At 61.5% G+C, this 114,199-nt stretch carries 108 protein-coding genes and 1 tRNA gene (1 of these 109 cut by a window edge); 65 read left to right on the plus strand and 44 right to left on the minus strand.

The features are described 5' to 3' along the window. Positions 1-740: 740 nt before the first annotated feature. Positions 741-1,112, minus strand: a complete 372-nt coding sequence (locus TU75_RS15340; RefSeq protein WP_060549421.1) for a nuclear transport factor 2 family protein — start codon at positions 1,110-1,112, stop codon at positions 741-743. A gap of 194 nt (positions 1,113-1,306) precedes the next feature. Between TU75_RS15340 and TU75_RS15345 the strand changes: the two genes are divergently transcribed. Next, positions 1,307-1,651 carry a hypothetical protein gene (locus tag TU75_RS15345; RefSeq protein ID WP_060549422.1) on the plus strand — a complete coding sequence of 115 codons (345 nt, stop codon included), beginning with the start codon at positions 1,307-1,309 and terminating at the stop codon, positions 1,649-1,651. Between the two features lie 148 nt (positions 1,652-1,799). Continuing rightward, positions 1,800-2,150 (plus strand): DUF7079 family protein, encoded by a 351-nt coding sequence (locus TU75_RS26680; RefSeq protein WP_073637113.1) that lies wholly within the window; start codon positions 1,800-1,802, stop codon positions 2,148-2,150. 61 nt (positions 2,151-2,211) lie between these two features. Here the strand turns inward: TU75_RS26680 and TU75_RS15350 are convergent, their stop codons facing one another. Then, entirely contained in the window at positions 2,212-2,628 is a 417-nt protein-coding gene (locus TU75_RS15350) for a GNAT family N-acetyltransferase (protein ID WP_231981942.1), read from the minus strand. 572 nt (positions 2,629-3,200) lie between these two features. Here TU75_RS15350 and TU75_RS15355 point away from each other — a divergent pair. Then, positions 3,201-3,536 carry a hypothetical protein gene (locus tag TU75_RS15355; protein ID WP_060549424.1) on the plus strand — a complete coding sequence of 112 codons (336 nt, stop codon included), beginning with the start codon at positions 3,201-3,203 and terminating at the stop codon, positions 3,534-3,536. A 758-nt stretch (positions 3,537-4,294) separates the two neighbouring features. On the opposite strand, the gene TU75_RS15360 is transcribed toward TU75_RS15355, so the two are convergent. Beyond that, positions 4,295-4,382: transfer RNA gene (locus TU75_RS15360), tRNA-Ser, on the minus strand. Between the two features lie 285 nt (positions 4,383-4,667). Between TU75_RS15360 and TU75_RS15365 the strand changes: the two genes are divergently transcribed. Next, positions 4,668-5,339 carry a Bax inhibitor-1/YccA family protein gene (locus TU75_RS15365; protein ID WP_003232168.1) on the plus strand — a complete coding sequence of 224 codons (672 nt, stop codon included), beginning with the start codon at positions 4,668-4,670 and terminating at the stop codon, positions 5,337-5,339. A 64-nt stretch (positions 5,340-5,403) separates the two neighbouring features. Here the strand turns inward: TU75_RS15365 and murB are convergent, their stop codons facing one another. From murB to TU75_RS15405, 8 genes are all read right to left on the minus strand, one after another. Next, positions 5,404-6,423 (minus strand): UDP-N-acetylmuramate dehydrogenase, encoded by a 1,020-nt coding sequence (gene murB, locus TU75_RS15370; protein ID WP_060549425.1) that lies wholly within the window; start codon positions 6,421-6,423, stop codon positions 5,404-5,406. Next, positions 6,420-6,884: a low molecular weight protein-tyrosine-phosphatase gene (locus TU75_RS15375; protein ID WP_060549426.1), complete on the minus strand. Its 465-nt coding sequence runs from the start codon at positions 6,882-6,884 to the stop codon at positions 6,420-6,422. Before TU75_RS15375 ends, murB begins: the two co-directional genes overlap by 4 nt. After that, positions 6,884-7,648, minus strand: a complete 765-nt coding sequence (kdsB, locus tag TU75_RS15380) for a 3-deoxy-manno-octulosonate cytidylyltransferase (protein WP_060549427.1) — start codon at positions 7,646-7,648, stop codon at positions 6,884-6,886. Before kdsB ends, TU75_RS15375 begins: the two co-directional genes overlap by 1 nt. After that, a complete protein-coding gene (locus tag TU75_RS15385) occupies positions 7,645-7,830 on the minus strand; it encodes a Trm112 family protein (RefSeq protein WP_003174668.1) in 186 nt (61 codons plus the stop codon). The genes kdsB and TU75_RS15385 overlap by 4 nt, the downstream gene beginning before the upstream one ends. Positions 7,831-7,854: 24 nt before the next feature. Then, entirely contained in the window at positions 7,855-8,865 is a 1,011-nt protein-coding gene (gene lpxK, locus TU75_RS15390; protein ID WP_060549428.1) for a tetraacyldisaccharide 4'-kinase, read from the minus strand. Then, positions 8,865-9,293 (minus strand): ExbD/TolR family protein, encoded by a 429-nt coding sequence (locus tag TU75_RS15395; protein WP_003232159.1) that lies wholly within the window; start codon positions 9,291-9,293, stop codon positions 8,865-8,867. The genes lpxK and TU75_RS15395 overlap by 1 nt, the downstream gene beginning before the upstream one ends. Then, positions 9,290-9,925, minus strand: a complete 636-nt coding sequence (locus tag TU75_RS15400) for a MotA/TolQ/ExbB proton channel family protein (RefSeq protein WP_015372391.1) — start codon at positions 9,923-9,925, stop codon at positions 9,290-9,292. The genes TU75_RS15395 and TU75_RS15400 overlap by 4 nt, the downstream gene beginning before the upstream one ends. A gap of 109 nt (positions 9,926-10,034) precedes the next feature. Then, positions 10,035-12,260: a DNA internalization-related competence protein ComEC/Rec2 gene (locus TU75_RS15405; protein WP_231981940.1), complete on the minus strand. Its 2,226-nt coding sequence runs from the start codon at positions 12,258-12,260 to the stop codon at positions 10,035-10,037. Between the two features lie 135 nt (positions 12,261-12,395). Here TU75_RS15405 and TU75_RS15410 point away from each other — a divergent pair, with 135 nt between their 5' ends. From TU75_RS15410 to TU75_RS15425, 4 genes are all read left to right on the plus strand, one after another. Further along, positions 12,396-12,911, plus strand: coding sequence for a DUF2062 domain-containing protein (locus TU75_RS15410; protein WP_003232152.1), 516 nt, complete (start codon positions 12,396-12,398; stop codon positions 12,909-12,911). Between the two features lie 135 nt (positions 12,912-13,046). After that, on the plus strand, positions 13,047-15,800 hold the full coding sequence (locus tag TU75_RS15415; RefSeq protein WP_003232151.1) for a response regulator: 2,754 nt from the start codon (positions 13,047-13,049) through the stop codon (positions 15,798-15,800). A gap of 81 nt (positions 15,801-15,881) precedes the next feature. After that, positions 15,882-16,322, plus strand: coding sequence for a hypothetical protein (locus tag TU75_RS15420; RefSeq protein WP_060549430.1), 441 nt, complete (start codon positions 15,882-15,884; stop codon positions 16,320-16,322). Further along, entirely contained in the window at positions 16,319-16,720 is a 402-nt protein-coding gene (locus TU75_RS15425; protein WP_060549431.1) for an META domain-containing protein, read from the plus strand. Before TU75_RS15420 ends, TU75_RS15425 begins: the two co-directional genes overlap by 4 nt. A gap of 113 nt (positions 16,721-16,833) precedes the next feature. Here the strand turns inward: TU75_RS15425 and TU75_RS15430 are convergent, their stop codons facing one another. After that, entirely contained in the window at positions 16,834-17,295 is a 462-nt protein-coding gene (locus TU75_RS15430) for a TlpA disulfide reductase family protein (RefSeq protein ID WP_060549432.1), read from the minus strand. 115 nt (positions 17,296-17,410) lie between these two features. Here TU75_RS15430 and arsC point away from each other — a divergent pair, with 115 nt between their 5' ends. Together arsC and wrbA are read left to right on the plus strand one after the other, a co-directional pair. Further along, on the plus strand, positions 17,411-17,764 hold the full coding sequence (arsC, locus tag TU75_RS15435) for an arsenate reductase (glutaredoxin) (protein ID WP_015372395.1): 354 nt from the start codon (positions 17,411-17,413) through the stop codon (positions 17,762-17,764). Beyond that, the gene (wrbA, locus tag TU75_RS15440; protein ID WP_060549433.1) at positions 17,761-18,366 is read left to right on the plus strand and encodes an NAD(P)H:quinone oxidoreductase; all 606 of its coding nucleotides are present in this window, start codon (positions 17,761-17,763) and stop codon (positions 18,364-18,366) included. The genes arsC and wrbA overlap by 4 nt, the downstream gene beginning before the upstream one ends. 82 nt (positions 18,367-18,448) lie before the next feature. On the opposite strand, the gene TU75_RS15445 is transcribed toward wrbA, so the two are convergent. Together TU75_RS15445 and ttcA are read right to left on the minus strand one after the other, a co-directional pair. Beyond that, positions 18,449-19,120, minus strand: coding sequence for a DNA-3-methyladenine glycosylase I (locus TU75_RS15445; protein WP_060549434.1), 672 nt, complete (start codon positions 19,118-19,120; stop codon positions 18,449-18,451). A 67-nt stretch (positions 19,121-19,187) separates the two neighbouring features. Beyond that, the gene (gene ttcA, locus TU75_RS15450) at positions 19,188-20,012 is read right to left on the minus strand and encodes a tRNA 2-thiocytidine(32) synthetase TtcA (RefSeq protein ID WP_003232138.1); all 825 of its coding nucleotides are present in this window, start codon (positions 20,010-20,012) and stop codon (positions 19,188-19,190) included. A gap of 178 nt (positions 20,013-20,190) precedes the next feature. Between ttcA and TU75_RS15455 the strand changes: the two genes are divergently transcribed. From TU75_RS15455 to TU75_RS15485, 7 genes are all read left to right on the plus strand, one after another. After that, positions 20,191-20,685, plus strand: a complete 495-nt coding sequence (locus TU75_RS15455; RefSeq protein ID WP_003232136.1) for a SprT family zinc-dependent metalloprotease — start codon at positions 20,191-20,193, stop codon at positions 20,683-20,685. Between the two features lie 173 nt (positions 20,686-20,858). Beyond that, the gene (gene tusD / locus TU75_RS15460; RefSeq protein ID WP_060549499.1) at positions 20,859-21,251 is read left to right on the plus strand and encodes a sulfurtransferase complex subunit TusD; all 393 of its coding nucleotides are present in this window, start codon (positions 20,859-20,861) and stop codon (positions 21,249-21,251) included. A 1-nt stretch (position 21,252) separates the two neighbouring features. Beyond that, positions 21,253-21,603 (plus strand): sulfurtransferase complex subunit TusC, encoded by a 351-nt coding sequence (gene tusC / locus TU75_RS15465; RefSeq protein ID WP_015372400.1) that lies wholly within the window; start codon positions 21,253-21,255, stop codon positions 21,601-21,603. Then, positions 21,603-21,881, plus strand: a complete 279-nt coding sequence (gene tusB, locus TU75_RS15470) for a sulfurtransferase complex subunit TusB (RefSeq protein WP_060549435.1) — start codon at positions 21,603-21,605, stop codon at positions 21,879-21,881. Before tusC ends, tusB begins: the two co-directional genes overlap by 1 nt. Then, positions 21,878-22,213 (plus strand): TusE/DsrC/DsvC family sulfur relay protein, encoded by a 336-nt coding sequence (locus TU75_RS15475; RefSeq protein WP_003232128.1) that lies wholly within the window; start codon positions 21,878-21,880, stop codon positions 22,211-22,213. The genes tusB and TU75_RS15475 overlap by 4 nt, the downstream gene beginning before the upstream one ends. Beyond that, positions 22,210-23,211 (plus strand): glycosyl transferase family protein, encoded by a 1,002-nt coding sequence (locus tag TU75_RS15480; protein ID WP_060549436.1) that lies wholly within the window; start codon positions 22,210-22,212, stop codon positions 23,209-23,211. Before TU75_RS15475 ends, TU75_RS15480 begins: the two co-directional genes overlap by 4 nt. Before the next feature lie 88 nt (positions 23,212-23,299). Beyond that, positions 23,300-24,295: a glutathione S-transferase family protein gene (locus TU75_RS15485; protein ID WP_060549437.1), complete on the plus strand. Its 996-nt coding sequence runs from the start codon at positions 23,300-23,302 to the stop codon at positions 24,293-24,295. Positions 24,296-24,530: 235 nt separating this feature from the next. Here the strand turns inward: TU75_RS15485 and cysG are convergent, their stop codons facing one another. From cysG to TU75_RS15515, 6 genes are read right to left on the minus strand one after another with little or no spacing between them, the layout of a single operon-like run. Then, positions 24,531-25,925 carry a siroheme synthase CysG gene (gene cysG / locus TU75_RS15490; protein ID WP_003232124.1) on the minus strand — a complete coding sequence of 465 codons (1,395 nt, stop codon included), beginning with the start codon at positions 25,923-25,925 and terminating at the stop codon, positions 24,531-24,533. Further along, positions 25,926-27,206: a serine--tRNA ligase gene (gene serS, locus TU75_RS15495; RefSeq protein WP_003232123.1), complete on the minus strand. Its 1,281-nt coding sequence runs from the start codon at positions 27,204-27,206 to the stop codon at positions 25,926-25,928. A 16-nt stretch (positions 27,207-27,222) separates the two neighbouring features. Beyond that, positions 27,223-27,597 (minus strand): fluoride efflux transporter CrcB, encoded by a 375-nt coding sequence (gene crcB, locus TU75_RS15500; protein ID WP_003232122.1) that lies wholly within the window; start codon positions 27,595-27,597, stop codon positions 27,223-27,225. Continuing rightward, positions 27,597-28,919 (minus strand): replication-associated recombination protein A, encoded by a 1,323-nt coding sequence (locus tag TU75_RS15505; RefSeq protein ID WP_003232120.1) that lies wholly within the window; start codon positions 28,917-28,919, stop codon positions 27,597-27,599. The genes crcB and TU75_RS15505 overlap by 1 nt, the downstream gene beginning before the upstream one ends. Positions 28,920-28,946: 27 nt before the next feature. After that, positions 28,947-29,570: an outer membrane lipoprotein periplasmic chaperone LolA gene (gene lolA, locus TU75_RS15510; RefSeq protein WP_060549438.1), complete on the minus strand. Its 624-nt coding sequence runs from the start codon at positions 29,568-29,570 to the stop codon at positions 28,947-28,949. A 55-nt stretch (positions 29,571-29,625) separates the two neighbouring features. Beyond that, positions 29,626-32,034, minus strand: coding sequence for a DNA translocase FtsK (locus tag TU75_RS15515; protein WP_015372403.1), 2,409 nt, complete (start codon positions 32,032-32,034; stop codon positions 29,626-29,628). 500 nt (positions 32,035-32,534) lie between these two features. On the opposite strand from TU75_RS15515, the gene aat reads away from it, so the two are divergent. From aat to infA, 3 genes are all read left to right on the plus strand, one after another. After that, positions 32,535-33,215 carry a leucyl/phenylalanyl-tRNA--protein transferase gene (aat, locus tag TU75_RS15520; protein ID WP_003232114.1) on the plus strand — a complete coding sequence of 227 codons (681 nt, stop codon included), beginning with the start codon at positions 32,535-32,537 and terminating at the stop codon, positions 33,213-33,215. 56 nt (positions 33,216-33,271) lie between these two features. After that, entirely contained in the window at positions 33,272-33,979 is a 708-nt protein-coding gene (locus tag TU75_RS15525) for an arginyltransferase (protein ID WP_003232112.1), read from the plus strand. Positions 33,980-34,079: 100 nt separating this feature from the next. After that, positions 34,080-34,298 (plus strand): translation initiation factor IF-1, encoded by a 219-nt coding sequence (gene infA / locus TU75_RS15530; protein WP_002553999.1) that lies wholly within the window; start codon positions 34,080-34,082, stop codon positions 34,296-34,298. A 242-nt stretch (positions 34,299-34,540) separates the two neighbouring features. Here infA and clpA read toward each other — a convergent pair whose 3' ends face one another. Then, a complete protein-coding gene (gene clpA / locus TU75_RS15535; RefSeq protein WP_003232110.1) occupies positions 34,541-36,811 on the minus strand; it encodes an ATP-dependent Clp protease ATP-binding subunit ClpA in 2,271 nt (756 codons plus the stop codon). A gap of 29 nt (positions 36,812-36,840) precedes the next feature. Further along, positions 36,841-37,209 carry an ATP-dependent Clp protease adapter ClpS gene (clpS, locus tag TU75_RS15540; RefSeq protein WP_003232108.1) on the minus strand — a complete coding sequence of 123 codons (369 nt, stop codon included), beginning with the start codon at positions 37,207-37,209 and terminating at the stop codon, positions 36,841-36,843. Positions 37,210-37,432: 223 nt separating this feature from the next. On the opposite strand from clpS, the gene cspD reads away from it, so the two are divergent. Then, positions 37,433-37,726, plus strand: coding sequence for a cold shock domain-containing protein CspD (gene cspD, locus TU75_RS15545; RefSeq protein ID WP_060549439.1), 294 nt, complete (start codon positions 37,433-37,435; stop codon positions 37,724-37,726). Positions 37,727-37,808: 82 nt separating this feature from the next. On the opposite strand, the gene icd is transcribed toward cspD, so the two are convergent. Continuing rightward, positions 37,809-39,065: an NADP-dependent isocitrate dehydrogenase gene (gene icd / locus TU75_RS15550; protein WP_060549500.1), complete on the minus strand. Its 1,257-nt coding sequence runs from the start codon at positions 39,063-39,065 to the stop codon at positions 37,809-37,811. Between the two features lie 494 nt (positions 39,066-39,559). On the opposite strand from icd, the gene TU75_RS15555 reads away from it, so the two are divergent. The 25 genes from TU75_RS15555 (at position 39,560) to TU75_RS15675 (ending at position 66,723) form a co-directional block, all read left to right on the plus strand. Beyond that, positions 39,560-41,785, plus strand: coding sequence for an NADP-dependent isocitrate dehydrogenase (locus tag TU75_RS15555; protein ID WP_060549440.1), 2,226 nt, complete (start codon positions 39,560-39,562; stop codon positions 41,783-41,785). Positions 41,786-41,989: 204 nt separating this feature from the next. Continuing rightward, positions 41,990-42,436 carry an NUDIX hydrolase gene (locus tag TU75_RS15560; protein ID WP_003232100.1) on the plus strand — a complete coding sequence of 149 codons (447 nt, stop codon included), beginning with the start codon at positions 41,990-41,992 and terminating at the stop codon, positions 42,434-42,436. A gap of 59 nt (positions 42,437-42,495) precedes the next feature. Further along, positions 42,496-43,620, plus strand: coding sequence for a tRNA 2-thiouridine(34) synthase MnmA (gene mnmA / locus TU75_RS15565; protein WP_060549441.1), 1,125 nt, complete (start codon positions 42,496-42,498; stop codon positions 43,618-43,620). Continuing rightward, positions 43,617-44,240, plus strand: a complete 624-nt coding sequence (gene hflD, locus TU75_RS15570; RefSeq protein WP_003232096.1) for a high frequency lysogenization protein HflD — start codon at positions 43,617-43,619, stop codon at positions 44,238-44,240. The genes mnmA and hflD overlap by 4 nt, the downstream gene beginning before the upstream one ends. Before the next feature lie 126 nt (positions 44,241-44,366). Further along, a complete protein-coding gene (purB, locus tag TU75_RS15575; protein ID WP_015372407.1) occupies positions 44,367-45,737 on the plus strand; it encodes an adenylosuccinate lyase in 1,371 nt (456 codons plus the stop codon). Positions 45,738-45,820: 83 nt separating this feature from the next. Continuing rightward, the gene (locus TU75_RS15580; RefSeq protein WP_003232092.1) at positions 45,821-46,987 is read left to right on the plus strand and encodes a ribosomal protein uL16 3-hydroxylase; all 1,167 of its coding nucleotides are present in this window, start codon (positions 45,821-45,823) and stop codon (positions 46,985-46,987) included. Beyond that, positions 46,980-47,402: a GNAT family N-acetyltransferase gene (locus tag TU75_RS15585; RefSeq protein ID WP_003232090.1), complete on the plus strand. Its 423-nt coding sequence runs from the start codon at positions 46,980-46,982 to the stop codon at positions 47,400-47,402. The genes TU75_RS15580 and TU75_RS15585 overlap by 8 nt, the downstream gene beginning before the upstream one ends. A 360-nt stretch (positions 47,403-47,762) precedes the next feature. After that, the gene (locus tag TU75_RS15590; protein ID WP_060549501.1) at positions 47,763-48,488 is read left to right on the plus strand and encodes a secretin N-terminal domain-containing protein; all 726 of its coding nucleotides are present in this window, start codon (positions 47,763-47,765) and stop codon (positions 48,486-48,488) included. Between the two features lie 179 nt (positions 48,489-48,667). Then, positions 48,668-49,993, plus strand: a complete 1,326-nt coding sequence (gene aceA, locus TU75_RS15595) for an isocitrate lyase (RefSeq protein ID WP_003232086.1) — start codon at positions 48,668-48,670, stop codon at positions 49,991-49,993. 540 nt (positions 49,994-50,533) lie between these two features. Next, positions 50,534-50,947: an NADH-quinone oxidoreductase subunit A gene (locus TU75_RS15600; protein WP_015372409.1), complete on the plus strand. Its 414-nt coding sequence runs from the start codon at positions 50,534-50,536 to the stop codon at positions 50,945-50,947. Between the two features lie 10 nt (positions 50,948-50,957). Then, complete coding sequence (locus tag TU75_RS15605) at positions 50,958-51,632, plus strand: NuoB/complex I 20 kDa subunit family protein (protein ID WP_003174719.1); 675 nt, start codon at positions 50,958-50,960, stop codon at positions 51,630-51,632. A gap of 71 nt (positions 51,633-51,703) precedes the next feature. Then, the gene (gene nuoC / locus TU75_RS15610; RefSeq protein ID WP_015372410.1) at positions 51,704-53,488 is read left to right on the plus strand and encodes an NADH-quinone oxidoreductase subunit C/D; all 1,785 of its coding nucleotides are present in this window, start codon (positions 51,704-51,706) and stop codon (positions 53,486-53,488) included. Between the two features lie 2 nt (positions 53,489-53,490). Continuing rightward, positions 53,491-53,988, plus strand: a complete 498-nt coding sequence (gene nuoE, locus TU75_RS15615; RefSeq protein ID WP_003232080.1) for an NADH-quinone oxidoreductase subunit NuoE — start codon at positions 53,491-53,493, stop codon at positions 53,986-53,988. Next, on the plus strand, positions 53,985-55,343 hold the full coding sequence (nuoF, locus tag TU75_RS15620) for an NADH-quinone oxidoreductase subunit NuoF (RefSeq protein WP_003232078.1): 1,359 nt from the start codon (positions 53,985-53,987) through the stop codon (positions 55,341-55,343). Before nuoE ends, nuoF begins: the two co-directional genes overlap by 4 nt. A 134-nt stretch (positions 55,344-55,477) precedes the next feature. Beyond that, on the plus strand, positions 55,478-58,192 hold the full coding sequence (gene nuoG, locus TU75_RS15625; RefSeq protein ID WP_060549442.1) for an NADH-quinone oxidoreductase subunit NuoG: 2,715 nt from the start codon (positions 55,478-55,480) through the stop codon (positions 58,190-58,192). Next, the gene (gene nuoH / locus TU75_RS15630; protein WP_003232075.1) at positions 58,189-59,196 is read left to right on the plus strand and encodes an NADH-quinone oxidoreductase subunit NuoH; all 1,008 of its coding nucleotides are present in this window, start codon (positions 58,189-58,191) and stop codon (positions 59,194-59,196) included. Before nuoG ends, nuoH begins: the two co-directional genes overlap by 4 nt. An 11-nt stretch (positions 59,197-59,207) precedes the next feature. Next, a complete protein-coding gene (nuoI, locus tag TU75_RS15635; RefSeq protein ID WP_003174725.1) occupies positions 59,208-59,756 on the plus strand; it encodes an NADH-quinone oxidoreductase subunit NuoI in 549 nt (182 codons plus the stop codon). Positions 59,757-59,765: 9 nt separating this feature from the next. Beyond that, entirely contained in the window at positions 59,766-60,269 is a 504-nt protein-coding gene (gene nuoJ, locus TU75_RS15640) for an NADH-quinone oxidoreductase subunit J (RefSeq protein ID WP_003232074.1), read from the plus strand. Positions 60,270-60,271: 2 nt separating this feature from the next. Next, positions 60,272-60,580, plus strand: a complete 309-nt coding sequence (gene nuoK, locus TU75_RS15645) for an NADH-quinone oxidoreductase subunit NuoK (RefSeq protein WP_003174727.1) — start codon at positions 60,272-60,274, stop codon at positions 60,578-60,580. Next, positions 60,577-62,430 (plus strand): NADH-quinone oxidoreductase subunit L, encoded by a 1,854-nt coding sequence (gene nuoL / locus TU75_RS15650; protein ID WP_003232073.1) that lies wholly within the window; start codon positions 60,577-60,579, stop codon positions 62,428-62,430. The genes nuoK and nuoL overlap by 4 nt, the downstream gene beginning before the upstream one ends. Before the next feature lie 46 nt (positions 62,431-62,476). Next, positions 62,477-64,009 carry an NADH-quinone oxidoreductase subunit M gene (nuoM, locus tag TU75_RS15655; protein ID WP_003232072.1) on the plus strand — a complete coding sequence of 511 codons (1,533 nt, stop codon included), beginning with the start codon at positions 62,477-62,479 and terminating at the stop codon, positions 64,007-64,009. A 7-nt stretch (positions 64,010-64,016) separates the two neighbouring features. Beyond that, positions 64,017-65,480 carry an NADH-quinone oxidoreductase subunit NuoN gene (gene nuoN / locus TU75_RS15660; RefSeq protein WP_003232071.1) on the plus strand — a complete coding sequence of 488 codons (1,464 nt, stop codon included), beginning with the start codon at positions 64,017-64,019 and terminating at the stop codon, positions 65,478-65,480. Positions 65,481-65,720: 240 nt separating this feature from the next. Then, a complete protein-coding gene (locus TU75_RS15665; protein ID WP_060549443.1) occupies positions 65,721-66,071 on the plus strand; it encodes a hypothetical protein in 351 nt (116 codons plus the stop codon). Further along, entirely contained in the window at positions 66,061-66,375 is a 315-nt protein-coding gene (locus TU75_RS15670; protein ID WP_003232067.1) for a helix-turn-helix domain-containing protein, read from the plus strand. Before TU75_RS15665 ends, TU75_RS15670 begins: the two co-directional genes overlap by 11 nt. Before the next feature lie 111 nt (positions 66,376-66,486). Further along, a complete protein-coding gene (locus TU75_RS15675; protein WP_003232065.1) occupies positions 66,487-66,723 on the plus strand; it encodes a DUF6555 family protein in 237 nt (78 codons plus the stop codon). Positions 66,724-66,754: 31 nt separating this feature from the next. On the opposite strand, the gene TU75_RS15680 is transcribed toward TU75_RS15675, so the two are convergent. From TU75_RS15680 to TU75_RS15690, 4 genes are all read right to left on the minus strand, one after another. Continuing rightward, the gene (locus TU75_RS15680) at positions 66,755-66,949 is read right to left on the minus strand and encodes a DUF6021 family protein (RefSeq protein WP_015372415.1); all 195 of its coding nucleotides are present in this window, start codon (positions 66,947-66,949) and stop codon (positions 66,755-66,757) included. A 14-nt stretch (positions 66,950-66,963) separates the two neighbouring features. Continuing rightward, a complete protein-coding gene (locus TU75_RS27660) occupies positions 66,964-67,140 on the minus strand; it encodes a hypothetical protein (RefSeq protein WP_169794354.1) in 177 nt (58 codons plus the stop codon). Positions 67,141-67,196: 56 nt separating this feature from the next. Continuing rightward, entirely contained in the window at positions 67,197-68,336 is a 1,140-nt protein-coding gene (locus TU75_RS15685) for an MFS transporter (RefSeq protein ID WP_015372416.1), read from the minus strand. Positions 68,337-68,445: 109 nt separating this feature from the next. Then, a complete protein-coding gene (locus TU75_RS15690; RefSeq protein ID WP_060549444.1) occupies positions 68,446-69,810 on the minus strand; it encodes an MFS transporter in 1,365 nt (454 codons plus the stop codon). A 247-nt stretch (positions 69,811-70,057) separates the two neighbouring features. Between TU75_RS15690 and TU75_RS15695 the strand changes: the two genes are divergently transcribed. Both TU75_RS15695 and TU75_RS15700 read left to right on the plus strand, forming a co-directional pair. Further along, positions 70,058-71,674 carry an NADP-dependent glyceraldehyde-3-phosphate dehydrogenase gene (locus TU75_RS15695; protein ID WP_003232055.1) on the plus strand — a complete coding sequence of 539 codons (1,617 nt, stop codon included), beginning with the start codon at positions 70,058-70,060 and terminating at the stop codon, positions 71,672-71,674. 124 nt (positions 71,675-71,798) lie between these two features. Beyond that, positions 71,799-72,860, plus strand: a complete 1,062-nt coding sequence (locus TU75_RS15700) for an FUSC family protein (protein ID WP_060549445.1) — start codon at positions 71,799-71,801, stop codon at positions 72,858-72,860. 243 nt (positions 72,861-73,103) lie between these two features. Here the strand turns inward: TU75_RS15700 and TU75_RS15705 are convergent, their stop codons facing one another. Then, positions 73,104-73,856 (minus strand): TetR/AcrR family transcriptional regulator, encoded by a 753-nt coding sequence (locus TU75_RS15705; RefSeq protein ID WP_060549446.1) that lies wholly within the window; start codon positions 73,854-73,856, stop codon positions 73,104-73,106. A 364-nt stretch (positions 73,857-74,220) separates the two neighbouring features. Between TU75_RS15705 and TU75_RS15710 the strand changes: the two genes are divergently transcribed. Genes TU75_RS15710 through TU75_RS15725 form a run of 4 tightly spaced genes read left to right on the plus strand, consistent with a single transcriptional unit; the run spans position 74,221 to position 78,829 of the window. Next, positions 74,221-74,925, plus strand: coding sequence for an ABC transporter ATP-binding protein (locus tag TU75_RS15710; RefSeq protein WP_060549447.1), 705 nt, complete (start codon positions 74,221-74,223; stop codon positions 74,923-74,925). Continuing rightward, positions 74,922-76,121, plus strand: a complete 1,200-nt coding sequence (locus TU75_RS15715; protein ID WP_060549448.1) for an ABC transporter permease — start codon at positions 74,922-74,924, stop codon at positions 76,119-76,121. The genes TU75_RS15710 and TU75_RS15715 overlap by 4 nt, the downstream gene beginning before the upstream one ends. After that, on the plus strand, positions 76,114-77,592 hold the full coding sequence (locus TU75_RS15720) for a TolC family protein (RefSeq protein ID WP_060549449.1): 1,479 nt from the start codon (positions 76,114-76,116) through the stop codon (positions 77,590-77,592). Before TU75_RS15715 ends, TU75_RS15720 begins: the two co-directional genes overlap by 8 nt. Further along, positions 77,582-78,829 (plus strand): efflux RND transporter periplasmic adaptor subunit, encoded by a 1,248-nt coding sequence (locus TU75_RS15725; RefSeq protein ID WP_060549450.1) that lies wholly within the window; start codon positions 77,582-77,584, stop codon positions 78,827-78,829. Before TU75_RS15720 ends, TU75_RS15725 begins: the two co-directional genes overlap by 11 nt. A 265-nt stretch (positions 78,830-79,094) precedes the next feature. Here the strand turns inward: TU75_RS15725 and TU75_RS15730 are convergent, their stop codons facing one another. The 5 genes from TU75_RS15730 to TU75_RS15750 form a co-directional block, all read right to left on the minus strand. Then, positions 79,095-80,489 carry an FAD/NAD(P)-binding protein gene (locus TU75_RS15730; protein WP_060549451.1) on the minus strand — a complete coding sequence of 465 codons (1,395 nt, stop codon included), beginning with the start codon at positions 80,487-80,489 and terminating at the stop codon, positions 79,095-79,097. A 134-nt stretch (positions 80,490-80,623) separates the two neighbouring features. After that, positions 80,624-82,021 carry an LLM class flavin-dependent oxidoreductase gene (locus TU75_RS15735; protein WP_060549452.1) on the minus strand — a complete coding sequence of 466 codons (1,398 nt, stop codon included), beginning with the start codon at positions 82,019-82,021 and terminating at the stop codon, positions 80,624-80,626. Further along, positions 82,021-82,347, minus strand: a complete 327-nt coding sequence (locus TU75_RS15740) for a hypothetical protein (RefSeq protein ID WP_003232039.1) — start codon at positions 82,345-82,347, stop codon at positions 82,021-82,023. Before TU75_RS15740 ends, TU75_RS15735 begins: the two co-directional genes overlap by 1 nt. A gap of 13 nt (positions 82,348-82,360) precedes the next feature. Continuing rightward, complete coding sequence (locus tag TU75_RS15745; RefSeq protein WP_003232037.1) at positions 82,361-83,557, minus strand: SfnB family sulfur acquisition oxidoreductase; 1,197 nt, start codon at positions 83,555-83,557, stop codon at positions 82,361-82,363. Between the two features lie 155 nt (positions 83,558-83,712). Continuing rightward, positions 83,713-84,276: a helix-turn-helix domain-containing protein gene (locus TU75_RS15750; protein ID WP_003232036.1), complete on the minus strand. Its 564-nt coding sequence runs from the start codon at positions 84,274-84,276 to the stop codon at positions 83,713-83,715. Between the two features lie 92 nt (positions 84,277-84,368). Between TU75_RS15750 and TU75_RS15755 the strand changes: the two genes are divergently transcribed. The 7 genes from TU75_RS15755 to TU75_RS15785 all read left to right on the plus strand — a co-directional run bounded on the left by TU75_RS15755 (position 84,369) and on the right by TU75_RS15785 (position 91,540). Beyond that, positions 84,369-85,292, plus strand: coding sequence for a DMT family transporter (locus TU75_RS15755; protein WP_060549453.1), 924 nt, complete (start codon positions 84,369-84,371; stop codon positions 85,290-85,292). A 208-nt stretch (positions 85,293-85,500) separates the two neighbouring features. After that, positions 85,501-88,422, plus strand: coding sequence for a monovalent cation/H+ antiporter subunit A (locus TU75_RS15760; protein ID WP_003232033.1), 2,922 nt, complete (start codon positions 85,501-85,503; stop codon positions 88,420-88,422). After that, positions 88,422-88,766 (plus strand): Na+/H+ antiporter subunit C, encoded by a 345-nt coding sequence (locus TU75_RS15765; protein WP_003192163.1) that lies wholly within the window; start codon positions 88,422-88,424, stop codon positions 88,764-88,766. The genes TU75_RS15760 and TU75_RS15765 overlap by 1 nt, the downstream gene beginning before the upstream one ends. Continuing rightward, positions 88,763-90,445 (plus strand): monovalent cation/H+ antiporter subunit D, encoded by a 1,683-nt coding sequence (locus tag TU75_RS15770; protein ID WP_015372427.1) that lies wholly within the window; start codon positions 88,763-88,765, stop codon positions 90,443-90,445. Before TU75_RS15765 ends, TU75_RS15770 begins: the two co-directional genes overlap by 4 nt. After that, positions 90,442-90,930: a Na+/H+ antiporter subunit E gene (locus TU75_RS15775; RefSeq protein WP_003232031.1), complete on the plus strand. Its 489-nt coding sequence runs from the start codon at positions 90,442-90,444 to the stop codon at positions 90,928-90,930. The genes TU75_RS15770 and TU75_RS15775 overlap by 4 nt, the downstream gene beginning before the upstream one ends. Next, a complete protein-coding gene (locus TU75_RS15780) occupies positions 90,927-91,205 on the plus strand; it encodes a K+/H+ antiporter subunit F (RefSeq protein WP_003232029.1) in 279 nt (92 codons plus the stop codon). Before TU75_RS15775 ends, TU75_RS15780 begins: the two co-directional genes overlap by 4 nt. Beyond that, on the plus strand, positions 91,202-91,540 hold the full coding sequence (locus TU75_RS15785) for a Na+/H+ antiporter subunit G (protein ID WP_015372428.1): 339 nt from the start codon (positions 91,202-91,204) through the stop codon (positions 91,538-91,540). The genes TU75_RS15780 and TU75_RS15785 overlap by 4 nt, the downstream gene beginning before the upstream one ends. A 93-nt stretch (positions 91,541-91,633) precedes the next feature. Here the strand turns inward: TU75_RS15785 and TU75_RS15790 are convergent, their stop codons facing one another. The 3 genes from TU75_RS15790 to TU75_RS15800 all read right to left on the minus strand — a co-directional run bounded on the left by TU75_RS15790 (position 91,634) and on the right by TU75_RS15800 (position 96,196). Beyond that, entirely contained in the window at positions 91,634-92,665 is a 1,032-nt protein-coding gene (locus TU75_RS15790) for a hypothetical protein (protein ID WP_060549454.1), read from the minus strand. Positions 92,666-93,091: 426 nt separating this feature from the next. Then, complete coding sequence (gene cysS / locus TU75_RS15795; protein WP_060549455.1) at positions 93,092-94,474, minus strand: cysteine--tRNA ligase; 1,383 nt, start codon at positions 94,472-94,474, stop codon at positions 93,092-93,094. Between the two features lie 21 nt (positions 94,475-94,495). Continuing rightward, complete coding sequence (locus tag TU75_RS15800; RefSeq protein WP_060549456.1) at positions 94,496-96,196, minus strand: glutamine--tRNA ligase/YqeY domain fusion protein; 1,701 nt, start codon at positions 96,194-96,196, stop codon at positions 94,496-94,498. A gap of 260 nt (positions 96,197-96,456) precedes the next feature. Here TU75_RS15800 and TU75_RS15805 point away from each other — a divergent pair, with 260 nt between their 5' ends. Together TU75_RS15805 and lpxH are read left to right on the plus strand one after the other, a co-directional pair. Further along, the gene (locus TU75_RS15805) at positions 96,457-96,960 is read left to right on the plus strand and encodes a peptidylprolyl isomerase (protein ID WP_003174772.1); all 504 of its coding nucleotides are present in this window, start codon (positions 96,457-96,459) and stop codon (positions 96,958-96,960) included. Then, a complete protein-coding gene (gene lpxH, locus TU75_RS15810) occupies positions 96,957-97,706 on the plus strand; it encodes a UDP-2,3-diacylglucosamine diphosphatase (protein WP_003232019.1) in 750 nt (249 codons plus the stop codon). The genes TU75_RS15805 and lpxH overlap by 4 nt, the downstream gene beginning before the upstream one ends. 136 nt (positions 97,707-97,842) lie before the next feature. On the opposite strand, the gene TU75_RS15815 is transcribed toward lpxH, so the two are convergent. The 7 genes from TU75_RS15815 to TU75_RS15845 form a co-directional block, all read right to left on the minus strand. Then, entirely contained in the window at positions 97,843-99,372 is a 1,530-nt protein-coding gene (locus tag TU75_RS15815) for a DHA2 family efflux MFS transporter permease subunit (protein WP_003232018.1), read from the minus strand. Then, positions 99,372-100,574 carry an HlyD/EmrA/EmrK family protein gene (locus TU75_RS15820; protein ID WP_015372432.1) on the minus strand — a complete coding sequence of 401 codons (1,203 nt, stop codon included), beginning with the start codon at positions 100,572-100,574 and terminating at the stop codon, positions 99,372-99,374. The genes TU75_RS15815 and TU75_RS15820 overlap by 1 nt, the downstream gene beginning before the upstream one ends. Positions 100,575-100,589: 15 nt before the next feature. Further along, complete coding sequence (locus TU75_RS15825; protein WP_015372433.1) at positions 100,590-102,041, minus strand: efflux transporter outer membrane subunit; 1,452 nt, start codon at positions 102,039-102,041, stop codon at positions 100,590-100,592. Further along, the gene (locus TU75_RS15830) at positions 102,038-102,511 is read right to left on the minus strand and encodes a MarR family winged helix-turn-helix transcriptional regulator (RefSeq protein ID WP_003232012.1); all 474 of its coding nucleotides are present in this window, start codon (positions 102,509-102,511) and stop codon (positions 102,038-102,040) included. Before TU75_RS15830 ends, TU75_RS15825 begins: the two co-directional genes overlap by 4 nt. Before the next feature lie 235 nt (positions 102,512-102,746). Further along, entirely contained in the window at positions 102,747-106,430 is a 3,684-nt protein-coding gene (locus TU75_RS15835; RefSeq protein WP_173664759.1) for a translocation/assembly module TamB domain-containing protein, read from the minus strand. Beyond that, the gene (locus tag TU75_RS15840; RefSeq protein WP_015372435.1) at positions 106,430-108,157 is read right to left on the minus strand and encodes an autotransporter assembly complex protein TamA; all 1,728 of its coding nucleotides are present in this window, start codon (positions 108,155-108,157) and stop codon (positions 106,430-106,432) included. The genes TU75_RS15835 and TU75_RS15840 overlap by 1 nt, the downstream gene beginning before the upstream one ends. A 64-nt stretch (positions 108,158-108,221) precedes the next feature. Next, positions 108,222-108,872 carry a GNAT family N-acetyltransferase gene (locus TU75_RS15845; RefSeq protein ID WP_003232006.1) on the minus strand — a complete coding sequence of 217 codons (651 nt, stop codon included), beginning with the start codon at positions 108,870-108,872 and terminating at the stop codon, positions 108,222-108,224. Between the two features lie 168 nt (positions 108,873-109,040). Between TU75_RS15845 and xthA the strand changes: the two genes are divergently transcribed. Both xthA and TU75_RS15855 read left to right on the plus strand, forming a co-directional pair. After that, the gene (gene xthA / locus TU75_RS15850; RefSeq protein WP_003232004.1) at positions 109,041-109,853 is read left to right on the plus strand and encodes an exodeoxyribonuclease III; all 813 of its coding nucleotides are present in this window, start codon (positions 109,041-109,043) and stop codon (positions 109,851-109,853) included. A gap of 288 nt (positions 109,854-110,141) precedes the next feature. Beyond that, positions 110,142-111,473, plus strand: a complete 1,332-nt coding sequence (locus TU75_RS15855) for a substrate-binding domain-containing protein (RefSeq protein ID WP_060549458.1) — start codon at positions 110,142-110,144, stop codon at positions 111,471-111,473. A 122-nt stretch (positions 111,474-111,595) separates the two neighbouring features. On the opposite strand, the gene TU75_RS15860 is transcribed toward TU75_RS15855, so the two are convergent. Then, entirely contained in the window at positions 111,596-112,825 is a 1,230-nt protein-coding gene (locus TU75_RS15860) for an acyl-CoA dehydrogenase (RefSeq protein ID WP_003238360.1), read from the minus strand. 151 nt (positions 112,826-112,976) lie between these two features. Here TU75_RS15860 and TU75_RS15865 point away from each other — a divergent pair, with 151 nt between their 5' ends. Continuing rightward, a complete protein-coding gene (locus TU75_RS15865; protein WP_003238359.1) occupies positions 112,977-113,912 on the plus strand; it encodes a LysR family transcriptional regulator in 936 nt (311 codons plus the stop codon). Between the two features lie 92 nt (positions 113,913-114,004). After that, positions 114,005-114,199 carry the beginning of a MerR family transcriptional regulator gene (locus tag TU75_RS15870; RefSeq protein WP_003238358.1) on the plus strand. 198 nt of this gene lie beyond the right edge of the window, so the window shows 195 of its 393 coding nt (coding positions 1-195); its start codon is at positions 114,005-114,007; the stop codon falls past the right edge of the window.

Genomic DNA, 114,199 nt, shown 5'->3' on the forward strand with positions numbered 1-114,199 from the left:
GAGCACGAGGTCGGCAGCCTCGCGTTTGAATTCAGGAGTAAAGGAGCGGCGTTGTTTGGTCATCTGACACCTCGATCTGGCGAGCATTCTCGCCTAAATGGGTGTCCGGTTTCATTAGACCACTACAGGCTAACACCTTGCGTAGTCGAACGGAGGCAAGCTCGGCATCCTTCATCCCAATAACGACTACCGTCTCTGAGAGGACATTTTGGCAATATCAATCTATTACGCTGCTCGGCTGAAAGCTCCGCTCAGCTCGAACGAGATCGCAGCTATTCAGAAGGTTGTTCGACGGTACTGTGTAAACGATCAAATAGAACGATTCCTCTCCCTTGGCGTGGGCCTTAATTGGGAGTCATTTGACTATTCAACAAATCTGGAACCGAGTCGTTTTCTAAAGAAGGGTCTAGTGCTCTCGGGCTCCACTAAGCTCCTTGATAACCAACAAAATGCATCATGGGTTGGCGTACAACATTGGTGTCAGTGCTTATCGGAGATTCGTATCTCGGTGCCTGGTTGCGAATGGAATGTTGCAGTCGAAGATCATGAAATGCAGTGGGATGCAGCGCTCAACTTGTATGACCCCACCCTGTAAAGCGGGGGCTCGAGCACACGTCCTAATCACCGTTGGAAGGTCAGGGGCCGGCGAACATACCTTCCGAGTCTGGTCGATGCGGATATTTGTGTCCGCGTTGACGGTCATTATCGCTGTGTGACGCACCGCCTCATGCTCATCGGCGCTAGTACCAACATCTAGTCGGAGACCTCGTACCTTGGTGAAACACCATGTGCCAACCATTTTCGTAGGTTTTCCAAATGGAGCTACGCAGTGATAAAGATTCGTCGCCATTAGCTTTTTGGTGACGGCATAGGTACGTTGCTAACACGACACCATCTGCAAGCACACGCAGACTGAAATCCACGATTGTTCTTTTAACAAAAATCTGTGATGTGAGTGCAGCGATGACCTCCGCTTTCGTCCAGCTTTTGCCGACAGCTCCAAACTCAACGAAGTCGTCGGAAAGCAGCTGTTTAAGCAGCCCGTCATTCTTTCTCGTTTCTGGCTCTAGCAACAGCCGCTCAAGCGCTAAAATTTCTAGACGGATACCCATTTCCCTCACCTACCAGTGTCGTTTACACGCGTTTCACAGCGGAACAATAGATCGCATAAGCTAGATCTGTAACCATTGATTCGGCAGCAACTGCCTGATGTCCTTCGCCTGTACCAACGAGAATTACCAAAGGGCACCCTCATTAGCTATATTGCGGCATCAGATTGAGAGCTTAAAAAGGAAAAATTTTGGATATGCCTAAGGTCAAGGCTGAACTGGAGGCGGTGCTTCAGGACTTCGGGGCTCGTCCCTATGGTTTTTTTTCCATTCTGGGCGATTCAGACAACCCGAACCTCAATCTGCGCAAGCAGAACACTGGCTGGGAATTCATAAAATCCGAGCGCTGGCACAGCCTTGATCTGTCCAGCTACATACTATGGAGTATTTCTGACAACGGAGATCTGCTTTGGTGGAATGGTGAGCAGACAATCGCGATGAATCCGAGGGACGGTACTTACCTGTCCGAGCCTGTCAGCCCGCTGGGATTCATTCGGCTTGTGGGGCTGAACAAGGTCGGAAGATTGTTCCCGAACTTTTGAATGGTCACATCCTTGCCGAACGCGGTCGCCTGCGAGTAGGCGATTGCTTTGGGTCGAAAACGGCCCTTCTTGGCGGAGAATATCTGTCTGAACGCTTTATGCTACTATTTCCTCTGGCCGCTGGGTGCCGTCCAAGCTTCGGGTATGCATGGAAAACGTCGACGCAAACCGCCTGAAGATTTGGCAGGCACTTTCAGAGTTCTTTCTCGATACTGAGATCACTGACTCGACTTTTGACTATGTCGCTCGTGTAGTCCTAGAAACAGGTTATTCGCCCCGAGAAATTCACAGCATCCTTTGGGCTGAAGTTTTCCCTGTACTTGAGGGAAACCTTAAATCCATTGCAGGTGAATGGGCGGGATGGACAGATGAGTGGCTGTTAGAGCATCTTTCAGTAAGTGAGGTCTCTACGAACAAATTGGGTGACAGCGGCATTATTAAAGAGATCACAAGATGCTGGGGGCAAGTTGCAACCCGGCTTCCGCCTGTATATGCCTGAACTCAACACCATCATATGCCCCGGATGGCTACCGGCTTCTGGGGCGTCACTGACGTGACCATCAAGCGTGGCGCTCATACCTGAGGTATCCATGTGCCTCCGTCCCGGTGTGCAGAAAACCCGCTTTCTGGTACATAAATTTCGCAGGGTTTTCAGGCCGTACACTTAAACGCAATTGAGTAAATCCCTGTGCTGCCGCGTCCAGCGCATACGCCTCCAGAAGCGCCATTCCTACGCCGCTACGTCTATGCTCTGCCACTACGTGAATAGTGCTAAGTTCTGCGTGGTTTTGATACGGGGCCCACAGCGAGTATCCAGCGAAGTCATCGCCCATGAGAGCAATTGTAAGCCGTTCAAAATTTTCCACCCAGCGCGTCAGGTGTCGCTCCAATTGCAACCGCCAGGTAATTTCATGCTCTGGCTCCCAACACCGAATATAGCTTTCCTCTCCTCGGTAGATCGCTGGGATATCAGTCACGCATGCTTGCCTTAGTCGTATTGCCATTCCATTAGCCCCTGGTTGAACGAGACCGCATGATATGGCGCACTTGGCCTTTCGCAAAGCTCGCGAACCACTCCGCTGAGCGACTGCTGCCCATTACAATGAGGCGCGCAGGTTACATCCGCAGTGACGGCTTCGATCTCTGTGCACTGGACACTAGGCATGAACCGAAGGCATGTGCGTCGGCACGTCGAGGCCACAAAACATCGCCCGATAAGGAGGGATCGGCATTGGAATCCTTAATAGATCCTTGATGCGATAGAGATCACCTCGCCCACCTTCAAAGCCGTGTTGGACATAAATCCCCCGAGCGTCATAACTCTCGGCAGCCAGTATAGCCACGGTTCTACTGCAGTAGATGCAGCGAGCGATGGTACTGACCGCCTGATAACCTTAAAACTCGACAAAAGCTTGCACGCCCATCACCACGCTGAGACGTTGTAAGCACGTAACGCGAATTCACAGCAGTCAAACACGTTTCCGACACGCTGGAGCAGCCATGCTAGTAGAATTCGTCAAGCTGATTACCGTCCCCTTTGAGATGTTCTATGAACTCTGATTTAACTGAAGAAGAAATGCGTCGTGCCCTTTTCGGTACGCCTCAGCCCGAAGAGCAGATATCTGCTCCTCTAGTAAATGAGCGTGTGGAAGAAGTTGTGCTCGCGAAACCCGTTGTCGCTCCAACAGCCAAGAAGAAGGTCGCGAAAGCATTCACGCCCAGGCTGAGGGTCACGTTACGTGTCGGAAACGACTTTGAGGGGAAAATGATCGAGTTGATTCACGAGGCCGATACGTTGAGCTCTTTGCTTGCTGAGCAGGAGGCTGTGAAGGCTGCGAGGAAGAAGTACAAGTACGTGGAAGTGGTATCGGTTAAATCGATGTAGTAAAGGGTAGCTGGGCTGATGAGTTATCACGTCGTTCACTTAGGAAGATATTTATCTCTCACGAACAAGCCCCCTCTTCACTCCGCTCTCTATCTGTATCAACTCGACGGCGTTGTCGACGAACAGCCCGTCACTTGTGGGTAAGTCTGGCAAACCAGCATGATTTTGTTTTTGGGCTCAAAGCCATGATCAATCATGCAATGCTGCACTTCTGCAGTGCGCCCGATGCTTGGGACGTCCAGATTCGACCCAAGTGGCTTCGCATAGCTGAATCGTTCAGCATTGAGTAAGCAAGCCAGCTTTCGATCATGATGACCAAGGGTGAGCTATAGACTCGGAGGGTTCGCAGCACAGACCTTCCCGGCCAGGTGAGGTATCACGTTCGCACAACATTGGCACCCACCTATAAACGATTAGCTTGCGAATGCCCGATGAAAGATCTCAGACATCCGCTGACTGAGCAGTTTTTATGATTTCCTAAGGATTAGGATGAGGACGCGCGCGCACATCGTAGACCCACCCGTCACCGCTGTGTGCAAGGAATGTAGGGGAGCGGATATCAGAGAGACGTCGGAAAGCTGCAATTGCTAGGATCTTTCTCTCTGAGAACGGATCACGCGTCATAAGGCGCATCTAGGTTGTTGCGCCTTTATGAAGGTGTCGCAAGGGAGAGAAGCTCCTTACGAGAGATCAGTGCAAAAAGCCATAAAAAAAGGGCCTAGGATTAACCTAAGCCCTTGATTTTGTTGAGTTCGCGGCGGGAAACCAGGGATTCGAACCCTGGGAACGCTATTAACGTTCGCCGGTTTTCAAGACCGGTGCATTCAACCACTCTGCCAATTTCCCGTGTATTCCGATGACGCGATGAAGCGGTACTGCAAGGTGCAACTGGAGATAGCCTTAGATAAGAACCCTGGGAACGCTATTAACGTTCGCCGGTTTTCAAGACCGGTGCATTCAACCACTCTGCCAATTTCCCTTGTGCATCACGGGATTATAGTAGCCCTTCCCGTCTCAGCGGGCGCCATAATACCCGAATGAAACACACTGTCAAACTCTCGCCATCGCTTGTTACAGAGCGTCTGTTATGATCTTTGCGACTGAACGTTTCAAAACCACAGGAGTGTCGCCATGCGCGAACAGAATTACGCAGTGAATGGCAACGCCCAGGCTGAGCAGCTTGAAGTCAGCCGCGTGTTGCGCAACACCTACGGCTTGCTCGCCCTGACCCTCGCCTTCAGCGGTGTGATGGCGTTCATGGCTCAGCAGATGCGCGTCGGCTACCCGAATATCTTTGTTGTACTGATCGGCTTCTACGGTCTGTTCTTCCTGACCAACAAGCTGCGTGACTCGGCTTGGGGCCTGGTGTCGGCGTTTGCCTTGACCGGTTTCATGGGCTTTATCCTCGGCCCGATCCTCAACCGTTACCTGGGCATGGCCGGCGGCGCCGAAGTGGTCAGTTCGGCGTTTGCCATGACGGCACTGGTGTTTGGCGGCTTGTCGGCCTATGTGCTGATTACCCGCAAGGACATGAGTTTCCTCGGCGGCTTCATCACCGCAGGCTTCTTTGTCTTGCTGGCGGCGGTGGTTGCAGGCATGTTCTTCCAGATCAGCGGCCTGCAACTGGCGATCAGCGCAGGTTTCGTACTGTTCTCGTCGGTGTGCATCCTGTTCCAGACCAGCGCGATCATCCATGGCGGCGAGCGCAACTACATCATGGCGACCGTCAGCCTGTATGTGTCGATCTACAATCTGTTTATCAGCCTGTTGCAGATCTTCGGCATCATGAGCCGCGACGACTGATTCATTGCCGCAAACAAAAATGCCCCGTATCGAAAGATACGGGGCATTTTTTATTGCGCGAGATTCAATATTGGTTGGGTTCCATCTCCAACTCAACCTTGAAACGCCGAGCGATGTCCTGCTGGATACGCCGCGCGAGGTTGGCAATATCCTGCCCGGTGGCGCCGCCGTAGTTGACCAGCACCAATGCCTGCAGGGTATGCACGCCGGCGTCTCCATCTCGAAAACCCTTCCAGCCGGCCTTGTCGATCAGCCAGCCGGCGGCGAGTTTCAGTTGCCCGCCGGCCTGGGGATAGGCCACCAAATCCGGGTACTGGCTTTTCAGCTCGGCTGCGAGTGCCTCGGACACCAGCGGGTTTTTGAAGAAGCTGCCAGCATTGCCCAGTTCTGCCGGGTCCGGCAGCTTCTCGCGGCGAATGCTGCAGATCGCGCGGCTGACGTCACTCGGCGTGGCATCGGTGATGCCCTGCGCCGTCAGGCGCTGTTGCACCGGGCCGTAGTCGAGTTTCAAGTGACGGGTGCGGCTCAGGGCAAAGCGCACGCGCAGGATCAACCAGCGTCCTATGTGTTGCTTGAAAAGACTGTCACGGTAGCCGAACTGGCACTCCTCCAGGCTGAAATCGCGCAACTCGCCGGTCTGGCGATCCAGAGCGGTGAGGCCGGCGAACACATCCTTGATCTCCACCCCATAGGCACCGATGTTCTGCATCGGCGCCGCACCGACAGTGCCGGGGATCAGGCTGAGGTTTTCCAGACCACAGAAACCGTGCTCCAGCGTCCACAGCACAAATGGATGCCAGGGTTCACCGGCTTCGGCCTCGACCACTACGCGGTTGTCGTCGTCCTGCAACACCCGAATGCCACGGGTTGCCATGCGCAATACCAGGGCGGGAATGTCCTGGGTCAGCAGCAGATTGCTGCCACCGCCGATCACCAGCAACGGCAGCGCCTGCGCAGCCGCATAGGTCAGCGCTTCACGCACATCGGCATCGCCATGGGCCTCGGCGAACAGTTGGGCGCGCACATCGATGCCAAAACTGTTGAAGGGCTTGAGCGAGACCTGCGCCCGCACCTGCAAGGTCATAACCGCCCCTTCAATTCGATCACCAATAAATCACAGGCACGCTCGATCAGGTCCAGCACCCTGTCAAAGCCTTGTTCGCCTTCGTAGTACGGGTCTGGCACTTCGTCCACCTCGGCATCGAAGCGGCGCAGGAACAGATCCAGCTCCGCCTTGCCCTGCCCCAAATGCATCGTCTTGAGGTGACGCAGGTTACTGTGGTCCATCGCAAGGATCAGGTCGTAGCGCGCGAAGTCAGCGCGGCTGACCTGCTGGGCGCGCTGGGACGACAAGTCATAACCGCGCATCAGCGCTGCACGCTGGCTGCGCTGGTCGGGCGGGTTGCCGACATGCCATTCACCGGTGCCGGCGGAGGCCACGTCGACCTGACCCGCCAGCCCCGCTTCGCGCAATTTATGGCGCAGCACGCCTTCAGCCGTGGGCGAGCGACAGATATTGCCCAGGCAGACAAACAAAACCTCCATCAGGCCCCCAGCAGGCGACGAACGCGATCGAGGTCTTCCTGGGTGTCGACACCGGCAGGAGGCGCTTCGAGTGCATCGCCGACATGGATGCGCACGCCGTGCCAAAGGGCCCGCAGCTGCTCCAGGGACTCGGTGTTTTCCAGCCAGCATGGGCCCCAGCTGACGAAGTCGTGCAGGAACCCGGCGCGGTAGGCATAAATGCCGATGTGACGGCGGTACGGCACGCCTTTGGGCAACAAATCGGGATGTTGGGCAAAGGCATCACGCGCCCAGGGCAAGGTCGAACGGCTGAATGTCAGCGCCAAGCCATTGAGGTCGCTGACCACCTTGACCACGTTCGGGTTGAACAGGGTTTCCACGTCTTCGATCGGTTCGGCCAGGGTCGCCATGCGCGCTTCGCCATGGGCGGCCAGATTGGCGGCGACCTGATCGATCACGCTCGGTGGAATCAACGGCTCGTCACCTTGCACGTTGACCACGATGGCGTCGTGCGCCAGGCCCAGTTGCGTGGCCACTTCAGCCAGGCGGTCGGTCCCGGAGTTATGGTCTTCGCGGGTCAGCACCGCCTCGGCGCCAAACCCCTGGCAGGCTTCGACGATGCGTGCGTCGTCGGTAGCCACCACCACGCGTTCCGCGCTGCTTTTGCACGCTTGTTCCCACACCAGCTGAATCATCGGCTTGCTGCCGATCATTTGCAGCGGCTTGCCCGGCAAGCGGGTCGATGCGTAGCGCGAGGGAATGACAACGGTAAAGGCGGTGGTCATTTATCCAGACGCTCGTCGGTGGTCAGGGTGCGGGCTTCGCTTTCCAGCATCACCGGGATACCGTCGCGGATCGGGTAAGCCAGACCGGCGCCTTTGCTGATCAACTCGGTTTTGTCGGCGCTGAGCTTGAGCGGGCCTTTGCAGATCGGGCAAGCGAGGATGTCGAGCAGTTTGGTGTCCATGAAGGTTTCCTGGAAAGAAGCGTATTAGGGCAAGGGACGTGCGGGCAGCAGGCGCGTCAGCTGCGTGTCGAACCAGGCGATAAACGCCGGCGACGGCAGCGCATCCACCGCAAGGTACCACCAGTCGGGCTGTGCAAAGGCGCGGCACTTCACCGCGTCCTTCTCGGTCATCACCAGTGGCAACGACGGAGTAAAACTCAAGACCTCGGCGCTGTAGTGCGCGTGGTCGGCAAACCCATGGGGTATGGGCTGCCAGTGTAGCGTTTCAAGGGTAGTGAAGAAACGTTGCGGGTTGCCTATACCGGCGACCGCATGCACGGCCTGCCCCGCCGGAAAATGGTCAACCGGCCTGCGCTCGCCGCTGTACAGGTTGATCAGTGCGGTGGGCTGCAGGCGAAAGGCAAAACCGTCTTCGCGATCGGCACCTGCGCCGTTATACAACAGCGCATCGACACTCTGCAGACGCTCCACCGGCTCGCGCAGTGGCCCGGCAGGCAGGCAACGGCGGTTACCCAGGCCACGGGCGGCATCGATCAACACCAGTTCAAGATCACGGGCCAGGCGGTAATGCTGCAGGCCGTCGTCAGACAGAATCAGGTCCAGCGGTTCGCTTTCCAGCAAGGCTTTTACCGCACGGCTGCGGTCGGGGTCGATCATCAGCGGCACACCGCTGCGCTGCACGATCAGCAACGGCTCATCGCCGGCCACGGTGGCACTCTGGTCGGCCTCGACCCGCCAGGGCAGTTGCGGCGGTTTGGCGCCGTAACCACGACTGACCACGCCCACGCGCAGACCGGCGCGACGGCAGTGTTCGATCAACCACAGAATCAACGGCGTCTTGCCGGTACCGCCCACGGTGATATTGCCCACCACCACCAGCGGCACGGGCGCTTTATAGATCTCGCCCTCTCCCGCCACGAAGCGCGCGCGCTTGCGCTGCACCACCCGACGATACAGACACTCCAACGGCGTCAGCAGTGCAAGGGCCGGATGGCCCGCGTACCAGGCCTGGAGCAGACGGTCGGAGATTGCCATCAGGGTTGCCCCGCCGCCTCGACAGTGCTCATGCGTAAATGGCTGAAGCCCAGCTTGCCGGCGGCGTCCATCGCAGTGATCACGGCCTGGTGCTGGGCCTTGCCATCGGCACTGATGGACAGCGGCATTTTGGTGTCGCCGCCAGACTCCTTCTGCAACGCATCCATCAGGCTGTTGAGGTCGTTTTTCTCCAACAACTGGTTGTTCACGGTGAACACGCCGTCAGCGCTGATGGCGATGTCCAGTTGCTTGACCTGCTGGTCCTCGGCCGGCGAGCCGCTCACCGCCTCGGGCAGGTCGACACGCAGCGCGGTCTGCCGGGTGAAGGTGGTGGTCACGACAAAAAACAGCAGCAGGATAAACACCACGTCGATCAGCGACGCGAGGTTGATATCGACATTTTCCCGTCGCTTGCGGCGAAATTTCACACCTTGTCCTCAACCAGGTCCACGTCACGGTCGCCCTGCACCACTTCTACCAGCTTGATGGCTTCCTGCTCCATGCCCACCACCAGCTCATCGATGCGCCGTTGCAGGAAACGGTGGAAGAACACCGAGGGAATACCCACCATCAGGCCCGCTGCGGTGGTGATCAAGGCTTTGGAGATACCGCCGGCCAACACCGCCGCGTTGGTGGTCATGCCCGACCCCATGAACGAGCTGAAGATATCGATCATGCCCAGCACGGTGCCGAGCAAGCCGAGCAACGGCGCCATCGCGGCGATGGTGCCGAGCGCATTGATGTAGCGCTCCAGCTCATGAATGACGCGGGCGGCGGCCTCTTCGATGCATTCTTTCATGATCTCGCGACCATGCTTGGAGTTGGCCAGGCCCGCCGCGAGGATTTCTCCCAAGGGCGAATTGGCGCGCAGTTCCTTGAGCTTCTGTTTGTCGAGCTGCTTGTTCTTGATCCAGCCCCACACCTGCCCCAGCAGATGCTCGGGGGTCACCCGACTGGCACGCAGGGTCCACAGACGTTCGGCAACGATGCCGAGTGCGGCGATGGAACTCAAGATGATCGGCAACATCATCCAACCACCGGATTTGACCAATTCCCACACAGTGAATGTCCCCTCGAAAAAGTGCGCCACTTTACCATATAGGTTCGGTCACGGGGCTCGTCGGCGACGGGCCCGCCCGTCGCAGCCCTTGAGTGGGTTGGATGGCGGATCAGCGTAACGGTTCACGCCAGAACCGGCGTTGCGCGCGTGCAACCTGCGCCGGCTGGAAAGCCCCCAATTGCAGGCGCACCGCACCGTGCTCGGCGCTGTCATACACCCGGCTGCCCAAAACCCGGTAACGCTCCATGACCTGGGCATGAGGATGACCGAATGCATTGCCGCGCCCACGGGAGATCAGCACCGACGTGGGTGCCAACTGCTGCACAAAAGGCCGGGACGACGAACTGCGGCTGCCATGGTGGGGGACCTGCAGCCAGTCGGTGCGTTGCGCCAGCGGCGAGTCGAGCAGTGCACGCTCGGCGGCGCGATCGATATCGCCGGTGAGCAGCAACCGTTCGCCGTTGGCCTGTACCTGCAACACGCAGGACTTCGGATTGCCGTCGACGGCGCCAGGCCATTGCCACAGCTCGAATGACACGCCGTCCCACTCCCAGCGTTCGCCACTGAGACACGGTTGAGTGCCGAGAAACCCGGGCAGGCCGTCGGTTTCACCGCCCACCACGCGCTTGACCGGCAGCCCTCGCGCCACTGCGGCCGCCCCACCGGCATGGTCGGCATCGGCGTGGCTGATCAGCATCAAATCCAGTGACGCGATACCGAGTTTTTTCAGCGACGGCAACACCACCCGCGCGCCCAGATCTGCGGCCCGCGAACGGGGGCCGGCATCGTAAAGCAGGGTGTGATGACGGGTACGCAGGACAATCGCCTGCCCCTGCCCAACATCCAACTGCAAAACCTCGGCCCGTCCATGGGGCACCGGCTCGCGCGGTGGAAACACCGCCAGCAACAGCATCGGCCAGCCCAGCAGCCGAAAAGGCACGCCGCCGGGCAGCAGCACGATCACCGCGCCGGCCAGACTCACCAGCCAATACCCCAAAGGCACTTCAGCCGGTATCCACGCCGGCAGGTACCCGGCCAGCAACGCAAGACCCTGGAACAACAGGTCCAGTGCGCCGCCCGCCAACCACAGCACGACCTCCCCCACCAACGGCACCGCCAGCAGGACAGTCCCCAACAATGCCAACGGCAACACCACAAGACTGATCCACGGAACAGCAATCAGATTGGCAAAGGGAGCACTCAGGCTGATCGGCAAACCCAGTATCAACAACAAGGGGAAAAGACCGATGGCGATTAACCACTGCGGGCGCGTCCAGGCCTGCCAAAGGCTCCAGGGGCCCAATCGCCCGCCAAAGGCCAGTATCAAAACGGCAACGGCACCGAACGATAACCAGAATCCGGGCTGCAGACTGGCCAACGGCTCCAGCACCAGCACCCCGTTGAGTGCCAGCAGCAACGGCCACCAGGCACCCAGATGGCGAAAGCGCAAGCGCCACAGCAACACCAGGCCCACCATGACGCAGGCCCGCTGCACTGGCACGCCGAACCCTGCCAGCAGGCCGTAACCCAGTGCTGCAACAAACGCCAGCCCACAGGCCCAGGGCAACCACGGCCAGGTGGCGGGCCAGCAACCATAACGCGCCAGCAACGCGATCAACCCATAGATCAACCCCGCCAACAAGCCTACGTGCTGGCCGGAGATCACCAGCAGGTGCACGGTGCCGGTGTCCTGCAACACTTGCCAGTCTTCGTCCGCCAGCCCGGAGCCGTCACCCAGCACCAGCGCGGCCAATCCCGCTTCGCGGCCCTGAGCATCCACCGCCATCAGGCGCTGGCGCAGCGCATCGCGCCAGGCGTTGCGGGCCGGCGTCAGGCGCTCGCCGTCCTTTACCGTACCGGTCGCGCCGATACGCTGCGCCAACAGCCAGGCTTCGTGATCGAACCCATGAACGTTGAGCAGCCCGGACGGTCGCTTCAGGGTCACGGCCAACCGCCAGCGCTCGCCGCTATGCACCGCCGGTCCACCATGCCAGGACACCCGGATGCGCCTGGGCAAACGGGCATTGCGTGACCGGCTGTCGGCCAGCTCGAAGCGCACGCCGCTGGATGTTTGCTGTGGCAACCCGACCACCCGTCCCTCCAGCCAGCGTGTCTGGCCGTCCAGGGCTGAGGTTAAACGGTCATCCAACGCCCATTGCGCGCTGATGCACGCCCAACTCACACCGAACAGAAAAAAGGCCAGCGCGAAGGTGCGAAACGGCAACAGCATCAAGGCCAACACCGACATGGCCAGCAGCCATCCCGTCGCCGGCAATGCCGGTAGAAAACGCAGGGCCAGCAACCCCAGCGCCAAGGCGAACATCCCTGTCTTCATGAGTCATCCTTTTCAAGTGACCCACTCAGTCATAGCCGGGCGGCGGACGGTGCCCATGATGTTTTGTCACAAAGTCTGAATTTTCTGTTTATAGAATGCGGGCATACTTGCCCCTCGAACTGACCTGGACCCCTTATGCCCCGGCGCTTATTCAAACGGTACATGCCTGACCCCAGCAGTATCAGGGAACACAAGTCATTACAGTTTCTTGGGACCTTGCTGCATGACCCGAACCTTTGGCACCTGAACCGGCACTCGGTGGCGCGGGCCATGGCCGTGGGTCTGTTCGCGGCCTTCATTCCAATTCCCTTGCAGATGTTATTGGCGGCGGTGCTGGCCATCGTGGTGCGGGGCAACATGCCCATCGCCGTCAGCCTGGTGTGGCTGACCAACCCGATCACCATGCCGGTGGTGTTCGTGTGCACCTACATGACCGGCGCCTGGCTGATGAACGTGCCGCCGCGCAGCCTGCCCGACCACCTCACCTGGGAATGGATCAGCGGTCAGCTGAGCACGCTGTGGCAGCCGTTCCTGCTCGGTTCGGTGGTGCTGGGCCTGGTGCTTGGCGCCCTCGCTTATTGCCTGACCATGGGCTACTGGCGCTGGTGGGTCGCGCGCCAATGGAAGCGCCGCAAACTGCGCCGCCGCTGACCCGCCGACACGCCGCACCTGCTCGACACCATTAATTTTCAGGATTCCAGGCCGCGCAAATGGCTACACTGCGCAGGTGGCGCGGGCCGGATGCCCGCGTGGAAGATTGATATCAGTGGTAGCAGGAGAAGTGGCGTGCTTAGAAGAATGGGAATTAAAGGCCGCGTACTGTTGCTGACCTTATTGCCGACCAGCCTGATGGCATTGTTACTGGGCGGGTATTTCACCTGGATGCAGCTCTCGGAGTTGCAGACCCAACTGCTGCAACGCGGCGAAATGATCGCCGAACAACTGGCACCGCTGGTGGCGCCCGCACTGAGCAGCAAGAACGCTGACCTGCTGGAACGCATCGCCACCCAATCCCTCGAGCAGACGGACGTGCGCACCGTGTCGTTCCTCGCACCGGACCGCACGCCCCTGGCCCATGCCGGCCCGACCATGCTTAACCCGCCGCCGACCGGCAATAATTCGCACCTGCTGCAGCGCACCGGCAATGACGCCACGCGCTATCTGCTGCCGGTGTTCGGCCGTCATCGCAACCTGGCCGGCGAGCTGATCCCCGATGAAGCCGACCGCCTGCTGGGCTGGGTAGAGGTGGAACTGTCGCACAACGGCATGTTGCTGCGCGGCTACCGCAGCCTGTTCGCCAGCCTCCTGTTGATCGCTGTCGGCCTGATCTTTACCGCAGCGCTGGCCCTGCGCATCAGCCGCACCATCAACGCGCCGATCGGCCAGATCAAGCAAGCCGTGGCCCAGCTCAAGGACGGCAACCTGGAAACCCGCCTGCCACCGCTGGGCAGCCAGGAGTTGGACCAGCTCGCATCGGGCATCAACCGCATGGCCGAAACGCTGCAGAACGCCCGCGAAGAACTGCAACACAGCATCGATCAGGCCACCGAAGACGTACGCCAAAACCTGGAAACCATCGAAATCCAGAACATCGAACTGGACCTGGCCCGCAAAGAGGCTTTGGAAGCCAGCCGTATCAAGTCCGAGTTCCTGGCCAATATGAGCCATGAGATCCGCACCCCGCTCAACGGTATTCTGGGCTTCACCCACCTGCTGCAAAAAAGCGAACTGTCGCCGCGCCAGCTGGATTATCTGGGCACCATCGAAAAATCCGCCGACAACTTGTTGGGCATCATCAACGAGATCCTTGATTTCTCGAAGATCGAAGCCGGCAAGCTGGTGCTCGACAGCGTCCCCTTCAACCTGCGCGACCTGCTGCAGGACACCCTCACCATCCTCGCCCCCGCCGCCCATGCCAAGCAGTTGGAACTGGTCAGCCTGGTGTACCGCGACACCCCGCTCGCGCTGGTCGGCGACCCGCTGCGCCTCAAGCAGATCCTGACCAACCTCATCAGCAACGCGATCAAGTTCACCCGTGAAGGCACCATCGTTGCCCGCGCAATGATCGAGGACGAACAGGAAGACAGCGTACAGCTGCGCATCAGCGTGCAGGACACCGGCATCGGCCTGTCGAGCCAGGATGTGCGCGCGCTGTTCCAGGCGTTCAGCCAGGCCGACAATTCGCTGTCGCGCCAGCCCGGCGGCACCGGCCTGGGGTTGGTGATTTCCAAGCGCCTGATCGAACAGATGGGCGGCGAAATCGGCGTCGACAGCACTCCGGGCGAAGGCTCGGAGTTCTGGATCAGTCTCAACCTGCCCAAGACCCGCGACGATGTCGACGACCTGCCCTCTGCGCCGCTGCTCGGCCGCCGCGTTGCGGTGATGGAAAACCACGAACTGGCGCGTCAGGCCTTGCAGCATCAGCTGGAAGACTGCGGTCTGGCAGTGACGCCGTTCAATACCCTGGAAAGCCTGACCAACGGTATCACCAGCGCTCACCAGACCGAACAGGCCATCGACCTCGCGGTGCTTGGCATTACCGCCAATGACATTCCGCCCGAGCGCCTCAACCAGCACCTGTGGGATCTCGAACATCTGGGTTGCAAAGTACTGGTGCTGTGCCCGACCACTGAACAGATGCTGTTCAACCAGTCGGTGCCCAACCCCAACAGCCAGTTGCAGGCCAAACCTGCGTGCACGCGCAAACTGCGCCGGGCCCTGGCCGACCTGATCAGCCCGCGCCCCTCGCGCGCCGAGCCTGGCGAGCCGCTGTCCAGCCGTGCACCGCGCGTACTTTGCGTCGACGATAACCCGGCGAACCTGTTACTGGTGCAGACCCTGCTCGAAGACATGGGCGCCAAGGTGCAGGCCGTGGACAGCGGTTACGCGGCGATCAATGCGGTAAAGCAGGAAACCTTCGACCTGGTGTTGATGGATGTGCAGATGCCGGGCATGGACGGACGCCAGAGCACCGAGGCGATTCGCCAGTGGGAAAGCGAACGCCACGGCACGCCACTGCCGGTGGTCGCGCTCACGGCCCACGCCATGGCCAACGAAAAACGCGCGCTGCTGCAGAGCGGCATGGACGACTACCTGACCAAGCCGATCAGCGAGCGGCAGCTGGCCCAGGTGGTATTGAAATGGACCGGCCTGGCCCTGCGCAACCAAGGGCCCGAGCGGGTCACCGAAAACCTCGGCCACGGCGTGCAATTGCAAGTGCTCGATCATGAGGAAGGCCTGCGCCTGGCCGCCGGCAAGACCGACCTGGCGGCCGACATGCTCGCCATGTTGCTGGCGTCGCTGGAGGCCGACCGCCTGGCCATCACCGTCGCCCGCGAAGCCAATGACAATCAGGCCCTGATCGAACGCGTCCACCGCCTGCACGGTGCCACGCGCTACTGCGGCGTGCCGCAACTGCGCGCCGCCTGCCAGCGCGCCGAAACCTTGCTCAAGCAGGACGACGCCAAGGCCACAGCGGCGCTGGATGAACTGGACATGGCCATCACCCGGCTGGCCAGCGAGGCACGAGTAAGCGCCTGACTCCTGTTGATCAGCGGTCACATACCGGGCTCATGATAGGCCGGCACCCGTGATAGGATGCCGCGCCTATTTGGAGGATCCATGGCCGAACACGATTTCCGCTTCAGCTTGCTGAGCCCGCAACATACCCTCATCGAATGCCGCGCCCTGGTGCCGGGCCGTTACCAAGTGACCGGCAACGGCGGTTCGATCAAGCATGGCGACGTGCTGATCGTCACCCTGCGCGGCAGTAAAACCCTGTCGATGCGACTGACCGTCGAAGGGGACGCACGCTACTCCATCCGCCCTGCCGGCCAGTGGGTTGCCATGGCCCACGGGCCGCAATTCGGCGAGCTGGAGATTCACACCTGGAGGGTCAACTGCGACAGCTGCGACAGCGTGCTGGAGTTTGAATTTGCCGTTGAAACCAAACTGACCAAAGCGCCGCTGCAACCGGCGGCCAACGCGCGTATCAAGGAGTTGGGCTGGACCAGCGATGGCGCCAGGCACCGCTGCCCGAAATGCCAGCAGGCCGCACAATGAGAGGCCTGCTGCTCGTCGCCCTTGCAGCTGGCCTGAGCGGTTGCGCCGGTAACACGGTCACGCTCAAGCAGGATCACAGCTACGTGGTGGAATGGATCGGTGAACGGCCGCTGATGGATGACGCGAACCTGACGGTCACCCTCGGCGCCGATGGCCGCGCTTACGGCAACGGTGGCTGCAACCACTGGTTTGCGCCCTACACCGTCAACGGTAACACCCTCAGCTTCGGCAAAATCGGCAGCACCCGCAAGCTCTGCGCCGCGGCCCTGATGGAGCAGGAACAGCGCTTCTTCCAGGCCCTGCAAGGCGTGCAACGCTGGGACCTCTCGCCCATCGAACAGACCCGCTTCTGGCCGGCCGAAGGCAAACCGATTCGCCTGTGGCTTGAGGAAGGCTGATCGCAGAGTTGACGTATACCCAATGAGGGAGGGGCTTGCTCCCGATAGCAGCGTGTCAGTCCATACATCGGTTGACTGATACACCGCTATCGGGAGCAAGCCCCCTCTCACATTTAGCCGCGCAATGCCTTGAGTTTGGCCAACACCCCCGCCGCCGTCTGCTCGCCCATCAACTGCTCGCGCACCTTGCCCTTGTCGTCAATGATGTAGGTCACCGGCAACGCCTCGCTGCGCGGAATATCAAAGAGTTCTTCGGGGCTCTGCGCCAATACGGTGAACTTGATCCCCAGCTTCTCGCTGGCGGCCTTGAGTTCCTCGCCTTGCACATTGTCGAAATTGACCCCGAACACGCCGACGTTCTGGGCTTTGAGCTGTTCAGACAACGCATTGAGCTCGGGGATTTCCGTGCGGCACGGGCCACACCATTCCGCCCAGTAGTTGACCACCAGCCACTGTTTGTCCAGGCGCTCTGCCGCCACTTTCTGGCCGTACTGGTCGACGCCGTAGTCGTTGCCGCAGCCGCTGAGCAGCAGGGTTGTGATGATCGCCAATGCACCGATCAGTCGCCTTGTCATGGAGTAATCCTTCGCAAAAATGAACGTGGGCTGCGACCGGTTGCCTCTTACGGTTTAAGGACGGGCCGCCACGCGGGTAGAATACCCGCCACCTTACGCAAGATGCGACCCGCACATGACCGATCTGACGCTTTATCACAACCCGCGCTGCTCGAAATCCCGCGGTGCGCTCGAACTGCTCGAAGCCCGCGGCCTCGCCCCGACCGTGGTGCGCTACCTCGAAACCCCTCTGAACGCCGCGCAACTGACAGCGTTGCTTGGCAAGCTCGGCATCACTGCGCGCCAGTTGCTGCGCACCGGTGAAGACGAATACAAGACCCTCGACCTGGCCGACGCCACCTTGAGCGAAGCCCAGGTGATCGCCGCCATCGCCGAGCATCCAAAGTTGATGGAACGCCCGATCCTGGAAACCGCCGACAAGGCCGTCATTGGTCGCCCGCCCGAGAAGATACTGGAGATTTTGCCGTGAGTACGCCGTATGTGCTGGTGCTGTATTACAGCCGCAATGGCTCGGTGAGCGAGATGGCACGGCAGATTGCCCGCGGCGTCGAGCAAGGCGGGCTGGAAGCGCGCCTGCGCACGGTGCCGGCGATTTCCGCGGAGTGCGAAGCCGTGGCGCCGAGCATTCCGCAAGAAGGCGCGCTGTATGCGAGCCTGGACGACCTGAAGAACTGCTCGGCACTGGCCCTGGGCAGCCCGACGCGCTTTGGCAACATGGCCGCGCCGCTCAAGTACTTTCTTGATGGCACCAGCAACCTGTGGCTCACCGGCGCCCTCGTCGGCAAGCCGGCCGGGGTGTTCACCTCCACCGCCAGCCTGCATGGCGGCCAGGAAACCACACTGATGTCGATGCTGCTGCCGTTGCTGCACCACGGCATGCTGATCACCGGCCTGCCCTACAGCGAACAGGCGCTGCTCGACACACAGGGCGGCGGCACGCCCTACGGCGCGAGCCACCATGCCGGAGCGGACGGCAAGCGCCCGCTCGATCAACATGAAACCGCCCTGTGCCGCGCCTTGGGCCAGCGCCTGGCAAACACCGCCCGGCTGTTGGACGGCCAACCAGGCTAAGGTTCTGCCAACCCCGCTCCCACATTTTGCAAGGCATGCCAAATGTGGGAGCTGGGTGACCCGCGAAGGGCTCCCGTGGGTCTCAATGATTGACGGTATACGCCAGCATCATCGACAACTGACACATCGGCCGCACGCTCTCGGCGTGCCATTGGTTGAACGCACCCTGCACGGCCGCCAGATCGCGAAGGCTGGTCGGGGCCCTGTCGACGATCTTCTGCGCATTCAGCGCCGCCACCACGTCGTCACTGGGCACAAAGGTGTCCTTGCCGACCATGCGCAAAAAGCGCGGCGCCGACAGCCCGCCCAACTGGTGGCCGTGCTTGCTCAGGTACTTCCATAATCCGACGATATCGGTCACCGGCCAGTCGGCGACAAATGCGCCGAAGCTGCCCTTTTCCTGCTCGATGTCCAGAATCATCTGCGCGTTGCGCGGCACGCTCTTGAGCTTGCCCAGGTGGCGGATGATGCGCGTGTCCTGCATCAGCCGTTCCAAGTGCTCGGCGCCCATCAGCACCACTTTCTCCGGGTCGAAGCCGAAGAATACCTGTTCGAATGCCGGCCACTTGGCGTCCACCACGCTGTGCTTCAAGCCTGCGCGAAACACCCGCAACGCCAGGGTCGACAGGTAGCGGTCATCGCTGATCTTGCGCAGCTGCGCCGGCGTTTTGGGCGTTGGCAGGTGGGCTTCCAGCTTGGCCGCCGAGCCGAAGCGGTTCAGACAATATTCGTTCAGCCACTTGTAATCGCGCATGCCCTCTCCCGGGGATTGAAATGAAAACGGCGCCCGTGAGCGCCGTCCTTCAGAGCGTTGCAGAGACTCAGAGGTTCACTACATTGACGAAGCGCGAGGCGGCGCTCTCGTCGATACGCAGGCTGGTGAAATCGAACAGGTTGCGGTCGGCCAACTGCGACGGGATCACATTCTGCAGGCTGCGAAAGATGCTTTCGGTACGCCCCGGGGTCTTGCGCTCCCAATCCAGCAGCATCTCCTTGACCACCTGGCGCTGCAGGTTTTCCTGGGAGCCGCACAGGTTGCACGGGATGATCGGAAACTGCTTGAGGTCGGAGTAGGCCTGGATATCCTTTTCGTTGCAATACGCCAGCGGCCGGATCACCACGTTGCGCCCGTCATCGGCACGCAGCTTGGGCGGCATGGCCTTGAGCGAGCCGTTGAAGAACATATTGAGAAAGAAGGTTTCGACGATATCGTCGCGATGGTGACCCAGCGCCATCTTGGTCGCGCCGATCTCGTCGGCAAAGGTGTAGAGCGTGCCGCGTCGCAGGCGCGAGCACAGCGAGCAGGTGGTCTTGCCTTCGGGAATCAGTTCCTTGACCACCGAATAGGTGTCTTTCTCGACGATGTGGTACTCCACGCCCAGTGCCTTGAGGTAGGCCGGCAGCACATGTTCGGGGAAGCCCGGCTGTTTCTGGTCCATGTTGACGGCGACGATGTCGAACTTGATCGGCGCGACCTTTTGCAGGTGCAACAACACATCGAGCATCGTATAGCTGTCTTTGCCGCCGGAGAGGCAGACCATGACCTTGTCGCCGTCCTCGATCATGTTGAAATCGGCAACCGCCTCACCGGCCAGGCGACGCAGGCGTTTTTGCAATTTGTTCTGGTTGACCGTAAGAGTGCCCATGGCGCTTGGATCCGCTGGAGATGTGTGACGAAAAGCGCAGCATTTTACCGATAAGACCGCTGAAGTTCCAATGCGCACGCCAAGCCCTCAAATCCTGGGCGATGACCATTCGGCGCCTGACAGATTCGGAAACACTGCGCTTTGCGGCATACTGGACCGCTCTGGAGATAGATACAGCATGTCCGAGCCACTCAATACCCGCGTCGAAGATTGTTTCCTGCAAGCCGAATCCTTTTTCAAACGAAGCTTCAAACGCCCGCAAATCAGCCTCAAGCTGCGGGGTCAGAAAGCCGGTGTCGCGCATTTGCACGAGAACCTGCTGCGTTTCAATCCACAGCTGTACCGCGAAAACACCCAGCATTTCCTGAAACAGACCGTGGCCCACGAAGTGGCGCATCTGATTGCCCACCAACTGTTTGGCGAGCGTATCCAGCCCCACGGCGAGGAATGGCAACTGATCATGCGCGGCGTTTATGAACTGCCGCCGGATCGCTGTCACACCTACGCGGTCAAGCGCCGCCAGGTGACCCGCTACATTTACCGCTGCCCGTGTGCCGACAGCGACTTTGCGTTTTCCGCGCAGCGCCATGGCATGGTGGCTCAGGGGCGGCGGTATCTGTGTCGACGGTGTCGACAGACGTTGGTGTTCAGCGGGGAAACCCGGGTGGAATGAGGGCCTCATCGGGAGCAAGCCTTCTTCCACGCTTGGCTCGGTGAATGCAGTCAAATGTGGGGGCTGGCTTGCCTGCGACAGCGCCCGGCCGATCACCCCACCGCTTTGATCACGGCGGGCTTTTTCGCGGCAGCCGCTTTATCATGGGCCCACGTTTGTTTGCCGAGTGTTCCATGAAGTTCGCGATTGCACTGTATAGCGCCGCCCATGCGCCCTCCTCGCGCCGCGCCTTGCTCTTCGCCCAGGCGGTATTGGCCGACGGGCACGAGATCGTGCGGCTGTTCTTCTACCAGGATGGCGTGTACAGCGCGTCCAACAACATCGTCACGCCGCAGGATGAGCAAGACATCACGCGTCAGTGGCGTGAATTTGTCAGCCAGCATCAGCTCGATGGCGTGGTGTGCATCGCCGCCGCCCTGCGCCGTGGCGTGCTCAACAGCGAAGAGGCCGCGCGTTATCAACGCAGCGCGGTGAACCTGGATGCACCCTGGGCATTGTCGGGCCTGGGGCAATTGCACGACGCCATCCAGGACGCCGACCGCCTGATCTGCTTTGGAGGGCCGTGACATGTCCAAATCCTTGTTGGTGATCAGCCGCCAGGCGCCGTGGTCCGGACCCAGCGCACGGGAAGCCCTGGACATCGTGCTGGCCGGTGGCGCGTTCGATCTGCCGATCGGCCTGCTGTTCATGGACGACGGCGTGTTTCAGCTGGCCTCGGACCAGAACGCCAGAGCCGTGCAGCAGAAGGATCTGGGCGCCAACCTGCAAGCGCTGGAGCTGTTCGGCATCGACGACGTGTTCGCCTGCAACCATAGCCTGGAAGTACGCGGACTGAATGCGCCGGCCAGTGCTCAAGGCCTGGGCAGCGACGCCATTGCCCATTTGCTCGACCGTTACGACCAGGTGATAACCCTCTGATGTCGACTCTCCACGTACTCTCCCATTCCCCGTTCACCGACAGCCGCCTCGACAGCTGCCTGCGCATCTGTGGCGCCGAGGACGCGATCCTGCTCTGCGGCGACGGCGCCTACGGCCTGCAAAACGCGGCCCTGCAAGGCAAAGGCGTAAAAGTCTTCGTGCTGGCCGAAGACAGCCAGGCACGCAACCTGCCATTGCCCGACTGGGCCGACAGCGTCGACTACCCGGGCTTCGTGCAGCTGTGCGTCGACTACGACAAGGTCAACACCTGGCTATGAACACCCTTACCGTAGGCGCACGCTGCCTCGAACTGGACAAGGACGGCTACCTCGTCGACCTCAACGACTGGTCGGTGGACGTCGCCAACGCCCTCGCCGCGGCCGAAGGCCTGGCACTGACGCCGGCGCACTGGGAAATCCTCGAGTTGCTGCGAGGTTTTTATGCCGAGTTCCAGCTGTCCCCGGCCACGCGCCCGCTGATCAAGTACACCGCCTTGAAGCTGGGCCCGGAAAAGGGCAACAGCCTGCACCTCAACAAACTGTTCAACGGCACTCCCGCCAAACTCGCCGCCAAGCTGGCGGGCCTGCCCAGGCCGACGAATTGCTTATGACCGACTTTGCCCCGCTTACCCTCGCAACGCCTGAAGAGCACCCGTTTGCGCCATTCGTGCGCATCCTCGGCAAAGGCAAGCGCGGTGCGCGCAACCTAACCCGCGCCGAAGCCCGCGAAGCCATGGGCATGTTGCTCGACGAAAAGGTCGAAGACACCCAGCTCGGCGCCTTCCTCATGCTGCTGCGCCACAAGGAAGAAAGCCCGGAAGAACTCGCCGGCTTCACCGAAGCCGTGCGCGAGCGCCTGAATGCTCCCGCACTGAACGTGGACATCGACTGGCCCACCTATGCCGGCAAAAAGCGCCACCTGCCGTGGTTCCTGCTGGCGGCCAAGTGCCTGGCGCAGAACGGCGTGCGCATCCTGATGCACGGCGGCGGCGCACACACGGCCGGTCGGCTGTACACCGAACAATTGCTTGAAACCCTGCAAATACCCCTGTGCCGCACCTGGCAACAGGTCGAGGCGGCTTATGAGCACGGCAACCTGGCGTTTATCCCGCTGGGCGACTGGGCGCCGCAGCTGCAACGCATGATCGACTTGCGCAACACCCTGGGCCTGCGTTCACCGATCCACTCGCTGGCGCGCCTGCTCAACCCGCTGAAGGCCCGTTGCGGCCTGCAAAGTATCTTCCACCCTGGTTATCAAGGCGTGCACCGCGATGCCAGCGGCCTGCTGGGCGATAACGTGATAGTGGTGAAGGGCGACGGCGGCGAGATCGAGATCAACCCCGACAGCGTCAGCCACTTGTACGGCACCACGGGCGGCCAGAGCTGGGACGAAGAATGGCCCGCCCTCTCCGCGCAGCGCCACGTCAAACCGGCAAGCCTGGAACCCGAGCATTTAAAGGCGCTATGGCGCGGCGAGGTCGAGGACAGCTACCCGCAATTGGCGCTGATCGCGACCATGGCCCTGGCCTTGCGCGGCCTTGGCCAGCCGCGGGAGCAGGCGTTCGAACGGGCTCGGCAGTACTGGGAAGCGCGGGACAAATCGATTTAATCGATGATTGTCGCCGGGTATTTGCGCTTTTAGTTCGAACTCACGCCTTTAGACTGGGCTCCAACGCTTAATAGCCAAGGAGCCAATCATGGGTTTGCTGATCGAAGGACACTGGAAAGACCAGTGGTACGAAAGTAGCGCAGATGGCGCTTTTCAACGCGAACAGGCACAACGCCGTCATTGGGTGACCGCCGACGGCGCGCCCGGCCCGAGCGGCGAAGGCGGCTTTGCGGCCGAGGCCGGACGCTATCACCTCTACGTGTCGCTGGCGTGCCCATGGGCGCACCGCACCCTGATCTTGCGCAAACTCAAGGGTCTGGAAAGCCTGATCGATGTGTCGGTGGTCAGCTGGTTGATGCTGGAAAACGGCTGGACGTTCGACAAGGCCCACGGCTCCACCGGCGACGCACTGGATGATTTCCAGTTTATGCACCAACGCTATACCGCGGACACCGCCGACTACACCGGGCGCGTCACCGTGCCGGTGCTATGGGACAAAAAACTCAAACGTATCGTGAGCAATGAATCGGCGGAGATCATCCGCATGTTCAACAGCGCGTTCAACGCGTTGACCGGCAACACCCTGGACTTTTACCCCGAGCACCTGCGCCCGACCATCGACGCCCTGAACGAGCGCATCTACCCGGCCGTCAACAACGGCGTGTACCGCGCGGGCTTTGCCACATCGCAGCAGGCGTACGAAAGTGCATTTGATGATGTGTTTGCCGAACTGGACTCTCTGGAACAGCACCTGGGCACGCATCGCTACCTGGCCGGTGAGTACCTGACCGAGGCGGATGTGCGCTTGTTTACCACGCTGATTCGCTTTGATGCGGTGTATTACAGTCACTTCAAATGCAATCTGCGCCGGATTGCCGATTATGCGAATTTGTCGAACTGGCTACGGGAGATGTATCAGTGGCCAGGGGTGGCCGAGACGGTGGATTTTGCGCATATCAAGGGGCATTACTATGCCAGCCATCGCACGATCAATCCGACCGGGATTGTGCCGAAGGGGCCGTTGCAGAGGTTTGATGGCGCACATGATCGCAACAGGCTGACTGGCCAGGGCGTTCACGGCTGACTGCACTCTGGGAAGCGGGCCTGCCTTCAGTTAACTGTGGCCAGCAGGCTTGTCCTGCGTTGGGCTGCGTAGCAGCCCCAAAACCAGGCCCTGAGCCGTATCAGGTACACCGCGTTTTGCTGGAGTGGGGGCGCTTCGCACCCCAACGCGGGGCAAGCCCGCTCGCCACAATAAGCCCGCTCGCCACAATAGGCGGGTTTGCCCAAAAAATGGGGTTTGCCATAAGGAGGCGATGTCAGACCTGGGCCTGGGCGCCTTCGAACCATTTGAGTTTTTCACGCAACACCACCACCTCACCCACGATCACCAGTGTCGGCGCATGCACTTCATGCTCCGCCACCATGCGCGGCAGGTCGGCCAGGGTGCCGGTGAAGACGCGCTGGTTGGCGGTGGTACCTTGCTGGATCAACGCCGCAGGGGTGTCCGGCGCGCGGCCATGCTGGATCAACTGCTCGCAGATGATCGGCAAACCGATCAACCCCATGTAAAACACCAGGGTCTGCGACGGGCCTACCAGATCACGCCAGGGCAGGTCCGAGGTGCCGTTCTTCAAATGCCCGGTGATGAAACGCACCGATTGCGCATAGTCGCGATGGGTCAGCGGAATCCCGGCATAAGCCGCGCAACCGCTGGCCGCGGTGATCCCCGGCACCACCTGGAACGGGATGCCGTGAGCGGCCAGCTCTTCGATTTCTTCCCCGCCACGTCCAAAGATGAATGGATCGCCACCCTTGAGGCGCAGCACGCGCTTGCCCTGCTTGGCCAGGCTGACCAATTGCTGGTTGATCTGCTCCTGTGGCACCGCGTGTTCAGCGCGACGCTTGCCGACGTACACCCGCTCGGCATCGCGGCGACACAGATCCAGAATCGCCGGAGCCACCAGGCGGTCGTACAGCACCACGTCGGCCTGCTGCATCAGGCGCAGGGCGCGGAAGGTCAGCAGGTCCGGGTCGCCAGGGCCGGCGCCTACCAGATATACCTCGCCCGGCGCATAGGGCGGCGCACCATTAACCTTTTCGATCAACAGGCGCTCGGCTTCAGCGCCCTGCCCGGCCAACTGACGGTCGGCAATCGGGCCTTGAAACACCTCTTCCCAGAACGCGCGGCGTTGCTGCACATCCGGGTACAAGCCTTTGACCTGAGCGCGAAAGCGTGCCGCCAGGCCGGCCAGTTGACCGTAAGTCGACGGAATCCAGGTTTCCAGCTTGGCGCGAATCAGCCGCGCCAACACCGGCGCATCGCCGCCGCTGGACACGGCGATCACCAGCGGCGAGCGGTCGACAATCGCCGGGAAAATCACGCTGCACAAGGCCGGCGCATCCACCACATTGACCGGCACGCAACGACGCTTGGCATCACTGGATACCTGCGCGTTCAACGGCTCGTCGTCGGTGGCCGCGATCACCAGCACGCAACCGTCGAGGTCGGCTTCCTGATAGCCGCGCAGCACGACCTCCCCGCCACTGCCCAGCACCAGTTCATGCAACTGGCCTTCGACCTGGGGAGCAACCACCTGCAGCAACGCACCGGCCTCGGCCAGCAGCCGGGATTTGCGCAAGGCAATTTCCCCACCGCCGACGACCAGTACACGACTGCCGCGCAGGTTATGAAACAGCGGCAGAAATTCCATTTAACCGATGACCTCGACGCCAGCCATGTAAGGCTTGAGCACCTCCGGCACGCGGATCGAACCATCGGCCTGCTGGTAGTTTTCCAACACGGCCACCAGGGTACGGCCAACGGCCAGGCCCGACCCGTTAAGGGTGTGCACCAGCTCCGGTTTGCCGGTTTCCGGGTTGCGGAAACGCGCCTGCATGCGTCGCGCCTGGAAATCGCCGCAATTGGAGCACGACGAAATCTCGCGGTATTTGTCCTGGCTCGGCACCCACACTTCCAGATCGTAAGTCTTCACGGCGCTGAAGCCCATGTCGCCGGTGCACAGCGCCAATACGCGGTAGGGCAGCTCAAGCAGTTGCAGCACGCGTTCGGCGTTGGCGGTCAGGCCTTCGAGCGCTTCCATCGACTTGGAGGGTTCGACCACCTGCACCATTTCGACCTTGTCGAACTGGTGCTGACGGATCATGCCGCGGGTATCACGACCCGAGGCGCCGGCTTCGCTGCGGAAACACGGGCTGTGGGCAACGAACTTGAGCGGCAGCTGTTTGGCGTCGAGGATCTCGCCGGCGACGATGTTGGTCAGCGACACTTCGGCGGTCGGGATCAGGTACAGGTCGGCTTCGCCGTCGCGGCTGATCTTGAACAGATCTTCTTCGAACTTGGGCAACTGGCTGGTGCCCATCAGCGCCGGCGCCTGTACCAGGTAAGGCGTGTAGGCCTCCTCGTAACCGTGCTCGGCGGTGTGCAGGTTGATCATGAACTGCGCCAGGGCACGATGCATGCGCGCAATCGGGCCGCGCAGCAAGGCAAAGCGCGCGCCGGACATTTTGGCAGCGGTTTCGAAATCCAGGCCGCCGCTCAGCTCGCCCAGGGCCACGTGGTCCTTGATCTCGAAATCAAACGCTTTGGGCGTGCCCCAGCGACGCACTTCGAGGTTGCCGTCTTCGTCGGCGCCAATCGGCACCGACTCGTGAGGGATATTGGGGATGCCCAACAGGATCGAATCCAGCTCGGACTGGATCCTGTCCAGCTCGACCTTGCCCTCGGACAGCTCGCTGCCCATGCGCTCGACGTCCGCCATCAACGGCGCGATGTCTTCGCCACGCTGCTTGGCCTGGCCGATGGATTTGGAGCGCGCATTACGTTCAGCCTGCAGTGCTTCGGTGCGGGTCTGGACGGTCTTGCGCTGTTCTTCCAGCGCTTCGATGCGCGCAACATCCAAGGCAAAGCCACGGGATGCAAGGCGGTCCGCTACGTCCTGAAGGTTGCTACGTAACAGTTTGGAATCGAGCATGTCGGTCTCTCGTTTATCAAAGTTTGGTCAAGGACAGGCCGGCCCAGGTGGCGAGCAGCCCGCCGAACACGCTGATGCCCAGGTACCCGAAGGCAACCAGCGCCTGGCCGCTTTCCAGCAGGCGCAGCGTGTCCAGTGAAAAGGATGAAAAGGTCGTCAGACCGCCTACAAAGCCGACAATCAAGCCGGCGCGAATCTCAATCGGCACTTCCGGGCGCAACAGGAACCAGCCGTACAGCAACCCGATAATCAGGCAGCCCACCAGGTTGACCGCCAGGGTTGCCGCGTAAAAATGCTTCGGCCAGTTGGCGCTCACCCACGTACCGGTGGCGAAACGCAATAATGTACCAGCGATGCCGGCAGCGGACACGGCAAGAATTGTCTTGAGCACTACTTTCTCCGCTGCCTGGGGCTGAGACGGTCGAGTTGAGCGAGGTGATTGAGCTTCTCGCCGATCTTCAGCTCCAGGCCACGGGGCACCGGCTGGTAGAGGGGCAACGGCTCAAGCTCATCGGGGAAGTAATCTTCGCCGGCAGCATAGGCGTCCGGCTCATCGTGGGCGTAGCGGTATTCATCGCCGTAGCCCAGTTGCTTCATCAGCTTGGTCGGCGCATTGCGCAAGTGCATCGGCACTTCGAGAGAGCCGTGTTCGGCCGCCGCGCGCAGCGCCGACTTGAAGCCCATGTACACCGCATTGCTTTTTGGCGCGCAGGCAAGATAAGTGATGGCCTGGGCCACCGCCAGCTCACCCTCCGGGCTGCCGAGGCGCTCTTGCACATCCCAGGCGGCGAGGCACAGGCTCAGCGCCCGCGGGTCGGCGTTGCCAATGTCCTCGCTGGCCATGCGCACCACGCGGCGCGCCAGATACAACGGGTCGCAACCGCCATCGATCATCCGTGCAAACCAGTACAACGCGCCGTCCGGGTTGGAGCCGCGTACCGATTTATGCAACGCCGAAATCTGGTCGTAGAAAGCTTCGCCGCCCTTGTCGAAGCGCCGGCGCGTGTCACCCAGCAGGCTTTGCAGGAGGTCGACGCCAATCTCGCTGCCGTCTTCGGCCAGGTCCGAGGCGTTTTCCAGCAGGTTGAGAAAGCGCCGGCCATCGCCATCGGCGGCGGTGAGCAGAATCTGAAAGCCTTCGTCGCTGACGCTCAACTGGCGCTTGCCCAGGCCCTTCTCTTCGCCCAAAGCGCGCTGCAACAGCTTCTGCATGGCGGCGGCGTCCAGGCTCTTGAGCACATAGACCCGCGCTCGCGAGAGCAAGGCGTTGTTGAGTTCAAAGGAAGGGTTTTCGGTGGTGGCACCGATAAAGATCAGCGTGCCATCCTCGACGTAGGGCAGAAACGCATCCTGCTGCGACTTGTTGAAGCGATGCACTTCGTCGACAAACAGGATGGTGCGCTTGCCGTACTGACCCGCCTGCTGCTTGGCGACTTCCACCGCCTGGCGGATTTCCTTGACCCCGGCGAGCACCGCCGAGACCGTTTCAAAGTGTGCATCCGAAACTTTGGCCAGCAGCCGCGCCAGGGTGGTCTTGCCCACGCCGGGCGGGCCCCAGAAGATCATCGAGTGCAGCGCACCCTGCTCCAGGGCTTCGCGCAGGGGCTTGCCGCGCGCGAGCAGGTGTTCCTGACCGACATACTCATCCAGGTTGGTCGAGCGCAGGCGCGCGGCCAGGGGCTGGGCAATCGGGTCACTTCGAAACAGGTCCATGGGCAGCGTTTGTAACCTCTGGGCAGTTTATTCCTGGATCACATCGGCACCCTTGGGGATGTCGAACTTGAACCTGGATGCGGGCACCGGTGTATTGGCCTTGACCCCGGTGAAGAGGATATCGGTGCGCTGGCCGACGCTGTCGATCAGGCGCATGTTGTTGATCACCCCATTGCCGAACGACAGTTGCAGGCTGTCAAACAGCGTGTCCCTGGATTTGGGCTTGAGGGTGAACTCGATCACGTTGCTGGTCTGTTTGGAAGTGATATCGAAACTGTCGTTGATTTTCGACACATCACCGGACAACAGCAGCGCCGGGGTTTGATTCAGGCGCGGATCGAGCTTCTTGATGGTTGCCTGCTCCAGATCCGGGTCCCACAGCGTAACCTTCTGGCCGTCGGAGACGATGGTCTGCTCGGACTTGCCTTCGGTGTGCCAGTAGAACAGGCCAGGGCGCTGCACGGCCATCTCACCGGCGGTTTCCTGCAGGCGGGTGCCGCCGGCGTCCAGGGTCAGTTGGGAAAAGCGCGCGGTCAGAGTCTGGGATTTGTCCAGCAGGTTTTTCAGGCTGGCGACGGAGGCCGGGTCGGCTTGCGCCGAAACAGCGGTCAGGGCCAGGGCCGGCAACAACAGCATGCGGATAAGGCGCATGGGAGTCCTCATTGAGTAATCAGGGCGCGCCGCGTGCTGCCACGCGGCGCGGGAGTCAGTCGCGCGCCTGCCCGGGGGCAATCACTTCGCGCGAGCCGTTGGTGTTCATTGCAGTGACGACGCCGGCGTTTTCCATCGATTCGATCATGCGCGCGGCGCGGTTGTAGCCGATCTTCAGCTTGCGCTGCACGGCGGAGATCGAGGCGCGACGGCTTTCCAGCACGAAGGCCACGGCTTCGTCATAGAGCGCATCGGTTTCGGCATCATCGTCGCCACCGCCGCTGCCGCCGTCGAAGCCGCTGCCGGCCTCTTCCACCCCGGCGAGGATGTCGTCGTTGTATTCCGGCGCACCGCGCAGTTTCCACGCTTCCACCACGCGGTGCACTTCGTCATCGGACACGAAGGCGCCATGCACGCGAATCGGCAGGCTGGTGCCGGGCGGCATGTAGAGCATGTCGCCGTGGCCCAGCAGCTGCTCGGCACCGCCCTGGTCGATGATGGTGCGTGAGTCGATCTTGCTCGACACCTGGAACGCCATGCGCGTCGGGATGTTGGCCTTGATCAGGCCGGTGATCACGTCCACCGACGGGCGCTGGGTGGCGAGGATCAAGTGGATACCGGCGGCACGCGCCTTCTGGGCGATCCGCGCGATCAGTTCTTCGACCTTCTTGCCGACGATCATCATCATGTCGGCAAATTCGTCGACCACCACCACGATGGTCGGCAACTTGGTCAAAAGCGGTGCCTCGTCGTGAATGCTTTCGCGCTTGTACAGCGGGTCGGTCAGCGGCGTGCCGGCGTCCTGGGCTTCCTTGACCTTGGCATTGAAGCCCGACAGGTTACGCACGCCCATCTTGGCCATCAGCTTGTAACGCCGTTCCATCTCGGCCACGCTCCAGCGCAGGGCGTTGGCGGCGTCCTTCATGTCGGTGACCACCGGGCACAGCAGGTGCGGAATGCCTTCATAAATCGACAGTTCGAGCATCTTAGGGTCGATCATGATCAGCTTGGCGTCGTCCGGGCCGGACTTGAACAGGATCGACAGGATCATCGCGTTCACACCCACCGACTTACCGGAACCGGTGGTACCGGCTACCAGCAGGTGGGGCATTTTCGCCAGGTCGGTGATCACCGGCTTGCCGCCGATGTCATGACCCAGGGCCAGGGTGACGGGGGACTTGAAGTTGTCGTATTCCGGGGTCGACAGCACTTCGGAGAAGCGCACGATCTGGCGGTCTTCGTTGGGAATCTCGATACCCACGGTGGTCTTGCCGGGGATCACTTCCACCACGCGCACGCTGGTTACGGCCAGGGAGCGGGCCAGGTCTTTGGCAAGGTTGGAAATACGGCTGACCTTTACACCGGCAGCCGGCTGAATTTCGTAACGGGTAATCACCGGGCCCGGGTGGATCGAGTCCACCGAGACTTCAACGCCGAATTCCTTGAGTTTGATTTCCAGCAGGTGGCCGACCGCCGCCAGGGATTCGGGGGAATAGTTGAGTTGTTTCTTTTCGGCCGGATCGAGAATCGAGATCGGCGGCAAGGTGCCTTCCACGGCGCTGTCGATGAACAACGGCGCCTGTTTTTCTTTCTGCACGCGATTGCTCGGCTCGGGCGCCTTTGCCGGTGCCGGGGCGATCACCGGCGGCACCTGCTTCTCGCGGTCCGACATGTGTTTGCTCAGGGCCTGCTCGCGCTCGATCAGGCGCTCCTTGACCTTGGCCTGCTCGCGGCGGTCCGGCGTGCTCGGCGCGACCACCTCGTTGACGCGGGTATCCACCTCGCGCAACTGCGCCACCATGCGTTTGCGCTCGACACGGGCCGACCACCAGCGGTTGGCGGCGCTCTGGAACAGCTCCAGCAGGTCGAGGGTAATCTTGCCGGTCACGTCCATCACCTTGAACCACGAAAGGTCGGTGAACACCGTGAGGCCGAACAGGAACAGCGCGATGAACATCAACGTGCTGCCCTGGATATTCAGGCTCTTGCGTGCCAGGTCGCCGAGGCTTTCACCCAGCGCCCCGCCCGCACCCGCCGGCAGGCCGGTGGGTGCATGGAAGTGAATATGCGCCAGCGCCGCACCGGACAGCACCAAAAACACCAGGCCGATCAGGCGCCAGGAGAACAGCCAGCCGCTCCACTGCCACGGCTCGTGACGCTGGCGGAAGATCTGCCAGGTCTTGATCGCCAGCAGCAACGGGAAGATATAGGCGAAATAACCCAGCACCATGAACAGGATATCGGCGCTGTAGGAACCGGCAGGGCCGCCGAAGTTCTGCACGTCTTCGATCTTGCTGTTGTGACTCCAGCCGGGATCGTCCTTGCCGTAGGTGAGCAAGGCCATCATCAGGAACAGGCACAGCGCACCGATGGCAATCAGCGCGCCTTCCTTGAGTCGGTAGTGCAGGTGCTGGCGCCAGGCCGGCACGACTGCTGCTTTGGGTGTTGCGGCGGATTTCTTCAAAACGGGTCTTTTCCTGCGCCTTGGGCGCGTCCATCTGTTGAATGACTGCACACGCTGCCCAATCCGAGCAGCTGAAAAATAAACGAATATGGGTGAATCTACTGTTAACACAGGGCGTGGGACAGGCGAAATGGCGATAACGCCACACAATGGCCGCATTGTACGGATTTGCGTGCGTGATGCCATACACTTGCACCTTGCGCGCCAGCCTGAACAATTGGCGTGTCATGGCCTGTTCAATTTGAGCATGCATTGCCTTAGCTGACAAAGGCTTATGCGCGGTTTTTATCAGGCAAGGCAAGCTTGGCAAAGGGCCTGCATCCGCGCGACCCGATTACGACCGCACCCCTTGCACAGAGTTGCAGAAACACCCGTTTACGCTAATACCCGACAATGTGCCCTTCGGACTGGCCGTGCGCTGCCACGTCGACAATAATCACCGCTCAAGCGGCAGACGTCATTTCTGCCACTCCCCTCCCCTTCCGCAAAGCCTGGATGCCATGCTGACCTGGTTACAACGCGACACCCTGACTTTTCCGCCGCTGGCCAAGGCCATGCGTGAACCCAATGGCTTGCTGGCCGCCGGTGGCGACCTGTCGGCCGAACGGCTGATCCAGGCCTACCGTCACGGCTGTTTCCCCTGGTTCTCCGAGGGCCAGCCGATTCTCTGGTGGTCGCCGGACCCGCGCACGGTGATATTCCCCGACGAACTGCATGTATCACGCAGCCTGGGCAAGTTGCTGCGCCAGCAACGCTACAGGGTCACTTTCGATCAGGACTTCGCTGCGGTCATCCAGGCCTGCGCCGCGCCGCGCAGCTACGCCGATGGCACCTGGATTACCGAAGGCATTCAGAACGCGTATCTGGCGCTGCACCAGCGCGGTTACGCGCATTCGGTGGAGGTATGGGACGACGGCGAACTGGTGGGCGGGCTGTATGGCCTGGCGATGGGCCAGCTATTCTTTGGCGAATCCATGTTCAGTCGCGCCGACAATGCCTCGAAATTCGGCTTCGCCACCCTCACCCGGCAATTGCAGGCCTGGGGGTTCGTGCTGATCGACTGCCAGATGCCCAACGATCACCTGCACAGCCTCGGCGCGCGCGCCATCCCACGCAGTGAGTTCGCTGACTTCCTGCACAAACATCTGGATCAGCCCACTGCAGGCCCGTGGGTTTCCTAGGCGACATCCGCGCACCTGGCTTACACTTATTTCAAAGCTTATCCCGAGGGTTGATCATGACCGAGCTGGCGCGCTTGAAGTTTTATGCCACTCAAGCCCACTCCTGCAGCTATCTGCCCGACGAGCAGGCCACCACGCTGTTCCTCGACCCCAGCCAGCCCATGGACGTGCATGTGTACGCCGACCTCTCGGAAATGGGGTTTCGGCGCAGCGGCGATCACCTGTATCGACCGCACTGCCAGCACTGCAATGCCTGCGTCCCGGCGCGCATCCCGGTGACGCAGTTTGTGCCCGACCGCAACCAGAAGCGCATCCTCAAGCGCAACGCCGACCTGACGGTGACGCCTGCCCTGCCCAGGTTCACCGAGGAATACTTCGACCTTTATCAGCGCTATATCGAACAGCGGCATGCCGACGGCGATATGTTCCCGCCCAGCCGCGACCAGTTTTCCACTTTTCTGGTGCGTGACCTGCCCTTCTCGCGTTTTTACGAGTTTCGCCTGGAGGGTCGTCTGGTGGCCGTCGCCGTCACCGACTTGCTGCCCAATGGCCTGTCGGCGGTTTATACCTTCTACGAGCCCAGGGAAGAGCGCCGCAGCCTCGGACGCTTTGCAATCCTGTGGCAGATCAGCGAGACGCTGCGCCAGGAACTGGAAGCGGTGTACCTCGGTTACTGGATCAAAAACTGCCAAAAGATGAACTACAAGACCCAATATCGGCCCATTGAGCTGCTGATTAATCAAAGATGGGTCACGCTTAACTAGAACCCCTTGGCTTGAACACCCTTTTTCGGGCACAATGCACGCCGCTTTTGCCTGGCGCAGTTGCACCGGGCCATTCACTGGATACCGAGGGCTTTACTGCATGTCGAAAGAAGACAGCTTCGAAATGGAAGGCACTGTCGTCGACACCCTGCCCAACACCATGTTTCGTGTGGAGTTGGAAAATGGGCACGTCGTAACCGCGCATATCTCCGGCAAGATGCGCAAGAACTACATCCGTATTCTTACCGGTGACAAAGTGCGCGTCGAGCTGACGCCCTATGACTTGAGCAAAGGGCGCATCACTTACCGCGCTCGCTAAGCAAGTCAATACAAAACGCCCGGTTATGCCGGGCGTTTTTGTGTGCACATGATTTAACAGTCACTACTTGACCCTGTGGGAGCTGGCTTGCCTGCGATAGCATTGGATCAGCTAAGCAGGTAGTGGCTGACAGACCACGATCGCAGGCAAGCCAGCTCCCACAGTTGATCTTCAGTGATCAACCGACCGACCCAGACAGCAAAAAGGCGCCTTTCGGCGCCTTTGGTATTGCTGTGGAGCGATCAGGCCATTTCTGCGGTGGTCTCGAACTCGAAGGTCAGCTCGCCATCCTTCAAATCGATATGCACCACGCCGCCATGGTCGGCAAGTTCGCCGAACAGGATCTCTTCAGCCAATGGCCGCTTGATCTTGTCCTGGATCAGACGCGCCATCGGGCGAGCGCCCATTGCCGCATCATAGCCACCCTCGGCGATCCAGCTGCGCGCCGCTTCCGTTACGTCCAGTTGCACGCGCTTGTCTTCCAACTGCGCCTGCAGCTCGGTAAGGAACTTGTCCACCACGCTCTTGATAACCTCATGGCTGAGGCGACCAAACTGGATGATGGTGTCCAGACGGTTGCGGAACTCCGGCGTAAAGCTCTTCTTGATCACTTCCATCGCATCGGAAGAATGATCCTGATGACTGAAGCCGATCGAGGCCCGCGCGGCAGTTTCGGCACCGGCGTTGGTGGTCATGATCACGATCACGTTGCGGAAGTCCGCCTTGCGCCCGTTGTTGTCGGTCAGGGTACCGTGGTCCATCACCTGCAGCAGCAGGTTGAAGACTTCCGGGTGCGCCTTCTCGATTTCATCGAGCAGCAATACGCAATGCGGTTGCTTGGTGATCGCCTCGGTCAACAGACCGCCCTGATCGAAGCCGACGTAGCCCGGAGGCGCACCGATCAGGCGCGACACGGTGTGGCGCTCCATATATTCGGACATGTCGAAGCGCACCAGCTCGATCCCCATGGCCTTGGCCAGTTGTCGCGCCGCCTCGGTCTTGCCGACGCCGGTAGGGCCTGCGAACAGGAACGAACCCACCGGTTTGTCCGGCGACTTGAGACCCGCACGCGACAGCTTGATGGCCGTGGACAACGAATCGATCGCAGCATCCTGGCCAAACACCGTGAGCTTGAGGTCGCGCTCCAGGTTACGCAGCAGCTCCTTGTCGGAACTGGTGACGTGTTTTGGCGGAATCCGCGCAATCTTCGCCACGATGTCCTCGACCTGAGGCACGTCGATGCGCTTCACACGTTTTTCGACCGGCTGCAGGCGTTGATAAGCGCCTGCCTCGTCGATTACGTCGATGGCCTTGTCCGGCATATGCCGGTCATTGATGTAGCGCGATGCAAGCTCCGCCGCAGCCCGCAGCGCCTCATCGGTGTACTCGATGCCATGGTGCGCCTCGAAACGCCCCTTGAGCCCGCGCAGAATGCCGATGGTGTCTTCAACCGAAGGTTCGGACACGTCGACCTTCTGGAAGCGTCGCGCCAAGGCACGGTCTTTTTCGAAGATGCCGCGAAATTCCTGGAACGTCGTCGAACCAATGCAACGAATATCACCCGACGACAGCAACGGCTTGAGCAGGTTGGACGCATCCATCACCCCGCCAGACGCCGCACCGGCACCGATGATAGTGTGGATTTCGTCGATGAACAGAATGGCTTGCGGGCGTTTTTTCAGCTCGCCGAGCAGCGCCTTGAAGCGCTTTTCGAAGTCGCCACGGTACTTGGTGCCAGCGAGCAACGCGCCGAGATCAAGGGAGTAGACGACGCTATTGGCCAGCAGATCCGGCACTTGATTGTCGACGATGCGCTTGGCCAGGCCTTCGGCGATCGCGGTTTTACCCACACCGGCCTCACCCACCAGCAACGGGTTGTTCTTGCGCCGGCGCGCGAGGATCTGCGCCACACGCTCGACCTCAAGCTCACGACCTACCAGCGGATCGATCCGCCCCTGGCGCGCCAGCTCGTTGAGGTTGCTGGCATAGGCATCCAGCGGGTTGCTTGAAGAAGAAGACTCACCGCCCTCGTCGTCCTGCATATCCTGCTCACCCTCGGAATGCTCGCCGTGCCCGGGCACCTTGGAGATACCGTGGGCGATGTAATTGACCACGTCGATACGGGCCACGCTCTGCTGCTTGAGCAGGAACACGGCCTGGCTTTCCTGTTCGCTGAAAATGGCAACAAGCACGTTGGCGCCTGTTACTTCACGCTTGCCGGAGCTCTGTACGTGGAACACAGCACGCTGCAGTACCCGCTGGAAGCCCAGGGTTGGCTGGGTTTCGCGATCCTCGTCATGCACGGGGATCAGCGGCGTGGTGGAGTCGATAAACTCCTGCAGGTCATGCTTGAGTTTGTCGAGGTTGGCGCCGCACGCACGTAAAACGGTAGCGGCAGCTTCGTTATCCAAAAGTGCCAGCAGCAGGTGCTCGACGGTCATGAATTCATGACGCTTCGAGCGAGCCTCCTTGAAGGCAAGATTGAGGGTGACTTCGAGCTCGCGGTTTAACATAGCTTCACCTCATACCCAAGTGGTCGGCGTTAACCGTCCTTCTCGATTTCACAGAGTAGCGGATGCTGGCTTTCCCTGGCGTACTGGTTGACCTGCATGGCCTTTGTCTCGGCTATGTCGCGGGTAAACACTCCACATACTGCCCGTCCTTCTGTGTGAACGGCCAGCATTACCTTGGTCGCCAACTCGCGGTTCAGGTTAAAAAACACCTCGAGCACTTCGACCACGAAATCCATCGGTGTGTAGTCATCATTGAACAAAACCACCTTGTACATCGGCGGCGCCTGTAGAGCAGGCTTGGCCTCCTGAACAGCAATGCCTGCAGAACCGTCGTCCTCGTGTTGGTGATCCGGGCGATCCTGATTGAAGGTTAGTCGAATCTGGCTGATTGCATGCATGGAAAGAAAGGTTCGTCAGTGGTTCAGTAACAGTGGTGGGGGCGGGCTGTCAGAATTTCAACTCCTGACAGCGAGTCGCCTTGACTATCGGCAAATCGGTGTTACAACCAATAGAACCCACAGTGGGTAAAAAAGGTCCGCGCAGTCAACCTTATTTATTCGGGTTAGGACGGATAAACTGGATGATACTCCAGTGATGGAGTCTGGTGCAGAGGGATATGGTATGTATGGCGTCAAGATCAATGGCAAGGTCAAATGGTTTAACAATGCCAAAGGGTATGGATTCATTATTGAGGATGGCAAGTCCGAGGACCTTTTTGCTCATTACTCGGCAATTAGCATGGAGGGATACAAAACGCTGAAAGCGGGACAACCCGTGTCCTTTGAGATCGTTCAAGGACCCAAGGGGCTGCATGCCGTCGCTATTTGTGCTGTTTGCGCACAAGCCCCCGGGAAAACCCACGACGAAACCCACGACGCACAGATTGCTCAGCAGGAAATAAAAGAACTGGCCTAGCCAGGTGCCTGGTTGAGCGGCCTGCAAAACAAAACCGGCCACCCTGACATGATCAGGATGGCCGGTTTTTTTCAGCCTCATCTTACATATGCGAAATCAATGCATCGCCAAAACCCGACGACGACACCAGCGTCGCCCCATCCATCAGGCGCTCGAAGTCATACGTGACGGTCTTGGCCGAAATAGCCCCATTGGTGCCTTTTATAATCAGGTCTGCCGCCTCGATCCAGCCCATATGGCGCAGCATCATTTCCGCCGACAGAATCAGCGAGCCCGGGTTAACCTGGTCCTTGCCCGCGTACTTGGGCGCTGTCCCATGGGTAGCCTCGAACATGGCCACGGTGTCGGACAGGTTGGCCCCCGGCGCAATGCCAATACCGCCCACTTCCGCCGCCAGCGCATCCGACAGGTAGTCACCATTCAGGTTAAGCGTGGCGATCACGTCATATTCAGCCGGACGCAGCAGGATCTGCTGAAGCATGGCGTCGGCAATGGCGTCCTTGACCACTACATTCCTGCCCGTTTTGGGATTCTTGAACTGCATCCACGGGCCACCGTCGAGCAGGGTCGCACCAAACTCCTTCTCGGCGATGCCATAGGCCCACTCTTTGAAGGCGCCCTCAGTAAACTTCATGATGTTGCCTTTATGCACGATCGTCAGCGAATCACGGTCGTTGTCCACCACGTACTGCAGGGCCTTGCGCGCCAGACGCTCGGTGCCCTCCTTTGACACGGGTTTGACGCCAATGCCGCAGTCCTGATCGAAGCGGATCTTGGTGACGCCCATTTCTTCCTTGAGAAACTTGATGACCTTGATCGCTTCCGGCGAGCCGGCCTTCCATTCGATACCGGCGTAAATGTCCTCGGAGTTTTCGCGAAAGATGGTCATGTCCACATCCCCAGGCTTCTTCACGGGACTGGGTACGCCTTCGAACCAGCGCACCGGGCGCAGGCACACGTACAGGTCCAGTTGCTGACGCAGGGCCACGTTCAGCGAACGGATCCCGCCACCTACCGGCGTGGTCAGCGGGCCCTTGATGGACACCACGTAATCCTTTACTGCATCAAGGGTTTCCTGGGGCAGCCAGGTGTCCTGGTCGTAGACTTGAGTCGCCTTCTCGCCGGCGTACACCTCCATCCAGGAGATTTTGCGCTTGCCGCCGTAGGCCTTTTCAACCGCTGCATCGACCACCTTGATCATCACCGGGCTGATGTCGACGCCAATACCGTCGCCTTCGATGTAGGGGATGATCGGTTGGTCGGGCACATTGAGAGAATGGTCTGCATTGACGGTGATTTTGTCGCCGACGGCCGGAACCTGAATTTTCTGGTATCCCATGCTGAACTCCATCTATGGATTGAACATCTGGCTGCGTTCGAGCCTACTCCAGATAAATGACACCTGACACCCGGCGCCCTGCCCATTTGCTTCGAAACAACGTCATTTGTCGCCTACAAGCTATATAAAAACGGCAAAGTCGCCAATCTTGAGCACATCGAGCAATCTCAAGCGCGCCCCACCCGCCTGCGACCTTTAGACCAATGGACGACGCCCCTTTTGTGTGAAGGCTCTACGTGAGCATAGCGACCTATGTATAATGCTGCCGCTGACCCAAGAGTCACGACGGCTGACCGCTCTGGAACAGGTGCCTTCAGCTGCCGAGCCGGACTACTACAATAGTCCACCCGCTTGACGCTCGACTGATGCAACTCAACATCACCGCGAAGAAACCTCGACATTTCGCTCATGGATGACTTTGAACGAACGCGCTCAACCCGGCGCATCTCGAGTTTCTGCGCACGCTTTCAGCAAAGAAGAGAGTTAATCCGAATATGCCCACCCGCTCGAAGATCATCTATACCTTCACCGACGAAGCCCCGGCCCTCGCCACCTATTCATTGCTGCCTATCGTAGAGGCCTTCACCGCTTCCGCTGATATTGCCGTGGAAACCCGCGATATCTCCCTCGCCGGGCGCATCCTCGCAAGCTTCCCCGAGCAACTGGGCGCCAAGGCTGTAGCGGACCACCTCGCCGAATTGGGCGACCTGGCCGTGACCCCTGAAGCCAACATCATCAAACTGCCTAACATCAGCGCCTCGACTCCGCAGCTGCAAGCCGCGATCAAGGAACTGCAGGCCCAGGGCTACGCCCTGCCGGACTACCCGGAAACCGTAACCACCGACGCGGAAAAAGAAACCCGTGCGCGTTACGACAAGGTCAAGGGCAGCGCCGTGAACCCGGTACTGCGCGAAGGCAACTCCGACCGCCGCGCACCACTGTCGGTCAAGAACTACGCGCGCAAGCACCCGCACAAAATGGGCGCCTGGGCAGCTGACTCCAAGTCCCACATTGCTCACATGAACAATGGCGACTTCTACGGCAGCGAAAAATCCGTCCAGATCGACGCCGCTGACGCGGTCAAGATCGAGCTGATCGCTCAGGACGGCACCGCCAGCGTCCTGAAAGAGAAGACCTCGGTACAGGCCGGCGAAATCATCGACACCGCCGTGCTGAGCAAGAAAGCGTTGCGCAGCTTCATCGCCGCCGAAATCGAAGACGCCAAGAAACAGGGTGTGCTGCTGTCGGTTCACCTTAAAGCCACCATGATGAAGGTCTCCGACCCGATCATGTTCGGCCAGATCGTTGCCGAGTTCTATAAAGACGCCCTGGCCAAGCACGCCGCCGTGCTCGAGCAGATCGGCTTCAACCTGAACAACGGCATCGGCGACCTCTACGCACGCATCAAGGCCCTGCCGGCCGAGCAGCAAGCGCAGATCGAAGCGGATATCCAGGAGGTTTACGCCGCTCGCCCATCGCTGGCGATGGTCAACTCCGACAAGGGCATCACCAACCTGCACGTGCCGAGCGACGTCATCGTCGACGCCTCGATGCCGGCAATGATCCGTGACTCCGGCAAGATGTGGGGCACCGACGGCCAGTTGCACGACACCAAGGCCGTGATCCCGGACCGCTGCTACGCGACCATCTACCAGGCGGTCATCGAAGACTGCAAGGCTCATGGCGCCTTCGACCCGACCACCATGGGCAGCGTGCCGAACGTTGGCCTGATGGCCAAGAAAGCCGAAGAGTACGGTTCCCACGACAAGACGTTCCAGATCAAGGCTGACGGCGTCGTGCGCGTCACCGACAGCAAGGGCAACCTGCTGATGGAACAGACCGTCGAAGCCGGCGACATCTTCCGCATGTGCCAGACCAAGGACGCGCCGATCCAGGACTGGGTCAAGCTCGCCGTCAACCGTGCCCGCGCCAGTGACACTCCGGCCATCTTCTGGCTCGACCCACAGCGCGCGCACGATGGCGTCGTGGTCGAGAAAGTTCAGGCCTACCTGAAAGACCACAACACCGAAGGCCTGGACATCCGCATCATGTCGCCGGTCGACGCGATGAAGTTCACCCTGGAGCGCACCCGCAAGGGCCTGGACACCATCTCGGTAACCGGCAACGTTCTGCGTGATTACCTGACCGACCTGTTCCCGATCATGGAACTGGGCACCAGCGCCAAGATGCTGTCGATCGTGCCGCTGATGAACGGCGGCGGCCTGTTCGAAACCGGCGCCGGCGGTTCGGCGCCCAAGCACGTGCAGCAACTGCTGGAAGAAAACTTCCTGCGCTGGGATTCCCTGGGCGAGTTCCTGGCCCTGGCTGCATCCCTTGAGCATTTGGGTGTGACCTACAACAACCCTAAAGCTCTGGTGCTGTCCAAGACCCTGGACCAGGCCACCGGCCAGTTCCTGGACAACAACAAATCGCCTTCGCGCAAAGTCGGCAACATCGACAACCGCGGCAGCCACTTCTACCTGGCGCTGTACTGGGCTCAGGCCCTGGCCGCCCAGACCGAAGATACCGCGCTGCAAGCGCAGTTCGGCGAACTGGCCAAAACCCTGGCCGCGAACGAAGCAACCATCGTTGCCGAGCTCAACGCCGTACAGGGCAAGCCCGTGAACATCGGTGGCTACTACGCGCCGAACCCCGAGCTGACCAGCAAGGCCATGCGCCCGAGCGATACGCTCAATGCGGCGATTGCCAAGTTGAAGTAAGGTTGTAAAGATGCAAAGAAGCCCCGGCCAAGTGCCGGGGTTTCTGCTTTTAGGGACTTCATTGAAGAAACCCAATCAAATGTGGGAGCTGGCTTGCCTGCGATTGCAGTCTGTCAGTTCATACAGGTGTAGCTGACCCACCGCCATCGCAGGCAAGCCAGCTCCCACATTGACCGAGTCACCTTCCAGATACCGAGGCTTGCAATGACCTGGCTCCCCCACATCACCGTCGCCACCCTCGTCGAAGACAACGGCCGCTTCCTGATGGTCGAAGAACTCAAGGGCGGGCGCGCCGTGCTCAACCAGCCTGCCGGGCATCTGGAGCCGAAGGAGACCCTCACCGAAGCCGCCGTACGCGAAACCCTCGAAGAAACCGGCTGGGACGTCGAAGCCACCGGCATCGTCGGCATTTACCTCTACACCGCACCGAGCAATGGCGTGACCTACCAGCGCGTGTGTTTTATCGCCAAAGCGCTCAAGCACCACCCCGACTATCAACTCGACGAAGGCATCCTGCGGGCTCGCTGGCTGTCCCGTGACGAATTGATCGCCCTGCGCGCCGACTGGCGCAGCGAGCTGATCATCCGCTGTATCGATGATTATCTGGCTGGCCAGAGGCACAGCCTGGAATTGATCCGTCCTTCTCTTTAGCCTTAGCGGCTTCGGCCTGCTAGAATCGCGTCCTTTTTCAAGACACCCGTTGAAACCCTATGCGTGATCCAGCCCCTTCTGACACACAAAAGAAGCGCGTCATCGTCGGCATGTCCGGCGGCGTGGACTCTTCCGTTTCCGCCGTTCTGCTCTTGGAGCAGGGCTATGAGGTGGAAGGCCTGTTCATGAAGAACTGGGAAGAAGACGATGGAACGGAATACTGCACTGCCATGGACGACCTGGCGGATGCACAGGCCGTATGCGACAAGATCGGTATCAAGCTGCACACCGCCAACTTCGCCGCCGAGTACTGGGACAATGTGTTCGAGCACTTCCTGGCCGAATACAAGGCCGGCCGCACGCCGAACCCGGACATCCTGTGCAACCGCGAGATCAAGTTCAAGGCGTTCCTCGACTACGCCCTGATGCTCGGCGCCGACCTGATCGCTACCGGGCACTACGTGCGCCGCCGCGATATCGATGGCCGCACCGAGCTGCTCAAGGGGCTGGACCCGAACAAGGATCAGAGCTACTTCCTGCACGCCGTCGGCGGCGAACAGATCGCCAAGACCCTGTTCCCGGTGGGCGAGCTGGAAAAACCCGAAGTGCGCAGAATCGCCGAGCAACATGGCCTGGCCACCGCCAAGAAGAAAGACTCCACCGGCATCTGCTTTATCGGTGAGCGCCGTTTCAGCGACTTCCTCAAGCAGTACCTGCCGGCGCAGCCGGGCGAGATCAAGACCCCCTCAGGCGAAGTCATCGGTCGTCACCACGGCCTTATGTACCACACCATCGGCCAGCGCCAGGGCCTGGGCATCGGCGGTTTGAAGGACGCCGGCGAAGAGCCGTGGTACGTGCTGGTCAAGGACCTGGAACACAACGTGCTGGTCGTCGGCCAGGGCAACGAGCACCCGCTGCTGTTTTCCGGCGCGCTGCTCGCGTCCGAGATCTACTGGGTCAACCCGGTAGACCTCAGCACACCGCGCCGCCTGACCGCCAAGGTGCGCTATCGCCAGGGCGACCAGCCCTGCACTCTGGAAAAAACCGCCAGCGGCTACCGTGCCACCTTCGACGACCCGCAACGCGCGGTCACCCCGGGACAGTCTGTGGTGTTCTACGACGGCGAAATCTGCCTGGGCGGCGGCGTGATTGAAGTCGCGCAAGCCTGGAGCCACCCGGCATGAGTCCGACCCAGGAGCAATTGACGGCACTGGGCGGGGTGTTTCTTGCGGCGGTGCTGGTGGACAAGATCGCCAGGACCGGCCAGGTCACTGAAGCCGGCCTGACTTGCATGCTCGGCAGCCTGCTGATCCGCGACCCCAAGGACACCCTGGAAGTCTACGGTGGCGATGACCTGGCGCTGCGTGAAGGCTACCGTGCGCTGATCGGCGCCCTGGAGCGCGACCCCAGCACCCTGCAGCGCGAGCCGTTGCGCTACGCCCTGTCGATGCTCGGCCTGGAACGTCAACTGGCCAAGCGCGACGACATGCTCGACACCATCGGCAAGCGCCTGCCGCAGATCCAGTCCCAGGTCGAACACTTCGGCCCGGCCCATGAAAACGTGGTCGCAGCCTGCGGCGCGCTGTACCAGGACACCCTGAGCACCTTGCGCCAGCGCATTCAGGTGCACGGCGACATGCGCAACCTGCAGCAACCAAACAACGCCTCGAGGATCCGCGCGCTGCTGTTGGCCGGTATTCGTTCGGCGCGGTTGTGGCGACAGCTGGGCGGCCATCGCTGGCAACTGGTGATCAGCCGGCGCAAATTGCTCAAAGAGCTTTATCCGTTGATGCGCAACGAATAAGTCGCTGCAACAGGTGTATTTTCACGCCGTTACGCGTAATACGCCGGTCAGTTGGCAACGGACCGGCGAATTTTTTCATGTATGATACGCGCCCCATTTCGTTGCCCGACTGTCCGAGAGCACCCCATGCAGCTTTCTTCGCTCACTGCGGTTTCCCCTGTTGACGGCCGCTACGCCGGCAAAACCCAGGCCCTGCGCCCTATTTTCAGCGAATACGGCCTGATCCGTGCGCGCGTGCTGGTTGAAGTTCGCTGGCTCCAGCGCCTCGCCGCTCACCCTGGCATCAGCGAAGTGCCGGCGTTCTCCGCCGAAGCCAACGCTGTGCTCAACACCCTGGCGGACAACTTCGCCCTGGAGCACGCCGAGCGCGTGAAAGAGATCGAGCGCACCACCAACCACGACGTCAAAGCCATTGAGTACCTGCTCAAGGAGCAAGCGGCCAAGCTGCCGGAGCTGGCCCAGGTCAGCGAGTTCATCCACTTTGCCTGCACCAGCGAGGACATCAACAACCTGTCCCACGCCTTGATGCTGCGCGAAGGCCGTGATGACGTGATGCTGCCGCTGATGCGCCAGACTGCCGAGGCCATCCGCGAGCTGGCCGTGCGTTTCGCCGCTGTGCCGATGCTGTCGCGCACCCACGGCCAGCCGGCTTCGCCGACCACGCTGGGCAAGGAACTGGCTAACGTCGTGTATCGCCTGGAGCGCCAGATCGCCCAGGTGGCCGCCGTGCCGCTGCTGGGCAAGATCAATGGCGCCGTGGGCAACTACAACGCGCACCTGTCGGCCTACCCGCAAATCGACTGGGAAGAAAACGCCCGTGCCTTCATCGAAGACGAGTTGGGCCTGGGCTTCAACCCCTACACCACGCAGATCGAACCCCACGATTACATCGCTGAACTGTTCGACGCAATCGCTCGCTTCAACACCATCCTGATCGACTTCGACCGCGATATCTGGGGCTACATCTCCCTGGGCTACTTCAAGCAGCGCACCATTGCCGGCGAAATCGGTTCGTCGACCATGCCGCACAAGGTCAACCCGATCGACTTCGAAAACTCCGAAGGCAACCTCGGCATCGCCAACGCGCTGTTCCAGCACCTGGCCAGCAAGTTGCCGATTTCCCGTTGGCAGCGCGACCTGACCGACTCCACCGTACTGCGTAACCTCGGCGTGGGCTTTGCCCATAGCGTGATCGCGTACGAAGCCAGCCTCAAAGGCATCAGCAAGCTTGAGCTCAACGAGCAGAAGATCGCCGCTGACCTCGATGCCTGCTGGGAAGTGTTGGCCGAGCCGATCCAGACCGTGATGCGCCGCTACAACATCGAAAACCCCTACGAAAAACTGAAAGAACTGACGCGCGGCAAGGGCATCAGCCCCGAAGCGCTGCAAACTTTCATCGACGGACTGGACATGCCAGCCGCTGCCAAGGCCGAGCTAAAACTGCTGACGCCTGCCAATTACATTGGCAACGCTGTCGAGCAAGCCAAACGCATCTGACCATCGCAAGACCCTTGAGACGCCCGGCCGCGCCGGGCGTTTTTATTTCAGTCTTAAAAGTGCTTTTTTTCAATAGGTTACACATGAATCCTGATATCCCTCTTCAACTCTTGGGCGGCATCACGGCACGGGAGTTCCTGCGCGACTACTGGCAGAAGAAACCCTTGCTGATCCGTCAGGCCATCCCTGATTTCGAAAGCCCGATCGACGCCGACGAACTGGCCGGACTGGCGCTGGAAGAAGAAGTCGAATCGCGCCTGGTGATCGAACATGGCGAGCGTCCGTGGGAACTGCGTCGCGGGCCGTTCGCCGAGGACGCCTTCAGCACCCTGCCGGAGCGCGAGTGGACGCTGCTGGTGCAGGCGGTCGACCAGTTCGTGCCGGAAGTGGCCGAGCTGCTGCAACAGTTCCGCTTCCTGCCGAGCTGGCGCATCGACGACGTGATGATCAGCTTCGCCGCACCGGGCGGCAGCGTGGGCCCGCACTTCGACAACTACGACGTGTTCCTGCTGCAGGCCCAGGGCAAGCGCAACTGGAAAATCGGCCAAATGTGCAGCTCCGAGAGTCCGCTGCTGCAACACGCCGACCTGCGCATCCTCGCTGACTTCGAAGAAAGCGCCGAGTGGGTGCTGGAGCCGGGCGACATGCTCTACCTGCCGCCACGCCTGGCCCATTTCGGCATTGCCGAAGATGATTGCATGACCTACTCGGTGGGCTTTCGCGCGCCGAGCGCCGCCGAAGTGCTGACTCACTTCACCGACTTCCTCAGCCAGTACCTGACCGACGAAGAGCGCTACACCGACGCCGATGCACAGCCGGTCAGCGACCCGCATCAGATCCAGAGCGACGCCCTCGACCGCCTCAAGAGCCTGCTCGCCGAGCACATGAGCGACGAACGCATGCTGCTCACCTGGTTCGGCCAGTTCATGACCGAGCCGCGCTACCCGGAACTGGTGGCCGGCGAAGAGCTGGGCGAAGACGACTTCATCGCCAGCCTGCAGGAGGGCGCGATCCTGGTGCGCAACCCAAGCGCGCGCCTGGCGTGGTCGGAAGTCGACGACGATGTGCTGCTGTTCGCCAGCGGCCAGAGCCGCTATCTGCCAGGCAAGCTGCGTGAGCTGTTGAAGCTGGTGTGCTCGGCCGATGCGCTGCACAGCGAAAACCTTGGTCCATGGCTGGCCGATGAAGACGGCCGTGACCTGCTGTGCGAACTGGTCAAGCAAGGCAGCTTGGGGTTCGCCGATGAATAGGATTCACGTAAGTGTCGCGGACTGGCGAAAGGATATCGACGAGATTCGGCGCATTCGTGAAGCGGTGTTTATCGCGGAACAATCGGTTCCACCGGAGCTGGAGTGGGATGCCGACGACGCCGGCGCCCTGCATTTTCTGGCGTTTGAAGGCGACTTCCCCATTGGCACGGCGCGCCTGCTGCCCAGCGGCGAGATCGGCCGCGTGTCAGTCCTCAAGGACTGGCGCGGGCTGAAAGTGGGCGACAAGCTGATGGAAACGGTGATCGGCGTGGCCGAGCAACGTGGGCAGACTCGGCAGTTCCTCAGTGCGCAGGTGTACGCGGCGCCGTTTTATGAGCGACTGGGGTTCAAGATCGTCAGTGATGAGTTTCTTGAGGTCGGGATTCCGCATGTGGATATGGTGCGCGAGGGCTGATTGAAACCGCATCGCGACTATCGGGAGCAAGCCCCCTCCCAAAATGCCCTGCCTTGCGATAATGCCGTTCAGTTAAGGAAAATGTGTGGGCTTATTGTGGAGAGCGGGCTTGCCCCGCGTTGGGGTGCGAAGCGCCCCCAATCCAGCAAAACGCGGTGTACCTGATACGGCTCAGCGCCTGGTTTTGGGGCTGCTGCGCAGCCCAACGCAGGACAAGCCTGCTCGCCACAGGGAAGCTGCGCTTAACTGAACGGCATTATGCCTTGCCAGGGCATTTTGCTGTCCGGGATTCAACTTGCGACCCGTCAGGCCGACAAACTGGCACTATCCAGGCTTGAACCAATCGCAGAGATCACGGACATGTCCCTACGCACCCTGCTCACCGCCCTCCTCCTGACCACGAGCGTTTCGGCCATGGCCGACACGGCCGTGGTCGACCTGAGCAACCGCACCAGCGCCGACCTGCTGCCCGTGGCGCAGCACTTCATCGGCAAGGACGGCACCGTCAGCGCCTATGGCAATCAGCTGATCGTCAATGCGCAACCGGATAAAATCGAGGGTTTGCGCGCCCTGCTCACGCAGTTGGACACACCCGCCAAGCGCCTGCTGATCACCGTCGACACCAATGAAAACAACCAGCAAACCAATGGCCAGGTGATCAGCTACAGCACCGAAAGCCGTGAAGGCGGCATCCAGCAGATCCAGGCCAGCGAAGGCGTGCCCGCACTGATCCAGGTGGGCCAGAGCGTGCCGCTGACCAGCACTCAGCAGGACAGTTACGGCCGTCTGCAGAACCAGACCCGATACCGCAACGTCACCCAGGGTTTCTATGTCACCGCCAGCGTTACCGGCGAAACCGTCCACTTGGCGATCAGTACCAATCGTGACCGCATGAGCCAGGAACGTCCTGATGTAGTGAACGTTCAAAGTACCGACACAACTGTCAGCGGTCGCTTGGGAGAGTGGATTTCCCTGGCCGGCATCAATCGTGCGACCCAAGCCGATAAATCCTCTACAACCCGCAGCTACTCTACCCAGGGGCGTGACGACCTGGCCATACGGGTCAAAGTCGACAGCTTGAACTGAGTCACCAAAAACTGACTGACAAGTCGCAAAAAGGCAAATATGTAGTGCTTTGAAAAAAGCACTACAAAACATTTGACGCCCCAAAAAAGGCTGTGCATGATGGCCTCGCTCCCGCTAATCCAGGGCCCTGGCAAGGGGCCCTTGAACCCTAACAAGACGCGACGACGAGGTTTATCTCCATGGCACTGACACGCGAACAGCAAATTGCAGCCCTCGAAAAAGACTGGGCTGAAAACCCACGCTGGAAAGGCGTGACCCGCGCTTATTCGGCTGCTGACGTCGTCCGCCTGCGCGGCTCGGTTCAACCTGAGCACACCTTTGCCAAACTCGGCGCCGAGAAGCTGTGGAACCTGGTGACTCAGGGCGCCAAGCCGTCCTTCCGCCCCGACAAGGATTTCGTCAACTGCATGGGCGCCCTCACCGGCGGTCAGGCTGTGCAGCAGGTAAAAGCCGGAATCCAGGCGATCTACCTGTCCGGCTGGCAAGTGGCGGCGGACAACAACTCCGCCGAATCCATGTACCCCGACCAATCGCTGTACCCGGTGGACTCGGTGCCAACCGTGGTCAAGCGCATCAACAACTCGTTCCGTCGTGCCGACCAGATCCAGTGGAAGGCCGGCAAAGGCCCGGGCGATGAGGGCTACATCGACTACTTCGCGCCAATCGTGGCGGACGCCGAAGCCGGTTTTGGCGGCGTGCTCAACGCCTACGAACTGATGAAGAGCATGATCGAGGCAGGCGCTGCCGGCGTGCACTTCGAAGACCAGTTGGCCTCGGTGAAAAAATGCGGCCACATGGGTGGCAAGGTACTGGTTCCCACTCAGGAGGCCGTGCAAAAGCTGACCGCCGCGCGCCTGGCCGCTGACGTGGCTGGCACCCCGACCATCATCCTCGCCCGCACCGATGCCAACGCAGCTGACTTGCTCACGTCCGACTGCGACCCGTACGACCAACCGTTCGTGACCGGCGAGCGCACTCAGGAAGGTTTTTACAAGGTGCGCGCCGGTCTGGACCAGGCGATCGCTCGTGGCCTGGCCTACGCGCCCTATGCCGACCTGATCTGGTGCGAAACCGCCAAGCCGGACCTGGACGAGGCCCGTCGTTTCGCCGAAGCGATCAAAAAGGAATATCCCGACCAGTTGCTGTCCTACAACTGCTCGCCGTCCTTTAACTGGAAGAAGAACCTGGACGACGCGACCATCGCCAAATTCCAGCGCGAGCTGTCAGCCATGGGCTACAAGCACCAGTTCATAACCCTGGCCGGCATTCACAACATGTGGCACAGCATGTTCAACCTGGCGCACGACTACGCCCGCAACGACATGACCGCCTACGTGAAACTGCAGGAACAGGAATTCGCGGACGCATCCAAGGGTTACACCTTTGTGGCGCACCAGCAGGAAGTGGGCACCGGCTACTTCGACGACATGACCACCGTGATCCAGGGCGGCACTTCGTCGGTGACTGCGCTGAAGGGTTCGACTGAGGAAGAGCAGTTCCACTAAACCACAACGCCGCACAGCAAAAAGCCCCGACTGGTTCGGGGCTTTTTGCTGTGCGGCGCTGCGGCCCAACTGTAGGAGGGGGCTTGCTCCCTCCCTCCCACAAAGGATCAGGTACTGAGTCAGCAGGTTTCGCGCAAAACATTGATCCATGGCGGTATCTGCGCACAGCGGATCGGTTAAAAATCCGTTCCAGCAACTCACCGCATTCAATCAAGTAACAACAACTTCCCGCGCCACGCGAGAACCATTCGCTTAAACTCCGCCCAAACAATAGTCATTATCATTTAGCGCATAAAAACTTGATTATCGTGTAAACGGAACGTAATTGATTCAACGCCCGCTAATGCCCGCAGCGCAAGGGCTGCAGCCCCACAAAGGTGCACTATGTGCTTCATCCGCCGAATAATTTCGCCGCAGGAATTTTACTTGCCCGGTGTTTAGCCATAAAATCACCGAGATTGATTGCAGTGCGACATATCGTCACTGCATCGTTACTTTTTCGAGCTCAGAGACCTTTGCTCTCTGTTAAGGATTTCCAGCATGACCGAAGCGACAGGACTCATCGCCCACAACTGGGGCTTTGCCATTTTCCTCCTCGGTGTTGTGGGGCTTTGCGCCTTCATGCTCGGCGTCTCCAGCCTCCTCGGGTCAAAAGCCTGGGGGCGCAGCAAAAATGAACCGTTCGAGTCTGGCATGCTGCCTACAGGTGGCGCCCGCTTGCGGCTCTCAGCCAAATTCTATCTGGTCGCGATGCTCTTCGTGATCTTCGATATCGAAGCCCTTTTTCTCTTTGCCTGGTCTGTGTCCGTCCGCGAAAGCGGCTGGACCGGATTCGTCGAAGCTCTCGTTTTCATAGCAATTCTGTTGGCAGGTCTTGTCTACCTGTTCCGAGTGGGCGCCCTTGACTGGGCTCCGGAAGCTCGTCGCAAGCGGCAAGCGAAGCTGAAACAATGAGGCTTTGGCGATGCAATACAATCTCACCAGGATCGACCCGGATGCTCCTAACGAGCAGTACCCCATCGGCGAACGGGAAACCGTCTCCGATCCGTTAGAAGATCAAGTCCACAAAAACATCTACATGGGCAAACTCGAAGACGTGCTGAGTGGCGCGGTGAACTGGGGGCGTAAAAACTCCCTGTGGCCGTACAACTTCGGCCTTTCGTGCTGCTATGTGGAAATGACCACCGCCTTCACGGCGCCCCACGACATCGCGCGCTTTGGCGCCGAAGTGATCCGGGCGTCACCGCGTCAGGCGGATTTCATGGTTATCGCCGGCACCTGCTTTATCAAGATGGCGCCGATCATTCAGCGTCTCTACGAGCAGATGCTCGAGCCCAAGTGGGTGATCTCCATGGGTTCGTGCGCCAACTCGGGTGGCATGTACGACATCTACTCCGTGGTTCAGGGGGTGGACAAGTTCCTGCCCGTGGACGTCTACGTGCCTGGCTGCCCGCCCCGCCCTGAAGCTTTTCTGCAAGGCTTGATGCTGCTGCAGGAATCGATTGGCAAGGAGCGTCGCCCGCTTTCCTGGGTCGTCGGCGATCAAGGCGTGTACCGCGCCGAGATGCCGTCACAAAAGGAACAGCGCCGCGAACAGCGAATCGCAGTCACCAACCTGCGCAGCCCCGACGAAGTCTGATCCAGCCCGCTTCTTTTATAGAACGAACACCTGGCCTCATTCTTTACGTTGACCGAAAGCGATAAAAAACCATGACTACAGGCAGTGCTCTGTACATCCCGCCTTATAAGGCAGACGACCAGGATGTGGTTGTCGAACTCAATAACCGTTTTGGCCCTGACGCCTTCACCGCCCAGGCCACACGCACCGGTATGCCGGTGCTGTGGGTGGCGCGTGCGCGGCTCGTCGAAGTCCTGAGCTTCCTGCGCAACCTGCCCAAGCCGTACGTCATGCTCTATGACCTGCATGGCGTGGACGAACGTCTGCGCACCAAGCGCCAGGGCTTGCCGAGCGGCGCCGATTTCACCGTGTTCTACCACCTGCTGTCGATCGAACGTAACAGCGACGTGATGATCAAGGTTGCCCTTTCCGAAGGCGACCTGAGCGTGCCGACCGTGACCGGCATCTGGCCCAACGCCAGCTGGTACGAGCGCGAAGTCTGGGACATGTTCGGCATCGACTTCCCGGGCCACCCGCACCTGACGCGCATCATGATGCCGCCGACCTGGGAAGGTCACCCGCTGCGCAAGGACTACCCTGCCCGTGCCACCGAATTCGACCCGTTCAGCCTGACGCTCGCCAAGCAGCAACTGGAAGAAGAAGCCGCGCGCTTCCGTCCGGAAGACTGGGGCATGAAGCGCTCCGGCACCAACGAGGACTACATGTTCCTCAACCTGGGTCCGAACCACCCTTCGGCTCACGGTGCCTTCCGCATCATCCTGCAACTGGACGGCGAAGAAATCGTCGACTGCGTGCCCGACATCGGCTACCACCACCGCGGCGCCGAGAAGATGGCCGAGCGTCAGTCCTGGCACAGCTTCATCCCGTACACCGACCGTATCGACTACCTGGGCGGCGTGATGAACAACCTGCCGTACGTGCTCTCGGTCGAGAAGCTCGCCGGCATCAAGGTGCCGGACCGCGTCGATACCATCCGCATCATGATGGCCGAGTTCTTCCGCATCACCAGCCACCTGCTGTTCCTGGGCACCTACATCCAGGACGTCGGCGCCATGACCCCGGTGTTCTTCACCTTCACCGACCGTCAACGCGCCTACAAGGTCATCGAAGCCGTCACCGGTTTCCGCCTGCACCCGGCCTGGTACCGCATCGGCGGCGTGGCCCACGACCTGCCAAATGGCTGGGAGCGTCTGGTCAAGGAATTCATCGACTGGATGCCCAAGCGTCTGGACGAGTACCAGAAAGCCGCCCTGGACAACAGCATCCTCAAAGGCCGCACCATAGGCGTCGCCCAGTACAACACCAAAGAGGCCCTGGAATGGGGCGTCACCGGTGCCGGCCTGCGCTCCACCGGCTGCGATTTCGACCTGCGTAAAGCGCGCCCGTACTCCGGCTACCAGAACTTCGAGTTCGAAGTGCCGCTGGCCGCCAATGGCGATGCCTACGACCGTTGCATCGTGCGCGTCGAAGAAATGCGCCAGAGCCTGAAAATCATCGAGCAGTGCATGCGCAACATGCCGGCCGGCCCGTACAAGGCGGATCACCCGCTGACCACGCCGCCGCCGAAAGAACGCACGCTGCAGCACATCGAAACCCTGATCACGCACTTCCTGCAGGTTTCGTGGGGCCCGGTCATGCCGGCCAACGAATCCTTCCAGATGATCGAAGCGACCAAGGGTATCAACAGTTATTACCTGACGAGCGATGGCGGCACCATGAGCTACCGCACCCGGATTCGCACCCCAAGCTTCCCGCACTTGCAGCAGATCCCTTCGGTGATCAAAGGCGAGATGGTCGCGGACTTGATTGCGTACCTGGGTAGTATCGATTTCGTTATGGCCGACGTGGACCGCTAAGCATGAACAGCACGCTTATCCAGACAGACCGTTTCACCTTGAGTGAAACCGAGCGCTCGGCCATCGAGCACGAGCTGCATCACTACGAAGACCCGCGCGCGGCGTCGATCGAAGCCTTGAAGATCGTGCAGAAGGAACGTGGCTGGGTGCCAGACGGCGCCCTCTACGCCATCGGCGAGATCCTCGGCATCCCGGCCAGCGACGTTGAAGGCGTGGCCACGTTCTACAGCCAGATCTTCCGCCAGCCGGTGGGTCGCCACATCATTCGCGTGTGCGACAGCATGGTCTGCTACATCGGTGGTCACGAGTCCGTGGTCAGCGAAATCCAGGCCAAACTGGGCATCGGCCTTGGCCAGACCACCGCAGACGGGCGTTTCACGCTGCTGCCGGTGTGCTGCCTGGGCAACTGCGACAAGGCGCCGGCGTTGATGATCGACGACGACACATTCGGTGACGTCCAGCCTGCTGGCGTGACCCAATTGCTCGAGGGCTACCCATGACCCTGACTTCTTTCGGCCCGGCCAACCTGATCAAGCGTTCGGCCGAGACCCACCCGCTCACCTGGCGTCTGCGTGACGACGGCGAGCCCGTGTGGCTCGACGAATACCAGACCAAGAACGGCTACGCCGCTGCGCGCAAGGCCTTCGCCGACATGGCCCAGGACGACATCGTCCAGACCGTGAAAGACGCCGGCCTCAAGGGTCGCGGCGGTGCGGGTTTCCCCACTGGCGTGAAGTGGGGCCTGATGCCCAAGGACGAATCCATCAACATCCGCTACCTGTTATGCAACGCGGATGAAATGGAGCCGAACACCTGGAAAGACCGCATGCTGATGGAGCAACTGCCCCATCTGCTGATCGAAGGCATGCTGATCAGCGCCCGCGCGCTGAAAACCTACCGTGGCTACATCTTCCTGCGTGGCGAATACACCACCGCCGCCAAGCACCTCAACCGCGCCGTGGCAGAAGCCAAGGCCGCTGGCCTGCTGGGCAAGAACATCCTCGGTTCCGGTTTTGACTTCGAGCTGTTCGTGCACACCGGCGCCGGGCGTTACATCTGCGGTGAAGAAACCGCACTGATCAACTCCCTCGAAGGCCGCCGCGCCAACCCGCGCTCCAAGCCGCCCTTCCCTGCCGCCGTAGGCGTGTGGGGCAAGCCGACCTGCGTGAACAACGTCGAAACCCTGTGCAACGTGCCGGCGATCATCGCCGACGGCGTGGACTGGTACAAATCGTTGGCCCGCGAAGGCAGCGAAGACATGGGCACCAAGCTCATGGGCTTCTCCGGCAAGGTCAAGAACCCTGGCCTGTGGGAGCTGCCATTTGGCGTCACCGCACGCGAGCTGTTCGAGGACTACGCTGGCGGCATGCGCGACGGCTACACCTTGAAAGCCTGGCAGCCAGGCGGCGCCGGTACCGGCTTCCTGCTCCCCGAGCACCTCGACGCACAGATGTATGCCGGCGGCATCGGCAAGGTGGGCACCCGGATGGGTACTGGCCTGGCCATGGCGGTGGACAACACGGTGAACATGGTCTCGCTGCTGCGCAACATGGAGCAGTTCTTTGCCCGTGAATCCTGCGGCTTCTGCACCCCGTGCCGTGACGGTCTGCCGTGGAGCGTGAAGCTGCTGATGGCCCTGGAAAACGGCGAAGGCCGCGAAGGAGACATCGAGACCCTGTTGGGTCTGGTCGGTTTCCTCGGCCCAGGCAAGACTTTCTGTGCTCACGCACCGGGCGCCGTGGAGCCATTGGGCAGCGCAATCAAATACTTCCGCCCTGAATTCGAGGCCGGCATCGCGCCAACCCGCGCGGGCGAGCTCACTCAGGTGGTATCGCCGACCATGGTCGGCGCGTAACGCTTTAAAGGCGAAGGGCCCGTGCCCTTCGCTTTCTCATGTGCTGACGCCTTGATGGCTGTGTAGATGCCCATGAATAACAAGATTCCATTAGCCACGCCCGCTGACAACGGGCCAACGAAGAACTTTGAACCATGGCCACTATCCACGTAGACGGCAAAGCGCTCGAAGTCGATGGGGCGGACAACCTGTTACAGGCATGTCTGTCACTCGGCCTCGACATCCCGTATTTCTGCTGGCACCCCGCGCTCGGTAGCGTCGGTGCCTGTCGCCAGTGTGCGGTCAAGCAGTACACCGACGAGAACGACACCCGTGGTCGTATCGTCATGTCGTGCATGACCCCAGCCACCGACAACACCTGGATCTCCATCGAAGATGAAGAATCCAAGGCGTTCCGCGCCAGTGTCGTCGAATGGCTGATGACCAACCACCCCCACGACTGCCCGGTCTGTGAGGAAGGCGGTCACTGCCACCTGCAAGACATGACGGTGATGACCGGCCACAACGAGCGCCGCTATCGCTTCACCAAGCGCACCCACCAGAACCAGGACCTCGGCCCGTTCATTTCCCACGAGATGAACCGCTGCATCGCCTGCTACCGCTGCGTGCGTTTCTACAAAGACTACGCCGGCGGCACCGATCTCGGCGTCTTCGGCGCCCACGACAACGTGTACTTCGGTCGCGTTGAAGATGGCGTGCTCGAAAGCGAGTTCTCCGGCAACCTCACCGAGGTCTGCCCGACCGGTGTGTTCACTGACAAGACCCACTCCGAGCGCTACAACCGCAAGTGGGACATGCAATTCGCGCCGAGCATCTGCCATGGTTGCTCCAGCGGTTGCAACATCTCCCCGGGCGAACGCTACGGTGAACTGCGTCGCATCGAAAACCGCTTCAACGGTTCGGTCAACCAGTACTTCCTGTGCGACCGTGGCCGTTTCGGCTATGGCTACGTCAACCGCAAGGATCGCCCGCGCCAGCCGTTGCTGGCCGATGGCACCCCACTGAGCCTGGACAGCGCGCTGGATAAAGCCGCCGAACTGCTGCGCGGCCGCAACATCGTCGGTATCGGTTCGCCACGCGCCAGCCTCGAAAGCAACTTCGCGTTGCGCGAGCTGGTCGGCGCCGAGCACTTCTACTGCGGTATCGAAGCCGGCGAGCTGGAGCGCATCCGTCTGGTCCTGCAAGTGCTGAATGACAGCCCGCTGCCAGTGCCGAACATGCGCGACATCGAGGACCACGATGCGATCTTCGTACTCGGTGAAGACCTGACCCAGACCGCAGCGCGCGTGGCCCTCTCCCTGCGCCAGTCGGTCAAGGGCAAGGCCGAAGACATGGCCGACGCCATGCGCGTGCAGCCTTGGCTCGACGCCGCCGTGAAGAACATCGGCCAGCACGCGCTGAACCCTCTGTTTATCGCCTCCCTGGCTGAAACCAAGCTCGACGATATCGCCGAAGAATGCGTCCACGCCGCACCCGACGACCTGGCCCGCATCGGTTTCGCCGTGGCCCACGCCCTCGACGCGAGCGCACCGGTCGTCGAAGGCCTGGACACTGAAGCCCTCGAACTGGCCCAACGCATCGCCGACGCCCTGCTGGCGGCCAAGCGTCCATTGATCATTGCCGGCACCTCGCTGGGTTCCAAGGCGCTGATCGAAGCCGCCGCCAACATCGCCAAGGCCTTGAAGCTGCGCGACAAGAACGGCTCCATCAGTCTGGTGGTGCCGGAAGCCAACAGCCTTGGCCTGGCCATGCTCGGCGGCGAGTCCCTCGACGCCGGCCTGCAAGCGGTGATCGACGGCAATGCCGACGCCATCGTGGTGCTGGAAAACGACCTGTACACCCGCACCGCTGCGGCCAAGGTTGACGCTGCACTGGACGCTTCCAAGGTCCTGATCGTGGCCGACCACCAGCAGACCGCCACCAGTGAACGCGCCCATCTGGTACTGCCGGCCGCCACCTTCGCCGAAGGCGACGGTACGCTGGTCAGCCAGGAAGGCCGCGCCCAGCGCTTCTTCCAGGTGTTCGATCCGAAATACATGGACGCCAGCATCCTGGTTCACGAAGGCTGGCGCTGGCTGCATGCCCTGCGCGCGACCCTGCTGAACCAGCCGATCGACTGGACCCAGCTCGACCACGTCACCGCCGCTACCGCCGCCAGCGCGCCGCAACTGGCCCGCATCGTCGATGCCGCACCGTCCGCCGCGTTCCGCATCAAAGGCATGAAACTGGCCCGCGAACCGCTGCGCTACTCCGGCCGCACGGCCATGCGCGCCGATATCAGCGTGCACGAACCGCGCACCCCGCAGGACCACGACACCGCGTTCGCCTTCTCCATGGAAGGCTACTCGGGTTCAGCCGAACCGCGTCAGCAGGTGCCGTTTGCCTGGTCGCCGGGCTGGAACTCGCCTCAGGCCTGGAACAAGTTCCAGGACGAAGTCGGTGGTCACATCCGCGCTGGCGACCCGGGCACACGCCTGATCGAAACCCAGGGCGACTCGCTGAACTGGTTCGCCGCCGTACCGCGTCCGTTCAACCCGGCGCCGGGCACCTGGCAGGTTGTGCCGTTCTTCCATCTGTTCGGCAGCGAAGAAAACTCTTCCAAGGCCGCACCGGTGCAAGAGCGCATTCCGGACGCCTACGTGTCGCTGGCCAAGTCCGAAGCCGATCGCCTGGGCGTCAACGACGGTGCCCTGCTCAGCCTGAACGTGGCCGGCCAGACCCTGCGTCTGCCGCTGCGCATCAACGATGAGCTGGGTGCGGGCCTGGTTGCACTGCCTAAAGGCCTCGCCGGTATCCCGCCTGCGGTCTTTGGCAAAACCGTTGACGGTCTGCAGGAGGCAGCGCAATGACCTGGTTCACCCCTGAAGTGATCGACGTGATCATCTCGGTCCTCAAGGCCATCGTGATCCTGTTGGCCGTGGTCGTTGCGGGCGCCCTGCTCAGCTTCGTCGAACGCCGTCTGCTGGGCTGGTGGCAGGACCGTTACGGTCCGAACCGCGTTGGCCCGTTCGGCATGTTCCAGATCGCCGCCGACATGCTGAAAATGTTCTTCAAGGAAGACTGGACGCCGCCGTTCGCCGACAAGGTGATCTTCACCCTGGCGCCGGTGGTTGCCATGAGCGCCTTGCTGATCGCCTTCGCGGTCATCCCGATCACCCCGACCTGGGGCGTGGCGGACCTGAACATCGGCCTGCTGTTCTTCTTCGCCATGGCCGGTCTGTCGGTGTACGCCGTGCTGTTCGCCGGTTGGTCGAGCAACAACAAGTTCGCCCTGCTGGGCAGCTTGCGCGCCTCGGCCCAGACCGTGTCCTACGAAGTGTTCATGGGCCTGGCGCTGATGGGCATCGTGGTGCAGGTCGGCTCGTTCAACATGCGCGACATCGTCGAGTATCAGGCGCAGAACCTGTGGTTCATCATTCCGCAGTTCTTCGGCTTCTGTACCTTCTTCATCGCAGGCGTGGCCGTGACTCACCGTCACCCATTCGACCAGCCGGAAGCGGAACAGGAACTGGCCGACGGTTACCACATTGAATATGCCGGCATGAAGTGGGGCATGTTCTTCGTCGGTGAGTACATCGGCATCATCCTGATCTCGGCCCTGCTGGTGACGCTGTTCTTCGGCGGCTGGCACGGTCCGTTTGGCATCCTGCCGCAGTTGGCGTTCTTCTGGTTCTTCCTCAAGACCGCGTTCTTCATCATGTTGTTTATCCTGCTGCGCGCTTCCATTCCGCGTCCACGATACGACCAGGTGATGGATTTCAGCTGGCGCTTCTGCCTGCCACTGACCCTGATCAATTTGCTGGTGACCGCTGCCGTTGTGTTGTTGAACACGCCAGCGGCCGCGGTTCAGTGAGGATTTGACCCATGTTCAAATATATTGGCGACATCGTTAAGGGTACTGGTACCCAGTTGCGAAGCCTGGTGATGGTGTTCGGTCACGGCTTTCGCAAACGCGACACCCTGCAATACCCGGAAGAAGCGGTGTACCTGCCGCCGCGCTACCGCGGCCGCATCGTGCTCACCCGCGACCCGGATGGCGAAGAGCGTTGCGTAGCCTGCAACCTGTGCGCCGTGGCGTGCCCGGTGGGTTGCATCTCCCTGCAGAAAGCTGAAACCGAAGACGGTCGCTGGTACCCGGACTTCTTCCGAATCAACTTCTCGCGCTGCATTTTCTGCGGCCTCTGCGAGGAAGCTTGCCCGACCACCGCGATCCAGCTCACGCCGGATTTCGAGATGGCCGAGTTCAAACGTCAGGACCTGGTGTACGAGAAAGAAGATCTGCTGATCTCTGGTCCCGGTAAAAACCCTGATTACAACTTCTATCGTGTTGCAGGTATGGCCGTTGCCGGTAAGCCCAAGGGCGCCGCACAAAACGAAGCCGAGCCGATCAACGTGAAGAGCTTGCTGCCTTAAGGAAGAAAGATGGAATTCGCTTTCTATTTCGCATCGGGTATCGCGGTTGTGTCCACGCTTCGCGTGATCACCAACAACAACCCCGTGCACGCCCTGCTCTACCTGATCATTTCGCTGATCGCCGTGGCGATGACCTTCTTTGCCCTCGGCGCGCCGTTCGCCGGTGTGCTGGAAGTGATCGCCTACGCCGGCGCCATCATGGTGCTGTTCGTGTTCGTGGTGATGATGCTCAACCTGGGCCCGGCTTCGGTCGCCCAGGAACGCGTCTGGCTCAAGCCCGGCATCTGGCTCGGCCCGGTTGTCCTCGCAGCCCTGCTGCTGGGTGAGCTGCTGTATGTGCTGTTCGCTCACCAGAGCGGCCAGGCCATCGGCCACACCACCGTAGACGCCAAGGCCGTGGGTGTGAGCCTGTTCGGCCCGTACCTGCTGGTGGTCGAACTGGCTTCGATGCTGCTGCTCGCGGCAGCCATCACCGCCTTCCACTTGGGCCGCAACGAAGCCAAGGAGCAATGACGATGCCTGCTATCCCTTTGGAGCATGGTCTGGCGGTCGCCGGCATCCTGTTCTGCCTTGGCCTGGTCGGCCTGATGGTGCGCCGTAACATTTTGTTCGTGTTGATGAGCCTGGAAATCATGATGAATGCCGCAGCACTGGCGTTCATCGTGGCAGGCGCTCGTTGGGGCCAGCCGGATGGACAAGTCATGTTCATCCTGGTGATCAGCCTGGCAGCCGCCGAGGCCAGCATTGGCCTGGCGATCCTGCTGCAGCTGTACCGTCGCTTCCACACGCTTGATATCGACGCTGCCAGTGAGATGCGCGGATGAACATGATCTTTCTGACTTTCGTATTTCCCCTGATCGGTTTCCTGCTGCTGTCGTTCTCTCGCGGGCGCTGGTCGGAAAACCTCTCGGCCTTGATCGGCGTGGGCTCCATTGGCCTGTCGGCCATCGTCGCGGCCTATGTCATCTGGCAATTCAACGTAGCCCCACCCGAAGGCGGCCATTACACCCTGGTGCTGTGGCAGTGGATGTCGGTCGAGGGCTTCAAGCCCAACTTCGCCCTCTACGTGGACGGCCTGTCGATCACCATGCTCGGCGTGGTCGTCGGCGTAGGCTTCCTGATCCACCTGTTCGCGTCCTGGTACATGCGCGGTGAAGCGGGCTACTCGCGCTTCTTCTCGTACACCAACCTGTTTATCGCCAGCATGCTGTTTCTGGTACTGGGCGATAACCTGTTGTTCCTGTACTTCGGCTGGGAAGGCGTGGGCCTGTGCTCGTACCTGTTGATCGGTTTCTACTACAGCAACCGCAACAACGGTAACGCGGCGCTCAAGGCGTTTATCGTCACCCGTATCGGCGACGTGTTCATGGCCATCGGCCTGTTCATCCTGTTCCAACAGGTGGGCACGCTGAACATCCAGGAACTGCTGGTGCTGGCACCGCAGAAATTCCAGGTCGGCGACTTCTGGATCACCCTGGCCACGCTGATGCTGCTGGGCGGCGCCGTGGGTAAATCCGCGCAACTGCCGCTTCAAACCTGGCTGGCGGATGCGATGGCCGGTCCTACCCCGGTTTCGGCCCTGATTCACGCCGCAACCATGGTGACCGCCGGTGTCTACCTGATCGCACGGACCCACGGCCTGTTCACCCTGGCGCCGGACATCCTGCATCTTGTAGGCATCGTCGGCGGCGTGACCCTGGTACTGGCCGGCTTCGCCGCGCTGGTGCAGACCGACATCAAGCGCATCCTCGCCTACTCGACCATGAGCCAGATCGGCTACATGTTCCTGGCCCTGGGCGTCGGCGCCTGGGACGCGGCGATCTTCCACCTGATGACCCACGCGTTCTTCAAGGCCCTGCTGTTCCTCGCCTCCGGTGCGGTGATCGTGGCCTGCCACCACGAACAGAACATCTTCAAGATGGGCGGCCTGTGGAAGAAACTGCCGCTGGCCTACGCCAGCTTCATCGTCGGTGGTGCCGCCCTGGCCGCCCTGCCACTGGTGACTGCCGGTTTCTATTCCAAGGACGAAATCCTCTGGGAAGCCTTTGCCAGCGGTAACCAGAACCTGCTGTATGCAGGCCTGGTGGGTGCGTTCATGACCTCGCTGTACACCTTCCGCCTGATCTTCATCACCTTCCACGGTGAAGCCAAGACCGAAGCGCACGCAGGTCACGGCATCTCCCACTGGCTGCCGCTGTCGGTGCTGATCATCCTGTCGACCTTCATCGGCGCGATGATCACCCCGCCACTGGCCGGTGTACTCCCGGAAAGCGCCGGGCATGCAGGTGGCGCCGCCAAGCACAGCCTGGAAATCGCCTCGGGCGCCATCGCCCTGGCCGGTATCCTGCTGGCTGCGCTGTTGTTCCTTGGCAAGCGTCGCTTCGTCACGGCCGTGGCCAACAGTGGCATCGGGCGCTTCCTGTCGGCCTGGTGGTTCGCCGCCTGGGGCTTCGATTGGATCTACGACAAACTGTTCGTCAAGCCTTACCTTGCGATCAGCCATGTACTGCGCAAAGACCCGCTCGACCAGACCATCGGTTTGATCCCGCGCGCCGCCAAGGCCGGTCACACCGCCCTGAGCCGCAGCGAGACCGGCCAACTGCGTTGGTATGCAGCGTCCATGGCGGCCGGTGCCGTTCTGGTGATTGGCGCTATCGTCGTCGTGGCGGTCTGACCATGTCTATGCACTTTGCGAACTTGCGAAAGGAAACGAGCCCGTCATGATTCTGCCCTGGCTAATCCTGATCCCCTTTATCGGCGGCCTGCTCTGCTGGATGGGTGAACGCTTCGGCGCCACCCTGCCCCGCTGGATTGCGTTGCTGACCATGTCCCTGGAACTCGCGCTCGGCCTCTGGCTGTGGGCCCACGGTGACTATTCATTCGCTCCGGCTCCAGGCGTCGATCCCACGTTCGCGCTTGAATTCAAGCACGTGTGGATCCAGCGCTTCGGCATCAACGTGCACCTGGCCCTCGACGGCCTGTCGCTGTTGATGATCCTGCTGACCGGCCTGCTGGGTATCCTCTCGGTACTCTGCTCCTGGAAAGAGATCCAGCGTCACGTGGGTTTCTTCCACCTGAACCTGATGTGGATCCTGGGCGGCGTTGTCGGCGTGTTCCTCGCCCTCGACCTGTTCATGTTCTTCTTCTTCTGGGAAATGATGCTGGTGCCGATGTACTTCCTCATCGCGCTCTGGGGTCACAGTTCTTCGGACGGCAAGAAAACCCGGATCTACGCGGCGACCAAGTTCTTCATCTTCACCCAGGCTTCCGGCCTGATCATGTTGGTGGCGATCCTGGGTCTGGTCCTGGTCAACTTCAACAGCACGGGCGTGATCACTTTCAACTACGCCGACCTGTTGAAAACCAAGATGTCCCTGACCACCGAGTACATCCTGATGCTGGGCTTCTTCATCGCGTTTGCGGTGAAGCTGCCGGTGGTGCCCTTCCACTCCTGGTTGCCGGATGCTCACGCCCAAGCGCCGACCGCCGGCTCCGTGGACCTGGCCGGTATCCTGTTGAAGACCGCGGCCTACGGCTTGCTGCGTTTCGCCCTGCCGCTGTTCCCGAATGCCTCGGCCGAGTTCGCGCCGATTGCCATGACCCTGGGTCTGATCGGGATCTTCTACGGTGCGTTCCTGGCCTTCGCGCAAACCGACATCAAGCGTCTGATCGCCTTCTCGTCCGTTTCCCACATGGGTTTCGTCCTGATCGGTATCTACTCCGGCAGCCAACTGGCGTTGCAGGGCGCGGTGATCCAGATGCTGGCTCATGGTGTCTCGGCCGCCGCGCTGTTTATCCTGAGTGGTCAGCTGTACGAGCGTCTGCACACCCGTGACATGCGTGAAATGGGTGGCGTGTGGTCGCGCATCGCGTACCTGCCGGCGATCAGCCTGTTCTTTGCCGCTGCGTCGCTGGGCTTGCCGGGTACCGGTAACTTCATCGGCGAGTTCCTGATCCTGATGGGGGCCTTTGTGCAGACGCCATGGATCAGTGCGATTGCCACCTCCGGCCTGGTATTCGGTTCGGTCTACTCGCTGATCATGATCCACCGCGCCTACTTCGGCCCGGCCAAGTCCGACACCGTCCTGCAAGGGATGGATGCGCGCGAACTGATCATGGTGCTCGGCCTTGCGGTGCTGCTGATCTACATCGGCGTGTACCCGCAACCGTTCCTGGACACGTCTGCCGCCACGATGCATGGCGTGCAGCAGTGGTTCGGCACCGCCTTCTCTCAACTCGCTTCGGCCCGGTAAGAGCGCTATGGAATTCACGATCCAACACTTTATCGCGCTTGCGCCGCTGCTGATCACCAGCCTCACCATCGTGGTGGTGATGCTGGCGATCGCCTGGCGCCGCAATCACTCGCAAACGTTCCTGCTGTCCTGTGCCGGTCTGAACCTGGCCCTGCTGTCGATCATCCCGGCGCTCAAGGTCGCGCCACTGGCGGTCACGCCTTTGATGATGGTCGATGACTTCGCGCTGCTGTACATCGCGTTGATCCTGGTCGCGACCCTGGCCTGCGTCACCCTCGCCCACGCCTACCTTGGCGAAGGCGGCACCGGTTACCCAGGCAACAAGGAAGAGCTGTACCTGCTGATCCTGCTGGCGGCGGCCGGCGGTATCGTGCTGGTCAGCGCACAGCACCTGGCGGGCCTGTTCATCGGCCTGGAACTGCTGTCGATCCCGACCTACGGCCTGGTGGCCTACGCCTTCTTCAACAAGCGCTCCCTGGAAGCCGGCATCAAGTACATGGTGCTGTCGGCGGCAGGTTCGGCGTTTCTGTTGTTCGGTATGGCCCTGCTCTACGCCGAAGCCGGCAGCCTGAGCTTCACCGGTATCGGTCACGCCCTGGCCACCACCAGCATGCCTGCGCCGATTGCCCAACTGGGCCTGGCGATGATGCTGATCGGCCTGGCGTTCAAGCTGTCGCTGGTGCCGTTCCACCTGTGGACCCCGGACGTGTACGAAGGCGCCCCGGCGCCAGTGGCTGCGTTCCTGGCGACCGCATCGAAGGTGGCGGTGTTTGCGGTGATGGTGCGTCTGTTCCAGATCTCGCCTGCGGCCAACACCGGTGTGCTGAGCAACGTACTGACCGTGATCGCCATTGCGTCGATCCTGTTCGGCAACCTGCTGGCACTGACCCAGAACAACCTCAAGCGTCTGCTGGGTTACTCGTCCATCGCCCACTTCGGCTACCTGCTGATCGCCCTGGTGGCGAGCAACGGCCTGGCCGTGGAAGCCATCGGCGTGTACCTGGTCACCTACGTGATCACCAGCCTGGGCGCGTTCGGCGTGATCACCCTGATGTCCTCGCCGTACAAGGGCCGTGACGCCGACGCGCTGTACGAATACCGCGGCCTGTTCTGGCGCCGTCCGTACCTGACCGCCGTCCTCACTGTGATGATGTTGTCCTTGGCGGGTATCCCGCTGACGGCGGGCTTTATCGGCAAGTTCTACATCGTTGCTACCGGTGTTGAAGCGCACCAATGGTGGCTGGTTGCGTCCTTGGTACTGGGCAGCGCCATCGGCGTGTTCTACTACCTGCGCGTGATGGTCACCCTGTACCTGATCGAGCCGAACCTGCGCCGCGTCGACGCCGAGCTGCACTGGGAACAGAAAGCAGGCGGCGTGATGCTGCTGGCCATCGCCCTGCTCGCGTTCTTCCTGGGCGTGTACCCACAACCGTTGCTCACCCTGGTGCAGCATGCGGTGCTGGGCGTTTGATCGCTTAGTCAGATGCGGTAAACAGAACGGCGCCTTCGGGCGCCGTTTTGCGTTTCTGGGGCGTGCGGCCTCTGCCCTTCCCTGTTCGCGGAATTTTCCTGTTCCATCTACCTCTTCATCTGGCATCCATGCGTTTGAGGCGACCTTATGGTGGTTGCGTTTTAAGAAGGTTCCCACAGCACGGTCACTTGACACCCTTGCGAGTGGGTCAGCAAACTATACGCAGGCTACGTACATAACATGGATGCTCTATTTATCGAACTGCCGGCCTTCGAGCGGCATCGCAAGGATTATCTGAGTGACGAGCTTTTCCACGGTTTTCAACAGGTGTTGATGAAAAACCCGGAAGCGGGAGACGTGATCGAAGGCACCGGAGGATTGCGCAAGGTTCGCTTCGTCGATCAGCGGCGCAACAAAGGTAAACGCGGTGGCCTGCGGGTCATTTACTACTGGTGGTCAGGCGGCACTCAATTCTGGCTGTTCACCCTGTACGGCAAGCATGAACAGGACGATCTTGCCCCCCACCAAAAAAAAACGCTTAAACAGATGCTGGACAAGGAAATCAAAGCGAGGACACCCCATGAAACGTGAAATTTTCTCCGAACTGGTCGAAGGCTTCGACGCATTGGCCGAGGAGCGCCAGGGCAAAGTCACCCTGCGTACCCACAAGGTTCAACTCACCCACCTGGCACCGCTCACCGCCGAAGAAGTGGTTGCGGTGCGTCAGCAGCTCAACCTGTCCCGCGCGGTATTCGCCATGTACTTGCGCACCAATACCCGCACGCTGGAAAACTGGGAGCAAGGTCGAGCCAAACCCAATGCTCAGGCAGTGACGCTGATCCGTCTGGTAGCACGCTTTCCGGAAACCGTGGCGCAGTTGGCCGCATTGACTTGATGGACTGCTCGTTTCTCGCCTGTAAGGCAGCTGGGCATCATGCAGGTTGTCATTTTGAATGAACCTTTCATAACGCCTTCCTATCCATTTATAACAAGACAGGGAGGCAACATGAGTACCGCAAAAATCTACACCATCCACTACCACCTGCACGGTACGCCGAAATCCTTTGTCGTACGTGCCGACGTCATGAATAACGCTGAAGCCTGGCACTGGGCGGCCGTTGATGCCGACATTGCACACGTTAGTCGTATCGGCCGCGTAGGCCATGAGCAGGTCAAGAAAACCACGCGCCCCTGGGCGGAGAAATACGGCATCACCGAAGTCAGCTGGAACCCACCCAGATAAACAAAGCCCCGCACAATGGCGGGGCTTTTTTTTACTTTTTCAAGTCGCCCAACGGATCGTAGGGCGGCTTTTTTTCCGACTGCTTTTTCTCGTCCAGCGGGGCGATAGCCGGGCCGATGGGATCGACCTGCGGGTCCGACACATCGGGAGAGTCGGGGTCGAAACCCAGCTCGTCATTCTGCGTGGCATGCTCGCTTGAACTCGGGCCTTTCGGGGGATTGCTCATGGTGATCTCCTCTCTTACAACGGACGGGCCTTGTCATGGAGATTGTCGAGGTTTTTCTCGACCTGCTTCACATCGTCGTCCGGCCGGTCCTGTGGGTCGTTGGGGCGCAACGCATCGTTGTCACGCTCCTCTTCGCCAGGAGTGCGATGGGAATCGGGCGTACCCGGCGGTGGCTGCTTGTATTCGGGCATGGTGGCGTACCTGTGAAGGGCTTCACAAGGTTAGAGAAACCGCGCGCGGCCATCGTTCAACTTGTTTGCCCCCGCGCCTGCGTGCGCCAGCACAACAGCGCACTGATCGCAATCGCCGCGCCCGCCAGGCCAAACACCAGCGACGCCGAGGCCACCGGCAATAACAACCCCGCCAGCAACGGCCCGAAACCCGCGCCGATATCGCGCCATACCGCGTTGGACGCGAGCGCCGATACCCGCATCGAGCCTGGGTTGCGCTCGGTCACCAGGGTGGTCACCAAGGGCAGTTGCAAGGCACGCAGCACCAGCACCGCCGCTGCGCCGGCAATCACCCACTCACTGCCGAACGCCCCCAGCGCCAGGGCGCTCATGAATGAAAACAGCAATAGCATCGAGGTGGCCCCGAACCGCTGCGCCGCATGCCCCCCCAATGGGCTGAGCAATAATTCCGATAAATACCGCAGGCCCATCAGACCACCGGCGATCAGCACCGCGTCACCGCCCACGATCTTCTGCGCCTGGATCGACAGGCCAAAGATAAACAGGCCGTCCAACGCTACGCCCTCGATAAACGACCACAACGCCACACTGTCGGGCCAGTTGAAACGTCGCCCCGGCGTGCTGTGCAGATCGTGCCCGGTACTGGGCAACCCGCGCGCCAGCCACAGCCCCATGAGGCAGCACACGGTGAGGATCAGGAAAATCGGGCGCGGCCCGGCCCACAAGGTCAGCAGCCCGCCCAGCGGCAACGCCAGCATCGGCCCCAGGGCGATCAACGCCCGTGAGCGCCCTGCCCGGCGCGCGGCGCCGTCCAGTTCGGAGGTGGCCAATACCTGGGTCGACAGGTTCAACGCCGCATAACACAGGCCCCACACCAGCCGCAGTCCGAGCAAGGCAGCAAAGCCGGACAACACCGAGTTGCCCAGGGCACACAGCGCAGCAGCGCCGGCAGCAAGCATGCAAGTGAGTCGATCGCCGTGACGTGCATAGAAATTCAGCACATGCCGATAGCCAAAGATCCGCACCAGGCGGTTGGCCGCCAACAGCACGCCGGCCTGGGCCAACGTGATGCCGAAGGCTTCTGACTCCATCGGCAGCAGCAGGTAAAGCAACACGTCACTGGGCAGGCAGAACCCGAGGGTCAGCGCGGCGCGGCGAGAGGTGGCATCGGCGGTATGGTGGGTCTGGCTGGTCATAAAGCTGAAACATTTAGAATCAGGTCGTCACACTAGCCCTCACCCGCGCTGCTTTACAAGGGTCAGATCCGCTGCCGGTCAGTGAGTTTGCGCCTTGTGGCGAGCAGGGTCAGACCCGCTGTTTATAAGGCAACAAACGCAGCCCGCTGGCCACACTGCCCACCAGCGCGAACGCACATCCCAGCCACAGCGCGTAGTGCGGGCCACTGTTCACGGACAAGTGAAAACACAGCGCCACCAACGAGGCGCCCAGTGTCTGCCCCAGCAACCGCGAAATCGCCACAATGCCGCTGGCCCCGCCACTGCGGGCCAGGGGTGCACTGGTCATCAGGGCCTTGAGATTGGGCGACTGGAAAAACCCGAAGCCGGCGCCGCACAACGCCATGCGCCAGCCGATATCAAATGCCGAGGCCTCATTGCCCAGGGTCGCCAGCGCGCCCATGCCGAGGCTGAGCATCAGCAGGCCGATGCCGCACAGCAGGCCCAGGGACACCCGATCCGCCAGACGCCCCGCCACCAGCGCCATCACCGCCACCACCGCCGGCCAGGGGGTCATCAGAAAGCCGGTCTCCACCTGGCTATGGCCCAACGCCGCCTGCAACAGAAACGGCAGCGACACGAACGCCAGGCCCTGGGCGCTGAACGCGCAAATAGCCGTGAGCGAAGACAAGGCAAATACCGGGCGCTTGAACAGGTCCACCGCCAGCATCGGCGCCGGGTGTCCGGCCTCGCGACGCAGCAGCAGCGCACCGCATACTGCCGCGAGCGCCACCAACCCCAGGGTCAATACGCCCTGCGCGCCATGCACGGCGGCGCCCAGGCCCAGCACCAGCAACGCGAACACACCGGCACACAGCAACGCGGCCAGACGATCGAAGGCGTGCCCGCTGATCGGCAACCTGGGCAGCGAGCGCAACCCCAGGCCCAGGGCCAACAGCCCCAACGGCACATTGATCAGGTACAGCCAGTGCCAACTGGCCACCGAGAGAATCGCCGACGCCGCCGTCGGCCCCAGCGTAAATGCCAGCCCTACCACCAACGAGTTATAGCCCAGGCCCCGCCCGAGCATCTTCGAGGGGTAGATGTGCCGCAACAACGCGGTATTGACGCTCATCAACGCCGCCGCACCCAACCCCTGGGCCACGCGCGCAGCGGTAAGCGTCGACAGCGAACCGGCCAGCCCGCACAGCAACGACGAGACGATAAACAGCAGTAACCCGCCCAGGTAGACGCGGCGATGCCCCAGCACATCGCTCAACGACGCAAACGGCAGCACCGTCGCGATAATCGCCAGTTGGTAAGCGTTGACCACCCAGATCACCGAGGCCGAATCGGTGCCGATGCCTTCGGCCAGGGTCGGCAACGCCGTGTTGACGATGGCCGTGTCCAGCGTCGCCATGCCAATGCCCAGGGACAGCGCGATAACGGCCGGCAGGCGCTTATTGAGGGGTAGCCCATCGGCAACAGAAGACATGAAACGCTCCGCGCGGGTGACAAGGGGCCTGTAGATTACGGGCAGCGCAGATTTTTTTCAGGCGACAATCGGCTGGCTGTCAAAATATTCATCCTGAGGCGAGCAAGGTTCAGTTAAACGCAGACTCCCTGTGGGAGCAGTAGTGCGACGATTGGACTTGTCCGGCAAAGCTGCGCAGCCCTTGCCATCGAGCTGCTGGATAGGTGACTCTCTCGTCATGTTTGGCCACTATTTCAGGGGTAGCGACATGACCACCAGCAACCTGCTCGCCCAGCTGTTTCCCACCGCCTCCACCGATATTCCCGAACCCTTTCGCCTGGCCGCGCCGATTGAACAGCGTGATTACCTGGTCGATGGCCGACTGCAGGTATGGAACGGCCCGCTGGCCCGCGTGCAAAGCCCGGTGCAGTTGGGTGATGAACGCGTGCATATCGGCAGCACGCCGTTGCTGGATGCCGACACCGCCCTCACCGCCCTCGACGCCGCCGTGCGCGCCTACGACCGTGGCCAGGGCGAGTGGCCGACGATGCGCGTGGCAGACCGTATTCAGCATGTCGAAGCGTTCCTGCGGCGCATGCGCGAGCAGCGCGACGCGGTGGTCAAGCTGCTGATGTGGGAGATCGGCAAGAACCTCAAGGACTCGCAGAAAGAGTTCGACCGCACCTGCGACTACATCACCGACACCATCAACGCCCTCAAGGAACTCGACCGTCGCTCCAGCCGCTTCGAGCTGGAACAGGACACCCTCGGCCAGATCCGCCGCGTGCCGCTGGGTGTGGCGTTGTGCATGGGGCCTTACAACTACCCCCTGAACGAAACCTTCACCACGTTGATCCCGGCGCTGATCATGGGCAATACCGTGGTGTTCAAGCCGGCCAAGCTCGGCGTGCTGCTGATTCGTCCGTTGCTGGAGGCGTTTCGCGACAGTTTCCCGGCCGGGGTGATCAACGTGATCTACGGCAGCGGCCGCGAAACCGTGAGCGCGCTGATGGCCAGCGGCAAGATCGATATCTTTGCGTTTATCGGCACCAACAAGGCCGCCAGCGATTTGAAGAAACTGCACCCCAAGCCGCACCGCCTGCGCGCAGCCCTGGGCCTGGATGCGAAAAATCCCGGCATCGTGCTGCCCGAGGTCGACCTGGACAATGCCGTCAGCGAAGCACTTACCGGCGCCCTTTCGTTCAACGGCCAGCGCTGCACGGCGCTGAAAATCCTGTTTGTGCATGAAGCGGTGGTCGACAGCTTCATCGAAAAATTCAACACCCGACTGGCCACGCTCAAGCCTGGCATGCCCTGGGAAGACGGCGTGTCGCTGACGCCCCTGCCGGAAGTGGGCAAGGTGGACTATCTCAACGCGCTGGTGGCCGATGCCGCGCTGCACGGCGCCAAGGTGGTGAACCCGAACGGCGGCGAGAGTCGCGGCTCCTTTTTCTACCCGGCCGTTTTGTACCCGGTGAACCCGCAGATGCGCGTCTACCACGAGGAGCAGTTCGGCCCGGTGGTGCCGATCGTGCCCTACCGTGACCTGGACAAGGTGATCGACTACGTGCTCGATTCCGACTTCGGCCAGCAATTGAGCCTGTTCGGCACCAACGCTGTGGAAGTGGGGCGACTGGTAGACGTTTTTGCCAATCAGGTCGGCCGTATCAACATCAACGCCCAGTGCCAGCGCGGGCCGGACACCTTCCCGTTCAACGGGCGCAAGAACTCGGCCGAGGGCACGCTGTCTGTGCATGACGCCCTGCGCGTGTTCTCGATTCGCACCCTGGTGGCAACGAAGTTCCAGGAAAGCAACAAAGCGTTGGTCAGCGATATTCTGCGTAATCGCGATTCAAGCTTTCTGACCACCGATTACATCTTCTGACGAATACAGGCGCTGGCTTGCCTCCTCGATCTGTCTGCAAGGCAACGGTGAGGCTATCGCAGGCAAGCCAGCTCCCACACCTGGATCACCTTTTGTCCTGATTACCGAGGTCTCGTTACTCCCGATGAATCTACCCCTGTTTGCCCGGCGCCTTTTGCGCCCGTTGCTGGACCCCTACCGCCGCTATCGCCACGCCAAGCTGATCCACGCCGTGCGGGTGTCCATCGGCTTGCTGGCGACAATCCTGCTCACCACTGGCCTTCACCTGCCTCACGGTGAATGGGCTTCGGTGACCATGCTGATCGTGATCGGCGGCTTGCAGCACCACGGCAACATCGGCAAAAAAGCGGTGGAACGCGCCTACGGCACCTTGATCGGCGCCAGTGTCGGCTTGCTGCTGGTGGTGCAGCAGGCCTATTTCGGCCTGCCGCTGTTGACCTACCTGCTGATGTCAGTGGTGTGCGGGTTCTTTTCCTATCACGCCATCGGCAAGGGCGGTTACATCGCGCTGCTGTCGGCGATCACTGTGTTTATCGTCGCCGGCCACGGTGACAACCCGATCTCGGACGGTTTATGGCGCACCGTGGACATCCTCATCGGCATCGTGCTGGCGCTGGCGTTTTCCTTCGCCCTGCCGCTCTACGCGGTGTACTCCTGGCGCTACAACCTGGCCAGTGCGTTGCGCGACTGCGCAGCGATCTACAGCCGGATTATCGGCGGCCAGTCGGTGACCGACGATGAACACCTCAAGCTGCTCAACCGCTTGAACGCAGCGATGGTGCAACTGCGTTCGCTGATGCCGTCGGTGTCCAAGGAAGTGCGCATTTCCCTGACCGAACTGGACGCCATTCAACGGCATCTGCGCATGTGCATCAGCACCCTGGAGATTCTCGGCAATACCCGGCCAAACCCGCGCGATGAGCAGGCGACGGCACGCATGCAAGTGATGTTGAAAGCCGAGCACCGGCAGATTCGTGTGCAACTGGTGGGCATGGCGCGGGCGTTGAAGTCCGGTTTTACCGAGCGGCTGGACCGGCCCGCTGCACATGCAGTCGCAGAAAGCGGGCTGCAAGCGCCGGTGCACAGTGCGCTGGATGGCTATCGGTTATTAACGTTGCAACTGGCGCAGAACGTGGATGGGATGCGTCAGCGGTTGGCGAGGACGTCGAATCACTGGAGGATTTGAGGGATCAAAAAAAGAGCAGCCTGTCGCTGAGTGGAGCTGTTGGAATTGACGGTGGTGACGAGTACAGCGCCCTGAGCAGCCTGAAATCGCAGGTTAAAAGGAATCGACTATAAAACGCTTTTTCTTACATTTTTTTCACGATTTATTCACACCCCGAACCGTAATGTGAAGCCTCATCCGTTACAAATGCTGCACATTAAGAACCCGCCGCCCCAGCGGGTTTTTTTTGCCTGTAATTCAAGCTCAGCGCGCCGCCCTGGTTACCGGCGCTGCCGCTTCTTCCCGAATGGCGCGCTGGGTGTCCAGCACTTTGGCCAGCGCAGTTTGCGCCTCAGGGCTTTGCTGCGGCACGCGGATAGCAGCCGACACCAGGGTAATCAGCTTGGCCATCACCTCGGCGTCGGTGGCCGGGCGACCGAGACTCATGGAGTTCATCAGCAAGCGCAGTTCGGTGCCGGCCATCACCCCGGAAATCGCCTTGAGGGCAAATTGCAGGCGCACGCCCAGCTCGTTACGCGGCAGGTCTGGCAGCGCCAGGGCGAAGGCTTCGAAGAAGCGCTGGAACACCGGCTGGTAATGCACCTTGAGGTATTCCTGGATAAACGGCGACGTGTCGCTATACACGCGGCCGAGGAAACGGATGAACGAGCGACCCTCCCCGCTACCCGGGTCGCTGCGCTCCAGCCCCATGGCCGGGGCAAACAGCACGCCAAGCAAGGTATCGCAATCGAGCGGCCCGTCGGACTCGGCCTCACAGCGCGCGAGCAATTCCAGGCGCTGCTCGTTGAGCGGCTCCAGGCGCTGCATCAACAGGGTCTTCATCAGGGAATCCTTGTCCCCGAAGTGGTAATTCACGGCGGCCAGGTTCACCTGGGCACGCTCGGTTATCTGCCGTAACAAAACAGCGTCGTACCCGTACTTAATGAAGAGCGCCTCTGTCGCATCCAGCAATCGAGTCTTGGTAATGTTTGGCGTGCTGATTTTCTTGGCGACCATAAGGGTTCCACGGCGGAAATATTGTTTTAAAAAATAATTTGATTTTTTATACCGGGGCTGTTCTTTGAAAGCAAGTACCGAGAACGCGCCATACGACCGAAAGCCTCGCCGGGCGGGCTTCTACACGGTAGTTGAAGGCGTGTTCGGCGATAGCGCCCAGTTGTCGGATAAATCGTTGCCAAGCGTAAAACCGCTCTACCCCACTGGCTGGCGAAGCGCCTGGAACGCGGTTACTATTCAAACAATATTTTAAAAACAAGAAACAAATCAGTCAGCGATGCAACCCGCACCGCCCCGCGATCTTGTTACAAACATTTTCCGGGCAGCGCTGGCGGTGTCGAAAGGACTGCAAGGCGTAGGCACGATGACAGAGCACTTCGCGCAACCTCCATTGATCGCCCTGCAAGGTATCGGCAAGCGCTACCAACTCGCCGGGCAAGCCCTGTCGATTCTCGATGACGTGTGCCTGTCCATCACGCGCGGCGACAGCTGCGGCATCCTCGGCGCCTCCGGCTCCGGCAAAAGTACCCTGCTCAATATTCTCGGCCTGCTGGATTTGCCCAACAGCGGCCAGTATCAATTTGCTGGCCACGATATCTTCAGCGCCACGCCGGATGAACTGGCCGCGATCCGCAACCAGCAGATCGGCTTCGTGTTCCAGAGTTTCAACCTGCTGCCACGCCTCAGCGCCCTGGACAACGTTGCCCTGCCCCTGAGTTATCGCGGCGTGTCGCGCCATGAATCGGTGGCCCAGGCGCTGCGCATGCTCGACCAGGTCGGGCTGGCCGAGCGCGCGCACCATCACCCTGCCGACCTCTCCGGCGGCCAGCGCCAGCGGGTTGCCATTGCACGGGCGCTGGTGGGCAACCCCTCGGTGATCCTGGCCGACGAACCCACCGGCAATCTCGACAGCAACACCGCCCAGGACATCATGGACCTGCTGCTGACGCTCAACCGCGAGCAGCAGGTGACGCTGATCATCGTCACCCACGATGCGCAGATCGCCGAGCGCCTGCAGCGCAAGATCCTGGTGCGCAACGGCGTGGTGAGCGAGGCCGGTGGCCTATGAGCCTGCGCGTTGAACAGAGCCTGAGCCAACTGCTGCATGAAGCCTTCGTCAGCCTGCGCACCCTGGGCAAACGCTCGGTCCTCGCGTTGCTGGGCATTGTGATCGGCAGTTCGTCGGTGGTGGCGCTGATCAATATCGGCCACAACGCGGCGGTGGATGCCGCGATGATTTTCAAGGACATGGGCACCGACACCCTGATCGCCCAATTTCCGGCCAAACGCAGCGGTAACCTGAGCATGCGTGCCCACCTCGACCTGGACGCCGTGCGCAGCGCCGTCCCTGGCATCGCGCATATCGGCGCGCTCAGCCTGTTCAGCGGCCCCATCGTGTTCCATGGACGCACCGCGAATGCCAACCTAGTCGGCACCACACCGGCGATTCACGAGGCCATGCGCCTGGAGCTGCGCGAAGGACGCTTCCTGTCACCCTTCGACGCCAATGAAACCTACGCGGTGATCGGTGACCAGGTGGCCCAGGCCCTCGGCGCACCGGGCGACCCGCTCAGACTGGGCGACCGTGTGCGCATCCACGATTACCTGTTTCTGATCGTGGGCATCCTGCACAACCAGCCCCGGGCGATGCTGATGCCGGTGCAGGCCAACGAGTCGCTGTTCATCCCCGCCGAGGGCATGCGCCGCATCTACGCCAACCCGCAGATCGGCAATGTGATCATCCGCGCAGCGCCCGGGCAAGACATGGAACGCATCGCGCGCCAAGCCGCCGTTGCGCTGCAACGTCAGCTGACCGACCACAGCGTCGACATTACCGTGCCCCAGCAGATGATCGACGGCATGACCCGTCAGAGCCGCACCTTCGCCTATCTGCTGCTGGCCCTGGGCGCGATTTCGCTGGTGGGCGGCGGTGTCGGGGTGATGAACGTGATGTTGATGAACGTCTCGCAGCGGCGTCGCGAGATCGGCATTCGCATGGCACTGGGCGCGCGTCAGCGCGATATCCGCAACCTGTTCCTGCTCGAAGCGGTCACCCTCACCGCCGTCGGCGCCCTGTGCGGCGCCGTGCTGGGCATCACCGCGGCGTGGCTCTATGCGTGGCTGTCGGGCTGGGTGTTTTCACTGGCGGCGGCGGCTTTGCCCCTGGGGGTGGGCAGCACGCTGCTGGTGGGCTTGTTCTTTGGTATTTACCCGGCGGTCTCGGCCTCCCGCTTACAGCCGGTGGAGGCCTTGCGCGATGAGTAAATGGCTGTGGCTGCTGGCGCTGATCAGCCTGCCCGGTGTGGCGGCCGAGGTGCTGATCAAGCCGTCGGCACCGAGCACCACCCGCAGCGGCTACGACCGAGGTGTGTCGCTGAGTGCCCAGGCCACCAGCCTGACCCTGGGCGACGCCGTGTACCTGGGCCTGCGCAACAACCCGGCGATTCGCAGCGCCTACCTGCAGCGGGTGGCACAGAAATTCGACCTGCGAGTGGCCGAAGACGTGTTCAAACCCAAGCTCACCCTTAACAGCTACTACCGTGGCACCCGCGGCTCCCAGGACAGCGCGCGCAACGCCAACCTCACACCGTCCACCAGCCTGCTCGGCGAATACGGCACACGCCTGAGCATGGCCTGGACCCAGCAACTGAACAGTGCCGACCGCGCCGGACGTTACCGCAGCGACGGTCTGGACCTGGCCGTCATCCAGCCCCTGGCACGCGGCGCCGGCTGGGACGCCACCACCGCGCCGCTGCGCCTGTCGCGCCTGTCCGAACAGGCCAACCGCCTGAACCTCAAGGCCACCGTGGCGGGCACCATCAGCCAGATCATCGCCACCTACCGCGAACTGCTGCGCGCCCAGGAGCAACAGTTGATCGTGCAGGAGGCCCTCAAACGCTCCAACACGTTGCTGGAGGTGAACAAAGCGCTGATCAGCGCCGGGCGCATGGCCGAGTTTGAAATCGTGCAGACCGAAGCCGATATCGCCACCCAGCAACTGGGCGTCGAAGAAGCGCAGAACCAGCTCGACAGCAGCCGCCTGGCATTGCTGCGCCTGCTCGCGCTGGACCTGTCCACGCCGATTCGCGCCAGCGAAGCGCTGGAGGCCAGGCCCATGGAGATCGACAAGCGTCAGGCCTTCAACCTCGCGCAAACCCAGCAACCGGAATACCTTGCCGCCCTGCTCGGCAGCCAGCAGGCCGACCTCAACCTGGTAATCGCCAAGGACTCCGGGCGCTGGCAAGTGGACCTGGTGGCCGGCGCGAACCAGGTGCGTGATGCCTATGACAATGACAACGGGCGCAGCAACAACCGCAGCTGGGACAGCTATGCCGGCGTGCAGGTGCAGATCCCCATCGGCGACATCAGCACGCGCCAGGCCGAAGTGCGCGCGCGGGTGAATGTGGAAGATCAGGAGATCCGCATCACCGACGCCCGCCAGGAGCTGGAACGCTCGGTCAACGATGTGGCGCGCGACCTGGGCACCCGCTGGCGCCAGTATGAAATCTCGCGGCGCGCGGTGGAGCTGTCGCGGCGCAAGATCGAGATTGAGCGCGACAAACTCAGCGCCGGGCGCTCCACCAACTTCCAGGTGCTGAGTTTCGAGACCGACCTGCGCAACGCCGAGAACGCGCAGCTCAATGCGTTGATCGCTTACCTGAACGCCCAGACCCAGCTCGACCTGACGCTGGGCATGACCCTGGAAAGCTGGGAAATCGCCCTCAATGACTACTAATCAGAAACGCCTGCTGGGCGCTGTGTTGATCGTGCTGGTGGCCGCTGCTGGCCTGACCCTGCGCAGCCCGGCGCAAACGCCGAGCAGTGCCGGCGAGCAATGGCTGGCGGTGACACCCGACCAGTTGGTGCACCAGATCGGCCTGGTGGGCAAGATCGAGCCCGACACTACCGTCACCCTCACGGCGCCGTTCGACGGCAATGTGCAGGCCAACCTGGTGGAGCAAGGCCAGCGCGTCGAAGCCGGCCAGGTGCTGTTGCGCATGGACCCTGCCACGCTGGAGGTGCAACTGCGCGACGCCCTCTCCGCCCAGCTCAAGGCGCGGCGCAGCGTGCAGGACATGCAGGATTGGGACAGCAGCGCCAATGTAAGTCGCGCCCGCCGCAGCCTGCGCACCGCTGAGATGACCGCCGACGCGACCCGGCGCAGACTCGGCGAAAGCGAAGACCTGTTCAAGCGCGGCATCATCCCGCGCAACGAACTGGACGACCTCAAGCAGCAGGCCCGGCAGCAACAACTGGACCTGGCGGCGGCGCGCGCCGAACTGCAACAGGCCCAGGATCAGGGCCGTGGCGAATACCGGCAGATCGCCGATATGGAGCTGACCAACGCCACGGTGAAGTACGAGGCGCTGCAGCAATTGCTGGCAGGCAAGGAGGTCAAGGCGCCGTTCTCCGGCATCGTGGTGCCCGCGCCCGGCAATAATTCGGCGCAAGCGGGCGGCAACACCAATGCCCCGGTGCAGTCCGGCAGCAAGGTCAGCCAGGGCCAGGTGCTGTTCGGGCTGGCCAACATCGAGCGGCTGAAAATCGTCGCCAAGGTCTCCGAGCTGGACATCAACCAGTTGCACCAGGGCCAGGCGGTGGAGGTCTTGGGCGATGGCTTCGATGGCGAACGCCTGAGCGGGACGGTGAGCGTGGTCAGCGGCCTGGCGATTGCCAGTGATGGCCAGGGCAGCGCGCAATTTCCGGTGACCCTGGCGATCCCCACGCTTACCCCGCAGCAGTTGCAGCGGGTGCGCCTGGGCATGAGCGCGCGCCTGACCATCGTGACCTACAACAATGCGCAAGCAATGGTGGTGCCAGGCCAGGCGATCGGGGCGGATATGACCGTGGAATATCGCGCGACGATGGATCAGCCGGTGGAGCGGGTGAAAGTGACCACCGGGCAATCGACGCCGCAGGGCGTGGAGGTGTTCGGCCTCAAGCCGGGCTTCGTGAAAATCCCGAGATCTTGAAGTATTGACTGCACATGAGCCATTTCAGACAACCCCCCATCCCTGTGGCGAGCGGGCTGTTGTGGCGAGCAGGCTTGTCCTGCGTTGGGCTGCGCAGCAGCCCCAAACCAGGCGATGAGCCGTATCAGGTACTCCGCGTTCTGCTGGATTGGGGGCGCTTCGCACCCCAACGCGGGGCAAGCCCGCTCGCCACAACAGCCCGCTTGCCAGAGTAAGCCCGTTTGTCATAGTAAGCCGCTTGTCACATTCGGCCCGCTCGCCCCCCTTAGATCGTCGTCAATTCCAGGGCCAAGGCCTTGGCCTGGAGCGCCACGTCGGTCACCGCCGTGCTTTCCCACCACATCCCGCGTAGCGGCGGGCCCATGGCGAACAGGTGCGCACTGACCCGCCCCTGGGCATCGAGCACCGCACCGCTTGCATCCGCCGCGATGCCCAACGCCAGCGGCCCGGGCTGGATCAGTCCGCGCTTGAGCAACTGTTGCGGCAGCGGTCGGGCCACGCGGCGCCAGTCGTATTCGATGCCGCTGGAGTTGATCAGCGCGGCGCCGCTCACCTGGGTAACGCCCTGCTCGCCGCGAAAACGCAGACGTATGCTCACGCCATCGTCCGCAGGCGCCAGGCCCTTGAACGATGCCGCTCGGATGCGCAATCGCCCCTGGGCCTGCAACCGCGCCACCAGCTCGGCACTCAACGGCGGCGCACGGTGATGGTGGCTTTCCCACCACGGCCGCACATGCCGCACGAACTGACGCTTTTCGTACTCGCTGGCCTGGCTCCACAACCGGCCGATGTGCGCGCGCACGGTGTCCAGCGGCGCTTGCCAATCGATACCCTGCGCCAGCGCGATGCGGCACTGGCGACGCAGTTCGCGCAGCAATTGCCGGGGGCTGCGCAGCGCCGGGTTGGCGCCGAGAAAGTCCTCCCAGGCCGGCGGCTGCCGGCGCACATGGGGCAGCAGGCCATGGCGTGAAAACACCTCGATGGGCCCACGATGCCCGGCCTGCTCAAGAGACACCACGGCGTCGACCATGGTCAGACCGGAACCGATGATCAGCACGCTGGCCTGCGGGTCGATCCGCGTCATCGCCTGCACATCCCAAGGGTCCACCGCCGCAGCGTTCACGCCGCTGGAGTCGGTCTGTGGCGTGCGCGCCGCCGGGAACATGCCGGTGGCCAGTACGGCATGGGCACCGCGCAGTTGCTCACCGTTATCCAGGGTCAGCAGTGCCGTGCCCGCCTCGACCTGCAGGTCGACCGCTTCGGCGCGCACATGCTCGACGGTGGAGGTGGACAGCGCGCGGGCCTCGGCCAGGCGCTGCTGCACATACACGCCGAACAGCCCGCGTGGCGGGAACAATTCACTGACGGGTACGTGCTGCTGATCGGACTCTGGCCAGCCACCGGCCGCGATATGGTCGGTGAGCCACTGAGTCAGGTCATCGGCATTGTCCGGGTCGACGCTCATGCGCGCCGCGTTACCGTTTAGCGTGTGGCCCAGCTCGACCGCGGTGTAAGCCTCGCCGCGCCCCAGCTCGGCGCGCGGCTCGATCACCAGGATCCGGCGCCTGCCGGGCAGGCGCAGCAGTTGCACGGCCAGCATCGTGCCGCTCAGGCCGCCGCCGATGATCAGCACATCAGCGTTGCGGATGGATTCAGTCATGCGGGTCAGCCCTTACTGTTTTCCTGGGTAAATAACGCGCAGGTCCACCCCGCGCCAGCTGTTCAGCGCTGCCATTCGAGGCAACGCGCCCAGTATCCAGCACGTCACCGTGGGACGCCTAGCTGAATACAGCGCTATCGGTTATTCAACCGACGTTGTGGCGCGGCAGACAGGTCGCGATAAGCGGCGCCGGGGTGGCTGGATTCCAGGCGGGCGCCGTCGCCGAACAGCTTTTCGCGCAAGGTTCCCTGGGCGTAATCGGTCTTGTACACGCCGCGCTTCTGCAGTTCGGGCACCAGCAGGTCCACCGCGTCGATGAAGGTTTCATGGGTCAGCGCATAGGCCAGGTTGAAGCCGTCCACGTCGGTCTCCTCCACCCACTCCTGCAGCAAGTCAGCGACGGTTTGCGGGCCACCGACGAACAGCGGACCGAACCCGCCGATGCCGACCCAATCGGCCAGTTCAGTGGGCGTCCAGACCTTGTTCGGGTCGGCCGTGGAAAACGCTTCCACCGCCGACTGGATGGCGTTGGTGTGCACATGCTTGAGCGGTTCATCCGGCTGGAAACGGCTGAAATCGATGCCGGTCCAGCCGGAAATCAGCGCCATGGCGCCTTCGTAGCTGACATAGGATTTGTAGTCGTCGAACTTGGCTTTGGCCTTGGCATCGGTCTCGCCGACGATCACCGTCTGCAGGTTGAAGATCAGGATTTTCCTCGGATCGCGTCCGGCCTCTTCGGCGCGGCGGCGAATATCGGCGACGGTTTTTTTCAGCAGCACTTTGGACGGTGCGGCGACGAATACGCACTCGGCCTGCTCGGCGGCGAACTGTTTGCCACGGCTCGAAGCACCGGCCTGGTACAGCACCGGCGTGCGCTGCGGCGACGGCTCGCACAGGTGAATGCCAGGCACCTGAAAGTGTCTGCCCACATGGCCAATCTCGTGAATCTTGCTCGGGTCGCTGAAAATCCGCCGCTCACGGTCACGCAGCACCGCGCCCTCCTCCCAACTGCCTTCCCAGAGTTTGTAGCAGACCTCAAGGTATTCCTCGGCGTAGTCATAGCGCGCGTCATGTTCGGTCTGGGCGTTCTGGCCAAGGTTCCTGGCGCCGCTTTCCAGGTAGGACGTGACGATGTTCCAGCCGATGCGGCCTTTGGTCAGGTGGTCCAGCGTGGATAGCCGGCGGGCGAACGGATACGGGTGCTCGAACGACAATGACGCGGTCAGGCCAAAGCCCAGGTGCTCAGTGACCAGCGCCATCGGTGCGATCAGCGACAAGGGATCATTGACCGGCACCTGAGTCGCCTGGCGAATCGCCGCGTCGCCCGTACCGTTGTACACGTCATAGATGCCCAGCACGTCGGCGATGAACAGGCCGTCGAACTTGCCGCGCTCAAGGATTTTCGCCAGGTCCGTCCAGTATTCCAGGTCCTTGTACTGCCACGAACGATCACGCGGATGGGCCCACAGGCCGGGGGACTGGTGGCCGACGCAGTTCATGTCGAAAGCGTTCAAGCGGATTTCACGGGCCATCAAAGCACTCCGTTGAGGTGATAGTTGCCGACGGTCCGGTATTTGTGGCGCAACGGGTCGTCCAGGCTCGACGGCAGCGCGGTGCGTTGGCCGGTCAGTTCGAATTCGGCGTTGCTTACGGCGATCAGGGCTTCGGCGGCGGCGATATGCGCCTCGGTGAGCGCCACTGGGCTGGGGTGGGTGTCCACGCGTTCGAGCAGCGCTGCGGCCAGATCGACGCGGATCTGCAGGTCGCCGAAGCGGCTGATGACATAGGGGTCGTCACTGTGGGCGACGAAGCGTCGGGTCGTTTCCAGCAACTGGCGGGCTTGGTTCAGGGCGGTCATGGGCAGGGGTTCCTCAGTTCCAGGCGTGGCGCGCAGGTTTTACGCCGTTGAGCACGTAATTGCCGATCAGGTGGTATTTCCAGCGGGCCGGGTCGTGCAGGGTGTGGGTGCGCGCGTTGCGCCAGAAGCGGTCGAGGTTGTGTTTGCCGGTCACCGAGCGGGTGCCGGCCAGTTCGAACAGCTTGCTGCTGGCGAGCAACGCGGTTTCAGCCGACAGGACCTTGGCCTGGGCCACGATCAGCGACGCGTTGGCGACCGTGTCTTCGTTGGGTTCGGCGAGTGCCAGGTCGATCGCGCGGCCGGCCCTGGCGAGAATGGCCTCGGTGCCGTGCACGCGCCATTGCAGGTCACCGATGCCGGCGATGGTGAAAGGATCCTGCCAGCCGTGGTCCTGCTGGCTGTCGATCCATGGGCGGGCCTGGCGCGCGTGCAGTTTGGCCTGCTCCAGCGCGCCGACGGCAATGCCGGTGTCGACGGCGGCCTGGATGATCTGTGAGATGGGGCCATGGGCGGTGGGCCGGTCGAAGGCCTCATGCGCCGCAATGACGGCGCTCAGCGGCACGGTCACCCCGTCGAGGGTCACGCCGCCGCTGGCAGTGGTGCGCTGGCCGAAGCCGTCCCAGTTGTCGATCACGCTCAGTCCCGGCGCATCGCGTTCAAGCAGGGCGATAAACGCCTGGCCGTGTTCGTTGTTGCCGACGGTGGGCACGATATGAGCAAACAGCGCACCGGTGCAGTAGAACTTTTCGCCGTCGATCTGCGCGGTGTCGCCATGGAAGCGAATCTGCGTGTCGAAGGTGCCGGCGTTCCTGCTTTTGGCTTCGGAGAACGCGTTGCCGAAACGGTAGCCCGCGAGGACTTTTTCGAAGTAATGGTGCTTTTGAGATTCGCTGGCGGTTTGCTGCAGGATATCCACGATGCCCAAGTGGTTCTGCGGGATCTGGCCCAGGGACGGGTCGGCGGCGGAGATCAGTTTGATCACCTCGGCCACCGTCACATAGGACACGCCGGCACCGCCGTAGGCCTTGGGTACCGTGATGCCCCACAGGCCGCTGGCGGAAAACTCGTCGAGTTCGGCCACTGGCAGGCGACGCTCACGGTCGCGCGCGCTGGCCTCGACGGCAAAACGCGTGGCCAGGCGAGTGGCGACCTCGATGGCTTCGGCGTCCGAGCGGATAAGGTGGGCAGGGTATTGAGGGTGGGCTGACATGGGCCGACTCCAGGCTCCGATAGGTTATCGGAGTGACTGCAGGAGTCGTGCCTGAATGTAATCACCAGCAAAATCAGTAATTTGCCGCGATATTCGGGAATTTTTGACAGGGCTCAAACCAGCAAAGTGTCCAGCCACTGTTGCCGCACCAACAGTCAGATCACAACGTTGCGCACAAACCGCAAGGCCACCTCGCCATCATTGCGGTAGCCTTGCACCTCGCGGCTGGCGAACATGTAGAACTCTCCGGCGGCGACACGCTTTTCATTATCGCCCACCAGCAAAGTGAGGCAGCCTTCGAACACGAACAGTTGCACGCTCCAGCCGTCCGGGTCGAGACCGGGGTTGTAGTGATCACCCGGCGCCAGGTGCATCTCCCACAGTTCGACTTCGCGGCGCGCGGTGGCCTTGGCCAGCAACATGGCTTTACTGCCGGGGATCTCGCCGGCCCAGACCAGCTCGTTGATGCGGCTGTGATCGGGTGCATCCGGCGCCTGGATCAGGTCGCTGAAGGCCACGTCCAGCGCTTCGGCCACACGGTCGAGGGTGGACAAGCTGACGTTTTTCTCGCCGGCCTCGATGGCCACCAGCATGCGTCGGCTCACCCCGGATTTTTCCGAAAGCGCCGTCTGGCTCAGGTCGGCGGCATGACGCAGGCGGCGCACGTTCTGGCTGACGTGCTGCAGGACCGAGGCCCGGTGGGGATTTTCTTTGTGCACTATATTGCTCATTGGGTGGGTGTGCGCAGTATACTGCCCAGCGTGCGGCGCATTGTGCGGTCCGTGCCCTTCCCTTGCAAGACCGAGCCGCCATGACCCCCTCGAACTCCCCGTCGCGCTTCAACCGTTTCAGCAAAGCCGAATGCATCCTGGTGGTTATCACCATGATCTGGGGCGGCACCTTTTTGCTGGTGCAGCACGCCATGGCGGTCAGCGGGCCGATGTTCTTCGTGGGGCTGCGCTTTGCCGCCGCCGCCATTGTGGTGGGTTTCTTTTCCGTGCGGACCTTGCGCGACCTGACCCTGTTCGAACTGAAGGCCGGTGTATTCATTGGCGTGGCAATCATGTTCGGCTACGGTTTGCAGACCATCGGCCTGCAGACCATTCTCAGCAGCCAGTCGGCGTTCATCACCGCTCTGTATGTGCCCTTCGTACCGTTGCTGCAATGGCTGGTGCTGGGCCGGCGCCCGGGGTTGATGCCGAGCATTGGCATCATGCTGGCGTTTGCCGGGTTGATGCTGTTGACCGGACCGGCGGGCGCTTCGCTAAATTTCAGCGCGGGGGAAATCGCCACGTTGATCGGGGCAGTCGCGATTGCCGCCGAAATCATCCTCATCAGCGCCTTCGCCGGGCAGGTGGATGTGCGCCGGGTGACCGTGGTGCAACTGGCCACCGCGTCGTTGCTGTCGTTCCTCATGGTGGTGCCGATGGGCGAAGCCCTGCCAGGGTTCTCGTGGTTGCTGTTGTTCAGCGCGGTGGGCTTGGGCCTGACCAGTGCGGTGATCCAGGTGGCGATGAACTGGGCGCAACAGAGCGTTTCGCCGACACGGGCCACGCTGATCTACGCCGGTGAGCCGGTGTGGGCAGGCGTGGTCGGTCGGATTGCCGGCGAGCGCTTCCCGCCGATTGCAATACTGGGGGCGGTACTGATTGTGGTGGCGGTGGTTGTGAGCGAGATGAAGAGGGACAGCTCGAAGGCTGTCGCTGATGAAGGTGTTGGAGAGACTGAGCGTTAGAGCGGCAAGCGGCAAGCGGCAAGCGGCAAGAAATATGCGCTCCGCCCATCAGGACGTCTCCTACACTGAAAAGCAGGAACGATCCAAATCCTCTTGCAGCTTGTAACTGTTTTTCCTTGTTCCTGTAGGATCCTGCCACACCTTGCTGTTTGGTGATCGCCAAAGCGGCACGTATGATGCATCCCAAACTCCCGCAGATTAGAAGCCTATGTCCCTGATAGTTCTACTGCTTCTGCCCTTCATTGGCAGCTGTCTGGCGGCCTTGCTGCCGCACAACGCACGTAACACCGAATCGCTGCTGGCGGGCCTCGTGGCCCTGGTCGGAACGGTTCAAGTCGCCCTGCTTTACCCTCAGATCGCCTACGGTGGCGTGATCCGCGAAGAATTCACCTGGCTGCCAAGCCTCGGCCTGAACTTCGTGCTGCGCATGGACGGCTTCGCCTGGCTGTTCTCGATGCTGGTGCTCGGCATCGGCACGCTGGTGTCGCTGTATGCGCGCTACTACATGTCGCCCGAGGACCCGGTGCCGCGTTTCTTCGCGTTTTTCCTGGCCTTCATGGGCGCCATGCTCGGCCTGGTGATTTCCGGCAACCTGATCCAGATCGTGTTTTTCTGGGAGCTGACCAGCCTGTTCTCGTTCCTGTTGATCGGCTACTGGCACCACCGCGCCGATGCACGACGCGGCGCCTACATGGCGTTGATGGTCACCGGTGCCGGTGGCCTGTGCCTGCTGGCCGGGGTGATGCTGCTGGGGCATATCGTCGGCAGCTATGACCTGGATCAGGTGCTGGTGGCGGGCGATCAGATTCGCGCGCACTCGCTGTACCCGGTGATGCTGGCCCTGGTGCTGGTCGGCGCGCTGAGCAAAAGCGCGCAGTTCCCCTTCCACTTCTGGCTGCCCCACGCGATGGCGGCGCCCACCCCGGTTTCTGCGTACCTGCACTCGGCAACGATGGTGAAGGCCGGCGTGTTCCTCATGGCCCGCCTGTGGCCATCGCTTGCGGGCAGTGAAGAATGGTTCTGGATCGTCGGCGGTGCCGGCGCCATTACCCTGGTGCTCGGCGCTTACTGCGCCATGTTTCAAAACGATCTCAAGGGCTTGCTGGCCTATTCCACCATCAGCCACCTCGGGCTGATTACCCTGCTGTTGGGCCTCAACAGCCCGCTGGCGGCGGTCGCCGCCGTGTTTCATATCCTCAACCACGCCACCTTCAAGGCGTCGCTGTTCATGGCGGCGGGCATCATCGACCACGAAAGCGGCACGCGGGATATCCGCAAGCTCAGCGGTCTGGTACGCCTGATTCCGTTTACCGCGACCCTGGCGATGGTGGCCAGTGCGTCCATGGCCGGCGTGCCGTTGCTGAACGGCTTCCTGTCCAAAGAGATGTTCTTTGCCGAAACCGTGTTTATCTCGTCGACTGAATGGGTGGAAATTGCCCTGCCGCTGATCGCGACCATTGCCGGCACGTTCAGCGTGGCCTACGCGCTGCGCTTTACCGTCGACGTGTTCTTCGGCCCGCCGGCGACCGACCTGCCCCACACCCCTCACGAACCGCCGCGCTGGATGCGCGCCCCCGTGGAGCTGCTGGTGTTTACTTGCCTGCTGGTGGGGATCTTCCCCGCCCAGGTGATCGGCCCGCTCCTCGCGGCGGCGGCCCTGCCAGTGGTGGGTGGCGTGTTGCCCGAGTACAGCCTGGCGATCTGGCACGGCTGGAACGCGCCAATGATCATGAGCCTGGTGGCGATGTCCGGTGGCGTGGTGCTGTACCTGATGCTGCGCAAACAACTCAAGCGCGGCCGCTTCAAATACCCGCCGCTGATCAGCTACTTCAATGGCAAACGCGGCTTCGAGCGCAGCCTGGTGGTGATGATGCGCGGCGTGCGCAAAATCGAAAAACGCCTGAGCACCAAGCGCCTGCAAACCCAGCTGTTCCTGCTGGTGCTGGTGGCGGTGATCGGCGGCATGATCCCCATACTGGGCAGCGGCCTCACCTGGGGCGACCGGCCGAAGATCCCTGGCTCGGTGGTCTTCGTGACCCTGTGGGTACTGGCGATCGCCTGCGCCCTGGGCGCCGCCTGGCAAGCCAAATACCACCGGCTCGCGGCCCTGACCATGATCAGCGTGTGCGGCCTGATGACCTGCGTCACCTTCGTGTGGTTCTCGGCACCGGACCTGGCGCTCACCCAACTGGTGGTCGAAGTGGTGACCACCGTGCTCATCCTGCTGGGCCTGCGCTGGTTGCCACGGCGGATCGAGGAGGTCTCACCCCTGCCGAGTACGTTGCGCAAGGCGCGCATCCGCCGCCTGCGTGACTTCCTGCTGTCCAGCGCGGTCGGCGGCGGCATGGCGCTGTTGTCCTACGCGATGCTGACCCGCCAAACGCCCAACGATATCTCCTCGTTCTACCTCAGCCGTGCCCTGCCCGAAGGTGGCGGCAGCAACGTGGTGAATGTGATGCTGGTGGATTTTCGTGGCTTCGACACCCTGGGCGAAATCACCGTGCTCGGCGCCGTGGCGCTCACCGTGTACGCCCTGCTGCGGCGCTTCCGCCCGTCGAAGGAAAGCATGCAGCTACCCACGCAACAGCGCCAGTTGGCGCCGGACGTGGCCACTGATCTGGTCAACCCGCGCCAGGCCAGCGACACCGCGCTGGGCTTCATGATGGTGCCGGCGGTGCTGGTGCGCCTGCTGCTGCCGATTGCGATGGTGGTGTCGTTTTACCTGTTCATGCGCGGCCACAACCAACCGGGCGGCGGCTTTGTCGCCGGCCTGGTGATGTCGGTGGCGTTTATCCTGCAATACATGGTGGCCGGTACCCAGTGGGTGGAGGCGCAAATGAACCTGCGGCCGATGCGCTGGATGGGCTTCGGGTTGCTTTCGGCCACCCTCACAGGGCTGGGCGCGTTGTTCGCCGGTTATCCGTTCCTCACCACTCACACCTGGCATTTGAGCCTGCCGGTGCTGGGCGATATTCATGTCGCCAGCGCGCTGTTCTTCGATGTCGGCGTGTACGCCATGGTGGTCGGTTCGACCCTGCTGATGCTCACCGCCCTGGGTCACCAATCGGTGCGTGCCCATAAACCGAGCAACCAGGCCAAAGTGGTTGCCGCAACACAAGGAGCCGCCTGATGGAAGAAGTCATCGCAATTGCCATTGGAGTGCTGGCGGCCTCGGGCGTCTGGTTGATCCTGCGGCCACGGACCTTCCAGGTGGTGATGGGCCTGTGCCTGCTGTCGTATGGGGTCAACCTGTTCATTTTCAGCATGGGCAGCCTGTTTATCGGCAAGGAGCCCATCATCAAGGACGGCGTGCCTCAGGACCTGCTCAATTACACCGATCCCCTGCCCCAGGCGCTGGTGCTCACGGCCATCGTGATCAGCTTTGCCATGACCGCGCTGTTTCTGGTGGTGTTGCTGGCGTCTCGGGGTCTGACCGGCACTGACCATGTCGACGGTCGGGAGCCCAAGGAATGAATTGGGTCAATCAACTGATCGTCGCCCCGATTCTGCTGCCGTTGTTCACGGCGGGGTTGATGCTGATGCTGGGCGAGAAACGCCGACCACTGAAGGCCAAAATCAACCTGCTGTCGAGCCTGCTCGGCGTCGGCGTCGCAGTGCTGCTGCTGTACTGGACGCAACAGGATGGTCCGGGCTCGATCGGCGTATACCTGCCGGGCAACTGGCAGGTGCCGTTCGGCATCGTGCTGGTGGTGGATCAATTGTCGGCGCTGATGCTGGTGCTGACGGGCATCATTGGCGTGAGCGCGCTGATGTTCGCCATGGCCCGCTGGGACCGGGCCGGCACCAGTTTCCACGCGTTGTTCCAAATCCAGCTGATGGGCCTGTATGGCGCGTTTCTCACCGCCGACCTGTTCAACCTGTTCGTCTTTTTCGAAGTGCTGCTGGCCGCGTCCTACGGCCTGATGCTGCACGGCTCCGGCCGTGCGCGGGTGTCGTCGGGGCTGCATTACATTGCGATCAACCTGCTGGCCTCGTCGCTGTTTCTGATTGGCGCGGCGATGATCTACGGCGTGACCGGCACGCTGAACTTCGCCGACCTGGCGCTGAAAATCCCGCTGGTGCCGGAGGCCGATCGTGGCTTGTTGCATGCGGGTGCGGCGATCCTCGCCACGGCATTCCTGGCCAAGGCCGGCATGTGGCCGCTGAACTTCTGGCTGGCCCCGGCCTATTCCTCGGCCAGCGCGCCGGTGGCGGCGATGTTCGCGATCATGACCAAGGTGGGCGTATACACCGTGCTGCGCCTGTGGACGCTGCTGTTCTCCGGCCAGGCCGGCGCGTCGGCGCTGTTCGGCGGCGACTGGCTGGTGTACGGCGGCATGGCTACCATCGTCTGCGCGGCACTGGCGATGCTGGCGGCGCAACGGCTGGAGCGCATGGCCAGCCTGAGCATTCTGGTGTCGGCCGGCATCCTGCTGTCGTCGGTGGGTTTTGCCCAGCCCAGCCTGACGGCCGGCGCGCTGTTCTATCTGGTGAGTTCCACCCTGGCCTTGAGCGCGCTGTTCCTGCTGGCGGAGCTGATCGAGCGGTCACGCTCGGCCAATGACCTGCCGCTGGATGAAGAAATCGACGCGCTGCCCAAGGCCATGGAATCCCTGCATCCGCGCCCCGGCGTCAACCTCGATGACGAGCAGAAAGCCGTGGTCGGCCAGGTGATTCCGTGGACCATGGCCTTCCTCGGCCTGAGCTTTGTCGCCTGTGCGTTATTGATTATCGGCATGCCGCCGTTGTCCGGGTTTATCGGCAAACTCAGTCTGTTGAGTGCGCTGGTCAATCCACTGGGGCTGGGCAATGCGGTCAGTGAGCCGATTCGCCCGGCCGCCTGGGGCCTGGTGGCCCTGTTGATTCTCTCGGGCCTGGCCTCGCTGATCGCCTTTGCGCGCTTGGGCACCCAGCGTTTCTGGACCCCGGAAGAGCGTCCGTCGCCGCTGCTGCGCCGCTATGAGTGCGTGCCGATCTTTTTGCTGCTGGGCCTGTGCATCGCGCTGACCTTCAAGGCCGAGCCGTTGATGCGTTATACCCTGGCGACCGCCAAAAGCCTGAACAACCCGGAGCGCTATGTGATGGCGGTGATGGCCACACGCCCGGTACCGAGCCCTGAAGGCAAGGCCGCCGCCCTGGAGGTGCAACCATGAAGCGCTTGCTGCCTGCGCCGTGGCTGTCATTGGCATTGTGGGTGCTGTGGCTGGTGCTCAACCTGTCGGTGAGCCCGGGCAATCTGTTGCTCGGCGCGCTGCTGGGGTTTCTTGCCCCGCTGATGATGGCGCCGCTGCGCCCGCAACCGATCAGCCTGCGCCGCCCCGGCGTGATCATCCGCCTGTTTCTGCTGGTGGGCCGCGATGTGATTGTGTCCAACCTGCAAGTGGCCTGGGCCGTGTTGATGTGCGGCTCGCGTCCGCCGCGCTCACGCTTTGTCAAAATCCCTCTGGACCTGCGCAGCCCCAACGGCCTGGCCGCGCTGTCGATGATCACCACCGTGGTGCCCGGCACCATCTGGTCGGAACTGGCGCTGGACCGCAGCGTGCTGCTGTTGCATGTGTTCGACCTGGAGGATGAAGCGCCGTTTATCGAGCACTTCAAATCCGCCTATGAGCGCCCCCTGATGGAGATCTTCGAATGAGCCCGCTGCTCTCCAATGCGATCCTGCTCAGCCTGTTCCTGTTCTCGCTGGCGATGGTGCTGACCCTGATCCGCCTGTTCAAGGGCCCGTCGGCCCAGGACCGCGTACTGGCGCTGGACTACCTGTACATTCTGGCGATGCTGATGATGCTGGTGCTGGGCATCCGTTATGCCAGTGACACCTACTTTGAAGCGGCGTTGCTGATTGCGCTGTTCGGCTTCGTGGGCTCGTTCGCCCTGGCCAAATTTTTGCTGCGTGGGGAGGTGATTGAATGATGCCGCTGTGGATGGAAATCGTCGTCGGGGTGCTGCTGGTCTCGAGCAGCGTGTTCGCGCTGATCGGTGCGCTCGGGTTGTTGCGGATGAAGGATTTTTTCCAGCGCATGCACCCGCCAGCATTGGCCTCGACGCTGGGCGCCTGGTGTGTGGCGCTGGCGTCGATCATCTACTTTTCGCAGCTCAAGTCCGCACCGGTGTTGCACGGCTGGCTGATTCCGGTGTTGCTGTCGATCACGGTGCCGGTGACCACGCTACTACTGGCCCGAACCGCCTTGTTCCGTAAACGAATGGCTGGCGATGACGTTCCGGCCGAAGTCAGCAGCCGCCGCTGATCCTGGAATACGCAAAATCCAAAAGAGGGAGAGACTTGATCTCTCCCGACGTTTGGTGGTGTTCGACGACCGATCACATCGCCCAGCCCACCCTTAAACCAAAGCCAATGCGAAGGCATCAACATGGGTAGGTGGATACCAGCCTTGCCTGCCCCATACCTCCTCACGCCCGTTAATGACTGCAAGAGAATGCCTCTCAGCCCCCATGCCGATTGGAACGTCGTGAGCAACAATACCAAGCTGCCCCCTCGCCAGATGTTGAACGCTGGTTCTTCGAACATAAGCGTTCAAGCCCAGACGTTGCAGCCCCTCAGTATCGTATTCAGCATCGTTGAGGCTAGTTAACGCATGATCAAAACTTCTCCAGGCATAACCGTCGTTATTTTCCAATTGCGCCCGTTTGGCGCTGGCCGCGTATAGAAAATGGGCATCCGCGAGCATCGCCGGATCAGTCCCTTTGAAATCAGATCGACGGGCAGCGTGCGCCAGCTCGGCCTTGGACAAATGAAACCAGCGACCATCGCGCATCACTACCTTGTAGCCATCGCCCTCAAGGCTGACTTCCCTGAAAATATCAGCAGGTTTTTGACCGAACCTCATCATCGCCGCTTTTATGGCTGAAACCGTGACGCAGTTTCTCTCCCTGCCCTGGCTGAAACCGCTCCAGATATTACCGGGTTGATTGCCAACACCGGGTCTCCTGCCAGGATGACTCTTTGCGGTGTAGAAGTCGTGCTGACTCGCGCGTTGAGGGGGGGCCCGATGCTCAAAACGCTGAGGATTACGCAGTGCAGGTCTGTGGAACGTAGGCCGATGACCCGCATCGTGCCTGGGAGATTCATTTGCATGGAGCTGAACGTAGGCGTCCACCTTATGAATCAGCTTATTGACATTGTGCTTGAAGGTCGCATCCCCCACCCTCTCTCGAAACACCTTCAACCTGTCAATCACACCTGGCGCCATACGAAGCCTGGCGTCTGGCGTCGCACGAAGCCACTCGTTCAGCAGTTGTCTGACTGCGGCAACGTCTGCCTCGAACGCCGCAGGCCTGCCCTGCATTTGCAACTGACTTGGCGCGTAACGTACGTGCCCACCTACAAAACCCGTCACTGCTGGATTCAACATCTTAGGTTCTTCTCCACTGACTCGTCGGCTGCCCAAAAAGGGCCCACTCGCTCAGTGGCAAAGGGGACACAGGGGGTTCCATGCTTCATACAGGGTCAGTAGGTTCTGTCTCACGAACCCTGGGAAATAACGCGGTAAAACGACGCAAGCTTATCCGGAGGACCTCAGGCGAGCGGGCCTGCCTTGATGCCGCTCAGTTAAGGAAAGTGTGTGGGTTATTGTGGCGAGCGGGCTTGTCCTGCGTTGGGGTGCGAAGCGCCCCCAACCCAGCAAAACGCGGTGTACCTGATACGGCTCAGCGCCTGGTTTTGGGGCTGCTGCGCAGCCCAACGCAGGACAAGCCTGCTCGCCACAGGGACGGGTTTGAAACAAAAAAAGCCCCGAACCAGTCGGGGCGTTTTTCATTCTGCCTGCAGCAACCCAGCGTCAGTCAGCCAAGCGCCATGTCGTTCCGCCCTTGCCGTCTTCCAACACCACACCCATCGCGGTCAGTTGGTCACGGATACGGTCGGATTCCGCCCAGTCCTTGCCTGCGCGCGCAGCCAGGCGCGCCTGAATCAGCGCATCCACTTCAGCCGCATCCACGCGCCCCTCGGCACCGGCTTGCAGGAAGTCATCGGCTTCCATCTGCAACACGCCCAGCACGCTGGCCAGCTCTTTCAAGCGCGCCGCCAGGCCCGCCGCCGCGTCGAGGTCGGTCTCGCGCAAGCGGTTGATCTCGCGCACCATCTCGAACAGCACCGCGCAGGCTTCCGGTGTACCAAAGTCGTCGTTCATCACTTCGGTAAACCGCGCCACAAACGTCTCACCACCAGCCGGGGCCACGGCGGGCAAACCTTTCAACGCGTGGTAGAACCGCTCAAGGGCGCCCTTGGCGTCCTTGAGGTTGTCTTCCGAGTAGTTGATCGCACTGCGGTAATGGCTGGACACCAGCAGGTAACGCACCACTTCCGGGTGATACTTTTCCAGCACGTCGCGGATGGTGAAGAAGTTGTTCAAGGACTTGGACATCTTCTCGCCATTGATGCGAATCATGCCGCAGTGCATCCAGGCATTGGCGTAGGTCTTGCCAGTGGCGGCTTCGCTCTGGGCGATTTCGTTTTCGTGGTGCGGAAACTCCAGGTCGCTGCCGCCGCCATGAATGTCGAAGGTCTCGCCCAGGCAGCAGGTGGACATCACCGAGCATTCGATGTGCCAGCCCGGACGCCCGGCGCCCCACGGCGATTCCCAGCTCGGCTCGCCGGGCTTGGTGGCTTTCCACAGCACGAAGTCGAGCGGGTCCTGCTTGGCTTCGTCGACTTCGATGCGGGCGCCGATGCGCAGGTCTTCGATCTTCTTGCGCGACAGCTTGCCGTAGCCCATGAACTTGGCGACGCGGTAGTACACGTCGCCATTGCCTGGAGCGTAGGCGTAACCCTTGTCGATCAGGGTCTGGATCATCGCGTGCATGCCAGCGATGTGGTCGGTGGCGCGCGGTTCCATGTCCGGCTTGAGGATGTTGAGACGCGCCTCGTCCTCATGCATGGCGTCGATCATGCGCGCGGTGAGCGCGTCGAACGACTCGCCGTTCTCCCTGGCGCGGTTGATGATCTTGTCGTCGATGTCGGTGATGTTGCGCACGTACGTCAAGTCATAGCCGCTGAAACGCAACCAGCGGGTCACCAGGTCAAAGGCGACCATGCTGCGGCCGTGGCCGATGTGGCAGTAGTCGTACACGGTCATGCCGCACACGTACATGCGCACCTTGTTGCCATCCAGGGGCTTGAAGACTTCTTTGGTCTTGCTGAGCGTGTTGTAGATCGTTAGCACGATGAATCCCTTAAGACTAAATCACTGGCCCCACGAATCACGCAAGGTCACGGTACGGTTGAATACCGGAGCACCTGGTTTCGAGTCCTTGATATCCGCGCAGAAGTAACCTTCGCGCTCGAACTGGAAACGGTCTTCCGGCTGTGCGTCGCCAAGCGATGGCTCGGCACGACAACCAGTGAGTACTTGCAGGGAGTCAGGGTTGATGTTGTCGAGGAAACTTGCGCTGTCTTCGGCCTTCTCGGGGTTGGGCGAGCGGAACAGACGATCGTACAGACGCACTTCGCACTCGATGCTGGCCGCAGCCGGCACCCAGTGAACCACGCCCTTGACCTTGCGGCCTTCAGGGTTCTTGCCCAGGGTGTCCGGGTCGTACGAGCAGCGCAGTTCGACGATGTTGCCATCGGCGTCCTTGATCGCTTCGTCGGCACGGATCACGTAGCTGCCGCGCAGGCGCACTTCGCCATTCGGCTCCAGGCGCTTGTAGCCTTTTGGCGGCTCTTCCATGAAGTCATCGCGGTCGATGTAGATTTCACGGGCGAACGGCAGCTTGCGCACGCCAAGTTCTTCTTTTTGCGGATGACGCGGCAGTTCGAGGTTTTCGACCTGGCCTTCGGGGTAATTGGTGATCACGACTTTCAAAGGCCGCAGCACGCACATGGCGCGCGGGGCGTTCGCGTCGAGGTCCTGGCGGATGCTGAATTCGAGCATGCCGAAGTCGACCACACCGTCGGAACGGTTGGTGCCGACCATCTCACAGAAATTACGGATCGACGCCGGGGTGTAACCACGACGGCGGAAACCTGACAGCGTCGACATGCGCGGGTCATCCCAGCCGTGCACGTGTTTTTCATCCACCAGTTGCTTGAGCTTGCGCTTGCTGGTGATGGTGTAGTTCAGGTTCAGGCGGCTGAACTCGTACTGACGCGGCTGCGCCGGCACCGGCAGATTGCTCAGGAACCACTCGTACAGCGGACGATGGCTCTCGAACTCCAGGGTGCAGATGGAGTGGGTGATGCCTTCGATGGCGTCCGACTGACCGTGGGTGAAGTCGTAATTGGGGTAGATGCACCACGTGTCGCCGGTCTGGTGGTGATGAGCGTGGCGGATGCGGTACATGATCGGGTCGCGCAGGTTCATGTTCGGCGAGGCCATGTCGATCTTGGCGCGCAGCACGCGGGCGCCGTCCGGGAACTCACCGGCGCGCATGCGGTTGAACCAGTCGAGGTTCTCTTCCACCGAACGGTCGCGGAACGGGCTGTTCTTGCCCGGCTCGGTCAGGGTGCCACGGTATTCCCTGGCCTGTTCCGGGCTCAGGTCGTCGACGTAGGCCTTGCCAGCCTTGATCAGCTCGACGGCCCAGTCGAACAATTGGTCGAAATACTTGGAGGCATAGCGCACTTCACCGGACCATTCGAAGCCCAGCCACTTGATGTCGCTTTCGATGGCGTCGATGTATTCCTGGTCTTCCTTGGCCGGGTTGGTGTCGTCGAAACGCAGGTGCGTGACACCGCCGAATTCCTGGGCCAAGCCGAAGTTCACGCAGATCGACTTGGCGTGACCGATGTGCAGGTAGCCGTTGGGCTCTGGCGGGAAGCGGGTGACGATCTGTGTGTGCTTGCCCGAATCGAGGTCCGCCTGGATGATCGGACGCAGGAAATTGACCGGGACGGCAGGTCCGGCCTTGGAATTCGAGGTAGGGTCGACAGTGGGCTTGCTCATAGGATCCTTGAACAGACAGGTTCGTGGCCGGGTGAGGCCAGACAAAACAAAGGCGTTATCATAGCCGATGCTGTCAACCACCTGACAGAGCGGGGTCAAAAACTGCTGCTTTAAATGCTGCTTTAATGACAAGCGCGGTAAAAAACCACCTCGAAATTCCTGCAAGGCACGCTAAACTGCGCGCCCTGGCCGCCGTTTGGCCAGACAGGTAAAGCGTTTGAACGCCCAAACCCACGAATTCCCTGAAAAGAGTAGTGAACATGACTCAAGTCAAACTGACCACCAACCACGGTGACATCGTCATCGAGCTGAACGCCGAGAAAGCGCCGATCACCGTCGCCAACTTCATCGAGTACGTAAAGGCCGGCCACTACGAAAACACAGTTTTCCACCGCGTCATCGGCAACTTCATGATCCAGGGCGGCGGTTTCGAGCCAGGCATGAAAGAGAAAAAAGACAAGCGCCCGAGCATCCAGAACGAAGCGGACAACGGCCTCTCCAACGACAAGTACACCGTCGCCATGGCGCGTACCATGGAGCCGCATTCGGCCTCCGCGCAGTTCTTCATCAACGTCGCCGACAACGCTTTCCTCAACCACAGCGGCAAGAACGTGCAGGGCTGGGGCTACGCCGTGTTCGGCAAGGTCACCGAAGGCACTGACGTTGTCGACAAGATCAAAGGCGTGTCCACCACCTCCAAGGCCGGTCACCAGGACGTTCCAGCAGAAGACGTGATCGTCGAGAAAGCCGAGATCGTTGGGTGATATTGCTGATTTCAGATTTGCATCTGGAAGGGGAGCGCCCGGACATTACCCGGGCGTTTCTGGATCTGCTCCACGGCCGCGCCCGTGGCGCCCAGGCGTTGTACATTCTGGGGGACTTCTTTGAAGCCTGGATTGGCGACGATGGGATGACGCCGTTCCAGCGCTCCATTGGCGAGGCGCTGCGCGAACTGAGCGACAGCGGCACCGCAATTTTTATCATGCACGGCAACCGCGATTTCCTGCTCGGCAAGGCGTTCTGCAAACTGGCAGGCGCCCGACTGCTCAAGGACCCGAGTGTCGTGCAGTTGTACGGCGAGCCCGTGCTGTTGATGCACGGCGACAGCCTCTGCACCCGTGACCTTGGCTATATGAAGCTGCGGCGTATCCTGCGTAACCCTGTCGTGTTGTTTGTGCTGCGCCATCTGCCGCTGCGCAGCCGCCACAAACTGGCGCGCAAGCTGCGCAGTGAAAGCCGCGCGCAAACACGGATGAAGGCCAACGACATTGTCGATGTCACCCCCGACGAAGTGCCGCGGGTGATGCAGCAGTTCGGCGTACGCACGTTGGTCCACGGCCACACGCACCGCCCCGCTATCCACAAGTTGCAGATTGGCGATCAAGCGGCCAGGCGCATTGTGTTGGGGGACTGGGACAGGCAAGGCTGGGCGTTGCAGGTCGATGAGCAAGGGTTTGCGCTGGCGGCGTTTGATTTTGTAAACCCACAGCTGGCCCTGCCAGGTGCATAAACCGCAGACGACACTGATCAAATTGTAGGAGCTGGCTTGCCTGCGATGCAGACACCTCGGTACAGCAGATGCCCCGAGGTGATGCTATCGCGGGCAAGCCCGCTCCCACAGTTGCCGGCATTCCAATCCTTGCAGATCAGTGCCCGGACGCCTGCGGCCCGGCCTTGGCGCCGAACGGCGGTTTGGCCAGCCACACCACCAGCATCAACGCCACGAACAGCCAGCCCATCAGCGTGAAGTAATCCACGGTGGACATCATGTACGCCTGGCTGGTGACGACCTGGTCAAGTTGCGCATAGGCTTTCTGCCCTGCCCCGCCAAGCGCCTGCAACGCATCACGGGTGGTCGAGTCGTAAGTGTTGATGCTCTCGCTCAGGTAGGCATGGTGCTGGTCCGCCCGGCGAATCCAGATCCAGGTGGTGAGCGATGCCGCGAAGCTGCCGCCAAGGGTTCGCAGGAAGGTCGCAAGCCCCGCGCCGTCGGCAATCTGACTCGGTGGCAGGTCGGACATCAGGATGGTCAGCGTCGGCATGAAGAACAGCGCCACGCCAATGCCCATGAACAACTGCACCAGCGCGATGTGCGTGAAATCCACCTCGTTGGTGAAGCCCGCACGCATGAAACAGCTCAGCCCCATGGCCAGAAACGACAGCGCCGCCAGCAGACGCAGGTCGAACTTGTTCGCGTATTTGCCCACGAACGGCGACATCAGTACCGGCAGGATCCCAATCGGCGCCACCGCCAGGCCCGCCCAGGTGGCGGTGTAGCCCATCTGGGTCTGCAGCCACTGCGGCAGGATCAGGTTGATACCGAAGAAAGCGGCATAGCCCCCGATCATCACGATGGTGCCGATCCGAAAGTTGCGGTAGGCGAACAGCCTCAGATTAACCACCGGGTGCTTGTCAGTCATTTCCCAGATCACGAAAAACGCCAGGGCAACCGCCGAGATCACCGACCCGATGATGATGAAGTTGGATTCGAACCAGTCCAGGTTGTTGCCCTTGTCGAGGATGATCTGCAAGGCGCCGACACCAACGATCAAACTCAGCAAACCGATGTAATCCATCGGCTGATAGCTGGTCTCCACCGGCCGCTTCTTCAACTGTGCACGCACCACGATCACTGCAAAGATGCCCAGTGGCACGTTGATGAAAAAGATCCATGGCCAGCTGTAGCTGTCCGTGATCCAGCCGCCAAGGATAGGGCCGGCAATCGGCGCCACCACCGTCACCATCGCCAATAACGCCAGGGCCATGCCACGCCTGGCGGGCGGATAGACTGCAATCAGCAAGGTCTGGGTCATCGGGTACAACGGCCCCGCGACCAGCCCCTGCACCACACGAAACGCAATCAGCTCCGGCATCGAGGTGGAAATACCACACAGGAACGAGGCCAGCGCAAACAGCACTGTTGCCCACAAAAACAGCTTTACCTCGCCAAAACGCCGGCTCAACCAGCCGGTGAGCGGCAAGGCAATCGCGTTGCTCACCGCAAACGAGGTGATCACCCAGGTGCCCTGCTCCGAACTCACGCCAAGGTTGCCGGAGATGGTCGGCAGCGCCACGTTGGCGATAGTGGTGTCGAGCACCTGCATGAAGGTCGCCAGCGACAGGCCAATGGTGGCCATCAGCAGGCTGGGCGGCGTGAAGGAGGCGTTATTGCTCATCAGCGTTGCGCTGCCTTGGGAGCAGCGACGCTGTTGTCATGGATCAACTGACTGATCATGGCATCGGCTTCGGCCAGTTGGCGGTCATACACGTTGGTGGTGAACGTCGCCTTCTGCGGCGCCTGCTGCGCGAGTACCGGGCCGCTCTTGTCGTGCAGGTCGACATTGACCACGGTGCTCAAACCCACGCGCAGCGGATGTTGGGCCAGCTCTTCGGCATTGATATGAATGCGCACCGGCACCCGTTGCACGATCTTGATCCAGTTGCCGGTGGCGTTCTGCGCCGGCAGCAGGGCGAACGCACTCCCGGTGCCAGCACCGAGGCTGTCGACGGTGCCGCTGTATTTGACATCGCTGCCGTAGATATCCGACTCGATGTCCACCGGCTGGCCGATGCGCATGTCGCGCAGTTGGGTTTCCTTGAAGTTGGCGTCGATCCACAGCTGATTCAGCGGGATCACCGCCATCAACGAGGTACCGGGCTGCACACGCTGGCCCAGTTGCACGGTGCGCTTGGCCACGTAGCCGGTGACCGGCGCGATCAAGGTGCTGCGTGCATTGCTCAGGTAGGCCTGGCGCAGTTGCGCGGCGGCGGCTTGTACATCCGGGTGGGAAGAAATCACCGTGTCATCCACCAGGGCGTTGCTGGTCTTGAGCTGTTGCTCGAGGTTGGTCAGGGCATTTTTTGCGGCGGTCAGGCTATCACGGGCGTGGGACAGTTCTTCCTGGGAAATCGCCCCGCCCTGGGCCAGCGTCTTGCGACGGTTGTAGTTGTCCTGAGCGGTTTGCACGTCGGCTTTCTGCGCGTTGACCTGGGCTTTCATGCCGTCGACATTGCTGTACAACCCACGCACCTGGCGCACGGTGCGAGCCAGGTTGGCCTGGGCACTTTGCAGGCCGACGGCGGCGTCGTTAGGGTCGAAGTTAATCAGCACCTGGCCTTCGTGGACCAGGTCGCCATCGTCGGCGCCGATGCTGACCACGGTGCCAGTGACCAGCGGGGTGATTTCCACCACGTTGCCGTTCACATAGGCGTCGTCGGTGCTTTCATTGAAGCGCCCGAAAAATTCATACCAGCCCCACACGCCCAGGGCGCCGAGGATCACGATCAGCGCCAGGCCGATCAGCAGGATCCTGCGCTTGCGCGGATTGCTGTCGGTGTTGGGTTGCTCTGTTGCGTTGCTGTTTTGGGCAGTGGCCATTACAAATACCTCACATTATTCCGTGCGTGCAGCGGGGGTGGTCGAGGCCACGTCTGCGGCGCTGTAGCCGCCACCCAGGGCTTGCATCAATTGAATCGACAGATCGATCTGCGCAGCCTTCAGGCTGGCCAGTTGACGTTGGGACTGGAGCAATTGCTGCTCGATGCTCAGCACATCCAGGTAATTGCCGATGCCTGAGCTGTAGCGTTGCAGCCCGGTGTCGTAGGACTGCCGGGCGATGTCCGCCGCGTGTTGCTGGGCCTGGATCTGCCGCGCGGTGTCACGCAGTTGCGCGAGCGTGCTGCCGATATCGCCCAGGGCCTGCACCAGGGTTTTGTTGTACTGGGCCACAGCCAGGTCGTAATCGGCATCGCGCGCATCGAGGTCGGCGCGCAGGCGGCCGCCGTCGAAAATCGGCAGCGAGATCGTCGGCGCAATGTTGAAGAAGCGGCTGGCCGAACCGAACATCGCATCGCCCAACAACGACTCGGCCCCGGCACTCGCGCTCAGGTTGAGGTTGGGGTAGAAGCGCGTCTTGCTGGCGGCAACGTCCTTGCTCGCAGCTTCAACCCGCCAGCGCGCGGCGATCAGGTCGGGGCGACGGCCGAGCAGCTCGGCAGGCAGCACCGACGGCACGGCGACAGCGGCGGGTTGCAACACGGCGGGACGGGCCAGTTCATTGCCACGGTCCGGGCCTTTGCCGAGCAACACGGCAAGAGCGATCCTGGCGCTCTGCAGCTGTTTTTCCGCATCGATCAATTGCGATTGGGAGCTGGCTTCCAGGCTTTCGGTCTGCTGGTACTGGTACTCGCTGTCGATCCCGGAGTTCAGGCGGCGCTGGCTCAGGTCGAGCATCTGGCGGGTGCGCTTGAGATCGTCATTGGCCAGGTCACGCACGATATGCGCCTGGCCCAGGTCGCTGTAAGCCTTGGCCACATTGGCGGCCAGGGTCAGGCGCGCGGCCTGCTGGTCGACTTCGGCGGCACGTGCCTGACCCAGGGCGGCTTCCCACGCGGCACGCTGGCCGCCCCACAGATCAAAGGTGTAATTGAAGCTGGCGCCGATGTTGCGCACGGTCGAATAGGCATCGCCCTCGCCGCGCGGGTCCTGGTCACGGGCCAGGCGCGAGCGGCTCACGCCGGCGCTGGCATCCACGGTCGGCAGGCGCGCGGCATTGGCCGCATAGGCGGCTGCTTCGGCCTGGTGAGCGCGGGCGCTGGCCACTTGCATGTCCGGGCTGTTGCGCAGGGCTTCCTGAATCAGGCCGTCCAGCTGCGGGTCGCCGAGGCTTTTCCACCAGTCGGCCGCCGGCCAGGCCGCGCTCGACAACTTCACCCCGGCGAGAGACTTGCCGGTTTGCAGGGTATTGGCGTCGAGGCGCCGGCCCTGGGTGTCGAGGCCGCTGTAGTTGGCGCAACCGGCCATGCTCATGGCTACCAGCACCAGGCATAACGCACGTGTGTTCATTCTGTACCTACCCGCTGGATGACGATGGCGTCACCCGCTGCAACGAGGATTTTCTTGAGGATTCTTTCGAGGGTCTGCAATTCGCCGGGCTCCAGGGCGCCGGCCAGCTCGTTCATCGATTGCGCGCCGATGTGCGGCAGCATGTCCGCCAGGCGCTGGCCTTCTTCAGTGAGCACCAGCCGAACCTGGCGCCGGTCCTGCTCGGAACGCTGCCTCGCCAACAAGCCCTTTTGCTCCAGGCGGTCGAGCATGCGGGTCATCGAGCCGCTGTCCAGCGACAGGTTGCGGCACAGCTCGGCCGGGGTATCGACGTCGAACTGGGCAATGATGATCAACACCTTGAACTGCGCGGCGGTGACGCCGTGGGGTTCCATATGGGTGTCGATGATGCGGTCCTTGAGCAGCGCCGCCCGGCCCAGCAGCAGGCCGAGATGGCAGTGGCGAAAGCTGTCAGGGGTGAAGTGAGTCATTGGAAGTCACCTTATTACTGCCTAGGCAGCGAATGTGTGACGAGATGTTACTGCTTAGGCAGCGAATGTCAAATGGAATTATTAGCTTGCTTGGTATCGAGCCGATATGTGGCTGAAATGCCATCATCCGTGAAAGGGCTCGCTCCCGATGCCGGTGTGTCAGCCACAGATATGCTGACTGATACACCGCTATCGGGAGCAAGCCCCCTTCCACACTTTTTGGTTGAGTAAAGACTTAGAAATCGCGCTTGTAGAAGATGTCCAACGAGCTGGCCACGCCGGTCGCTACTTCCAGGTACACCTTCTTGCTCAGCAGGTAGCGCAAGGCGATGGTATTGGCCGGCTCGAACACGCCCACCCCGTAACGCAGGCTCAGCTTCTCGTTGATCTTGCCACTGGCGACCACGGCGGTCTTGTTGCCGGCGCCCTGGGTGTCGAGGTCAAAATCCTGAATGCCCAGCTTATTGGCAATGTCGGTGGTGACCCCGGAGCTGCCCATCAAGCCCAGGCCCAGCGCTGCTTCGGCGAGCATGTTGTTGTCTTCGCCGTTGTTGGTGCGCGAACGCCCCAGCACCAGATAGGACAGCGCATCCTCCTGAGCCATGGCCGGCTCGGAGAAGATCTGCGTGGTCGGCTGCTCGGCGCTGCCGCTCAAACGAATACCGGCCGTCACCGTTCGCGAGGCCTCGGTGGTGACGCGTACCGCTTCGATATCCAGGAACGGTTGGTCCAGCGGCCCTGCGAACAACAGCCGCGCACGCCGCACATTGAGACGCTGCCCATAAGCGCGGTAGCGGCCGTCGTTGAGCCACAGTTCGCCGCGGGTGTCCAGGTTGTCGCCGATATGCACATGGCCCTGGACCTTGGCGGTGAGGCCGAAGCCGGCGAAGTTGAGCTTGTCTTCGCCGACCTCCACATCGATATCCATGGCCATCGCCATCGGCGGCTTGCCCTCTTCGGTCTGGCTGCCGACGATCACCGTGTCATCGGAGACCTTGACCGTGGACGGCGGCAACTCGCGCACGGTGATGTCGCCACGGGGGATATGGACCTTGCCGGCAACCGCCAGCTTGTCGTTCTTGAGAGTGATCTTCAGGTCGGGCGCCACTTCCAGCACCGCGTAAGGCTCGACCGTCACCGGCAACTGTGAGCCGGTCAGGCTGAGGTCGACCGCCAGCGCCTGGCCCCAGTCGATCTGCCCCTTGAGGTTGCCCTGTCCGGCCTTGCCACTGCGCCAGCCACCGTTGAGCTGCACGCTTTCGCCGGCTATCAGCGCTTGCACGTTGAGGTTTTCAAGACTGAGGGGCAGTTCCGGCCCGGAGATTTCGCCACCCACCAGATTGACGCTGCCGTTGACCAGGGGCGCAAGCAAGCCGCCGGAAATGCGGCCGTTGCCGTTGAGCTTGCCGGTAAGTGTTTCCACCATCGGCACGAATGGCCGCGCCACCGCCAGGTCCAGGCCAGTGAGGTTGAAGTTGCCGGTGATCGGCTTGTTGGCAGGCAATGGATTGATTTGGGCCTGCAACAACAGCTCACCCAGCTTGCCGCCACGGAAATTCAGCTGGGTGTCGATGCGCTTGGGGTTAAGGGTGGTTTCCAGCTTGAGGGTGTCATAGGGAAAATCCAGCCATTGGGCCTTGTCCTTGACACGCAAGGTGCCGCCACTGGCGTCCACGGAGACCACGCCCCTGGGGCCGCTTTCTGGAAGATCGAGCTGCACGTCGGCGTTGAGCCTGCCCTGCCAGGCAAAATCCTTGGGCAAAAACGCGGCCAGGCTGTCGATCGGAAATTGCTTGAGGTGGTAGCGCAGCTTGGGCTCGGGCATCAGGCGCTGATCTTCGCCGCACAGGCTGGCGCCGCCGGAGACCCAGCAATGGGCGGCAAAGGTCAGCTTGCCGTCGGCCAGCCGCTCGATTTTCGCCGGAGCCTGCAGCCGCCAGTCCTGGCCACCGGCTTGCACGTCGCCGCTGGCCAGGCGCCCACGCCAGTTGCCTTTATCGAGGTTGCCGTCCAGCGCGAGCGCCAGCTTGACCAGCGGGCCGACGAGGTCCAACTGGACTTTCTGGCTCTTGATATCGCCTTGGGCACTGGCGGCAAGCGTGCCCACCTGGGTCTCGCCGCTTTGGATGCCGCTGCCCTTGAGGTCGATCTTCGCGCGCTGGGCGTTATCCAATGTAGCGTCGAGATTGAGGCTTTGCAGGCGGTTATCGGCGAATGCCAGTTGCTGGCCCTTGAGACCAAGCTTGCCTTGCGGCGCGTTCAAGGTGCCGGCCACGTCGAGCCGGCCGTTGAGCTGGCCGCGCAATTGCGGCCACAGCTGGGCCAGGCGCGACAGCTTGATGTCGACCTGGCCGGCGAGGCGCTGTTGCAGGCTGCCGCTGCCGTTGATGCGGTTGTCGCCCAGGCGGATATCCAGGTTGGCGAGGGTCCATTGCTCGCCCGCGCCTTCGGCCTTGGTGGCGAACACGGCGGTTTGCCCGCGCAGTTGGCCTTTGAGGTTGAGGTCGGCGTCGAGCTTGAGTTGATCGTTCTTGAACTCGCCCTTGCTGCGCAGTGGCCCGGCCAGTGTGCCGGGCAATTCAGCGACCCAGAACGCGGGGTTCAGCGCCGATAGATCCAGCGCGGTGTCCCAGGCGATGCCATCGGCGAACTGCAGGTTGAGATGGCCTTCAGCCTTACCCTGCCCTGCGGCGAGCTTCAGTTCGGGCAGGAACACTTGCGTGAGATCACCACTGAACGGCGTGACCACCGTGAATTTGCCCGCAGGCCCATTGAGGTCGGCCTTGAGGTTGCCCAGGTAGTTGCCGTCTTTATAGGAGATTTCGCCGTTGAAGGTATGCAAGGTGACCTGCGGTTCATCGATCAGCGGGTAAAGGCGATGCCAGGGGAAGTCCAGCCAGTCGATTTTGGCGTCGGCACTCAAGCCTTGTTGCCAGTTCAGGTTGGCGCTGAGCTTGAGACTCTGTTTATCGCCGGCGTTCAGATCAAGGCCGGCGATCTGCGCGCCGCTGGCGTCGACCTTGCCTTGCAGCAGAAGATCCACCGGTCCTTTTTGCGCAGGCAGTATGGCTTTACCAAGCAGTTGGTAACCGCTTTTGAGGTCACCCCTGGCGGTGACATCCAGCTGATTGAGTTGCAAGGTATCGGGCAGATCAGCGCTAGGCTTGAAGCTGTCTGATGTGATGCGCACCTGTGCCGGCAGGTTTTCTTCCAGCGGTTGCAGCTCGCCGGTGAGCCTGGCCGGCAGGTAACCGCTGCTGTCGGCATCAAGCTTCAGGGTTTTAAGCAGATCGCCGTCGACCTTCAACGCAACCGTCCACGGCACGCCACCGGGCGCGTACGGCAGGCTGAGGTTGCCGGTGGCGTTCAAGGGCCAGTCGCCGGCAGGCTGCAGCAGCCCGGCGAGGTCGAGTACCAGGCCGTCGCGCTCCAGGTGCGCCGAGTCGATGCGCATGCCTGCGGCGGTCCAGTGTGCCGCCAACTGCAGCCCTTTGAGCTGCTCGCTGCCATTGAACAACAGGCTACCGACGCGTACCTCACCGAGCTTCAGAGCCACGGGCAACTTCAGATCCGGCAACGCGATAGGCCCGCTGCTCGTTTCGCCGCTTGGCGCAAACTGCAGGCTCACCTGCTCTACATCCAGTTGATCGATGCACAGAGTCATACGCAGAAGGCAAGTTGGCGACCAAGCCAGCATCGGCGCATCCAGTTCGACGCGGCTGGAGCCCTGCTGCCACAGCAGATGATCGGCACGCCACTGGCCGCCCAACCGGCCCTGAAAATTCTCCACGCTCAGTCCCGGCACTTGGCCGAGGGCCCAACGACTGCCACCCTGCGTGCCCACTACTGTCCACAGAGCCAGCACCATCAAGGCGAGGACAGCGATCAACGCAAGCCCCGCTATTTTCAAACCACGCATCACAGCTCAGGCCCCATGGAAAAGTGCAGTCGAATGCCGCCCGGGTCTTCCAGGGCATGAGCCAGGTCGAGACGGATCGGGCCAACCGGCGAGACCCAGCGCACGCCGATACCTACCCCGGTTTTCAGGCTCGGCATGTCCAGGGTATTGAACGAGTTGCCCTGATCGATAAAGGTTGCGATGCGCCATTTTTCGGCGATGGAATATTGGTACTCGGCGCTCAGGGCCACCATGTAGCGGCCACCAATACGGTCACCCCGGTCGTTCTCCGGCGACAGGGTCTGGTACTCATAACCCCGCACGCTCTGGTCGCCACCGGCAAAGAATCGCAGGGATGGCGGCACGGACTGGTAGCCGTTGGTGGCACTGCCGCCGAACTGCGCACGGCCGAGGAAACGATGGTTGTCCCACAGCGTGGTCAGGCCCTTGATCGTGGCAGTGCCGTAAAGCAGGTTGGTGTCAGAACCCAGGCCTTCCTTGGCGACCTTGGCGTCGAAGGCCAGGCGATAACCGTTATGCGGGTCGATGCGGTTGTCACTGCGCAGGTAGGAATAATTGATACCCGGCATCACCAGGTTGCTCAGGCCCGAGTCATTGCCCAAGCGGTATTCCTCACGCTGGTACTTGAGCGAAATGACGCGGGTCCAGCCGCTGGGCAATTTGCTGTGCCACTCGGGGCCGACGGTGAGCAATTTACTCAGGGCGTCGGTGTTGGCGATTTCTTCATTCTGGTAGCCGCCGGCGAAACGAAGCTTGTCGGTGAGCGGCGGGTCAAGCGGGACGTCGTACCACAGGCCGACGTTCTGCCGTGGCGCCGACAGTTCCGCCTCCCAGCCGTAGCTATGGCCCTGCGGGTTGACCCAATGGCGCGTCCAGTTGGCCTTGCCGCGCGGGCCCACATCGGTGGAGTAGCCCAGGCCCAGGCCCATGGTGCGCGGCTTGCGGGTTTCCAGTTGCACGGCCACCGGGATCACGTCGTCCTTGGCGCCGGCGGGGGTTGCGTCCACACGCACGCCTTCGAAGAAGCCGCTGGCTTGCAGATTCTGGTTGAGTTCGGCGATCAATTCGGAGTCGTACGGCGTGCCACTCTTGAACGGCACCATGCGTTGCAGCAGGTCTTCGTCGAACGGCGTATCGCCGCTGAAGCTGACCTTGCCCATGCTGTAGCGCGGGCCGCTGTCGTAGACCAGGTCGATATCGGCCACACCCGCCTTCGGGTCCACCGAGAGGGTCTGGCTGGTAAAGCGACCACTGAAAAACCCGTAGCGCGAGGCCTGGTTCTGGATCAGGCGCTTGGCGTCTTCGTAATGACCGTGGTTGAGCACCGCGCCGGACTTGAGGTCGTCGCTGGCAGGCAGGCGAAAAGCCTTGAGGCTCGCGGCCTGGCCGTCGACCCGAATGGTCACGTTGCGCAAATGCACCGGCTCACCGGGGTCGATGGTGAGGATCAGGCGCGGGTTCTTGCCGCCCTGCACGTCACTGGCTATCTGCGCCTGATAGAAGCCTAACGCCTGGGCGGCCTTGCGCGCCTGCTCCTGCGCGCCAAGGCTGAACCTCAGCAAGGCTTCTTCGTCACGATCGCCAACCCCGCCGATATAGCCTTCGATGTTGGCTTTCAACGCGTCGTTTGCGGGCTTGATCCGCACGTCCAATTCGCTTTGCGCCCATGCGCCGCAGCTTGTGAACAGCAGAACCAAGCCGCTGGTAAATCTTCCTGGAAGCTTCATAGGCGCGGATGCTACATGAGCGGGAGGGAGTCTTAGAACCCGGATTTTTCTGAAAAAATCTGTCTCAAACCGTTGCAGCCCGCAAAGACTGGGGGTTGGCATGAAAAAACACATGCTCCAGGACGGGTCCTACGGCAACTTCGCCGATTTCCTCGTAGCCCTGGCGTTCGAGGAACGCCAGATAGCGTGAATTGCCGGTGTCGAGCACCACGCCGGAGGAATGCGGATCGTCAGCGCACCAGTTGTGCACCGCTTCGAGCAACTGCTCCCCGTAGTGCTGGCCCTGGAATTGCGGGTGAATGCCCAGCAGCGGCAGCAGATGCACCGACTCAGTGGGCACGCACGCCATCACCGCGTGGTGATAATCCAGGTAACGCCGAGTTCCGCGCACGCCGGTGCTGAGCCACATGCGCAATTGCCAGGCCCAGCTCTCGGTGATGCCCAGGCGCCGTTGCGGCGGCGCGATCAGGGCAATGCCGATCAATCGGTCGTCGACGAACAGTCCGATGGCCGGAAGTTTCTGGAAAAAGTGTTGTTTGACCAGCTCACGCACCGTCGCTCGCACCCGCAGCTCATAGCCGGGGCGCTGCGCTTCGAAAATGTAGGCAAAGGTCGGCTCCTGACGATAAGACTGGTACAGCAGCGCGCGGGCCTCGCGGGAATAGCCGCTGTTGAGCACGCGAATTTCGGCAGTGGCGGTTAAGGTGTCAGGCATGCAGTCAATCTCCCTGGGCGCCACTCGAAAGGCGGCGTTCATAGGGTTACGAACCTGTGGCGCTGCAGACGTTCCCATCACAGGCTACGCAGATGCCCTGCCGCCGCGCTGGCCCCGGCCGGCCTTGTCGGCTAGCATCGCCCTTTTTGCCAGACCGGACTGCCGACCATGAAAATCGTCTCCTTCAACATCAACGGGCTGCGGGCCCGCCCTCATCAGTTGGCGGCGCTGATCGAAAAGCATCAACCCGACGTCATCGGCCTGCAGGAAACCAAGGTTCACGATGACCAGTTCCCCCTGGCCGAGGTGCAAGCGCTGGGCTACCACGTGTACTACCACGGCCAGAAAGGGCATTACGGCGTGGCCCTGCTGTCACGCAAGGAAGCCTTGAGCGTGCACAAGGGCTTTGACAGCGATGAAGAAGACGCCCAGCGCCGTTTTATCCGGGGCACGTTCGCCGATGAAAATGGCCAACCGGTCACGGTCATGAATGGCTATTTCCCCCAGGGCGAAAGCCGCGACCACCCCACCAAGTTCCCCGCCAAGCAGCGCTTCTATGAAGACTTGCAACAGTTGCTGGAAAGTCAGTTCAACAACGAGCAGCCGCTGGTGGTGATGGGCGATGTGAATATTTCTCCCCAGGACTGCGACATCGGCATCGGCGCCGACAACGCCAAGCGCTGGCTGAAAACCGGCAAGTGCAGCTTCCTGCCGGAAGAACGCGAATGGATGGCGCGCCTTAAGAACTGGGGCCTGGTGGACAGTTTCCGGCACCTGTACCCGGACGTGACCGACCGCTTCAGTTGGTTCGATTACCGCAGCCGCGGGTTCGAGGACGAGCCCAAGCGCGGGCTGCGCATTGACGTGATCATGGCGTCCACTGGGCTGCTGCCGCGCGTCAAGGATGCCGGGGTGGACTATGACCTGCGTGGACTGGAAAAGCCGTCGGACCATGCGCCGATCTGGCTCCAATTGAGCTGAACCCCTGACTGTCTTCGACTTGGCGCTGCCACGCAGCAAACTGGAACCTCTGTGGCGAGCGGGCTTGCTCCGCGTTGGGGTGCGAAGCGCTCCCAATCCAGCAAAACGCGGTGTACCTGGTACGGCTCAGCACCTGGTTTTGGGGCTGCTGCGCAGCCCAACGCAGGACAAGCCTGCTCGCCACAGGGAATCTGCGCTTATTCCTTGCGCAGCTTGACCGGGCCTCGCGGTCATATTTCTGCAAACTGCCTGACTTAATCTCGTCGCACTCTCTTTGAAGGTGTCGGCATGATGCTGCGCGTTCTGTTTCTTTTAACCCTCTTCCCTCTGGGCGCCGTGTCGGCTCAACTGCCCGTACCCGAGCACGGCCCCGCCCTGCGCATTCAGGGCTCCAACACCATCGGCGCAGCGCTGGGCCCGGCCCTGGTGAAGGGCTTGCTGGAGCATGAGGGCATGCAACGCGTACACATAGAGCCGGGCGACGGGCCGAACGAGCAGCGCGTGGTCGCCAAGACGCGCCAGGGCAAGAGCGTGACCATCGAGGTGGCGGCCCATGGCTCCAGCACCGGTTTTGCCGCGCTGAAAAAAGCCAGCGCAGACCTGGCGGCGGCGTCCCGCCCGATCAAGGACAGTGAGCTGGTGGATCTTGAACCATCAGGCGACCTGAAAAGCCCCGAAGCCGAGCAGGTGATCGCCATCGACGGCCTGGCCATCATCGTTAACCCGCTCAACCCGCTGAACACCCTCGACACCGAGCAACTGGCGCAGCTCTTCAACGGCGAGATCAGCACCTGGGAAGACCTGGGCGGCATCGGCGGGTCTGTCCATTTGTATGCCCGGGATGACCAGTCCGGCACCTATGACACGTTCAAGGAACTGGTGCTGAACCGGCGCGGTAAACCGCTGGCCTCCAGCGCGCGGCGTTTCGAGTCCAGCGAAGCATTGTCCGATGCAGTCAGCCGCGACCCTCAGGGCATTGGCTTTATCGGCCTGCCCTACATACGCCAGGCCAAGGCGGTGGCGATTGCCGATGGCGACTCACAACCGATGTTGCCGCTCAACAGCCTGATTGCCACCGAGGATTACCCGCTGTCTCGGCGCCTGTTCTTTTACCTGCCGCCGGCGAGCCATAACCCGTGGGCCAGGGCGCTGGTGGATTTTGCCCAGAGCCGCCAGGGCCAGGCAATCGTCGCGGCCAACGGTTTTATTGCCCAGCAGGTGCAGGCCATGGCCGTGCAGCCGCGCGCGTCGATGCCTGCGGACTATCAAGCCATTGCCCGCGATGCCCAGCGCCTGAGCGTGAATTTTCGTTTCGAGGAAGGCAGCGCCAGCCTGGACACCAAGGCGCGTCAGGATGTGCTGCGGGTGGTGGCGTATCTGAAAGACCACGGCAAGCTCGACAAGCAGGTGACCCTGGTGGGGTTCGGCGATGCCAAGAATGATCCGCAGCGCGCAGCGTTGCTGTCGAAGTTGCGGGCGATGGCCGTGCGCAGGGAACTGGTGAAAAACGGCGTGGTGCTGCGCGATATTCGCGGGTTTGGCGCGCAGATGCCGGTGGCGGCGAATACGGCGGATGAGGGACGGATCAAGAATCGGCGGGTGGAGGTCTGGGTGTACTGAGGCTTGGGTGTTTGTGGTGTCGGTACTGGCCTCATCGGGAGCAAGCCCCCTCGCACATTCTGACCTGTGAATACAGTCAAAATGTGCGAGGGGGCTTGCTCCCGATTGCAGGCGACGCGGTACTACTGCCCGCCGCGCATCATCTCCTTGGGCACATACTTGCCGATCTCGAACTTGCCGATCGCCGCGCGGTGCACTTCGTCCGGGCCGTCGGCCAGACGCAGGGTGCGTTGCATGGCGTACATGTAGGCCAGCGGGAAATCGTTGGAAACGCCCGCACCGCCGTGCATCTGGATCGCGCGGTCGATCACCTTGAGGGCCACATTCGGCGCGACCACCTTGATCTGCGCGATCTCGCTTTTCGCCACTTTATTGCCCACGGTGTCCATCATGTACGCCGCTTTCAGGGTCAGCAGGCGCGCCATGTCGATCTCCATGCGTGAGTCGGCGATCTTGTCGATGTTGCCGCCCAGCCGAGCCAACGGTTTGCCGAATGCGGTGCGGCTGACCGAGCGTTTGCACATCAGCTCCAGTGCACGTTCAGCCATGCCCACCGAGCGCATGCAGTGGTGAATGCGCCCCGGGCCGAGGCGACCCTGGGCGATCTCGAAGCCACGGCCTTCGCCGAGCAGAACGTTTTCGTAGGGCACGCGCACATTGTCGAACAGCACCTCGGCGTGGCCGTGGGGCGCGTCGTCGTAGCCGAACACCGGCAGCGGGCGGAGGATTTTCACACCGGGCGTGTCCACTGGCACCAGGATCATCGAATGCTGCTGATGACGCGGCGCGTCCGGATTGCTCAGGCCCATGAAAATGAGGATCTTGCACCGCGGATCGCAGGCGCCGGAGGTCCACCATTTCTTGCCGTTGATCACCCATTCATCGCCCTGGCGCTCGGCACGGGCAGCCATATTGGTGGCGTCGGACGAGGCCACGTCCGGCTCGGTCATGGCGAACGCCGAGCGGATCTCGCCGCGCAGCAGCGGTTCGAGCCAGCGCTGTTTCTGTTCTTCGTTGGCATAGCGCACCAGCACTTCCATGTTGCCGGTGTCGGGGGCCGAGCAATTGAACGGCTCCGGCCCGAGTAGCGAGCGGCCCATGATTTCGGCCAGCGGCGCGTATTCCAGATTGGTAAGGCCGGCGCCGAGCTCGGACTCGGGCAGGAACAGGTTCCACAGACCTTCGGCTTTGGCACGGGCCTTGAGTGCTTCCATGATCGCGGTGGGCTGCCAGCGGTCGCCTTCGCTGACCTGGCGTTCGAACACCGGCTCGGCCGGGTAGACGTAAGCGTCCATGAATGCAGTGACGCGTTCACGCAGTTCCTGAACCTTGGGCGAATAGGCGAAATCCATGGGCAGCTCCCTTCTCTGAGAGGTTGTTTAGGTCATGAATTCGATGCTAGAACAGCGCTGATAATTTACCTAGCCTATTCTCGGCGTGTATTAACATTCATCACCGATATATGATCAGCCTATCGGCATCTAACAATAAGAGCGCAACGCAATGAATCTGAGCAAGGTCGACCTGAACCTCTTCATCGTCTTTGATGCGATCTACACCGAAGCCAACCTGACCCGCGCCGGGCAGATCGTCGGCATTACGCAGCCGGCGGTGTCCAACGCGCTGGCCCGCCTGCGCGAGACCTTCAACGACCCACTGTTCGTGCGCACCGCCCAAGGCATGGTGCCTACGCCCATGGCGCAGAACATCATCGGCCCAGTGCGCAATGCGCTGTCGCTGCTGCGCGTATCCGTGCAGGAAAGCAGGATTTTCAATCCGCAGCAGGCGGCCAAGACCTACCGCATCAGCATGACCGACCTCACCGAGGCGGTGATTCTGCCGCTGCTGTTCCAGCGCCTGCGCCGGCTGGCGCCGACCGTGGTGATCGAAAGTTTCCTGTCCAAGCGCCGCGAGACCACCAAGGAACTGGCTGCCGGGCGCCTGGATTTTGCCGTGGACGCACCGCTCAACACCGATCCACAGGTGCGTCACGTCAAGCTGATGGAAGACCGCTACGTGTGCGCCATGCGCAAGGGCCATCCGCTGGCGGGCAAGGACAAACTCAGCCTGGATGACTACCTGTCGCTGACTCACATTCATATCTCCAGCCGCCGCAACGGCCTGGGCCATGTCGACCTGGCGCTGGGCAAGATGGGCATCCAGCGCAAGATCGCGCTGCGTTCCCAGCATTACCTGATGGCCTCGCAGGTGTTGCAGCAGACCGACATGGTGATGACCGTGCCCGAGCGCTTCGCCCGCCGCCACGAACTGCATTGGGTCAACCTGCCGGTAAACGACGTGCCGCCCGTGGAAACCCATTTGTACTGGCATGAAAGCACTGACCAGGACCCGGCCAACCGCTGGATGCGCGAGCAGATGATCGAGTTGTGCCAGCAGGTGACGGCCCATGAGAAGAAGCTCGATGGCAAGCAGGCTTGATAGGAGGGAAAGGGATTGGGCTGCGCAGGCGGCCTTGACGTTTACGTCAACCAGCCATTAGCTTAGCGCCAAGTCATCCGCTGAGCGCCGCCATGAGCACCACCTACAGTATTTCCGACCTCGCCCGCGAGCTCGACATCACCACCCGCGCCATTCGCTTTTATGAAGAGCAAGGCCTGCTGGCCCCGGAGCGTCGGGGCCAGGAGCGTATCTACTCGGCGCGGGACAAGGTCAGTCTCAAGCTGATTCTGCGCGGCAAGCGCATTGGTTTCTCCCTGGCCGAGTGC

The organism is Pseudomonas poae (assembly GCF_001439785.1).
Classification (GTDB): domain Bacteria; phylum Pseudomonadota; class Gammaproteobacteria; order Pseudomonadales; family Pseudomonadaceae; genus Aquipseudomonas; species Aquipseudomonas poae.

Excerpts from the sequence above, each read along its gene's own strand:
- nuoH (WP_003232075.1), top strand. The coding sequence starts at position 58,189 with ATGACCTGGTTCACCCCTGAAGTGATCGACGTGATCATCTCGGTCCTC.
- TU75_RS15705 (WP_060549446.1), bottom strand. The coding sequence starts at position 73,856 with ATGGTCGCCAAGAAAATCAGCACGCCAAACATTACCAAGACTCGATTG.
- TU75_RS15425 (WP_060549431.1), top strand. The coding sequence starts at position 16,319 with ATGAGAGGCCTGCTGCTCGTCGCCCTTGCAGCTGGCCTGAGCGGTTGC.
- clpS (WP_003232108.1), bottom strand. The coding sequence starts at position 37,209 with ATGCATGCAATCAGCCAGATTCGACTAACCTTCAATCAGGATCGCCCG.
- nuoM (WP_003232072.1), top strand. The coding sequence starts at position 62,477 with ATGATTCTGCCCTGGCTAATCCTGATCCCCTTTATCGGCGGCCTGCTC.
- nuoI (WP_003174725.1), top strand. The coding sequence starts at position 59,208 with ATGTTCAAATATATTGGCGACATCGTTAAGGGTACTGGTACCCAGTTG.
- TU75_RS15785 (WP_015372428.1), top strand. The coding sequence starts at position 91,202 with ATGATGCCGCTGTGGATGGAAATCGTCGTCGGGGTGCTGCTGGTCTCG.
- purB (WP_015372407.1), top strand. The coding sequence starts at position 44,367 with ATGCAGCTTTCTTCGCTCACTGCGGTTTCCCCTGTTGACGGCCGCTAC.
- hflD (WP_003232096.1), top strand. The coding sequence starts at position 43,617 with ATGAGTCCGACCCAGGAGCAATTGACGGCACTGGGCGGGGTGTTTCTT.
- nuoL (WP_003232073.1), top strand. The coding sequence starts at position 60,577 with ATGAACATGATCTTTCTGACTTTCGTATTTCCCCTGATCGGTTTCCTG.
- nuoK (WP_003174727.1), top strand. The coding sequence starts at position 60,272 with ATGCCTGCTATCCCTTTGGAGCATGGTCTGGCGGTCGCCGGCATCCTG.
- tusC (WP_015372400.1), top strand. The coding sequence starts at position 21,253 with ATGTCCAAATCCTTGTTGGTGATCAGCCGCCAGGCGCCGTGGTCCGGA.
- cspD (WP_060549439.1), top strand. The coding sequence starts at position 37,433 with ATGTATGGCGTCAAGATCAATGGCAAGGTCAAATGGTTTAACAATGCC.
- tusB (WP_060549435.1), top strand. The coding sequence starts at position 21,603 with ATGTCGACTCTCCACGTACTCTCCCATTCCCCGTTCACCGACAGCCGC.
- TU75_RS15430 (WP_060549432.1), bottom strand. The coding sequence starts at position 17,295 with ATGACAAGGCGACTGATCGGTGCATTGGCGATCATCACAACCCTGCTG.
- TU75_RS15845 (WP_003232006.1), bottom strand. The coding sequence starts at position 108,872 with ATGCCTGACACCTTAACCGCCACTGCCGAAATTCGCGTGCTCAACAGC.
- nuoJ (WP_003232074.1), top strand. The coding sequence starts at position 59,766 with ATGGAATTCGCTTTCTATTTCGCATCGGGTATCGCGGTTGTGTCCACG.
- TU75_RS15405 (WP_231981940.1), bottom strand. The coding sequence starts at position 12,260 with ATGAAGACAGGGATGTTCGCCTTGGCGCTGGGGTTGCTGGCCCTGCGT.
- kdsB (WP_060549427.1), bottom strand. The coding sequence starts at position 7,648 with ATGACCACCGCCTTTACCGTTGTCATTCCCTCGCGCTACGCATCGACC.
- TU75_RS15505 (WP_003232120.1), bottom strand. The coding sequence starts at position 28,919 with ATGGACCTGTTTCGAAGTGACCCGATTGCCCAGCCCCTGGCCGCGCGC.
- TU75_RS15665 (WP_060549443.1), top strand. The coding sequence starts at position 65,721 with ATGGATGCTCTATTTATCGAACTGCCGGCCTTCGAGCGGCATCGCAAG.
- TU75_RS15800 (WP_060549456.1), bottom strand. The coding sequence starts at position 96,196 with ATGAGCAAGCCCACTGTCGACCCTACCTCGAATTCCAAGGCCGGACCT.
- TU75_RS15375 (WP_060549426.1), bottom strand. The coding sequence starts at position 6,884 with ATGGAGGTTTTGTTTGTCTGCCTGGGCAATATCTGTCGCTCGCCCACG.
- lpxK (WP_060549428.1), bottom strand. The coding sequence starts at position 8,865 with ATGGCAATCTCCGACCGTCTGCTCCAGGCCTGGTACGCGGGCCATCCG.
- TU75_RS15830 (WP_003232012.1), bottom strand. The coding sequence starts at position 102,511 with ATGACTCACTTCACCCCTGACAGCTTTCGCCACTGCCATCTCGGCCTG.
- TU75_RS15525 (WP_003232112.1), top strand. The coding sequence starts at position 33,272 with ATGACCGAGCTGGCGCGCTTGAAGTTTTATGCCACTCAAGCCCACTCC.
- murB (WP_060549425.1), bottom strand. The coding sequence starts at position 6,423 with ATGACCTTGCAGGTGCGGGCGCAGGTCTCGCTCAAGCCCTTCAACAGT.
- TU75_RS15740 (WP_003232039.1), bottom strand. The coding sequence starts at position 82,347 with ATGACCGCCCTGAACCAAGCCCGCCAGTTGCTGGAAACGACCCGACGC.
- TU75_RS15840 (WP_015372435.1), bottom strand. The coding sequence starts at position 108,157 with ATGAAGCTTCCAGGAAGATTTACCAGCGGCTTGGTTCTGCTGTTCACA.
- cysG (WP_003232124.1), bottom strand. The coding sequence starts at position 25,925 with ATGGAATTTCTGCCGCTGTTTCATAACCTGCGCGGCAGTCGTGTACTG.
- TU75_RS15860 (WP_003238360.1), bottom strand. The coding sequence starts at position 112,825 with ATGGATTTCGCCTATTCGCCCAAGGTTCAGGAACTGCGTGAACGCGTC.
- mnmA (WP_060549441.1), top strand. The coding sequence starts at position 42,496 with ATGCGTGATCCAGCCCCTTCTGACACACAAAAGAAGCGCGTCATCGTC.
- TU75_RS15485 (WP_060549437.1), top strand. The coding sequence starts at position 23,300 with ATGGGTTTGCTGATCGAAGGACACTGGAAAGACCAGTGGTACGAAAGT.
- TU75_RS15600 (WP_015372409.1), top strand. The coding sequence starts at position 50,534 with ATGACCGAAGCGACAGGACTCATCGCCCACAACTGGGGCTTTGCCATT.
- TU75_RS15585 (WP_003232090.1), top strand. The coding sequence starts at position 46,980 with ATGAATAGGATTCACGTAAGTGTCGCGGACTGGCGAAAGGATATCGAC.
- TU75_RS15410 (WP_003232152.1), top strand. The coding sequence starts at position 12,396 with ATGCCCCGGCGCTTATTCAAACGGTACATGCCTGACCCCAGCAGTATC.
- TU75_RS15775 (WP_003232031.1), top strand. The coding sequence starts at position 90,442 with ATGAAGCGCTTGCTGCCTGCGCCGTGGCTGTCATTGGCATTGTGGGTG.
- TU75_RS15455 (WP_003232136.1), top strand. The coding sequence starts at position 20,191 with ATGTCCGAGCCACTCAATACCCGCGTCGAAGATTGTTTCCTGCAAGCC.
- aceA (WP_003232086.1), top strand. The coding sequence starts at position 48,668 with ATGGCACTGACACGCGAACAGCAAATTGCAGCCCTCGAAAAAGACTGG.
- TU75_RS15340 (WP_060549421.1), bottom strand. The coding sequence starts at position 1,112 with ATGGGTATCCGTCTAGAAATTTTAGCGCTTGAGCGGCTGTTGCTAGAG.
- TU75_RS15735 (WP_060549452.1), bottom strand. The coding sequence starts at position 82,021 with ATGGCCCGTGAAATCCGCTTGAACGCTTTCGACATGAACTGCGTCGGC.
- arsC (WP_015372395.1), top strand. The coding sequence starts at position 17,411 with ATGACCGATCTGACGCTTTATCACAACCCGCGCTGCTCGAAATCCCGC.
- TU75_RS15765 (WP_003192163.1), top strand. The coding sequence starts at position 88,422 with ATGGAAGAAGTCATCGCAATTGCCATTGGAGTGCTGGCGGCCTCGGGC.
- TU75_RS15690 (WP_060549444.1), bottom strand. The coding sequence starts at position 69,810 with ATGTCTTCTGTTGCCGATGGGCTACCCCTCAATAAGCGCCTGCCGGCC.
- TU75_RS15355 (WP_060549424.1), top strand. The coding sequence starts at position 3,201 with ATGAACTCTGATTTAACTGAAGAAGAAATGCGTCGTGCCCTTTTCGGT.
- TU75_RS15605 (WP_003174719.1), top strand. The coding sequence starts at position 50,958 with ATGCAATACAATCTCACCAGGATCGACCCGGATGCTCCTAACGAGCAG.
- serS (WP_003232123.1), bottom strand. The coding sequence starts at position 27,206 with ATGCTCGATTCCAAACTGTTACGTAGCAACCTTCAGGACGTAGCGGAC.
- infA (WP_002553999.1), top strand. The coding sequence starts at position 34,080 with ATGTCGAAAGAAGACAGCTTCGAAATGGAAGGCACTGTCGTCGACACC.
- TU75_RS15480 (WP_060549436.1), top strand. The coding sequence starts at position 22,210 with ATGACCGACTTTGCCCCGCTTACCCTCGCAACGCCTGAAGAGCACCCG.
- TU75_RS15385 (WP_003174668.1), bottom strand. The coding sequence starts at position 7,830 with ATGGACACCAAACTGCTCGACATCCTCGCTTGCCCGATCTGCAAAGGC.
- TU75_RS15780 (WP_003232029.1), top strand. The coding sequence starts at position 90,927 with ATGAGCCCGCTGCTCTCCAATGCGATCCTGCTCAGCCTGTTCCTGTTC.
- icd (WP_060549500.1), bottom strand. The coding sequence starts at position 39,065 with ATGGGATACCAGAAAATTCAGGTTCCGGCCGTCGGCGACAAAATCACC.
- clpA (WP_003232110.1), bottom strand. The coding sequence starts at position 36,811 with ATGTTAAACCGCGAGCTCGAAGTCACCCTCAATCTTGCCTTCAAGGAG.
- nuoE (WP_003232080.1), top strand. The coding sequence starts at position 53,491 with ATGAACAGCACGCTTATCCAGACAGACCGTTTCACCTTGAGTGAAACC.
- TU75_RS15835 (WP_173664759.1), bottom strand. The coding sequence starts at position 106,430 with ATGCGTGGTTTGAAAATAGCGGGGCTTGCGTTGATCGCTGTCCTCGCC.
- TU75_RS15790 (WP_060549454.1), bottom strand. The coding sequence starts at position 92,665 with ATGTTGAATCCAGCAGTGACGGGTTTTGTAGGTGGGCACGTACGTTAC.
- TU75_RS15580 (WP_003232092.1), top strand. The coding sequence starts at position 45,821 with ATGAATCCTGATATCCCTCTTCAACTCTTGGGCGGCATCACGGCACGG.
- TU75_RS15685 (WP_015372416.1), bottom strand. The coding sequence starts at position 68,336 with ATGACCAGCCAGACCCACCATACCGCCGATGCCACCTCTCGCCGCGCC.
- xthA (WP_003232004.1), top strand. The coding sequence starts at position 109,041 with ATGAAAATCGTCTCCTTCAACATCAACGGGCTGCGGGCCCGCCCTCAT.
- nuoN (WP_003232071.1), top strand. The coding sequence starts at position 64,017 with ATGGAATTCACGATCCAACACTTTATCGCGCTTGCGCCGCTGCTGATC.
- TU75_RS15770 (WP_015372427.1), top strand. The coding sequence starts at position 88,763 with ATGAATTGGGTCAATCAACTGATCGTCGCCCCGATTCTGCTGCCGTTG.
- TU75_RS15700 (WP_060549445.1), top strand. The coding sequence starts at position 71,799 with ATGAATCTACCCCTGTTTGCCCGGCGCCTTTTGCGCCCGTTGCTGGAC.
- TU75_RS15730 (WP_060549451.1), bottom strand. The coding sequence starts at position 80,489 with ATGACTGAATCCATCCGCAACGCTGATGTGCTGATCATCGGCGGCGGC.
- nuoG (WP_060549442.1), top strand. The coding sequence starts at position 55,478 with ATGGCCACTATCCACGTAGACGGCAAAGCGCTCGAAGTCGATGGGGCG.
- TU75_RS15725 (WP_060549450.1), top strand. The coding sequence starts at position 77,582 with ATGACTACTAATCAGAAACGCCTGCTGGGCGCTGTGTTGATCGTGCTG.
- TU75_RS15590 (WP_060549501.1), top strand. The coding sequence starts at position 47,763 with ATGTCCCTACGCACCCTGCTCACCGCCCTCCTCCTGACCACGAGCGTT.
- TU75_RS15670 (WP_003232067.1), top strand. The coding sequence starts at position 66,061 with ATGAAACGTGAAATTTTCTCCGAACTGGTCGAAGGCTTCGACGCATTG.
- TU75_RS15420 (WP_060549430.1), top strand. The coding sequence starts at position 15,882 with ATGGCCGAACACGATTTCCGCTTCAGCTTGCTGAGCCCGCAACATACC.
- TU75_RS15675 (WP_003232065.1), top strand. The coding sequence starts at position 66,487 with ATGAGTACCGCAAAAATCTACACCATCCACTACCACCTGCACGGTACG.
- TU75_RS15445 (WP_060549434.1), bottom strand. The coding sequence starts at position 19,120 with ATGCGCGATTACAAGTGGCTGAACGAATATTGTCTGAACCGCTTCGGC.
- aat (WP_003232114.1), top strand. The coding sequence starts at position 32,535 with ATGCTGACCTGGTTACAACGCGACACCCTGACTTTTCCGCCGCTGGCC.
- TU75_RS15560 (WP_003232100.1), top strand. The coding sequence starts at position 41,990 with ATGACCTGGCTCCCCCACATCACCGTCGCCACCCTCGTCGAAGACAAC.
- TU75_RS15555 (WP_060549440.1), top strand. The coding sequence starts at position 39,560 with ATGCCCACCCGCTCGAAGATCATCTATACCTTCACCGACGAAGCCCCG.
- TU75_RS15755 (WP_060549453.1), top strand. The coding sequence starts at position 84,369 with ATGACCCCCTCGAACTCCCCGTCGCGCTTCAACCGTTTCAGCAAAGCC.
- TU75_RS15805 (WP_003174772.1), top strand. The coding sequence starts at position 96,457 with ATGACTCAAGTCAAACTGACCACCAACCACGGTGACATCGTCATCGAG.
- TU75_RS15825 (WP_015372433.1), bottom strand. The coding sequence starts at position 102,041 with ATGAACACACGTGCGTTATGCCTGGTGCTGGTAGCCATGAGCATGGCC.
- TU75_RS15680 (WP_015372415.1), bottom strand. The coding sequence starts at position 66,949 with ATGAGCAATCCCCCGAAAGGCCCGAGTTCAAGCGAGCATGCCACGCAG.
- TU75_RS15365 (WP_003232168.1), top strand. The coding sequence starts at position 4,668 with ATGCGCGAACAGAATTACGCAGTGAATGGCAACGCCCAGGCTGAGCAG.
- TU75_RS15710 (WP_060549447.1), top strand. The coding sequence starts at position 74,221 with ATGACAGAGCACTTCGCGCAACCTCCATTGATCGCCCTGCAAGGTATC.
- TU75_RS15815 (WP_003232018.1), bottom strand. The coding sequence starts at position 99,372 with ATGAGCAATAACGCCTCCTTCACGCCGCCCAGCCTGCTGATGGCCACC.
- TU75_RS15345 (WP_060549422.1), top strand. The coding sequence starts at position 1,307 with ATGCCTAAGGTCAAGGCTGAACTGGAGGCGGTGCTTCAGGACTTCGGG.
- tusD (WP_060549499.1), top strand. The coding sequence starts at position 20,859 with ATGAAGTTCGCGATTGCACTGTATAGCGCCGCCCATGCGCCCTCCTCG.
- TU75_RS15475 (WP_003232128.1), top strand. The coding sequence starts at position 21,878 with ATGAACACCCTTACCGTAGGCGCACGCTGCCTCGAACTGGACAAGGAC.
- TU75_RS15715 (WP_060549448.1), top strand. The coding sequence starts at position 74,922 with ATGAGCCTGCGCGTTGAACAGAGCCTGAGCCAACTGCTGCATGAAGCC.
- TU75_RS26680 (WP_073637113.1), top strand. The coding sequence starts at position 1,800 with ATGGAAAACGTCGACGCAAACCGCCTGAAGATTTGGCAGGCACTTTCA.
- ttcA (WP_003232138.1), bottom strand. The coding sequence starts at position 20,012 with ATGGGCACTCTTACGGTCAACCAGAACAAATTGCAAAAACGCCTGCGT.
- TU75_RS15865 (WP_003238359.1), top strand. The coding sequence starts at position 112,977 with ATGAATCTGAGCAAGGTCGACCTGAACCTCTTCATCGTCTTTGATGCG.
- TU75_RS15760 (WP_003232033.1), top strand. The coding sequence starts at position 85,501 with ATGTCCCTGATAGTTCTACTGCTTCTGCCCTTCATTGGCAGCTGTCTG.
- TU75_RS15745 (WP_003232037.1), bottom strand. The coding sequence starts at position 83,557 with ATGTCAGCCCACCCTCAATACCCTGCCCACCTTATCCGCTCGGACGCC.
- nuoC (WP_015372410.1), top strand. The coding sequence starts at position 51,704 with ATGACTACAGGCAGTGCTCTGTACATCCCGCCTTATAAGGCAGACGAC.
- nuoF (WP_003232078.1), top strand. The coding sequence starts at position 53,985 with ATGACCCTGACTTCTTTCGGCCCGGCCAACCTGATCAAGCGTTCGGCC.
- lolA (WP_060549438.1), bottom strand. The coding sequence starts at position 29,570 with ATGCGCCTTATCCGCATGCTGTTGTTGCCGGCCCTGGCCCTGACCGCT.
- TU75_RS27660 (WP_169794354.1), bottom strand. The coding sequence starts at position 67,140 with ATGCCCGAATACAAGCAGCCACCGCCGGGTACGCCCGATTCCCATCGC.
- TU75_RS15720 (WP_060549449.1), top strand. The coding sequence starts at position 76,114 with ATGAGTAAATGGCTGTGGCTGCTGGCGCTGATCAGCCTGCCCGGTGTG.
- TU75_RS15855 (WP_060549458.1), top strand. The coding sequence starts at position 110,142 with ATGATGCTGCGCGTTCTGTTTCTTTTAACCCTCTTCCCTCTGGGCGCC.
- TU75_RS15820 (WP_015372432.1), bottom strand. The coding sequence starts at position 100,574 with ATGGCCACTGCCCAAAACAGCAACGCAACAGAGCAACCCAACACCGAC.
- TU75_RS15695 (WP_003232055.1), top strand. The coding sequence starts at position 70,058 with ATGACCACCAGCAACCTGCTCGCCCAGCTGTTTCCCACCGCCTCCACC.